Annotated in this window: 96 protein-coding genes and 3 tRNA genes (2 of these 99 only partly in view); 56 read left to right on the top strand and 43 right to left on the bottom strand. The window is 60.2% G+C overall.

What is annotated here, in order from left to right:
- From BM036_RS01535 to BM036_RS01495, 9 genes are all read right to left on the bottom strand, one after another.
- A protein-coding gene (locus BM036_RS01535) for a response regulator (RefSeq protein WP_091848458.1) crosses the window boundary here: on the bottom strand, positions 1-54 show its start. The gene continues 699 nt to the left of window position 1, outside the view; only the first 54 of its 753 coding nucleotides appear in the window; the start codon lies at positions 52-54; the stop codon falls past the left edge of the window.
- A 184-nt stretch (positions 55-238) separates the two neighbouring features.
- A complete protein-coding gene (locus tag BM036_RS01530) occupies positions 239-955 on the bottom strand; it encodes a sensor histidine kinase (RefSeq protein ID WP_091848457.1) in 717 nt (238 codons plus the stop codon).
- A complete protein-coding gene (locus BM036_RS01525) occupies positions 948-2,600 on the bottom strand; it encodes a tetratricopeptide repeat-containing response regulator (protein WP_091848456.1) in 1,653 nt (550 codons plus the stop codon). Before BM036_RS01525 ends, BM036_RS01530 begins: the two co-directional genes overlap by 8 nt.
- Positions 2,597-6,109, bottom strand: a complete 3,513-nt coding sequence (locus BM036_RS01520; RefSeq protein WP_091848455.1) for a PAS domain-containing hybrid sensor histidine kinase/response regulator — start codon at positions 6,107-6,109, stop codon at positions 2,597-2,599. Before BM036_RS01520 ends, BM036_RS01525 begins: the two co-directional genes overlap by 4 nt.
- Positions 6,110-6,135: 26 nt before the next feature.
- Positions 6,136-6,639 carry a hypothetical protein gene (locus tag BM036_RS01515; protein WP_091848454.1) on the bottom strand — a complete coding sequence of 168 codons (504 nt, stop codon included), beginning with the start codon at positions 6,637-6,639 and terminating at the stop codon, positions 6,136-6,138.
- A gap of 153 nt (positions 6,640-6,792) precedes the next feature.
- Positions 6,793-8,562 (bottom strand): sodium:solute symporter family protein, encoded by a 1,770-nt coding sequence (locus BM036_RS01510; protein ID WP_091848453.1) that lies wholly within the window; start codon positions 8,560-8,562, stop codon positions 6,793-6,795.
- A gap of 4 nt (positions 8,563-8,566) precedes the next feature.
- Positions 8,567-8,833: a DUF4212 domain-containing protein gene (locus BM036_RS01505; protein WP_091848452.1), complete on the bottom strand. Its 267-nt coding sequence runs from the start codon at positions 8,831-8,833 to the stop codon at positions 8,567-8,569.
- Positions 8,834-9,150: 317 nt separating this feature from the next.
- Positions 9,151-9,858 (bottom strand): 3'-5' exonuclease, encoded by a 708-nt coding sequence (locus tag BM036_RS01500; RefSeq protein WP_091848451.1) that lies wholly within the window; start codon positions 9,856-9,858, stop codon positions 9,151-9,153.
- A 12-nt stretch (positions 9,859-9,870) separates the two neighbouring features.
- Complete coding sequence (locus BM036_RS01495) at positions 9,871-11,784, bottom strand: putative nucleotidyltransferase substrate binding domain-containing protein (protein WP_091848450.1); 1,914 nt, start codon at positions 11,782-11,784, stop codon at positions 9,871-9,873.
- Positions 11,785-11,960: 176 nt separating this feature from the next.
- Here BM036_RS01495 and smrA point away from each other — a divergent pair, with 176 nt between their 5' ends.
- From smrA to BM036_RS01465, 6 genes are all read left to right on the top strand, one after another.
- Entirely contained in the window at positions 11,961-12,542 is a 582-nt protein-coding gene (gene smrA / locus BM036_RS01490) for a DNA endonuclease SmrA (RefSeq protein ID WP_091848449.1), read from the top strand.
- 43 nt (positions 12,543-12,585) lie between these two features.
- Entirely contained in the window at positions 12,586-12,825 is a 240-nt protein-coding gene (locus BM036_RS01485; protein ID WP_091848448.1) for a membrane lipoprotein lipid attachment site-containing protein, read from the top strand.
- Positions 12,822-13,454 carry a methylthioribulose 1-phosphate dehydratase gene (locus tag BM036_RS01480; protein WP_091848447.1) on the top strand — a complete coding sequence of 211 codons (633 nt, stop codon included), beginning with the start codon at positions 12,822-12,824 and terminating at the stop codon, positions 13,452-13,454. Before BM036_RS01485 ends, BM036_RS01480 begins: the two co-directional genes overlap by 4 nt.
- Positions 13,451-14,008: a 1,2-dihydroxy-3-keto-5-methylthiopentene dioxygenase gene (locus BM036_RS01475; protein WP_091848446.1), complete on the top strand. Its 558-nt coding sequence runs from the start codon at positions 13,451-13,453 to the stop codon at positions 14,006-14,008. Before BM036_RS01480 ends, BM036_RS01475 begins: the two co-directional genes overlap by 4 nt.
- Complete coding sequence (gene mtnC, locus BM036_RS01470) at positions 14,008-14,706, top strand: acireductone synthase (protein ID WP_091848445.1); 699 nt, start codon at positions 14,008-14,010, stop codon at positions 14,704-14,706. Before BM036_RS01475 ends, mtnC begins: the two co-directional genes overlap by 1 nt.
- Positions 14,707-14,770: 64 nt before the next feature.
- Positions 14,771-15,817 carry a DUF3080 family protein gene (locus BM036_RS01465; RefSeq protein WP_245742397.1) on the top strand — a complete coding sequence of 349 codons (1,047 nt, stop codon included), beginning with the start codon at positions 14,771-14,773 and terminating at the stop codon, positions 15,815-15,817.
- An 18-nt stretch (positions 15,818-15,835) separates the two neighbouring features.
- Here BM036_RS01465 and tfpB read toward each other — a convergent pair whose 3' ends face one another.
- The 4 genes from tfpB to arsC are packed head-to-tail and all read right to left on the bottom strand — an operon-like array spanning position 15,836 to position 19,021.
- Complete coding sequence (gene tfpB / locus BM036_RS01460) at positions 15,836-17,611, bottom strand: type IV pilus assembly ATPase TfpB (RefSeq protein ID WP_091848443.1); 1,776 nt, start codon at positions 17,609-17,611, stop codon at positions 15,836-15,838.
- 18 nt (positions 17,612-17,629) lie between these two features.
- Positions 17,630-17,980, bottom strand: coding sequence for a DUF2069 domain-containing protein (locus BM036_RS01455; RefSeq protein WP_091848442.1), 351 nt, complete (start codon positions 17,978-17,980; stop codon positions 17,630-17,632).
- 39 nt (positions 17,981-18,019) lie between these two features.
- Positions 18,020-18,625 (bottom strand): NAD(P)H:quinone oxidoreductase, encoded by a 606-nt coding sequence (gene wrbA / locus BM036_RS01450; protein ID WP_091848441.1) that lies wholly within the window; start codon positions 18,623-18,625, stop codon positions 18,020-18,022.
- A 39-nt stretch (positions 18,626-18,664) separates the two neighbouring features.
- A complete protein-coding gene (gene arsC / locus BM036_RS01445) occupies positions 18,665-19,021 on the bottom strand; it encodes an arsenate reductase (glutaredoxin) (protein ID WP_091848440.1) in 357 nt (118 codons plus the stop codon).
- 81 nt (positions 19,022-19,102) lie between these two features.
- Between arsC and BM036_RS01440 the strand changes: the two genes are divergently transcribed.
- The 16 genes from BM036_RS01440 (at position 19,103) to rpoS (ending at position 37,129) form a co-directional block, all read left to right on the top strand.
- Entirely contained in the window at positions 19,103-19,573 is a 471-nt protein-coding gene (locus BM036_RS01440; RefSeq protein ID WP_091848439.1) for a TlpA family protein disulfide reductase, read from the top strand.
- A gap of 65 nt (positions 19,574-19,638) precedes the next feature.
- On the top strand, positions 19,639-23,121 hold the full coding sequence (dnaE, locus tag BM036_RS01435) for a DNA polymerase III subunit alpha (RefSeq protein ID WP_091848438.1): 3,483 nt from the start codon (positions 19,639-19,641) through the stop codon (positions 23,119-23,121).
- Positions 23,122-23,321: 200 nt separating this feature from the next.
- Positions 23,322-24,275: an acetyl-CoA carboxylase carboxyl transferase subunit alpha gene (accA, locus tag BM036_RS01430; protein WP_091848437.1), complete on the top strand. Its 954-nt coding sequence runs from the start codon at positions 23,322-23,324 to the stop codon at positions 24,273-24,275.
- On the top strand, positions 24,259-25,578 hold the full coding sequence (tilS, locus tag BM036_RS01425) for a tRNA lysidine(34) synthetase TilS (RefSeq protein ID WP_091848436.1): 1,320 nt from the start codon (positions 24,259-24,261) through the stop codon (positions 25,576-25,578). Before accA ends, tilS begins: the two co-directional genes overlap by 17 nt.
- A 104-nt stretch (positions 25,579-25,682) precedes the next feature.
- Positions 25,683-27,308 carry a CTP synthase gene (locus BM036_RS01420; RefSeq protein WP_091848435.1) on the top strand — a complete coding sequence of 542 codons (1,626 nt, stop codon included), beginning with the start codon at positions 25,683-25,685 and terminating at the stop codon, positions 27,306-27,308.
- A gap of 35 nt (positions 27,309-27,343) precedes the next feature.
- Positions 27,344-28,189 (top strand): 3-deoxy-8-phosphooctulonate synthase, encoded by an 846-nt coding sequence (gene kdsA, locus BM036_RS01415; protein WP_091848434.1) that lies wholly within the window; start codon positions 27,344-27,346, stop codon positions 28,187-28,189.
- A gap of 71 nt (positions 28,190-28,260) precedes the next feature.
- Complete coding sequence (gene eno, locus BM036_RS01410; protein ID WP_091848433.1) at positions 28,261-29,556, top strand: phosphopyruvate hydratase; 1,296 nt, start codon at positions 28,261-28,263, stop codon at positions 29,554-29,556.
- Positions 29,557-29,698: 142 nt separating this feature from the next.
- A complete protein-coding gene (locus BM036_RS01405; protein WP_091848432.1) occupies positions 29,699-29,971 on the top strand; it encodes a septum formation initiator family protein in 273 nt (90 codons plus the stop codon).
- Between the two features lie 27 nt (positions 29,972-29,998).
- Positions 29,999-30,709 carry a 2-C-methyl-D-erythritol 4-phosphate cytidylyltransferase gene (gene ispD, locus BM036_RS01400; RefSeq protein ID WP_091848431.1) on the top strand — a complete coding sequence of 237 codons (711 nt, stop codon included), beginning with the start codon at positions 29,999-30,001 and terminating at the stop codon, positions 30,707-30,709.
- Between the two features lie 24 nt (positions 30,710-30,733).
- Entirely contained in the window at positions 30,734-31,213 is a 480-nt protein-coding gene (ispF, locus tag BM036_RS01395) for a 2-C-methyl-D-erythritol 2,4-cyclodiphosphate synthase (RefSeq protein WP_091848430.1), read from the top strand.
- Positions 31,210-32,256: a tRNA pseudouridine(13) synthase TruD gene (truD, locus tag BM036_RS01390; protein WP_091848429.1), complete on the top strand. Its 1,047-nt coding sequence runs from the start codon at positions 31,210-31,212 to the stop codon at positions 32,254-32,256. Before ispF ends, truD begins: the two co-directional genes overlap by 4 nt.
- 142 nt (positions 32,257-32,398) lie before the next feature.
- Positions 32,399-33,148, top strand: coding sequence for a 5'/3'-nucleotidase SurE (gene surE, locus BM036_RS01385; protein ID WP_091848428.1), 750 nt, complete (start codon positions 32,399-32,401; stop codon positions 33,146-33,148).
- Entirely contained in the window at positions 33,148-33,801 is a 654-nt protein-coding gene (locus BM036_RS01380; RefSeq protein ID WP_417547194.1) for a protein-L-isoaspartate(D-aspartate) O-methyltransferase, read from the top strand. The genes surE and BM036_RS01380 overlap by 1 nt, the downstream gene beginning before the upstream one ends.
- Positions 33,802-33,839: 38 nt before the next feature.
- A complete protein-coding gene (locus BM036_RS01375; protein ID WP_342714286.1) occupies positions 33,840-34,754 on the top strand; it encodes a DUF368 domain-containing protein in 915 nt (304 codons plus the stop codon).
- A gap of 333 nt (positions 34,755-35,087) precedes the next feature.
- Positions 35,088-35,840 (top strand): peptidoglycan DD-metalloendopeptidase family protein, encoded by a 753-nt coding sequence (locus tag BM036_RS01370; RefSeq protein WP_091848675.1) that lies wholly within the window; start codon positions 35,088-35,090, stop codon positions 35,838-35,840.
- Between the two features lie 287 nt (positions 35,841-36,127).
- Positions 36,128-37,129, top strand: a complete 1,002-nt coding sequence (gene rpoS, locus BM036_RS01365) for an RNA polymerase sigma factor RpoS (RefSeq protein ID WP_091848427.1) — start codon at positions 36,128-36,130, stop codon at positions 37,127-37,129.
- 165 nt (positions 37,130-37,294) lie between these two features.
- On the opposite strand, the gene nth is transcribed toward rpoS, so the two are convergent.
- Genes nth through metG form a run of 8 tightly spaced genes read right to left on the bottom strand, consistent with a single transcriptional unit; the run spans position 37,295 to position 45,462 of the window.
- Positions 37,295-37,936, bottom strand: a complete 642-nt coding sequence (nth, locus tag BM036_RS01360) for an endonuclease III (protein WP_091848426.1) — start codon at positions 37,934-37,936, stop codon at positions 37,295-37,297.
- A gap of 24 nt (positions 37,937-37,960) precedes the next feature.
- Positions 37,961-38,677 carry an electron transport complex subunit E gene (locus BM036_RS01355; RefSeq protein ID WP_091848425.1) on the bottom strand — a complete coding sequence of 239 codons (717 nt, stop codon included), beginning with the start codon at positions 38,675-38,677 and terminating at the stop codon, positions 37,961-37,963.
- 1 nt (position 38,678) lies between these two features.
- Positions 38,679-39,365 carry an electron transport complex subunit RsxG gene (gene rsxG, locus BM036_RS01350; protein WP_091848424.1) on the bottom strand — a complete coding sequence of 229 codons (687 nt, stop codon included), beginning with the start codon at positions 39,363-39,365 and terminating at the stop codon, positions 38,679-38,681.
- Between the two features lie 4 nt (positions 39,366-39,369).
- Complete coding sequence (gene rsxD, locus BM036_RS01345) at positions 39,370-40,416, bottom strand: electron transport complex subunit RsxD (RefSeq protein WP_091848423.1); 1,047 nt, start codon at positions 40,414-40,416, stop codon at positions 39,370-39,372.
- Positions 40,413-42,215: an electron transport complex subunit RsxC gene (gene rsxC, locus BM036_RS01340; protein WP_091848422.1), complete on the bottom strand. Its 1,803-nt coding sequence runs from the start codon at positions 42,213-42,215 to the stop codon at positions 40,413-40,415. Before rsxC ends, rsxD begins: the two co-directional genes overlap by 4 nt.
- Entirely contained in the window at positions 42,215-42,793 is a 579-nt protein-coding gene (rsxB, locus tag BM036_RS01335) for an electron transport complex subunit RsxB (protein ID WP_091848421.1), read from the bottom strand. Before rsxB ends, rsxC begins: the two co-directional genes overlap by 1 nt.
- Positions 42,794-42,807: 14 nt before the next feature.
- A complete protein-coding gene (rsxA, locus tag BM036_RS01330) occupies positions 42,808-43,389 on the bottom strand; it encodes an electron transport complex subunit RsxA (RefSeq protein WP_091848420.1) in 582 nt (193 codons plus the stop codon).
- Positions 43,390-43,422: 33 nt separating this feature from the next.
- Entirely contained in the window at positions 43,423-45,462 is a 2,040-nt protein-coding gene (gene metG / locus BM036_RS01325) for a methionine--tRNA ligase (protein WP_091848419.1), read from the bottom strand.
- Positions 45,463-45,623: 161 nt separating this feature from the next.
- Here metG and apbC point away from each other — a divergent pair, with 161 nt between their 5' ends.
- The 4 genes from apbC to BM036_RS01305 all read left to right on the top strand — a co-directional run bounded on the left by apbC (position 45,624) and on the right by BM036_RS01305 (position 49,456).
- A complete protein-coding gene (apbC, locus tag BM036_RS01320; protein WP_091848418.1) occupies positions 45,624-46,724 on the top strand; it encodes an iron-sulfur cluster carrier protein ApbC in 1,101 nt (366 codons plus the stop codon).
- Between the two features lie 149 nt (positions 46,725-46,873).
- Positions 46,874-47,440: a dCTP deaminase gene (dcd, locus tag BM036_RS01315; protein WP_091848417.1), complete on the top strand. Its 567-nt coding sequence runs from the start codon at positions 46,874-46,876 to the stop codon at positions 47,438-47,440.
- Between the two features lie 98 nt (positions 47,441-47,538).
- On the top strand, positions 47,539-48,153 hold the full coding sequence (locus BM036_RS01310) for a YjaG family protein (RefSeq protein ID WP_091848416.1): 615 nt from the start codon (positions 47,539-47,541) through the stop codon (positions 48,151-48,153).
- A 37-nt stretch (positions 48,154-48,190) separates the two neighbouring features.
- A complete protein-coding gene (locus BM036_RS01305) occupies positions 48,191-49,456 on the top strand; it encodes a valine--pyruvate transaminase (protein WP_091848415.1) in 1,266 nt (421 codons plus the stop codon).
- Between the two features lie 13 nt (positions 49,457-49,469).
- Here BM036_RS01305 and BM036_RS01300 read toward each other — a convergent pair whose 3' ends face one another.
- The 3 genes from BM036_RS01300 to purM all read right to left on the bottom strand — a co-directional run bounded on the left by BM036_RS01300 (position 49,470) and on the right by purM (position 52,089).
- A complete protein-coding gene (locus BM036_RS01300) occupies positions 49,470-50,228 on the bottom strand; it encodes a DUF3108 domain-containing protein (RefSeq protein WP_245742396.1) in 759 nt (252 codons plus the stop codon).
- 125 nt (positions 50,229-50,353) lie between these two features.
- Positions 50,354-51,019 (bottom strand): phosphoribosylglycinamide formyltransferase, encoded by a 666-nt coding sequence (purN, locus tag BM036_RS01295; protein WP_091848673.1) that lies wholly within the window; start codon positions 51,017-51,019, stop codon positions 50,354-50,356.
- Positions 51,020-51,024: 5 nt separating this feature from the next.
- The gene (gene purM / locus BM036_RS01290) at positions 51,025-52,089 is read right to left on the bottom strand and encodes a phosphoribosylformylglycinamidine cyclo-ligase (RefSeq protein ID WP_091848414.1); all 1,065 of its coding nucleotides are present in this window, start codon (positions 52,087-52,089) and stop codon (positions 51,025-51,027) included.
- Between the two features lie 171 nt (positions 52,090-52,260).
- Here purM and BM036_RS01285 point away from each other — a divergent pair, with 171 nt between their 5' ends.
- Genes BM036_RS01285 through BM036_RS01270 form a run of 4 tightly spaced genes read left to right on the top strand, consistent with a single transcriptional unit; the run spans position 52,261 to position 55,084 of the window.
- Entirely contained in the window at positions 52,261-53,418 is a 1,158-nt protein-coding gene (locus BM036_RS01285; protein ID WP_177185961.1) for a DUF2066 domain-containing protein, read from the top strand.
- Between the two features lie 27 nt (positions 53,419-53,445).
- Positions 53,446-54,000: a CDP-alcohol phosphatidyltransferase family protein gene (locus BM036_RS01280; RefSeq protein WP_091848412.1), complete on the top strand. Its 555-nt coding sequence runs from the start codon at positions 53,446-53,448 to the stop codon at positions 53,998-54,000.
- Complete coding sequence (gene hda / locus BM036_RS01275; RefSeq protein WP_091848411.1) at positions 53,997-54,692, top strand: DnaA regulatory inactivator Hda; 696 nt, start codon at positions 53,997-53,999, stop codon at positions 54,690-54,692. The genes BM036_RS01280 and hda overlap by 4 nt, the downstream gene beginning before the upstream one ends.
- A 56-nt stretch (positions 54,693-54,748) precedes the next feature.
- Positions 54,749-55,084, top strand: coding sequence for a YqcC family protein (locus BM036_RS01270; protein ID WP_091848410.1), 336 nt, complete (start codon positions 54,749-54,751; stop codon positions 55,082-55,084).
- On the opposite strand, the gene BM036_RS01265 is transcribed toward BM036_RS01270, so the two are convergent.
- Positions 55,071-57,149: a putative bifunctional diguanylate cyclase/phosphodiesterase gene (locus BM036_RS01265; RefSeq protein ID WP_091848409.1), complete on the bottom strand. Its 2,079-nt coding sequence runs from the start codon at positions 57,147-57,149 to the stop codon at positions 55,071-55,073. The genes BM036_RS01270 and BM036_RS01265 overlap by 14 nt on opposite strands.
- A 59-nt stretch (positions 57,150-57,208) precedes the next feature.
- Complete coding sequence (gene nadC, locus BM036_RS01260; RefSeq protein WP_091848408.1) at positions 57,209-58,087, bottom strand: carboxylating nicotinate-nucleotide diphosphorylase; 879 nt, start codon at positions 58,085-58,087, stop codon at positions 57,209-57,211.
- Positions 58,088-58,379: 292 nt separating this feature from the next.
- Between nadC and BM036_RS01255 the strand changes: the two genes are divergently transcribed.
- Together BM036_RS01255 and ampD are read left to right on the top strand one after the other, a co-directional pair.
- Entirely contained in the window at positions 58,380-60,773 is a 2,394-nt protein-coding gene (locus BM036_RS01255; RefSeq protein WP_091848407.1) for a DUF1631 domain-containing protein, read from the top strand.
- Between the two features lie 101 nt (positions 60,774-60,874).
- A complete protein-coding gene (gene ampD, locus BM036_RS01250) occupies positions 60,875-61,453 on the top strand; it encodes a 1,6-anhydro-N-acetylmuramyl-L-alanine amidase AmpD (protein WP_177185960.1) in 579 nt (192 codons plus the stop codon).
- A gap of 44 nt (positions 61,454-61,497) precedes the next feature.
- Here the strand turns inward: ampD and BM036_RS01245 are convergent, their stop codons facing one another.
- The 5 genes from BM036_RS01245 to BM036_RS01225 all read right to left on the bottom strand — a co-directional run bounded on the left by BM036_RS01245 (position 61,498) and on the right by BM036_RS01225 (position 68,460).
- Positions 61,498-62,055, bottom strand: a complete 558-nt coding sequence (locus BM036_RS01245) for a cob(I)yrinic acid a,c-diamide adenosyltransferase (protein ID WP_091848405.1) — start codon at positions 62,053-62,055, stop codon at positions 61,498-61,500.
- A gap of 19 nt (positions 62,056-62,074) precedes the next feature.
- Complete coding sequence (locus BM036_RS01240; RefSeq protein ID WP_245742395.1) at positions 62,075-63,031, bottom strand: ketopantoate reductase family protein; 957 nt, start codon at positions 63,029-63,031, stop codon at positions 62,075-62,077.
- Positions 63,032-65,884, bottom strand: coding sequence for a valine--tRNA ligase (locus tag BM036_RS01235; RefSeq protein WP_091848404.1), 2,853 nt, complete (start codon positions 65,882-65,884; stop codon positions 63,032-63,034).
- 607 nt (positions 65,885-66,491) lie between these two features.
- Positions 66,492-66,980 carry a DNA polymerase III subunit chi gene (locus BM036_RS01230; RefSeq protein WP_091848403.1) on the bottom strand — a complete coding sequence of 163 codons (489 nt, stop codon included), beginning with the start codon at positions 66,978-66,980 and terminating at the stop codon, positions 66,492-66,494.
- A complete protein-coding gene (locus BM036_RS01225) occupies positions 66,967-68,460 on the bottom strand; it encodes a leucyl aminopeptidase (protein ID WP_091848402.1) in 1,494 nt (497 codons plus the stop codon). The genes BM036_RS01230 and BM036_RS01225 overlap by 14 nt, the downstream gene beginning before the upstream one ends.
- 222 nt (positions 68,461-68,682) lie before the next feature.
- Here BM036_RS01225 and lptF point away from each other — a divergent pair, with 222 nt between their 5' ends.
- On the top strand, positions 68,683-69,792 hold the full coding sequence (gene lptF, locus BM036_RS01220) for an LPS export ABC transporter permease LptF (RefSeq protein WP_091848401.1): 1,110 nt from the start codon (positions 68,683-68,685) through the stop codon (positions 69,790-69,792).
- Positions 69,779-70,840: an LPS export ABC transporter permease LptG gene (gene lptG / locus BM036_RS01215; RefSeq protein ID WP_091848400.1), complete on the top strand. Its 1,062-nt coding sequence runs from the start codon at positions 69,779-69,781 to the stop codon at positions 70,838-70,840. Before lptF ends, lptG begins: the two co-directional genes overlap by 14 nt.
- An 8-nt stretch (positions 70,841-70,848) precedes the next feature.
- Here the strand turns inward: lptG and BM036_RS01210 are convergent, their stop codons facing one another.
- Entirely contained in the window at positions 70,849-71,391 is a 543-nt protein-coding gene (locus tag BM036_RS01210; protein WP_091848399.1) for an RDD family protein, read from the bottom strand.
- A 142-nt stretch (positions 71,392-71,533) separates the two neighbouring features.
- Between BM036_RS01210 and alaS the strand changes: the two genes are divergently transcribed.
- The 8 genes from alaS to BM036_RS20040 all read left to right on the top strand — a co-directional run bounded on the left by alaS (position 71,534) and on the right by BM036_RS20040 (position 80,915).
- The gene (alaS, locus tag BM036_RS01205) at positions 71,534-74,164 is read left to right on the top strand and encodes an alanine--tRNA ligase (protein ID WP_091848398.1); all 2,631 of its coding nucleotides are present in this window, start codon (positions 71,534-71,536) and stop codon (positions 74,162-74,164) included.
- Between the two features lie 192 nt (positions 74,165-74,356).
- Positions 74,357-75,589 carry an aspartate kinase gene (locus tag BM036_RS01200; RefSeq protein ID WP_091848397.1) on the top strand — a complete coding sequence of 411 codons (1,233 nt, stop codon included), beginning with the start codon at positions 74,357-74,359 and terminating at the stop codon, positions 75,587-75,589.
- Positions 75,590-75,773: 184 nt separating this feature from the next.
- On the top strand, positions 75,774-75,974 hold the full coding sequence (gene csrA, locus BM036_RS01195) for a carbon storage regulator CsrA (RefSeq protein ID WP_091848396.1): 201 nt from the start codon (positions 75,774-75,776) through the stop codon (positions 75,972-75,974).
- A gap of 172 nt (positions 75,975-76,146) precedes the next feature.
- Positions 76,147-76,236, top strand: a tRNA-Ser gene (locus BM036_RS01190).
- Between the two features lie 162 nt (positions 76,237-76,398).
- Positions 76,399-76,475: transfer RNA gene (locus BM036_RS01185), tRNA-Arg, on the top strand.
- Between the two features lie 314 nt (positions 76,476-76,789).
- A tRNA-Arg gene (locus tag BM036_RS01180) sits at positions 76,790-76,866 on the top strand.
- 393 nt (positions 76,867-77,259) lie between these two features.
- A complete protein-coding gene (locus tag BM036_RS01175) occupies positions 77,260-78,702 on the top strand; it encodes an alpha/beta hydrolase (protein WP_218144745.1) in 1,443 nt (480 codons plus the stop codon).
- A 590-nt stretch (positions 78,703-79,292) separates the two neighbouring features.
- Complete coding sequence (locus BM036_RS20040; RefSeq protein WP_218144744.1) at positions 79,293-80,915, top strand: choice-of-anchor F family protein; 1,623 nt, start codon at positions 79,293-79,295, stop codon at positions 80,913-80,915.
- A gap of 76 nt (positions 80,916-80,991) precedes the next feature.
- Here BM036_RS20040 and BM036_RS01165 read toward each other — a convergent pair whose 3' ends face one another.
- The gene (locus BM036_RS01165; RefSeq protein ID WP_091848394.1) at positions 80,992-81,456 is read right to left on the bottom strand and encodes a hypothetical protein; all 465 of its coding nucleotides are present in this window, start codon (positions 81,454-81,456) and stop codon (positions 80,992-80,994) included.
- Between the two features lie 178 nt (positions 81,457-81,634).
- On the opposite strand from BM036_RS01165, the gene mrtJ reads away from it, so the two are divergent.
- Complete coding sequence (mrtJ, locus tag BM036_RS01160; RefSeq protein WP_091848393.1) at positions 81,635-82,096, top strand: JDVT-CTERM system glutamic-type intramembrane protease MrtJ; 462 nt, start codon at positions 81,635-81,637, stop codon at positions 82,094-82,096.
- A 117-nt stretch (positions 82,097-82,213) separates the two neighbouring features.
- Here the strand turns inward: mrtJ and BM036_RS01155 are convergent, their stop codons facing one another.
- Complete coding sequence (locus BM036_RS01155) at positions 82,214-82,753, bottom strand: DUF2058 domain-containing protein (protein ID WP_091848392.1); 540 nt, start codon at positions 82,751-82,753, stop codon at positions 82,214-82,216.
- 101 nt (positions 82,754-82,854) lie between these two features.
- Here BM036_RS01155 and dbpA point away from each other — a divergent pair, with 101 nt between their 5' ends.
- From dbpA to BM036_RS01135, 4 genes are all read left to right on the top strand, one after another.
- Positions 82,855-84,243, top strand: coding sequence for an ATP-dependent RNA helicase DbpA (dbpA, locus tag BM036_RS01150; RefSeq protein WP_091848391.1), 1,389 nt, complete (start codon positions 82,855-82,857; stop codon positions 84,241-84,243).
- A 226-nt stretch (positions 84,244-84,469) separates the two neighbouring features.
- Positions 84,470-84,721, top strand: a complete 252-nt coding sequence (locus BM036_RS01145; protein ID WP_091848390.1) for an OadG family protein — start codon at positions 84,470-84,472, stop codon at positions 84,719-84,721.
- Between the two features lie 42 nt (positions 84,722-84,763).
- Entirely contained in the window at positions 84,764-86,560 is a 1,797-nt protein-coding gene (gene oadA, locus BM036_RS01140; protein WP_091848389.1) for a sodium-extruding oxaloacetate decarboxylase subunit alpha, read from the top strand.
- A gap of 13 nt (positions 86,561-86,573) precedes the next feature.
- Positions 86,574-87,911 (top strand): sodium ion-translocating decarboxylase subunit beta, encoded by a 1,338-nt coding sequence (locus BM036_RS01135; RefSeq protein ID WP_091848388.1) that lies wholly within the window; start codon positions 86,574-86,576, stop codon positions 87,909-87,911.
- A 569-nt stretch (positions 87,912-88,480) separates the two neighbouring features.
- Here the strand turns inward: BM036_RS01135 and BM036_RS01130 are convergent.
- The 5 genes from BM036_RS01130 to BM036_RS01110 all read right to left on the bottom strand — a co-directional run bounded on the left by BM036_RS01130 (position 88,481) and on the right by BM036_RS01110 (position 97,614).
- On the bottom strand, positions 88,481-91,600 hold the full coding sequence (locus BM036_RS01130; protein WP_091848670.1) for an error-prone DNA polymerase: 3,120 nt from the start codon (positions 91,598-91,600) through the stop codon (positions 88,481-88,483).
- A gap of 11 nt (positions 91,601-91,611) precedes the next feature.
- The gene (locus tag BM036_RS01125) at positions 91,612-93,024 is read right to left on the bottom strand and encodes a Y-family DNA polymerase (protein WP_091848387.1); all 1,413 of its coding nucleotides are present in this window, start codon (positions 93,022-93,024) and stop codon (positions 91,612-91,614) included.
- Positions 93,025-93,027: 3 nt separating this feature from the next.
- Complete coding sequence (gene imuA / locus BM036_RS01120; protein ID WP_091848386.1) at positions 93,028-93,720, bottom strand: translesion DNA synthesis-associated protein ImuA; 693 nt, start codon at positions 93,718-93,720, stop codon at positions 93,028-93,030.
- Positions 93,721-93,815: 95 nt separating this feature from the next.
- On the bottom strand, positions 93,816-96,119 hold the full coding sequence (locus BM036_RS01115) for a putative bifunctional diguanylate cyclase/phosphodiesterase (RefSeq protein ID WP_091848385.1): 2,304 nt from the start codon (positions 96,117-96,119) through the stop codon (positions 93,816-93,818).
- A 16-nt stretch (positions 96,120-96,135) separates the two neighbouring features.
- The gene (locus BM036_RS01110) at positions 96,136-97,614 is read right to left on the bottom strand and encodes an ATPase domain-containing protein (protein ID WP_177185958.1); all 1,479 of its coding nucleotides are present in this window, start codon (positions 97,612-97,614) and stop codon (positions 96,136-96,138) included.
- Positions 97,615-97,803: 189 nt separating this feature from the next.
- On the opposite strand from BM036_RS01110, the gene BM036_RS01105 reads away from it, so the two are divergent.
- Entirely contained in the window at positions 97,804-98,145 is a 342-nt protein-coding gene (locus BM036_RS01105) for a 4a-hydroxytetrahydrobiopterin dehydratase (protein WP_091848383.1), read from the top strand.
- A gap of 23 nt (positions 98,146-98,168) precedes the next feature.
- Here the strand turns inward: BM036_RS01105 and BM036_RS01100 are convergent, their stop codons facing one another.
- Both BM036_RS01100 and BM036_RS01095 read right to left on the bottom strand, forming a co-directional pair.
- A complete protein-coding gene (locus tag BM036_RS01100; RefSeq protein WP_091848382.1) occupies positions 98,169-98,957 on the bottom strand; it encodes a universal stress protein in 789 nt (262 codons plus the stop codon).
- A gap of 45 nt (positions 98,958-99,002) precedes the next feature.
- Positions 99,003-99,863 carry an AraC family transcriptional regulator gene (locus BM036_RS01095; RefSeq protein WP_091848381.1) on the bottom strand — a complete coding sequence of 287 codons (861 nt, stop codon included), beginning with the start codon at positions 99,861-99,863 and terminating at the stop codon, positions 99,003-99,005.
- Between the two features lie 341 nt (positions 99,864-100,204).
- Here BM036_RS01095 and BM036_RS01090 point away from each other — a divergent pair, with 341 nt between their 5' ends.
- On the top strand, positions 100,205-103,279 hold the full coding sequence (locus tag BM036_RS01090) for a YncE family protein (protein ID WP_091848380.1): 3,075 nt from the start codon (positions 100,205-100,207) through the stop codon (positions 103,277-103,279).
- 77 nt (positions 103,280-103,356) lie between these two features.
- Here the strand turns inward: BM036_RS01090 and BM036_RS01085 are convergent, their stop codons facing one another.
- Entirely contained in the window at positions 103,357-104,103 is a 747-nt protein-coding gene (locus BM036_RS01085; RefSeq protein WP_143066551.1) for a substrate-binding periplasmic protein, read from the bottom strand.
- 134 nt (positions 104,104-104,237) lie between these two features.
- Here BM036_RS01085 and BM036_RS01080 point away from each other — a divergent pair, with 134 nt between their 5' ends.
- Positions 104,238-104,669 carry an acyl-CoA thioesterase gene (locus BM036_RS01080; RefSeq protein ID WP_091848378.1) on the top strand — a complete coding sequence of 144 codons (432 nt, stop codon included), beginning with the start codon at positions 104,238-104,240 and terminating at the stop codon, positions 104,667-104,669.
- Here the strand turns inward: BM036_RS01080 and ggt are convergent.
- Positions 104,666-106,390, bottom strand: coding sequence for a gamma-glutamyltransferase (gene ggt / locus BM036_RS01075; protein WP_091848377.1), 1,725 nt, complete (start codon positions 106,388-106,390; stop codon positions 104,666-104,668). The two genes, BM036_RS01080 and ggt, sit on opposite strands and share 4 nt — an antisense overlap.
- A 160-nt stretch (positions 106,391-106,550) precedes the next feature.
- Between ggt and purU the strand changes: the two genes are divergently transcribed.
- From purU to BM036_RS01045, 6 genes are all read left to right on the top strand, one after another.
- Positions 106,551-107,405 (top strand): formyltetrahydrofolate deformylase, encoded by an 855-nt coding sequence (purU, locus tag BM036_RS01070; RefSeq protein WP_091848376.1) that lies wholly within the window; start codon positions 106,551-106,553, stop codon positions 107,403-107,405.
- Positions 107,406-107,489: 84 nt separating this feature from the next.
- Positions 107,490-110,108, top strand: coding sequence for a DNA gyrase subunit A (gene gyrA, locus BM036_RS01065; RefSeq protein WP_091848375.1), 2,619 nt, complete (start codon positions 107,490-107,492; stop codon positions 110,106-110,108).
- Positions 110,101-111,183, top strand: a complete 1,083-nt coding sequence (gene serC / locus BM036_RS01060; RefSeq protein ID WP_091848374.1) for a 3-phosphoserine/phosphohydroxythreonine transaminase — start codon at positions 110,101-110,103, stop codon at positions 111,181-111,183. Before gyrA ends, serC begins: the two co-directional genes overlap by 8 nt.
- A gap of 2 nt (positions 111,184-111,185) precedes the next feature.
- Positions 111,186-112,283 carry a prephenate dehydratase gene (gene pheA / locus BM036_RS01055; protein ID WP_091848373.1) on the top strand — a complete coding sequence of 366 codons (1,098 nt, stop codon included), beginning with the start codon at positions 111,186-111,188 and terminating at the stop codon, positions 112,281-112,283.
- A 56-nt stretch (positions 112,284-112,339) separates the two neighbouring features.
- Entirely contained in the window at positions 112,340-113,461 is a 1,122-nt protein-coding gene (gene hisC, locus BM036_RS01050; RefSeq protein WP_091848372.1) for a histidinol-phosphate transaminase, read from the top strand.
- Positions 113,451-115,343, top strand: the 5' portion of a protein-coding gene (locus BM036_RS01045; protein WP_245742394.1) for a bifunctional prephenate dehydrogenase/3-phosphoshikimate 1-carboxyvinyltransferase. The gene runs 357 nt beyond the window's last position; only the first 1,893 of its 2,250 coding nucleotides appear in the window; it begins with the start codon at positions 113,451-113,453; the stop codon falls past the right edge of the window. Before hisC ends, BM036_RS01045 begins: the two co-directional genes overlap by 11 nt.

The raw sequence follows: 115,343 nt of genomic DNA, 5'->3' as shown, positions 1-115,343 counted from the left end.
GATGATCCTCGCGGTGGAGGAGTCATCAACAATGAGTGCGTTGCCACGGGGCATGGTGTTCTCCCTGTCTTTACGAGGGCCCTCGTTCCGCTTCGGTCTTGCCAGTCCCTGACCGATCCCTGAGGGCTCGCAACACGTTAGTCCCGGGTGGGGGGTAATTCAAGTCAACCGTTAGCAAATTGTGGCACAGGTTGCCGAATCCAGCTTTGCCAACAATGATGTCTGCCTATCACACAACTCAAGGCAGCCAGATTTCGAACACACCACCGCCCAGTTTGCCTTCATTATGCAGGCGTATCGTACCGTGCTTGCCGTTATTCTGATGCAGGTGGGCTATGGCGGAGGCGAAGTAAAGCCCCAGGCTGGTAGAGCCGCTGCTGAAGTCCGGCGCCTTCAGGAGCTCTGCACCGGCTTCCCTCATATGTGCCGGGTAACCGCTGCCATCATCTTCCACGGTAATAACCAGCCAGCCATCCTGCTCCCGGGCGCCAAGTTGCAGGCGGCTACGGGTATAGCGAATGGCGTTGTTCAGGGTGCTGGCGATGACGCCCGAGATGAGTTCGTCGTCGAAAAAACCAATGACATCGTTATCGGCGTCAATGTCATAGTCGACCCCATAACCCTGCAGGAGTCGTTCATGGCGGGCCAGCTGTTGCTGCAGGAATTCCGCCACATAGTGCTCGTCGCTATGGGCAGAGAGCTTTTGTTCGCCCAGGCGATAGATTCCCAGTAGCTGCACCAGGTCACTGTGGACCCGCTCCGCCTCATACTGCAGGGTATTGAAGCGCGGGTTATCCCCCAGGGCGCCTTTCTGCTCTTCCCGCAGATCATCCAGGGTACTGAGCAGCATGCCGAGGGAGTTCTTCATATCGTGCACCGCCGAGGCGATGACCATGGAAAAATCCGGATTGTCGATCTTCCGGTCTGCAGCGGCTGGCTGGCGATGCTCACTCATTCATTGACTCCATTTTTCTTTTCATGGCCAGGTAACGGCGGTACTGACGGTGCTGCGGCGGCAGGTTTTCCAGGGCCTGGAAGCAGCGGTGGCACTGGGCGAGTGCATGCTGGCGTACCACTGAGCGGTCGCCATCCTGCAGCTGCTTCATGCGGATCTGGACCAGGTTGAGGTTGAGCGCGGCGTGGTTTGGCACAATGTCCAGGGCCTGTTCGAAGAACCGGGCCGCCTCGGGAAGGCCGCCCTTTTCATAGGCCTGGATGCCTTCCCGGTTGAGCGTCCGGGCCTGCAGACGCTGTTGCAGGCCCACGGGTTCATCCATCAGGTTCTCGATCTGCTCAATGGTTTCGGCCTCTCCCTCGAATCTCTGGGCCAGCGAGGCCAACAGTTGCTCGGCCTCCCGGTTCTGACCCACCCGGTAGAGTGTCTTGGCCAGGTCGAGTCCGGCGTCGGCCGAAAGCTTGTCTTCGGGCAGGGCTGCCCGGGCTTCCTCGAGGAATTTCATGGCCTTGGTGCGATTGCCCCGGGCAGCAACGATGCGGGCCCGCACCAGCATGGTGCGGGGGCCAATATCCGGTGCTTCCGGAAACCTGCGCTCCAGGTGCTTCAGCACCCGCACGGCTTCATCGGCGTATTCCTTGCCTTCGCCACCAGGGTCGCCCTCACTCAGGTCTGTGAGAGACCGGCCAAGGGCCAGGTGGTGGTCCGGATTATCGTGAACGGACCAGGTGCCCAGGTTAACGGTGCGTCGCCAGGCGTCGGTGGCTGTGTCGATGTCGTGGTTCTGGGTCGCCAGTTTCGCCAGGTCCCGTTGGCGCAACAGGGCGTTGGGCGACAGTTCTGCGGCCCTCTGCAGGACTTTCTGGGCCTGGCCGGACTTACCATTGCGTTTGAGGCTTTCTGACAGCAGGTCGTAGGCTTCCAGGTAGTCCGGGTGGTCCTCGACCAGACGTTGCAGGGCAACAATCGCTTCGTCCAGGTGACCTTCGGCCAGCAGGACCCTTGCCTTGCCAAGCCGTGCCCAGGACAGGGAGCGCTGGCTGAGTATGTCATCGTAGATCTTGCGGGCCTGGCCGTAGTCGCCTACCTGGATATAAAGTTCCGCGAGGGTCTTGTAGATCCAGGAACGATGCCGGGGATACTGGGACAGCAGCGAAAGGCATTGCTGAATGGCTTCCGGGTTGTCCTCCAGGTCCATTGCCCGGGTGACCGGAAGCAGGGCCTCCCGGCGCTCAGCCAGTGCGCCCAGGCGTTTTTCCAGCATCGCCCGGTTAATCGGCTTGGTGAGGTAGGCGTCCGGGTGATATTCCCGTGCCCCCATGACCATTTCCCGGGAGGTTTCGGCGGTCACCATCAGGAACAGGGACGAGTGATGCAACAGCTTGCGGTGGCGCAGTTCTTCCAGCACATGCTGGCCGCTCTTGCCTTCCCCGAGGTTGTAATTGCATAGCAGGACGTCGAAATGATCATAGGCGCAACGCTGCACGGCGGCGGCGCCATTATGGACCAGTTCGATTTTTTCAGCCCCCAGGGAACGCAGCATCTGTCGCATGGAGTTGCGGAAGTTCTCGAAATCATCCACCACCAGAAAACGGAGTTTGCGGATGCTGGTGGAAAAGCTGTGTTCACCGGACGTATTGATCATGCGCGCTTTTTCATGAGTTTGTTGACCAGTGCCCGCAAGGCTGCGGGCTTAACCGGTTTATAGAGTACATGGTAGCCCCGTCGGATGGCATCCTCACGGACCTCTTCCCCAAGGTAGCCGGTAATGAGTACTCCCGGCACAGCAAAAACAAGGTCATCCCTCAGCGCGTCCATGGCGTCCAGGCCATTCTGGTCGTCGTCGAGTTGATAGTCTGCCAGGATAATGTCTGGCCGTTCACCGCCAAGGGCAGTACGGGCATCCTCCAGGCTGAGTGCCGTGGTGGTTTGGCAATGCCAGTTGCCCAGTAAGGCCTCCATGCCTTCGAGGATGTGGGCGTCATTGTCGATACAGAGCACTTTCAGACCCCTCAGGGTGGACAGGCCGCGACTGCCGTTGCGTGTCGTGGTGGACGGTGCTTCCCTGACCTCGGCCTTTGCCAGCGGTACGGTGATGGTGAATGTGCTGCCTCGGCCGACACGGGAGTGCACGTTAACGGGATGACCCAGCATGCCACTGATACGGTCCACGATAGCCAGCCCCAGACCCAGGCCGTTCTTGTCGCGGCCCTGCCGCAGGCGGCGGAACTCCTCGAAGATGTACTTCAGCTGGTCGTCCGGAATGCCCGGGCCGGTATCCCACACTTCAATGCGCAGGTAGCCCTTCAGCCGCCTGCACCCCAGCAGTATGCGTCCGCCACTGCCGGTGTAACGAATCGCGTTGGACAGGAAGTTCTGGACCACCCTGCGTAACAGCTTGGCGTCTGACGTCACCCAGGTGGAGCTTGGGACTACCTTCAGGGACAGTTCCTGGTCTGCGGCAATGGCACTGAATTCGGTGGCCAGGTGTCGCAGCATGTCGTTAACCGGGAAGCTGCTGATATCAGGCTCCAGTGCCCCCGCATCCAGTTTCGAGATATCCAGTAGTGTGCTGATGATTTCTTCCGCCGCGCCCAGCGAGCTGTCCAGGTGGCTGGCCAGTTCCCGGGTTTCCTCGGTGATGACCTTGTTCTGCAGTGCCGAGGCAAACAGGCGCGCCGCATTCAGTGGTTGCAGAAGGTCATGGCTGGCGGAGGCCAGGAAACGGGTCTTGCTCTGATTGGCCTGTTCGGCAACGGACTTGGCCTTGAGCATCTGTTCGTTGATGACCTGTAGTTCCTGGGTGCGCTCCTTGACCCGCTGCTCCAGGTAAATATTGGTTTCCTTCAGGGCCTGCTCCGTGCGGCGCATGGCAGTAATGTCCTGGAAGGTGGTGACGTAACCACCGCCGGGAATAGGGCTGCCTTCAATTTTCAGCACCGTGCCATCCGGCCGGTGCCGCTCATAGGACAGGGGGCGGCCCTGCTTCATCGCATCACAGCGGTCGCTGATAATCTCGTCGATGCGTCGTGCAGGCAGGTTGGCGCTGGTCAGGTTGTAGCGCATCAGGTCCTGCATGGGGCGGCCGGCCCGGACATAGCCTTTGGGATAGGAAAACAGTTCAAGGTAACGGCGGTTCCAGACCACCAGCTGCTGCTGGTGGTTGACCACCGATACGCCGAGGCTGATGTTCTCGATGGCAGATTGCAGCAACTCCCGACTGAAGGTCATGGCCTGGGAGGCCTCGTCGACGATGCTGACCACATCCTCGATCTGCATGTCACGACCGGTCAGGGTGGACTCCAGCACCACCCGCGCGGTGGAAGCACCGATGACCGAAGCCAGCTGGCGCTCGATGTAACGCATCAGGTGCGTACTGGCTGGGCGCTGGGGGGAGAGCCTCATGGCGTTACGGCGTTCGTAGTTGGTGAAGAGGGCCTCCGCACGTTCCTCACCCATGAACCGCTCTGCCAGGGCCTGCAGGTCGGCAGTAAGCACCTCGCCCTGCCAGACCTGTTGCTGGGACGTTTCCGCCCGTGGATGGGGGTCATGGAAGAACGAAGCAATCTGGATCTTCTCGCGAACCCGCTGGCGGGTGGTCATGGAGAGGAGTACATAGACCAGGGTGTTGATGCCCAGGGACCAGATGATGCCGTGGCTGATCATATCCAGTTCCAGCCCGAGCAGGGCCGTTGGCCGGGTCCAGTTCAGGCCCCACAGCCCCTGGTCGATAAGGGTGTCGCTGAGCCAACCGGTGGAGGCCAGCGCGGGGATCAGCAGGGTATAGCACCACATGGCAAAGCCGATGGCGAGGCCCCAGATTGCTCCGTTGTAGTTGCCCCTGCGCCAGAGAATTCCGCCAATCAGCGAGGGGCCAAACTGGGCGGCGGCCGCAAACGACAGCAGGCCGAACGCAGTCAGGCTGTAATCGGCCCCGGCCAGGCGGTAGAAACCATAGGCGGTCATCAGTACCAGGAATATGGTGACACGGCGTATGCTCAGCAGCAGCCGGCTGAGATCCGCCTGCCGGTTCATCCGGGGCCGGAAGAACTTGAGCAGGCCCGGCATGACGATTTCGTTGCTCACCATGGTGGCGATGGCTACTGAACAGACGATGACCATGGCGGCGGCAGCGGAGCCCCCGCCAAGGAAGGCCAGGATGGCCAGCCACCTCTGCTCTTCCATAATGGGGAGGGTGAGTGTCAGCATGTCCGGATTGACGCCTTCGCCGCCGGCGTTGAGCAGGCCGGCCGCTGCAATGGGCAGTACGAACGCACTGGCGATGATCAGGTAGGCCGGCATGGCCCACCGGGCCGTATTGAAGTCCCGGTACTCGGCGTTCTCCACGACCATGACGTGGAATTGCCGGGGCAGGCAGAGGATCGCCAGCATGGAGACGATGGTCTGGGTAATAAACGCTGGTGCCTGCACGCCGTCCCAAGTGAGCTGGCCTACCAGGTCCGCTTCCCTGACGCGGGTAAGCAGGTCCCCGAAGCCTTCGTACATGCCGTAGCCCACGAACAGCCCGACGGCGACAAAGGCGATCAGCTTGATCATGGACTCGAAGGCCACCGCCTGGATCATGCCCCGGTGGTGTTCGGTGGACTCAAGGTGGCGGGTGCCGAACAGGACGGTGAATGCGGCCAGAACCAGGGTGATGTACCAGGCGGAATCACTCCAGGCCGCCTGGTGGGACGTGCCCGAGCCGCTTTCCGACAGCACACTGAATCCCAGGGAGATGGCTTTAAGCTGCAGGGCGATATAGGGCACGCTGCCGATCAGCGCGAATACCGCTATCAGCGCAGCCAGGGACTGGGATTTGCCATAGCGGGAGGCGATAAAGTCGGCAATGGACGTACTGTTGCTGCGTTTGCTGATGTAGATGATGCGCCGCAGCAGCGGGGTGCCGAACAGGAACACCAGCAGGGGGCCAAGATAGATGGGCAGAAAGCCCAGACCCTCCTGGGTAGAGCGGCCGACGGCACCATAGAACGTCCAGGAGGTAAAGTAGACTGCCAGGGAGAGGGCATAGATATGGGGGCGTGCGAGCTTGTTCCGGTAAAGGCCCGGGTGCCGGTCACCGGCCCAGGCGATGGCAAACAGCAGGGAGATGTAGGCGATGGAAATGACTACCAGTAGCCAGACACTGATCATCTCCGGTTACTCCCTGGCGGTCGGGTTCAGTCGCAGACTTGCCTGAACAGAGGGTCTTCTCCGCTGAGGCGACGGGCTTCCCGGGTATCGGGTTTGCCTTCGTCAGTCAGCGCAACCAGCTCTCCGCTCGGGCAGTTAAGCAGCCATGTGCCCTTGGAAACGCGGCCACCGTAGGTCTGCCGGAAGTGATAGAGCTGAAAGCGGGCTGTATCCCCGTTCGCGGGGTTGCGGGCGATACTGCTGGTATCCAGCACGGTAATGCGGTTGATCTGGGGAAAAAAGAAGCTCCAGGGACGCCAGAATTCGGCCTGTGACTCGGTAGCCACCACCACCGATTCTGACGGCATGCGTGCGGTCATCTGGTCGTACCAGTTGTATTCCATGTAGATCTGATAGCCCATCATGCCCAGCCCGGCAAACACCGGAATCAGCCAGCGGGGCGCCTTCTTGGCGGTTGCTGCGCGAATGCTCATGGCAATGCCAGCAGCGGCTAGGCCACAAATGATGGTGGCGACAAAGTTCCAGAACATAGTACTTCCTCTGGGAGCGTCTGAAAAAATCGGGGGAGCCTTGGCTTCCGGGACTTTTTGAGAGGCTCGGTAAAAAAACGGGCCTCCTGAAAAGGAGGCCCGTCCTGGATCAACCCGTTCAGATTCGCATCTGAATGCGGGGCGTATTATGTCTTAGTGATCCACTGCCTTGCCAGCACCCCGCGGATAGCGAACGCTTTCCACGAGTTCCTGGATCTCTACCGGCGGCTCCTCGGTGGCGTTGGACACCACGAAGGCCACGATAAAGTTCACCAGGGCACCGACGGCACCAATGGACAACGGGGAGATACCCAGTACCCAGTTGGCAGCGTTGTCAGGCAGGTTGGCGGTTCCCGGAATGAAGAGCCAGCCCTTGTACACGAAGATGTACACCAGGGTGAAGCTGAGGCCGGCCAGCATACCGCTGATGGCACCCACATTGTTCACCCGCTTGGAGAAGATACCCATCATCAGGGCCGGGAACAGGGAGGCAGCTGCGATACCGAAGGCCAAGGCCACCACCTGTGCCGCGAACCCGGGTGGATTGGCCCCCAGGTACGTTGCCACCGCGATCGCCACGGCCATGGAGATACGGGCCGCCAGCAGTTCGCCCTTTTCCGAGATACCGGGGTTGATCGCGCCCTTGATCAAGTCGTGACTGATAGCCGACGAGATGGCCAGCAACAGACCCGCCGCCGTGGACAGTGCCGCTGCCAGACCACCCGCTGCAATCAGACCGATGACCCAGCCCGGCAGGTTGGCAATTTCCGGGTTCGCCAGCACCAGGATATCCCGGTTGTAGGAGAACTCGTTGCCTGCCCAGCCGCGGGATTCGGCTTCGTCAGCGAAGTCGGCGTTGGCGTCATTGTAGTACTGGATGCGTCCGTCGCCGTTCTTGTCCTCATAGGTGATCAGACCTGTGACCTCCCACTCTTGGATCCACTGCGGGCGCTGATCGTATTCGATGGGCTCGGCCGCCGTGCCTTCCGGATAGATGGTTGTCATCAGGTTCAGACGCGCCATGGAGGCAACGGCCGGAGCTGTCAGGTACAGCAGGGCGATGAACACCAGTGCCCAGCCTGCAGACCAGCGTGCGTCAGCCACCTTGGGAACAGTGAAGAAGCGGATGATAACGTGGGGCAGGCCCGCGGTACCGATCATCAGCGACAACGTGAACAGCACCATGTTCAGCTTGTTGGACACATCCGCCGTGTAGGACCCGAAACCGAGGTCGGTGATGACCTGGTTCAGCTTATCCAGAACCGGCAGGCCGGACTGGGTGTGTTCGGAGAACATGGCCAGCGGCGGGATCGGGTTACCAGTCAGCTCGATGGCAATAAAGATCGCCGGAATGGTGTAGGCGATGATCAGTACGCAGTACTGGGCCACCTGGGTGTAGGTGATGCCCTTCATGCCACCGAGTACGGCGTAGATGAAGACCACAACTGCAGCAATGATAAGCCCTGTCGTTGCGTCCACTTCCAGGAAGCGGGAGAAGGCTACACCAGCACCGGCCATCTGACCGATTACGTAGGTTACCGATGCCACGATCAGGCACAGTACCGCTACCAGGCGGGCGTTACGGCTGTAGAACCGGTCACCGATGAACTCGGGTACGGTGAACTTGCCGAACTTCCGCAGGTAAGGCGCCAGCAGCATGGCCAGCAATACGTAACCGCCGGTCCAGCCCATGAGGAAGGTGGAGTTGGCGTAACCACCGGCGGCAATCAGGCCCGCCATGGAGATAAAGGATGCCGCTGACATCCAGTCTGCGCCGATAGCGGCGCCGTTGGTGATGGGGTGAACACCGCCACCAGCCACGTAGAAATCACTGGTGCTGCCAGCCTTGGCCCACACAGCGATAAGGATATACAGGAGGAATGAGCCCCCGACAAATATGAGGTTAATCGCAAACTGACTCATCGGATCACTCCTCCTCGGCCAGGCCGAATTGCTGATCCAGCTTGTTCATACGCCAGGCGTAGAAGAAGATCAGGGCAATAAAGGTCAGTATGGAGCCCTGTTGGGCAAACCAGAATCCGAGGTCGGTACCGCCCACCGGAATACCGGCAAGCAAGGGTCGTAGCAGGATTGCGAAGCCGTAGGATACGAGTGCCCACACGATGAGGCAGCCCAGTATCAGACGCAGATTCGCCTTCCAGTACAGAACAGCATTGCTGCTTGCGTCAGACATAACAGGTCTCCTGTTTTGTTTTTGTAGGATTTAGACGCTTGTAAGTGGGAGAAAAGCCAAAGCCAGCCAGGTCACTGTCCTGCCGTTATACGGCGGGCATTGACCAGTGCTGTCCTTGATGAGCAACCATGGGAAATTGTTATTCACGGGTTTTTCTCCTGCTGGTTACCATCTCTGACTTTACCTTTCGCGACGTTAATGGATATTGGCAAAAGGTCTAAGTGAGCTTTGCAACAATGTAAAAAGTTGTTTTGGCGGGGATTAATCGGGGGCCAGGGCGGGTGTTCGGGAACTTTCCGAACGGGATGAGAAATCCGTCATAATTGCCGCATGGTCTTGAGGCGCTGGTGATATTTCAGGCGCTGGTGGAGGTCGTCGAGCGTGACAACACCCTGTTCGCGAGCTTCCCTGAATGCGATCAGGGAGAGTTCGGCGGTGGCCAGTGCGTCGGCGGCGGCATGGTGCCGGGCTGAAATCTCAAGGCCGAAGTGGTCCGCCCAGTTGTCCAGCCGTTTGTTGCCTTCCAGGGCGTGGGGGAAGAAGGCGGGCATCAGTTCGGCGACATCGAGCCAGGTGTGCGTCTGGGAGTAGTTCAGTTGCTGGCGCAGGGCCTTTTCCAGGAACTTGCGATCAAACGCCGAGTGAAACGCCAGCACCGGGTCGCCGTTCATCCATTCCAGCAATCGCAACAGGGCGTCCTGGGTCTCATGACCACGGGTCAGGGCTTCCGGGCCGATACCGTGGATCAGTACCGTCTCGCGGATATCCAGTTCGGGCCGGCGAAGGATCAGGTCAAACTGGTCGCTCAGGGGGATGGCCATGCGATCGATGGCGACGGCACCTATGGCGATCACCTTGTCTTTCGCCGGATTGAGGCCAGTGGTCTCCAGATCCAGTACGATGAACCGGAGGTCGTCCAGGTGCTGGCCCCCTGCTGATTTTGGTGGCGGCAAATGGGCGACGTCGTGGTGCTCCGCGGTGCCGGTAAGTTTGCCATTAATCCAGTTCTTGAACTGATCCAGCATGGTTGTGTTTTCCTAGAGCTGGTAGGTGACTTCCAGCTTCTGCTGGAGGCGCTGGGCCTGCCGGAAAGACTCCCTGAGGATACGGCGGTCCAGCGGGTTCAGGTTGTCAGGGTTGATGTAGTTGGACAGTTCCTCTCCCTGCTGCAACTGCTCCTGGTGAGCACGCATGCGGATCGCCTGGATCAGGCTGTAGGCCTCCTGCCAGGCGTTGGCATCCTTGGCATCGAACACGCCCTTGCGAACCAGCTCCTCCATCCGTTCCAGGGTGTTGGCGGTTGCAACGCCGTTGGCCAGGGCGAACACTCGCACCGATTCCACAAAGGGTGACAGCCCCTGGCGTTTCAGGTCCAGGCTGTGGCGGTCGCCGTCAGGCGCATACCGGAAGCCGCGAAAGATGTTCAGCGGTGGTCGCCGTTGCAACGCGTTGCCGGCCAGCATTTTCTGGAAAAGTGCGTTCTTGCGGATACGGGTCAGGATCTTTTCCAGCAGTTCCTTTAGCGGCTCGATTGGTCCGTACACCGCCCGCATGTCCAGGAAGATGGACGAGTAGACAAGGTTCTGGGGGGTGGACGCGTCGATGAACCTGAGGAACCAGTCGTCCCATTCCTCACCACTGAGGCACAGCTTCGGGTTGCTGGCCATGATATTGCCCTTGCACCAGGTGAAGCCACACTGTGCCAGCTCCTTGTTGATGGTCTCGGCAAAGGGCAGCAGCTTTTCCCGCACCTGGTCCGGGGTCATGCCTTCAGGGGTAGTGAACAGGATTCCGTTGTCCTGGTCTGTCAGCAGGGTCTGTTCCTGGCGGCCTTCGCTGCCAAAGGTGAGCCAGGTGAAGGGAATTCCGGGGTCGTTCTTTTTCAGGTTCAGTTCCAGAACCCGGCGCACGGTAATGTCGTTCAGGGTGGTTATGATTTTCACGACCTGACCCGAGTCTGCGCCATGGGCCAGCATGGCGTCCACCAGCCGGGACACATCCTCTCGCAACGCAACAAGCGACTGGAGCTGGGGCGCGGTGCCGATGGCCCGGGCCAGGTGCACCAGGTCGACCCGCTGCAGGGCAAACAGGTCCCGCTCGGACACTACCCCGATCAGCCGGTTGTCCTCATCCACCACGCAGATATGGGCAAAGTGGTGCTCGGCCATCAGCATGGCTGCCTCGAAGGCGTCCGCCGTGGCCGGCAGGTGGTGGGGGTCTGCTGTCATCACCTGGGCGATGGGTGTCTCCAGGGAACAGGTTTCCTCTGCCACCAGGGTGCGCAGGTCACGAAGGGTGAAAATGCCCTTGGGGTGGCGCTGGTCATCGGTGATGATGATGCTGCCCACGCTGTTGTCGTGCATCTTGGCTACGGCCTTGCGCACCGGCATGTCAGGGGAACAGACAATGGGGTTGCGCAGGGCATAGCGTTCCAGCGGCGTGTCCAGTGAATTGGACGAGCCCAGTGAGGCCATGGCCCCGGACTGGATGCGCTGGTTGACCTGGTCCAGCAGGCTGCTGACGCCGCGCAGGCAGAAGTCGCGGAAGGAATCGCTTTCCGAGAACAGGGTGACGAAGTCCTTGTGGTCCAGGCTCAGGCAGAAGGTGTCACCAGTGGCCCGGTGCAGGGTTTGCGTAGGTCGTTCCCCCACCAGTGCGGCCAGCGGGAAGCATTCGCCCTGGCTGATCTCGAAGGTGGTTTCCGGCTCGCCGGTTTTCGGGTTGTTACGCTCGCCCCGGATGCGCCCCTGCTTGACCACGTTGAAGGTGGTGACCGGGCCATCCTCGGGTGCAATCACCTTGTCGCCGTCGGCGTAGAACCGCAGGGTGGCGTGTTCGGCGAACAGCGCCAGATGGGCGTCATCCATGCTTGAAAACGGCGCGTGCTCCCTGAGGAACGCCATGATGGAGCGGGTGTTCTGGGGCAGGGTGGCTTCCTGTTCCTGGGTCATGAACCTGGCTCTCTTTTTGTTGTCACTACCGTGAGTGTAACCCATTGTGGCACCGCTCCGGTTTCGGTCTTTGGTCGTATAATGATCAATTGGTCCGGCGCCGGTGTCTGCTGCTTTATGCCGGTGATAGCCGGTGGTAAAGTGCCGGTTCAACCCTGCTCAGCCCGAAACGTACCATGACTTCCAAAGACGAGCGCCTGTTATTCCTGGAGCAGATGAAAGACGTCCAGCGGATCCGTCGGCCGAACCGTGCCGAGGTGGTGGCTCCCCGTGAGCTGACACCGGGTCACCTGGAGCGTCAGCGAGCAGCAGTGGATGCACCCTCCCGGGATGCGAACCCGCTGACCGCATCGGATGTAGACCCGCTGACGGCCCATGACATTCTCAGTTGGCAGCGTCCGGGCGTCCAGCACGGCGTTTTTCGCAAGCTGCGGTTGGGACAGTACCCCATCGAGGCGCGGCTGGACCTGCATCGAATGACCGTGGAAGAAGCTCGCCGGGAAGTGTTCGGGTTCGTGAAGGACTGTGTTCGCTATGGCCTGCGCTCGGTGATCATTCTCCACGGCAAGGGCGAACGTAACCCGGACAGAATCGCCCAGCTGAAGAGTTACCTGGCCCGTTGGCTGCCGGAACTGGATGAGGTGCTGGCGTTTCACTCTGCACAGAAACACCACGGCGGCACCGGCGCGGTGTATGTCATGGTTCGCAAGGGCGACCAGCAGAAGCAGCGCAACCGGGAAATTCACGGCTCACGATAACGAAATCGTTGTGGCCCGGACTTGGATGACACGAGGTATAACCATGAAAAAGCTGTTCGTTGCTGTACTGGCTACCCTGGTACTGGCGGGCTGTGAAGGCCGCGCCATATGGAATGACAATGGCAAGATCGATGAAGCTACCAGGGATCGAGAAGTCTGGGATGATAATGGCAAGGCAGAAGAGGCCACCAGTAATCGCGAGGTCTGGGACTCCAACGGCAAACTGGACACCGGGGACCGAGCGATCTGGAATGATCGTGAAGGCAATCCGGTAATCCAGTGAGCAGTTTCGATATTACCCGCTATAGCCAGGCCGCCAGGGAGATCTGTGCCGCTGGCGGGTTTCTCTATGCCAGCGGCTGGTCCCCTGCAACCAGCAGCAACTATTCCCGGCGAATCGATAGCGCCCATGTGGCCATCACGGTGTCCGGCCGCCACAAGGGGCGGCTGAGCCAAGCCGATGTCATGGTGGTAGACCTGGATGGGCAGCCGGTTCAGAGCGACTGTCGCCCATCGGCCGAGACCCTGCTCCATACCGTCATCTACCGGGACCGGCCTGATGTCGGCGCGGTGCTGCACACCCATTCGGTGAAGGCCACGGTACTCAGCCGGCTGATCCCTGACGGTGAGGCGCTGATACTGGAAGGCTACGAGCTTCAGAAGGCCTTTGCCGGGGTCAGTACCCACGAGGGGCAGGTAACCGTGCCCGTCTTTGCCAATACCCAGGATATCGCAGCGCTCGCTGGCGAAACCCGCCAATGGCTGGCCAATAACCCCGAGGCACCAGGCTACCTGATTCGTGGCCATGGTCTGTATACCTGGGGCCGAGACATGGACGAATGCCTGCGTCATGTGGAAGCCTTTGAATTCCTTTTTGATTGTGAACTTGAAACCAAGAGGGTCCGCCCATGACAACCCTGAGTATCTTTAACCCGGACAAACCGGAGTCTCCGGAACAGGTGGTAGAGAACCCCGCTGAAATCGCTCGGCTGCTGAAGGAGCAGGGCGTTCGGTATGAGCGCTGGCCCACACGTGCCTTGCCGGCGGAGGCCACCGGTAACGACATTCTTGAGGCCTATGCTGACGAGGTGGCGCACCTGAAAGAGGAGAGCGGCTTTGTCACTGCTGACGTGGTCAGCCTTACGCCAGATAATCCGGACAAGGAGGCTTTCCGCCAGAAGTTCCTGGACGAACATGTCCACAGCGAGGATGAAGTGCGTTTCTTTGTCCACGGCCAGGGCCTGTTCTATCTTCACCTTGGCGAAAAGGTCTACGCTATTATGTGTCGCCAGTGCGACCTGATCAGTGTGCCCAATGGAACACGGCACTGGTTCGATATGGGGCCGGATCCCGAGTTCACCTGTATCCGCCTGTTCACCAACCCCGAAGGCTGGGTAGCGCAGTTTACCGGTGAAGACATCGCCAGCCGCCTGCCCCGCTATGAGCAACTCGCCGGAGCCGCCTGATGATTCGCGTGATCCTGACGGATATTGAGGGCACCACCAGTTCGATTTCGTTTGTCCATGAGGTGCTGTTCCCCTACGCCCGTGAGCATATGGCGGAATTTGTCCGTGAATGGCAGCACGAAGACCTGACCGTGGCGGAGCAGCTCGATATTGTGGCCGAAAAGTCCGGCTGCGACCGGACGGATATCGACGGCCTGGTCAGGGTGCTGGAGCAATGGATCGACGAGGACCGCAAGGAAACCGCCCTCAAGACCCTGCAGGGCATGCTCTGGGAGCAGGGCTATCAGCACGGCGCCTTTGATGGCCATGTGTACCCTGATGCCGCCGAATACCTGCGTTTCTGGCATGACCGGGGGCTACGCCTGTATGTGTATTCCTCTGGTTCGGTGAAGGCCCAGAAGCTGATTTTTGGATTCTCCAGCGAAGGCGACCTGACGCCGTTCTTCAGCGGTTATTTCGACACCAATGTCGGTGGCAAGAAGGAAGCCGTGTCCTATCGTAATATCCTGGATCAGCTGGGCGTAGAGCCACAAACGGTACTGTTCCTTTCGGACGTGGAAGCCGAGTTGGTCGCCGCCGAGTCAGCCGGCATGAGAACCTGCTGGCTGGTGCGTGAGGGCGACCTTACGGAAACGGACAAGCGACCCGTAGCCCGGGATTTCCGTGAGGTTGATGATCAGTTGCTGCAACACCGGTAACCCAGTGCCCGGTAATGAGCCTGTTACCGGGCAGGAAAGCCTCTGTTCCGGGTGGTGCTCCGCTGTGAAAAAGCTTGTCTCTCTCGTCACTCCCGCACTGCCCGCGTTACTGGTTGGTTGCAATCCCTTCAGCGCCCCGGAATCCCTGATGGATGAATACACCGAGCGCACTGCCCGGGTGCTTGACCAGCCTTACGAACTGACGTCGATTCCTGCCACGGATCCTCTGCCGAGGCGCCGCGACCGGGTACTGGAGATGCCGGAAGTGGAGCTGGGTATGCTGGATTTCCTCTCCCTGTTCGGCTGTGAGCTGCAGGTGGTGGCAGGGGAGAAGGCATCCATCCTGGGTCGGGTGATGCAGCCGGCCAACCGGCTTCGGTACGAAGTCCGCTTTATCGAGGCAGCAGACGACTGCCTGCCCGGGATTGAGGATGAGGCACTCCGGGAAGCGGTGTCCGAAGCGGTGGCCAGCAAACGGGCGTCCCTCCCGACAGCGGCCTGGAACGCCACCTGGGGCGTTGAGGAAGTCGAGAACCTGTTCACCCGCACCGAAGGCCTGTACCCCCTCGAGCCTGGGCCTGGCACAGCCAACCTGGCCACAGACCTTAACACCCTGAACGCCGTGCTGGCGCCTTTGCTGGAGGGCGGAACGGATACCAGCCTGGCAAGCCTCGGTAATATCCACCAGCAGTGGCAGACCCACCAGGCCCCCGGCCAGCTCATCCTGACGGCACAGATGCTGATTACCCGCCTGAACGACGCCAGCGATGTCATCGAGTCCCGCCTGCGGGGCCGGCCCCTGTGTCTGGACGGCAAGCCCAACAACCAGTCGGATATTGTCCAGGGCATGTTTTTCAGCGTCTTCGTCGAGAAGGTGCAGCCGTACCTGGTCACGGTGCGACGCGCCCGGGACGATATTATCCAGCCGCTGGCGACCCTTGCAGAACAGCAGCGGGAGGTGATGCCGTCCACGTTCGAACAATGGTATTCCCGCTACCTGGCGCTCGAAGGCGAAGACTCGCTATGGGCGGAGCTGGACGCCAGCCAGCAGCGCCATATCGAACTATGGCAGCAGCAGCTGGAACAGTGTGGGATGCGGCCGGGTGCCTGAAGCTGTTTGCGCGCAACGCTAGCGCTGGCTCTCCGGCGTCACCCGCAGCACTTCCTCAATGGTGGTCAGCCCGGCAGCCACTTTCTGGGCACCGCTCAGTCGCAGTGATTTCATGCCGTCCTTGTAAGCATCCAGCCGAAGCTGTTCCAGTTCGCAGCGGTCGTTGATCTGGCCGGCGATGGCGCGGGACAGGCCGAGGATTTCGTAAACGCCGGCGCGGCCCAGGTAGCCGGTGTCCCGGCATTCCAGGCAGCCAACGGGCTGATAGATGCGTTTGGGGAGCGGCGCCTTCCAGGGGCGGGTCAGGCTGGTCCAGGCATCCTCTTCCAGGTTTGTCGGCTTTTTGCAGTGGGGGCATAACAACCGCACCAGGCGCTGGGCCATGGCACCGATGACCGTTGCCCGGATCAGGTAGGGCGGTATGCCCAGTTCCAGCAGGCGGGTAAAGGCGCTGGGGGCATCGTTGGTGTGCAGGGTGGATAGAACCAGGTGGCCTGTAAGCGCAGCCTGCACGGCCATCTCGGCGGTTTCCAGGTCGCGGATCTCACCGATCATGATGATGTCCGGATCCTGGCGGAGCAGGGCACGTACGCCGGAGGCAAAGGTCAGGTCGATGTTGTGCTGCACCTGCATCTGATTGAAGGCCGGTTCCACCATTTCAATGGGATCTTCGATGGTGCAGATGTTCAGGTCCGGTGAGGCCAGGTTTTTCAGGGTAGAGTACAGGGTTGTCGTCTTGCCGGAACCCGTGGGGCCGGTGACCAGTACGATACCATGGGGGCGGCTGGTCATGGTGTGCCAGCGCTCCTGGTCCTCCGCCGAGAAACCCAGTTGCTCAAAGCTTTTGAGCAGCACCTCCGGGTCGAAGATCCGCAACACCATCTTCTCACCAAACGCGGTTGGCATGGTGGCCAGGCGCAGCTCCACCTCACTGTTGTCTGGCTTGCGGGTTTTGATACGACCGTCCTGGGGGCGGCGTTTTTCGGCCACGTTCAGGCGTCCCAGGATTTTGAGGCGACTGGTGACGGCCACGCCCACCTGCTCGGGAAACTCGTAGACATTGTGCAGTACGCCATCGATGCGGAAGCGTACCCGGGTGACTTCCCGCCGGGGTTCGATATGGATGTCGCTGGCCCGTTGTTCGAAGGCGTACTGCAGCAGCCAGTCGACGATCTTTACCACGTGTTGGTCATTGGCGTCGTGGCTGGTGCCCTGTCCGAGGTCCAGTAGCTGCTCGAAGTTGTGCAGGTTGCCACCGGCGCGTCCCTGTTGTCCGCCGGCCTTACTGACCGAGCTGGCCAGCTGGTAGAACTCCACCGTGTAGCGGCGGATGGCCTCCGGGTTGGCGACCACACGCTTGAGTGGTCTTTGCAGTACGTGGCGCAGGTTGGCTTCCCAATCTGCCTTGAAGGGCTCGGCGCTGGCGATCAACGCTTCCTGGTCCGTCAGCTCCACCGCCAGGATGTGATGGCGCTGCGCAAAGGCATAGGACATGGCCCGGGCGATGGCCGGGGCGTCGATTTTCAGCGGATCAATGTGGTAGTAAGGCTGGCCGGACCATTCCGCGAGCCACCGGGTGAGCCGTTCCAGGTCCAGGGTGCGGCCATCCCGAAGGCTGGTGAGACCGGCAATGGCGATGACTTCGAGGGGGTGGCGGCTGCGGGATTCGGCCCCGAGGTTGGCGGCCAGTACCCGCTCGGCATCTTCCCGGTTGATCTCGCCCGTGTCCGCCAGGGCATTGCAAAGCTCCCGGAGGGTGAGGGGATGGTCGGGGCGGTAATCGGTGGTAGCCATAGTACTTCTCGTGAACCGTCAGGGGCGGTTGGTTTTCAGGTGAACCATGGCAGTCGTGAACAGCGCGAAGGTCAGCAGCGCCATGAACACAGCTACCGGCGCGCCTTCGCTGAGCCAGGCCGTGACCACCGCCTGGGTGAAGTAGAAGATCACGACAAAGCTCATCCAGATATAGCCCCGGTTGTGCCCACGGAAAATGACCCAGACAAAGGGGACCAGGGGTACCAGTTTGACGGTGAGCATCAGTATGACGGATACGTCCTGAACCGGGGATGGCCAGAAGGTGGTGACCACCAGCATGACCAGCAAGAGGGAATAGAGTGCCGCCGTGATGGCGCGGGTGATCCTGGCTTTTTCGGAGTACAGCATGGGCGTTCCTGGGAAGGTGACTTGGGTGACTGCGCCTGGTCAGTCCGCGAGTTTGACGGCAAAACGTGCCAGGCGTTCACCGAAGGTCTGGCAAATGGCTTTCTCGTGGTCGCTGACCTTGCCCCCCGTTTCGTTCCCGCCCCAGTGGGAGGGACCGTAGGGCGTGCCGCCGGTGCGGGTCTCTGACAGGGCCTTCTCGGAATAGGGCACACCACAGAGCACCATGCCATGGTGCAGCAGCGGCATCATCATCGTCAGCAGGGTGGCTTCCTGGCCGCCGTGCAGGCTGCCGGTGGAGGTGAACGCGCCCGCCGGCCGACCCGCCAGGGTGCCGTTCAGCCACAGGTCTCCGGTGGTATCGAGGAAGTATTTCAGAGGCGCCGCCATATTACCAAAACGGGTAGGGCTGCCAATGGCGAGGCCCGCACACCCTGCAAGGTCCGCTTTGGTCGCCCAGGGCGCACCCTCGTCCGGTACCGCTGGTTGCGAGGCTTCGGTATCCGGTGAGACCGGCGGTACAGTGCGGATTCTCGCTGTCATGCCGTCTACCCGGCCGACGCCCCGGGCGATCTGGCTGGCCAGGACTGCCGTGTGGCCGGTGCGACTGTAATAGAGGATCAGAACGTAGGGTTCCTGGTCGGACATGCGACGGCTCCCGGGTGCAAGTAGAGGGTTGGATCGGTATCAGAAAATCCGGAGCACGTTTTCCGGTGGCCGTCCAATGGCGGCCTTGCCCTCATGGGTAACGATGGGGCGTTCGATCAGCTTCGGATGCTGGCTCAGTGCCTGCAGCAGGGCAGCGTCATCCAGCTCCGGGCTGTCCAGACCCAGTTCCTTGTATTCATTTTCCTTTACCCGGATGATGTCCCGCACAGAGCACCCCATGGTGGCAACCAGGTCAGCCAGTTCATCCGCCGATGGCGGTGTTTCCAGGTATTTTATGACCTGAGGATGCAGCCCCTTCTCCTCCAGTAGCGCCAGGGTCTGGCGGGACTTGGAGCAACGGGGGTTGTGGTAAATGCGGGTCGATTGATCGGCCATGTTGGTCTCGCTGCTTCTGGCAATGTTTGGTTATGGGCGACGGCCCGGCGTGCGGGCGGTACAAGTCTATCAGGAGGTGCCATGGGTAAGTACCCTGTTATGGTTGTGATGGTGTATGCAGCGCTGTTGGCGGGCTGTGGGGAGTCAGCCTCGGTGACTGGCCCTTCTGACCCGGAATTCTCCACCGCATCCGGCGACACGTTGGCCTGGGAATCCCTGAGGGGGGAGTGGGTGCTGGTCAACTATTGGGCCGAATGGTGCAAACCCTGCCTTAAGGAAATACCGGAGCTGAACGACGTCGATGGCCTGGAAAAGGTGACAGTGCTTGGGGTGAACTACGACGGGGTCACTGGCGAGGAGCTGGTACAACTCGGTGACCGCATGGGTATCGGCTTTACCATGCTGGCCAGGGACCCGGCCGCGGACCTCGGTTGGGAGGTGCCCCAGGGCTTGCCAGCAACCTTCGTGGTGGCACCGGACGGTTCCCTGAGTGACACCCTGATGGGCGCCCAGACGGAGGCGGATCTGAAAGCGGCCATCGGGCAGGACTGAGGCGCCCCTTTCAGGTAGAATCCGGACTTCAGAACTGACCAGCACCAGGCGGGAATACGAGATCCATGAGCAGCAACTTTGTCCATCTCCGCGTCCACTCCGAGTACTCCATGGTGGACGGCCTTGTCCGGGTAAAGCCGCTGATCAACCGGGTCAAGGAACTGGGCATGCCAGCGGTGGGCCTCACCGAACAGTCCAACATGTGCTCCCTGGTGCGTTTCTACAAGGCGGCCATGGGCGCCGGCATCAAGCCGATCCCCGGCGCCGATCTCTGGCTGGAAAACCCGGATGAGCCGGATAACCCGTTCCGCCTGACCCTGCTGGCCCGCAACCAGAAGGGTTATCTGAACCTCACCGAGATTATTTCCCTCGGCTATACCGAAGGTCAGCGCTACGGCAAGCCGATCATTACCCGGGAGTGGCTGGAATCCCGCCCCGACGGCCTGATTGCGCTCTCTGGCGCGAAGATGGGGGATGTGGGCAGGGCCATCCTGGCCGGCAAACCGGAGCTGGCCCGGGAGCGGCTGCAGTACTGGATGGACCTGTACCCGGGCAGCTATTACCTGGAATTGCAGCGAACCGGCCGAGCCGGGGATGAAGACTGCGTTCACGGGAGCGTGGAGCTTGCCCTTGAGACTGGCTGCCCGGTGGTAGCTACCAACGATGTGCACTTCCTTCACCGGGAAGACTTTGAGGCCCACGAGGCCCGGGTCTGTATCGGCGAGAGCCGGACCCTGGCCGATCCCCGTCGCGAGCGCCGCTTCAGCGACCAGCAATACCTGCGCAGCGCCGACGAAATGTCAGAGCTGTTCGAGGACATCCCCGAGGCTATTGAAAATACCGTCGAAATCGCCCGCCGCTGCAGCGTGCCGGTGCGTATGGGTGAGTACTTCCTGCCGAACTACCCGATTCCCGATGGCATGACCATGGACGAGTTCTTCCGCAAGGTGTCGGAGGAAGGTCTGGAAGATCGCCTGGCAACCATCCTCAGCCCGGATGATCCGGAATATGACGAGAAGCGGGCAGCCTACTACAAGCGCCTGAACTTCGAGCTGGATATCATCATCCAGATGGGGTTCCCCGGGTACTTCCTGATCGTGATGGACTTTATCAAGTGGGCCAAGAACAATGGCGTGCCGGTAGGACCGGGCCGGGGTTCCGGTGCCGGCTCGTTGGTGGCCTACGCGCTGTTGATCACCGACCTGGATCCGCTGCAGTATGACCTCCTGTTCGAGCGATTCCTCAACCCGGAACGGGTTTCCATGCCCGACTTTGACGTCGACTTCTGCATGGAAGGCCGTGACCGTGTGATTGACTATGTGGCCGACAAGTATGGTCGCGAGGCGGTTTCCCAGATCATTACCTTCGGTACCATGGCCGCCAAGGCGGTGGTGCGGGACGTGGCCCGGGTCCAGGGCAAGTCCTACGGCCTGGCGGACCGCCTGTCCAAGATGATCCCCTTCGAAGTGGGCATGACCCTGGAAAAGGCGGTGGAGCAGGAGGAACAGCTTCGCGAGTTCCTGGAACAGGACGAGGAAGCCCAGGAAATCTGGGAAATGGCCCTGAAGCTTGAGGGTGTCTGCCGGAACGCCGGCAAGCACGCCGGGGGCGTAGTGATCGCGCCTACCAAGATTACCGATTTCTCGCCGCTGTACTGTGATGACGAAGGCGGTAGCCTGGTGACCCAGTTCGACAAGGGTGACGTGGAAGACGCCGGCCTGGTGAAGTTCGACTTCCTGGGCCTGCGTACCCTCACCATCATCGACTGGGCACTGAAGATGATCAACCCGCGCCGGGAAAAGCGGGGCGAACCGGAACTGGATATCAACGACATCCCGCTGGATGACGTGCCCTCGTTCACCATGCTGAAAAAGGCGGAGACCACGGCGGTTTTCCAGCTGGAATCCCGGGGCATGAAGGACCTGATCCGTCGGCTGCAGCCGGATTCCCTGGAGGACATGATCGCCCTGGTGGCGCTGTTCCGCCCGGGGCCTCTGCAGTCCGGCATGGTGGATGACTTCATTGACCGGAAGCACGGACGGCAGCCGCTGTCCTACCCGCACCCCGACTATCAGTATGAAGGTCTGAAGCCTGTTCTGGAGCCCACCTACGGGGTCATCCTTTACCAGGAGCAGGTCATGCAGATCGCCCAGGTGATGGCGGGCTATACCCTGGGTGGCGCGGACATGCTTCGCCGTGCCATGGGTAAGAAGAAACCCGAGGAGATGGCCAAGCAGAAGGCCATCTTCCTGGATGGCTGCGCCAACAATGGCATTGACAAGACCCTGGCCGAGAACATCTTCGACCTGGTGGAGAAGTTTGCCGGCTACGGCTTCAACAAGTCCCACTCTGCGGCCTACGCCCTGGTGTCCTACCAGACCCTGTGGCTGAAAGCCCATTATCCGGCCGAGTTCATGGCGGCTGTGCTCACCGCCGATATGCAGAACACCGACAAGGTGGTCACCCTGGTGGAAGAATGCCGCGCCATGGGGCTGGACCTGGTACTGCCGGACGTGAGCATGTCGGAGTATACCTTCACGGTTAACGACGAAGGACAGATCGTCTACGGCCTGGGCGCAATCAAGGGGTTGGGTGAAGGCCCCATCCAGAGCATCGTGGAAGCCCGGCGGCAAGGCGGCCCCTACAAGGACCTGTTTGATTTTTGCTGCCGTGTGGACCTGAAAAAGGTCAACAAGCGTGCCCTGGAAGCGCTGATCCGGGCGGGTGCGGTGGATAAACTCGGCCCGGGCCGGGCCCAGCTGATGGCCAGTATCGACAAGGCCATACAGCAGGCGGGTCAGCAGTCCCGGAACGAGTCTGTGGGTATGACCGACATGTTCGGCGACCTGCTGGGCGGCGATGACGGCGGAGACCCGTTTGCCGATGTGGCGAATGTCCGGGAGTGGCCGGAAAAAGAACGCCTCAAGGGCGAGAAGGACACCCTCGGCCTTTACCTGACGGGCCATCCATTCGATGAATATGAGAAGGAAGTGCGCCGATTCGTGCGCTCCTCCATCGCTGACCTGCAGCCTTCCCGGTCGCCGCAGCGGGTCGCGGGTCTGATCGTCGCCCAGCGCACCATGAAGACCCGTACCGGCTCCACCATGTGCTTTGTGACCCTGGATGACCGCAGCGGCCGTATCGAGGCGACCCTCTTCTCGGAGGCCTTCAACGAGAACCGGGAATTATTGCAATCGGACCAGGTGATTGTGCTGGAGGGGCAGGTCAGCCACGATGACTACTCCGGCCAGATGAAAATGCGGGTAAGTTCGGTGATGGATGTGGCGACCGCACGGCAGTCCTTCAGTCGTGGCCTGCAACTGAAGCTGGAGGCCGGCCAGTTGCAGAATGGCCTGCTGGACAAGCTGGACAATACTCTCAGGCCCTTCCGTAACCAGGGCAGCCCGGTGTGGATCGAATACCGGGGCGAGGGCGCCAGTACCCGGATCGAGCTGGGAGAAAACTGGCGGGTGCAGCCCGATGATAACCTCCTGTTGGAGCTGAGATACCTGGTGGGCGATAACCGTGTGGAACTGGTCTATGATTGATGGATGTTCCGCCTGGCTGATGTTTAAGGCAGATGGTTCGTCAGGCCAGGTCACATTAATACCAAGGTCCGCTTTTTTACAAAGCCTTGCATTGGTATCTTTAGACAAAATTTGAACCTGCTGCCCCTGCGATGGTTGGCCTTCCTGAAAGGCCGGGCTGGAAACTGGGCGGCGGAACAGACACAAGTTGATGGAATACCATGAACCCTAATTACCTGGACTTCGAACAGCCAATTGCCGACCTTGAAGCCAAGATTGAAGAGCTTCGACTGGTAGGTAATGACACCGAAATCAACATTACCGACGAGATCAACCGGCTGCGCACCAAGAGCATCAGCCTGACCGAGAGCATCTTCTCGGACCTTGCCTCCTGGGATATTGCAAGGCTTGCCCGCCATCCTCGCCGACCCTACACCCTCGACTATATCGAGATGATGTTCGACGATTTCGACGAGTTGCATGGTGACCGGGCCTATGCCGATGACCTCTCCATTGTCGGTGGCACCGCACGGCTGGAAAACCAGCCGGTGATGGTGATTGGCCACCAGAAAGGTCGCGAGGTCAGGGACAAGGTACGCCGCAACTTTGGCATGCCCCGCCCGGAAGGCTATCGCAAGGCCATGCGCCTGATGGAAATGGCCGAGCGTTTCCGCATGCCGGTGCTGACATTTATTGACACTCCGGGTGCCTATCCGGGAATTGGCGCGGAAGAGCGCGGCCAGAGTGAGGCCATTGCCCGCAACCTGGCAGTCATGTCTCGCCTGAATACGCCCATTCTGTCGACGGTAGTGGGTGAGGGCGGCTCCGGTGGCGCCCTTGCGATCGGTGTTTGCGATCATCTGTACATGCTCCAGTATTCCACCTACGCCGTTATTTCACCGGAAGGCTGTGCGTCTATCCTCTGGAAGAGCGCAGACTATGCCTCCCAGGCGGCCGAGGCCATGGGTGTTACTGCGGCGCGGCTCAAGGAGCTGGGCGTTGCTGATACCGTAGTGAAGGAGCCGCTGGGCGGTGCCCACCGTGATCCCCAGAAAACAGCTGACGCCCTTAAAGAGGAATTGCTCAAAGGCTTGCACGAGTTTGGCAGCCTTAGCCAGGACGAGCTGGTGGCCCGGCGCTACGAGCGCCTGACCCGCTATGACACCGGGCGGTAATCATCGCCCGGAGACCTTTTTCCCGGAACTGCTGGCGCCCTTCCAGGCGCTGACGGTTACCGGTCATATCCGGGTCGCCCTCTCCGGCGGCCTGGACTCCATGGTTCTGCTTCACCTCGCTCACCAGGTCTTTGGCCACTGTGCCAACGGGCTTTCTGCCATCCACGTTAATCACCAGCTACAACCCGCCGCAGCCGGCTTCGAGGCTGCCAGTGTGGAGACCTGCCAGGCACTGGGCATTCCCCTGGAAGTGGTGCCCGTGCGGATCAGAGCCGCCGGCAGTGTGGAAACGTCCGCCCGTGACGCTCGCTACCAGGTGTTCGCAGATCGCCTGGGTCCCGGAGATGTGCTCCTGATGGCCCACCACGGCGATGACCAGGTGGAAACCCTGCTGTTCCGGTTCCTGCGTGGTACCGGTGTGCGCGGGCTGGGGGGGATTCCGGCAGAGCGCCCCCTGGGCGAGGGCCGGCTGGTGCGTCCGCTGCTCGGAGCAGACCGTGAATTACTGCGGCGCCAGGCCCAGGCAGCGGGCATCGGCTGGCAGGAGGATCCCACGAACGCAGCCACCGATGTCGACCGCAACTTTCTTCGTCACCGGATCATTCCCCTGTTGTCTGCACGCTGGCCGGGCCTGGGTGCGCGCCTGGCTGCGACGGCTCGGGCCTGCCGGGAAGCGCAGGAACTTGCCGACCTTCTGGCCCGTTCCCATTTCGAGCAACTGGCGGACGGACCGCACCGGATTCGTCTCGAGGGGTTTGGCGAGTTGCCGCTATCGGCCCGTCGCAACCTGTTGCAGTGGTGGCTGGGTGATAGCCTGGATCGCACCCTGTCAGACCGTGAGCTCGATGGGCTGGTATTGGCCGCCGCCGATGCCATGCCGGAAATCCCCGTTGGCCCATTTGCCCTGCGTCGTTTTCAGGGCCATATTTACCGGGTTACCCGTTACCCCGATCCGGTAGCCGGGGATCAGTTCCTGGAGCCGGGCCGGACGATCCGGGACGGCGATTATACAGTCAGCCTCAAGGGCGAGGCTGGTTCCGGGGTCTCCCTGCTGCTCACACACCGGCGGGGTGGTGAGCGTCTGCGGGAGCGGGCTGGCGGCCCTTCCCGGCCCCTGAAGAAATGGCTGCAGGAACGGAGCGTCCCGCCCTGGGAGCGGGATCGTTTGCCACTGGTATTCCGGCGCGACGAACTGGTGGCCGTGGGCGACCTCTGGCAGTTACCGCAGAAGGAGCATACGACAGAGGCTGGCTGGCAACTGGATATTCGACGGGAGGAGGGCATTGTCTGCGATCGTAAATAGCAGGCTGTCCGGATTGAGCAGTGGGGGGCTTTCTGGTAATCTGGCGTCCCATCTTGAGATGACAATCTCCCTCCTTTACTGAACCTGATAATCACGGAATCTGCATGACGCGTTATATTTTCGTCACCGGCGGTGTTGTGTCCTCATTGGGGAAAGGGATCGCGTCTGCCTCCCTGGCGGCTATCCTTGAAGCCCGTGGCCTGAAGGTCACCATTCTCAAGCTGGACCCCTATATCAATGTGGACCCGGGTACCATGAGCCCGTTCCAGCACGGTGAGGTCTTCGTGACCGAAGACGGTGCAGAGACCGACCTGGACCTGGGGCACTACGAGCGCTTTATCCGTACCCCCATGACCCGTCGCAATAACTTCACTACCGGCCGGGTCTACGAAGAGGTTATCCGCAAGGAACGCCGGGGTGACTACCTGGGCGGCACCGTGCAGGTGATTCCGCACATTACCGACGAGATCAAGCGCCGGGTGGTGGAAGGCGCCGCCGGGGTGGACGTTGCCCTGGTGGAAATTGGCGGCACCGTGGGTGATATCGAATCGCTGCCGTTCCTGGAGGCCTGCCGTCAGCTCAAGGTGGAAGTAGGGCCGACGCGTGCGCTTTTCATGCACCTTACCCTGGTGCCCTACATCGCCACCGCCGGCGAAATCAAGACCAAGCCTACCCAGCATTCGGTGAAGGAAATGCGCTCCATCGGCCTGCAGCCGGATATCCTGCTGTGCCGCTCCGAGCATGAAGTGGATGCCAGCTCCCGCCGCAAGATCGCCTTGTTCACCAACGTGGAAGAGCGGGCCGTTATCCCGTTGCAGGATGCAAAATCCATCTATGCCATCCCCCGTATGCTGCACGGCTTTGGCCTGGACCAGCTGATCATTGAACGCTTCGGCCTGAAGGCCGGTGAGGCGGACCTGGGTGAGTGGGACGCGGTGGTCGATGCCATTATCAATCCGCAACAGGAAATCACCATCGCCATGGTGGGCAAGTACATGGAGCTGCTGGACGCCTACAAGTCGTTGATCGAGTCCCTTCTCCATGCCGGTATCAAGACCCGTACCAAGGTCAATATCGAATACATCGACTCCGAGGATATCGAGCGTAACGGTACCGGTGTACTGGAAAGGGCGGACGCTATCCTGGTACCGGGAGGTTTTGGCGAACGGGGCGTGGAAGGCAAGATCCGCACCGTACAGTACGCACGGGAGAACAAGGTTCCGTATCTGGGTATTTGCCTGGGTATGCAGGTAGCCGTTATCGAATACGCCCGCAACGTGGCCGGTCTCGAAGGTGCCCATTCTACCGAGTTCCGTGAGAACTCCCCCGCACCGGTGGTCGGTCTGATCACCGAGTGGCTGGATGCCAGCGGCAAGCGGGAGGAGCGCACGGAAGAATCCGATATTGGCGGTACCATGCGTCTGGGCGCCCAGGACTGTGTGCTCACTGAAGGTTCTACCATCAACCAGTGCTACGGCAAGTCAGTGATTCGCGAGCGGCACAGGCACCGTTATGAAGTGAACAACCACTTTGTACCGCAACTGGAACAGGCCGGCCTGCGTGTCGCTGGTCGTTCCACCGACGGCAAACTGGTGGAAGTGGTGGAAGTGCCCGACCATCCCTGGTTCGTGGCCTGTCAGTTCCACCCCGAGTTCACATCCACGCCCCGTGACGGCCACCCGCTGTTTACCGGGTTCGTGGAGGCTGCCCTGAAACACGCCGGGCGCTGATCGCCCGGCCATAATCCGACAAGGACATCGCGGCCATGGCCCAACCGACTCTCAATGTTGCCGACCTGACTATCGCCAACGAACGGCCGTTTGTCCTGTTCGGTGGCATGAATGTGCTGGAATCCCGGGACCTGGCCTTTGAAGTGGCCGATGCCTACGTCGACATTACCCGCCGGCTGGGTATTCCCTATGTCTTCAAGGCCTCTTTCGACAAGGCTAACCGGTCCTCCATAAACTCCTTCCGGGGCCCGGGCCTCGAAGCTGGCCTGCAGTTGCTGGCGGACATCAAGGACAAGTATGGGGTGCCGGTGATTTCCGATGTGCATGAACCCTGGCAGGCGGAACCCGCCGCCAAGGTGTGCGACATCATCCAGCTACCGGCCTTTCTGAGCCGCCAGACCGACCTGGTGGTGGCCATGGCGAAAACCGGCGCGGTCATCAATATCAAGAAAGCCCAGTTCCTGGCGCCCCGGGAAATGGCGCATATCATCCGCAAGTGCGAGGAAGCCGGCAATGACCGGGTCATCCTCTGTGAACGGGGCACCAGTTTTGGCTACAACAACCTGGTGGTGGACATGCTCGGTTTCCGCCAGATGAAGGACCTGGGTGTGCCGGTATTTTTCGACGTAACCCATGCCCTGCAGATGCCTGGTGGCCGGGCGGACTCCGCTGGCGGCCGCCGTGCCCAGGTCGGAGACCTGGCCCTGGCGGGTATGTCCCAGGGACTGGCCGGCCTGTTCCTGGAAGCCCACCCGGACCCGGACAAGGCCCTGTGCGATGGCCCCTGTGCCCTGCGACTCAGCCAGCTGGAGCCGTTCCTGAAGCAGGTGAAGGCGGTGGACGACCTGGTCAAGGGCTTCGAGCCCCTCGATACAGCCTGAGGTTGTCTCTGGCACAGCTACGAATCGTGGAATGTTTCTTCAAGTCAGACACTATCCGGAGATAGAAAAGCATGACCAAGATCGCTGATATCAAGGCCCGTGAGGTCCTGGATTCCCGCGGTAACCCGACGGTTGAAGCCGATGTCATTCTCGAGGATGGCACCCTGGGGCGGGCTTGCGCCCCTTCCGGCGCTTCCACCGGCTCCCGGGAAGCCCTCGAACTCCGTGACCAGGACAAGGGCCGCTATCTGGGCAAGGGCGTGACCAAGGCCGTGGCAGCGGTGAATGGTGATATCCGTAACGCCCTGGTGGGCAAGGACAGCGCGGATCAGCGTTCCCTGGACCAGATCATGATTGACCTGGACGGTACGGACAACAAGGCCAATCTGGGCGCCAACGCAATCCTGGCGGTATCCCTGGCCGCAGCCAAGGCCGCTGCTATCTCCCTGGGCAAGCCCCTCTACGAGCACATTGCCGACGTCAACGGTACCGCCGGTCAGTACTCCATGCCGGTACCCATGATGAATATCCTCAACGGTGGCGAGCATGCCGACAACAACGTGGATATCCAGGAATTCATGGTGCAGCCTGTTTCTGCGAAGAACTTCGCTGAAGCCCTGCGTATTGGTGCAGAGATCTTCCATAGCCTTAAAAAGGTGCTGAAAGATCAGGGGCTTAACACAGCGGTAGGTGACGAGGGAGGCTTCGCTCCCAACCTGCCTTCCAACGAGGCCGCGCTCGCTGCCATCAAGGAAGCTGTTGAGAGTGCCGGCTACAAGCTGGGTACCGATGTGACCCTGGCCCTGGATTGTGCTTCCTCGGAGTTTTACCGGGATGGCCAGTACCAGTTATCCGGTGAGGGCAAGAGCTTCGATTCCGCCGGTTTTGCTGATTACCTGGCAGGCCTGTGCGAGCGGTTCCCCATTGTCTCCATCGAAGATGGTATGGACGAAGGCGACTGGGACGGCTGGAAGGTGCTGACCGAAAAGCTGGGCAGCAAGGTGCAGCTGGTTGGCGACGACCTGTTTGTGACTAACACCCGCATACTGAAAGAAGGTATCGAGAAGGGCATTGCCAACTCTATCCTGATCAAGTTCAATCAGATCGGCAGCCTGACTGAAACCCTGGATGCCATCAAAATGGCCCAGGACGCCGGTTACACTGCGGTGATCTCCCATCGCTCTGGCGAAACCGAGGACACCACCATAGCCGACCTGGCAGTCGCCACCCGGGCTGGCCAGATCAAGACCGGCTCGCTGTGTCGCTCCGATCGTGTGGCCAAGTATAACCAGCTGCTGCGTATTGAAGAGGCGCTGGATGGCAAGGCACCATACCGCGGCCTGAAGGAAATCAAGGGCCAGGGCTGAAAGGCCTGTCTGCCGGTCCGTGCATCATTGCGCGGACTGGGCTAGACTCTGGGTGCCTGCGGTGGGTGGCAGCTTCTTGCACCGGTATCCGTCGCAGGCTTCGTGGTCTGACCGCGACCCAAAGGAATAATGGAATCGTTTCATGAAAGTGCTCTGGTCCGTCATGGTGATACTGATTGTCCTGCTGCAGGTGCGCCTGTGGGTGGGGGAAGGCAGTTACGCCCAGGTCTGGAGTCTGGACGAGACTATTGCCGAGCAGCGAGCGGAAAACGCAAAGCTCGCTGCCCGTAACGAGCGCCTGTACGCCGAGGTTCGCAACCTGGGCTCAGGGCAGGGAGCGGTTGAGGAGCGTGCCCGCAAGAACCTGGGCCTGATTCACCGTGACGAAACCTTCTTCCTGGTTGTGGAGCCCTGAGTTCCCGGCCACTGTTGCTGCCACCCTATGAGTTCTCCGCGCTTCTGGCTTGTTGTTCCCGCCGCCGGCATTGGCCAGCGCATGCAGGCTGACCTTCCCAAACAATACCTCACCCTCAATGGGCGCTTTGTGCTGGACGTGACGCTGGAACGCCTCCTGTCCTGTGGGGCCTGGGCAGGCTGTGTGGTTCCCCTCCATTGCGATGATCAGTGGTGGCCGGCCAGCGCGAGCGCCGGTGATGCCCGGATAGAGCCGTGTCCCGGTGGTGCCGAGCGTGCCGATTCCGTACTGGCCGCACTGAAACATCTGCAAGGCCGGGCCGCTGCCGATGACTGGGTGCTGGTCCACGACGTGGCCCGCCCCTGCATTCACCCGGATGATGTCGCCCGGCTCAGGTCCACCCTTGCGGACGACGCATGCGGCGGACTGCTGGCAGCGCCGGTCTCCGACACGGTCAAGGAAGTGGCACCTGGTTCAGACCAGGTTCTGGTAACCAGGGACCGCCGACAGCTCTGGCGGGCCTTTACCCCTCAGATGTTTCGCTATGGTGACCTGGTCGCAGCCTTGCAGCGGGGTGTCTGCGAGCAGCCCGGGGCCATTACCGATGAGGCCTCTGCCATGGAGCAGGTGGGCTGGCACCCCAGGGTGGTGACAGGGCGTACTGACAATATCAAGATAACCGTTCCGGAAGACCTGGCGCTGGCGGAGTTTATCCTTGCCCGCCAGGCAGCTGGATAAACCCTTTCGTACCAGGCGGGTATTATGAGAATAGGACAGGGTTTCGATGTCCACGCGTTCTGCGAGGGCTCGGAAATTATTATCGGCGGTGTACACATTCCCCATGACCGGGCGCTGAAAGCCCATTCAGACGGAGACGTATTGCTGCATGCCGTAGCGGACGCGCTGCTGGGTGCCGCTGCCCTGGGAGATATTGGTCACCTGTTCCCGGATACCAGTGACGAATGGGCCGGCGCTGACAGTCGGGTGCTGCTTCGTGAAGTAAGGCGGCAGATCGCTGAAAGGGGGCTTGAAGTTGTCAACGTGGACAGCACTATCATTGCCCAGTCGCCGAAGATAGCACCCCATGTGGCGGCCATGCGCCAACACATTGCGGAGGATCTGGGAATTCCCATAGACCGGGTCAGCGTCAAGGCCACTACAACCGAAAAGCTTGGCTTTACCGGGCGGCGGGAAGGCATTGCCTGCCAGGCCATCTGTCTGCTTGACGGGAGCCGTCCGTGAGCCGTTGGCGACTGGACTGGCCATGGCCTGATGGCGAGCCTGTGGGCACCGGGACGCTCAAGGCATGTCCGGAAGACTTCAGGGTGACAGAGCTCCTGGACGTGGGCGGGCCCGTGCTGGAACTCGATCCCGGGACGCTTCCAGGCCAGCTGGCCGTACCCGGAGAGGGTGAGCATTTGCTGATTTACCTGGAGAAAACCGGTGACAACACGCCCTGGGTGGCCAGTCAGTTAGGCAAGCTTGCGAGGTGTGGTGATCGCGGAGTCGGCTACAGCGGTCTCAAGGATCGCCATGCGATTACCCGGCAGTGGTTCAGCGTCCAGCGTCCAGGGCTGGAGGCCGACGATGCCTCCTTCCTGCGGAACATTCAGCAGGTGCAGGATCAGTGGCGTGTACTGGCCGTTGTCCGTCGGGGCCGCAAACTTCGAACCGGGGAACACCAGGCCAACCGTTTCGAAATACGGCTGCGTGATCTGAACGGTAACGCCCAGGCCATCACCGATCGGCTTGAAGCGCTCCGCCAGCGCGGCTGCCCCAATTATTTTGGTCTGCAACGTTTTGGCCATGAAGGCGGTAACCTGGACCGCGCTGTCGCCATGGCGGGAAACACCGGTGGCAAGCGCCGTAATCGCCGCGCCGGCAGCAACCGTGAGGGGCTTTACTTTTCAGCGGCCCGCTCCTGGTTGTTCAATGAGGTGTTGGCAGAAAGGGTGCTCCGGGAAGACTGGGACCAGATGCTGGATGGTGAGCCAGCGTCGGAGCCCACGGGTCCACTGTGGGGTGATGGGGGCACCCGCGCCACCGGACAGCAGGAAAGCCTTGAGCGGGGGGTGGTTGCGCGTTATCCCGACGTGGCGCAGGTGTTTGCCAGCACCCGCATGTCGCCTGATCGTCGCTCGCTCAGATTATTGCCGGCGGATCTGGAATGGTCGTTCCCGGCCGAAGGTGGTGGTCGATGGCTGGACCTGTCATTCACTCTCCTGCCGGGTCAATATGCCACCACCTTTCTTTCTGCGGTTGTCTCTCCAAAGGACGTTGACTGAGTTCTGACGGTATTCTGGCGCCTGAAGCTTGCAGAACTTCCGTACCGTGACAGAAATAACACGTTTTATCCGTTAGAATTCCTCATCGCTTTCAAAAATGGCGGCACATACCGCCAGGACACTTTCGGAGAGACTGAAAATCGTGCGTATCTTGCTGTCCAACGATGACGGGGTTCACTCCCCGGGACTGGTGGCCCTGCACGCCGGCCTGGAAGGGCTGGCCGAACTTGAGGTGGTCGCCCCGGACCGGGATCACAGTGGCGCCAGTAATTCCCTGACCCTGAACCGGCCATTGACCGTGGAGAAGCACCCAGGGGGCTTCCACTCAGTGGATGGCACTCCCACGGACTGCGTACACCTGGCCGTTAACGGGTTGTTTGATAAACCCTTTGACCGGGTCATTTCCGGTATCAACACCCATGCCAACCTCGGCGACGACATTATCTACTCAGGCACAGTGGCTGCCGCTACCGAGGGCCGCCACCTGGGCCTGCCGGCCATTGCCGTTTCCCTGGTCAATGATGGTCACTTCCATTACGAGACGGCGGCGAAGGTAGTGCGCATGCTGGTCGAGCGGGAAGACTGGCCGGATCTCGGCGGCCGCTGCATCCTCAACGTTAATGTGCCGGATGTGCCCTGGGACGAGGTCGCCGGCTTCCGGGTAACCCGCCTGGGACATCGTGCGCGGGCCGAGGGTGCCGTGCCCATGACCTGCCCGCGGGGCAAGTCCCGCTACTGGATCGGGGCGGCGGGTGAAGGTGCCGACGCCGGGGCGGGAACGGACTTCCATGCAATCAGCCAGAACTACGTTTCGGTAACACCAGTCCATATCGATATGACCAAACACGACGCCCTTTCATCGTTAAGGCAATGGGTGGAGGCCGGACGCTGATGGTTGCCATTGACGGAATCGGAATGACTTCACGGCGCACCCGGCTGCGGCTGATCCAGCGCCTGCGGGAGGCGGGCATCCGGGACGAGCGGGTGTTGGGCGTTATGGAAGAGATCCCCCGCCACATTTTCCTGGACGAGGCCCTGGCCCATCGTGCCTACGAGGACACCGCGCTGCCCATAGGTTACAGCCAGACGCTGTCCCAACCCTACATCGTCGCCCGGATGACGGAAGTGCTCATGAGTGCGAGTCCGAAAAAGGTGCTGGAGCTTGGCACCGGGTCCGGTTACCAGACCGCTATCCTGGCCCGCCTGTGCGACGAAGTATACAGCGTAGAACGTATCAAGCCGTTGCAGGACAAGGCCCGGGAACGTATGCACCTGCTGAAAATGCGCAACGTCATGCTGCGCCTGGCGGACGGGCCCATGGGCTGGCCTGAGCACGCGCCCTACGATGGCATCATCGTTACTGCTGCCCCAAGGGTGGTCCCCCAGGAGTTGCTGGACCAGCTGGCGGACGGTGGTGTCATGGTGATTCCCGTGGGCGAGGAGCATCAGATGCTGGTCAGAATCACCAGGGATGGCGACCAGTTCCATACGGAAGATATTGAACCTGTTCGCTTTGTGCCTCTCCTTGGAGGAGTTGTTCGTTGAAGGGATTCAAGCACTATGCCGGGGTGTTCATCCGGGGCATGGCCATGGGGGCTGCGGATGTAGTGCCCGGGGTTTCAGGCGGGACGGTCGCGTTTATTACCGGCATCTACTTTCGCTTGCTGAGCGCTATCGCGGCGGTGCCCTCTGCCACTATCAACGATCTGTTCCGGGGGCGGGTTCGCCGGTTCTGGAACCAGGTAGACGGTACCTTTCTTGTCGTACTTCTCACTGGCATCCTGGTCAGTATTGCAACGCTTGCCAACCTCATTACCTGGGCCCTGGACGCTTACCCGATCGCCCTCTGGAGTTTCTTCTTCGGTCTGATCCTTGCGTCCGTATGGCACGTGTTTCGTCAGTTGAAGGCACCTGCGGCCTGGCTTGCCATGCCCGTGGCAGGCGGTGCAGTTTTCGCCTGGTGGGTGACCACGTTGTCCGCCGGGCAGGTGGATCCGGGGGCGCTGGGTTTCTTCCTGTCCGGGGCGGTGGCCATCTGTGCGATGATCCTTCCGGGCCTGTCAGGCAGTTTCATATTGTTGATACTGGGTATGTACGCACCGGTGCTTGCAGCGGTGAGGGAACTGGACATAGCGCTCATTGGCCTGTTCATGGCAGGGTGTGTGCTGGGGCTGCTGAGTTTCGCACGTTTGTTGGGCTATGCCCTCCGCAAGGGCCATGATGCGGTGCTGGCAGTGTTGACCGGTTTTATGATCGGTGCCCTCAACCGGGTATGGCCCTGGCAGGAAGTACTCAGCTGGCGGATAGACAGCGGTGGCGCCCGGGTGCCAATGGAACAGGTGAGTGTTTTACCCGTGCGTTATGCGGAGGTTACGGGAGAACCTGCGCAGGTACCGGTGGCTATCATGGCCCTGATTGCCGGAGTCGGGCTGGTCCTGGTTGGTGAGTGGCTGGCCGGACGTTCAGAGCGTCGGCAAAGCGCGACAGCTGATGTGTGACGAAACTGGCGGTTTGAGGAGTATTACCGAAAGGTATTGAGGGATTAATCACAGGACGTGTGAGATGAGTGTTACTTTTTGGGGCTATTTGTTTCCTGAGGTAACAGCCCATGGCGCCAGGTAACCCGGATATGTGCATAAAAGATGCAATAAATTAGTGGGTTAGGGGATTAACTGGTAAATAATGTTAAGCTGAAAAGATAATTTCGAGATAAAAACGATATCAATATATCTGTGAATTATAGGTCCAGTCAGCACCAAGCGGCTTCCGCCCCCCGTTCCCGGGTCCACCAGGATCTTGGGCGACTGGTTCTTTTGCTGTTGCTGACCGTGATGGCGCTCCCCTCCCTGGTTGGTTGTAACACCTCGGCCATATACGGTGACAGTGCCTATAACCCGCCGGTTTACTGGGGCCGCCATGTGGTCGAGCGGGGGGAGACACTGTACAGCATTGCCTGGCGCTATGGCCGGGATTACCGGGAACTGGGCGACGCCAATAATATCGCCCCTCCTTACCGTATCTACCCTGGCCAGGTCATCCGGCTTGACCTTCGGGGCAGCCGTCCCGCCGGTTCCCCAAACGTGGCATCGTCACCTCAACCACCCCGCAAGGCGGCAAAGCCCAGGCCCGCCCCCAAACCCCAGCCTGCACCAAAGGTGACCCGAAAACCCGACACCAGTGTGGATGTCTCGCGACAAACCCAGACTGTGTCCAATATCAATTGGCGCTGGCCACACGTTGGTACGGTAATTGCAAAATATTCAACATCGGGAAAAGTCAATAAAGGTATTGATATTGCCGGAAATTCCGGGGATCCCGTCAAGGCCGCAGCGGATGGGAGTGTGGTCTATGCGGGTAATGGGCTGCTGGGTTATGGCAACCTTATTATCATCAATCACAACGAGCATTATCTTAGTGCCTATGCGCACAATCGGCGCATACTGGTGAAGGAAGGGCAGGAGGTCAAGCAGGGGCAGACAATCGCCGAGCTTGGCAGCACCGGCACCGATGGGGACAAGCTTCATTTCGAGATCCGCCGCAATGGTAATCCGGTTGATCCGCTGCCCTATCTACCAGGACGCTGAGGGTGTTCCGTACAACGCAACCATCGGTAAAAAATGCAGGGAGGCGCAGGAACGACAAATCAAACCACGCATTGTCATCAGACCGACGTTGAACTCGGATAACAATAAGAACCACATAACCGGTCATGGACTGGCCAGAACAAGAAATGACCTGATGCTCGATCAATAAGAAAACGGTCCCACAACAAGAAAAAACCGTGGGAAGACATCCGGCAGAGCCCGGGGACGTCCAGACCCCTGAGCCCGGAGCGTGCCGACAGGATCATTTGAAAGGCGGGGCAAGAGTTATGTCTGCAGAAGAAGAGATGATAATCGATCGTGTTGCTGATGTAGAAGAGACCGAAGATGATACACAGACGCCGGAGGCGTCTACTACAGATACCCCCCCTGACGCTGCAACGACAGCGACAGAAGAGTCGGGGTTCACTCCCCACGACCGTTATTTTGGTACCCAGAAGCAGCTGGATGCGACTCAGCTGTATCTCAATGAGATCGGCTTTTCGCCATTGCTGACCCCTGAGGAAGAAGTCTATTTTGCCCGCCTGGCCCGCAAGGGCGAGGAGTCCGGTCGCAAGCGGATGATCGAGAGTAACCTGCGGCTGGTGGTGAAGATTGCCCGGCGCTACGTAAACCGCGGTCTGACTCTGCTGGACCTCATCGAGGAGGGTAACCTTGGCCTGATCCGCGCGGTGGAAAAATTCGACCCGGAACGGGGCTTCCGGTTTTCCACCTACGCCACCTGGTGGATCCGCCAGACCATCGAGCGGGCCATTATGAATCAGACCCGCACCATTCGCCTGCCCATCCATGTGGTCAAGGAGTTGAACCTCTACCTGCGTGCTGCCCGGGAGCTGACCCAGAAACTGGATCATGAGCCGTCAGCGGAAGAAATTGCCCGTATGGTGGACAAGCCAGTCAGTGACGTTGAGCGCATGCTGGGGCTCAACGAGCGGGTGGCCTCCATGGATACACCCATCGGTGCCGGTGGCGAAAAATCCCTGCTGGATACCGTCGCTGACGAAGGCGCCACTGACCCGGCCGACCTGCTTCAGGACGACAACCTGTGTGCCTGCCTCGAGCAGTGGATCGACCAGCTCAGTGACAAGCAACAGGAAGTGCTCGCCCGTCGTTTCGGTCTGCGCGGTTACCCCACATGTACCCTGGAAGAGGTGGGCCAGGAAATCGGGCTCACCCGGGAGCGGGTACGCCAGATACAGGTGGAAGCCCTGCGCCGCCTGCGGGAAATCCTGGAAAAGGAGGGGCTGTCCAGCGGCCTGCTGTTCAAATAGCCCTGTGGAATAGCCCGCCAATCCAGTGAACGAAGCCGGCCCCTGTAGGCCGGCTTTGTCATATTTCGTGAAAGTGTGATCCCGTCCTGAAGCGTCGTGCCGGCAAAGTCATTATCTTCGGTAGTATCCGACATCCCCGGCTCAGACGCGGGGCTGCCCCAGAGGTTATTCCAGGTAATCCCTTTTCTGTTTGAATTCACACAGGTCTTCGATAATACATGACCCGCACCTGGGCTTGCGGGCTGTACAGGTATAGCGCCCATGGAGGATAAGCCAATGGTGCGCGTCCATCAGGAATTCCTTCGGTACCAGCCGCATCAGTCGTTTCTCCACTTCCAGTACGTTCTTGCCAGGAGCAATGCCAGTACGGTTCGATACCCGGAATATATGGGTGTCCACGGCCATGGCCGGTTGCCGGAAGGCCGTGTTGAGAACCACATTGGCAGTCTTGCGGCCTACGCCGGGTAGTGCTTCCAGTTCCTCGCGGGTGTCCGGCACTTCGCCGCCGTGTTTGTCGATCAGGGCGCGGCAGGTCTTGATGACGTTTTCTGCCTTGCTGTTGAACAGGCCAATGGTCTTTATGTACTCCTTGAGCCCGTCCACCCCCAAAGCCAGAATGGCTTCCGGGGTACTGGCTACGGGGTACAGCCGTGCGGTGGCCTTATTGACCCCCACATCCGTTGCCTGTGCAGAGAGAATCACTGCAATCAGCAGTTCGAACGGGGTGCTGTAGTTCAGTTCGGTAGTGGGCTCCGGATTAGCATCGCGCAGGCGACTAAAAATTTCGATGCGTTTCTGTTTGTTCATGGTTACCGGTTGCTTGGTGTGTTATCAGGAAATATTGCCGGTGACCCGGACCCGCTTGCTGCCAGTGGTCACGGTCTCTGTGGATCGGGCCTTGCGGCGTGCTTCCAGCTGGCTGTCGATGCCATTCTTGAGCGCAATCAGTAGCCCCAGGCCAACGAACGCACCTGGAGGCAGCACCATGAACAACATATCCGGGTAGTCACGGAACACATGCAGGGTCCAGTCAGCGGCGACCGGGCCCAGCAGCAGGTGCATGTCGGTGAACAGGGTACCCTGGCCGATCAGCTCCCTCATGCCGCCAAGCACCACGAGCACCGCCAGGAAACCGAGGCCCATCATGGCACCATCCAGCAGGGCCGGGGCCGGGCCGGTCTTGGATGCAAAGGCGTCGGCGCGGCCCAGAATGGCGCAATTGGTGACGATCAGTGGAATGAAGATGCCCAGAATCTGGTAAAGCTCGTAGGTGAAGGCCTGCATCAGCAGTTCGGCGCAGGTTACGAAAGAGGCAATGATCATTACGAAAGCGGGCAGGCGAACCGAGTCCGATACGAAGTTGCGGATCAGGGATACCGCCAGGTTGGAGCCCATCAGTACCATCAGGGTGGCGATGCCCAGGCCCAGTGCGTTCACCACGGTACTGGTCACGGCCAGTAACGGGCACAGGCCCAACACCTGGACCAGGGCAGGGTTGTTGGTCCACAGCCCGTCTCGGATGATTTCCCGGCTGCTCTTGGTGCTCATGTCAGCGTTGCTCCCTGTTGTGCTGTCGGCGGCCAGCCCCCTGCCGTTGGCCGGTAGTATCGGCGCCGATGGCTTCGAGGATTGCCGGTCGGTTCTGGCGGAAGTAGATCAGCGTATGCTGCACCGCCTTGACCACGGCCCTGGGGGTGATGGTGGCGCCGGTAAACTGGTCGAACACGCCGCCGTTCTTCTTCACGTTCCAGTTGCGGGGCTCCGGATTGCCCAGGGACCGCCCTTCAAAGGACAGCACCCAGTTGGATTTTTTCAGCTCGATCCGGTCGCCAAGCCCGGGCGTCTCCCGGTGACTGGTGACCCGCACGCCAAGCACCTCGCCTGACAGGTCTATACCCACCAGAAGCTGTATGTCGCCGGAGTAGCCGTCAGGGGCAACGGCCGGCAGGATCAGGCCTGTCGGTTCCCCAGCGCGGCGGGCGACCCGCGCGGTCACCGGACCCTGGATCGCAATCCGGTCACTGGCAGGCAGGGTGACGGTATCATTCAGCAGGTCGTTATCATGCTCCGATTCCGGAATGATTTCGTAAAGGGCGGCGGCCTCGGCACGGGCCCGCTGCTCCTTAATACGGTCCGCTGTCAGCTGCTGGGTGAAGGCGATGGTACCGCCAGTGATCACCGCAAACAGTCCCAGACCAATAGCGCTGCGTCGGATGGATTGGGCCAGTGCCGCCATAGCTCTACCCCGCCTTGCCCGGAATACCGCGCCGGGGCTTGTGGTGCCCGTAGGTCCGCGGTGGTGTGTAGTGATCGATAAAGGGCACCGCAAAGTTCATCAGCAGCACACTGAAGGCCACCGCGTCCGGGTAGTTTCCCCAACTGCGGATGGTATAGATCAGTACCCCGATACAGGCGCCGTAGATCAGCTTGCCCTGATGGCTGGTCGCCGCTGACACCGGGTCGGTAGCGATAAAGAAGGCTCCCAGCATGGTGCCGCCGGCCAGCAGGTGCAGTGACAGCGGTGCATACTGGTCTGCATTGCTGCCAAAGGCCAAGCTCATCAGGCCCAGCGCTGTCAGCAGGCTGACCGGAATGTGCCAGGTGATAATGCGCAGGGCGACCAGCGCCAGCCCCCCCAGCAGGAAGGCGCCGTTGACCCACTCCCAGCCTTGTGCAACGCCGGTACCAAAGGTCGGATGCTGGAGTACTTCCGCGGCGGTATGGCTGGCAATCTTGTGCTTGTACTCGTCGAGCGGGGTCGCCATGGTCCAGGCATCGATGGCGGCTTGCTGTCCGCCAAAGATGGTATTTAGGGTTTCGCCGAACCCGGGGGCATCGGGCAGAGTGACGGCGCCGGCCCAGTTGGTCGTCATGGCCACCGGAAACGAGACCAGTACCAACGCATAGCCGACCATGGCGGGGTTGAAGGGGTTGGCCCCCAGGCCGCCATAGAGTTGCTTGGCCAATATAATGGCGGAGATGACCGCAACTGCCGATACCCACCAGGGCGCGAACTGGGGCAGCGACAGGCCCAGTAACAGGCCGGTAACAGCGGCGGTATTATCCCGAAGGAAAAAGGCGACCGGCTTGTGCCGGAGCTTGAGCATGGCGGCTTCGGCACCAAGGGCCAGCAGTACGCACCAGACCACGTTGATCAGGTTGCCCCAGCCAAAGAACCAGGTCTGGGCCACCAGGCCAGGCAGGGTCGTGAGGATCACGACCAGCATGACCCGGGAGGTCGGACGCGCACCATGGGCGTGGGGCGAGGACTGTTGTACCAGGCTCATTGGCCGTCCTCCGTCTCAAGTTGCTTACGGGCCTCGGTGAGGGCATCTTCTGCGCGCTTTACCCGATCCAGGTTCTTGGCAACGGCGCGTTCCAGCTTCTCAACATTATCAGCCTGGGCGGCCCTGGCTTCGTCCAGCATACTTTCCATGGTCTCGAGTTTGCCCTTGGCCTGGTTGAGCTGTTTTTCCAGCGACTCGATATCGGGCTTTTCGGTCGAGGCTTCCGATGTGGCTGCCGCAGCCGGTCTTGCCTTCTTGCGCTCCAGGGCCTGTTGTACCATAGCTGCCCGGGCTGAGCGTTCGTCGGTGGCGTCACCCTCGGCAACCGCTTTCTCTGCCTCAGCCTGTTTCTTCTTCTGGGCCTGGGCTGCTGCCCTGGCCCGTTCCTCGCGGCGGCGTTCCTTTTCCTCCTGCTCACGCTCCAGCCTTGCCTGGCGGGCCTCGAAACGTTCCCTGGCCCGGTCTGCCTTGATCTGTTCGGCCCTCTGGGTGCGGATCTCGCCCTTGGCGTAGCGATAGTACTGAACAAGCGGAATCGAGCTGGGGCAGACATAGGAGCAGGCCCCGCATTCGATGCAGTCGAACAGGTTCAGGTGTTCTGCCCGATCAAAATCCTGGGCCCTGGCGTGCCAGAAAAGCTGCTGTGGCAAAAGCTCCATGGGACATACCTCGGCGCACATGCCACAGCGAATACAGGGTTGCTCCGGCGGAGGCATGGGCAGTTCGTTTTCGGTGGCGGCGATCAGGCAGTTGGTGGTCTTGATCACCGGAACCGAGGTGTCTTCCAGGGTGTAGCCCATCATCGGGCCCCCGAGGATCAGGCGATTGACCCGCTCTGGGTGAAAGCCAGCCTGGTCCAGCAGGTGCCGGGTCGGCGTACCGATCAGGGCTTCAAAGTTGCCCGGGTCGTCCACACCGGCGCCGGTTACCGTGGTAATGCGGGAAATCAGCGGTTCCCCCCGGTTGATCGCCCGGTAAACAGCCATAGCCGTGCCCACGTTCTGGCACATGACGCCAATATCGGCCGGGATACCGCCGCTGGGTACTTCCATACCGGTAAGAATCTGGATCAGCTGTTTCTCCCCGCCGGACGGGTATTTGGTGGGGACGACCACCACTTCTGCCTGGGTGCCTTCGGAAGCCTTGCGCATGGCGTCGACGGCTTCCGGCTTGTTGTCCTCAATGGCGATGACACAACGTTCCGGGCGCAGGATCCACGACATGATCTTGATGCCGCCATGGATCTGGTCGGCGCGCTCTCGCATGGCCATGTCATCTGCGGTGATGTACGGCTCGCATTCCGCGCCGTTGATGATCAGGGTGCTGACCTTGCGGTCACTGGGGGGCCTGAGTTTGATATTGGTGGGAAAGCCGGCGCCGCCCATGCCACTGATGCCGGCGTCCCGGATCAGGTTCAGCACGTCATCGCGATGGAGCTGGCGGTAATCCGCGATCGGTGACAGCTCGCACCAGGCGTCATCGCCATCCGGCTCCAGCACAATACACCAGTCCGACATACCGGAAGGGTGGGGGACCGGGAGCAGCTCGATGCCCACGATGGTGCCGGATGTGCTGGCGTGGACCGGTACGCCCATGCCGGAGGTGACATCAGCCAGCTTCTGGCCCTTGAGCACCTTGTCGCCCGGTTGCACGAGGGGCTCTGCCGGTGCCCCTATGTGCTGTTGCAGCGGTAGTACCAGCCGCTCGGGAAGGCCCGCCTTGCGGATCGGGCGAGCGGTGGACTGGTGCTTGTTCTCGGGCGGATGGATGCCGCCGGGAAAGTTCCACAATTGCGTCATCAGGCGCTGGCCCCCTGGCGGTCGGTGGCAATAATGGTCGGCTGCGGGGGCTGCCAGCTCCAGCTGCGTATGTCAGGCTCAATAGTCACCATGTCGATGCAGTCAACCGGGCACGGCTCCACACACAGGTCGCAGCCGGTGCATTCACTCTCGATGACCGTATGCATGTGCTTGGCAGCACCGAGGATGGCGTCCACAGGGCAGGCCTGGATGCACTTGGTGCAACCGATGCACTCGTCCTCCCGAATAACGGCCACGCGACGGGCCTGTTCCACGCCATGTTCGGCATCCAGGGGCTGGGGTTCCACGTCCAGCAGGTCGGCCAGGGCTTTAATGGTGGCCTCGCCGCCAGGTGGGCACTTGTTGATGGCATCGCCATGGGCAATGGACTCGGCATAGGGGCGGCACCCCGGGAACCCGCACTGGCCGCACTGGGTCTGGGGGAGTAGGGCGTCGATCTGATCGACCAGGGGGTTGCCCTCAACGCGGAAGCGCTCGGCGGCGAAACCCAGCAGGGCACCGAACACCACCGCAAGGGCCAGCAGGACTGCGACTGCAATCAGGATGCCTGTCCACATAGCTTCAAGCTCCGTCAGACGCTGACCAGGCCGGTAAAGCCCAGGAATGCCAGTGACATCAGCCCGGCGGTCACCATACCGATGGCCGCGCCCCGGAAAGCGACCGGCACGTCGGCCACGGCGATGCGCTCACGCATGGCGGCGAACAGCACCAGCACCAGCGAGAACCCGGCGGCGGCGCCAAAACCGTACAGGACTGATTCAACGAAGTTGTTGTTCTTGTTGATGTTGAGCAGCGCCACACCCAGCACTGCGCAGTTGGTGGTAATCAGGGGCAGGAAGATGCCCAGAACCCGGTAGAGCAGGGGGCTGGTCTTGCGCACCACCATTTCGGTGAACTGGACCACCACCGCGATCACCAGGATAAAGGTGATGGTCCGCAGGAAGGTCAGGTCCAGCGGCTCCAGCAGCCAGGTATAGGCCAGGTAACTGCATACCGATGCCAGGGTCAGCACAAAGGTGGTGGCCAGGGACATGCCCATGGCAGTCTCCAGCTTCCCGGACACGCCCATGAAGGGACATAGCCCGAGAAACTGCACCAGCACAAAGTTGTTGACCAGTATGGTGCTGACCAGGATCAGCAGGTATTCCGTCATCGGTACGCGTGCTCCGATTGGTGGTGCGCGGTGCTACATCACCCGCATGCCGGGGGTGGCGCCGGAGTCAGGGGAGAGGATAAAGATATCCTTGCCCCCGGGGCCTGCGGCCAGGACCATGCCCTCGGAAAGTCCGAATTTCATCTTGCGCGGCTTGAGGTTGGCCACCATGACGGTCAGCCGGCCCTCAAGATCCTCCGGCTTGTAGGCGGACTTTATACCGGCGAACACATTGCGTTCGCCATGCCCTACGTCAAGAGTGAGGCGGAGAAGCTTGTCGGCGCCTTCCACGTGCTCTGCCTTGACGATCCTCACCACCCGCAGGTCCACCTTGGCGAAGTCCGGGAACTCGATTTCATCAGCGATGGGCTCCAGGTCAGCAACTGGTGCCTTTTCCGCTTGCTGGCCGGTAGCGGCCGGCAACTCTTCCTTTGAGGCCTCGATCATCTTTTCGATCTGGGCCATGTCCACCCGGTTCATCAGGGGCTTGAACTTGTCGATGGGGTGGTCTTCAAGCAGTTGGCTGCGCTCGTTCCAGTCCAGGCGAGCGTTGAGGAAGCTCTCGGCGCCTTCGGCGGTTTTCGGCAGTACCGGCGCGAGGTAGGTCATCAGCAGGCGGAACATGTTGATGGCGTTGGTGCAGATGGCCTGGAGTTTTTCGTCCTGGCCTTCCTGCTTGGCAATGACCCAGGGCTGCTCGTCGTTCACATACTGGTTGGCGATGTCTGCCAGCTCCATGATGCGACGCATGGCTCGACCGAATTCGCGGGCCTCGTACAAGTCAGCAATGTCTTCGCCGGCTTCGATAAAGGTGTTGAGACGGTCGGTCTCGGTAACCTGGCCCAGACGCCCGTCAAAGCGCTTGGTGATAAAGCCGGCACTGCGGCTGGCAATGTTCACCACCTTGCCGACCAGGTCCGAGTTTACCCGGGCGGCGAAGTCTTCCAGGTTCAGGTCCATGTCGTCCACGCCGGCGGTCAGCTTGGCGGCGAAGTAATAGCGCAGGTATTCCGGATTCAGGTGATCCAGGTAGGTGCGGGCCATGATGAAGGTGCCCCGGGACTTGGACATCTTCTTGCCGTTCACCGTCACGAAGCCATGGGCCCAGACTGCCGTCGGCGTGCGGAAGCCGGCGTCGTGGAGCATGGCAGGCCAGAACAGGGCATGGAAGTTGATGATGTCCTTGCCGATGAAGTGATAGACCTCGGCGGTGGAATCCGCTTTCCAGAAATGCTCGAAGTCGATATCGGTCCGGTTGCACAGGTTCTTGAAGCTGGCCAGGTAGCCGATGGGGGCGTCCAGCCAGACATAGAAGTACTTGCCCGGGGCGTCGGGGATCTCAAAGCCGAAGTAGGGTTTGTCGCGGCTGATGTCCCACTCCTGAAGGCCCGCGTCCAGCCACTCGGCCAGCTTGTTGGCCACCTGCTCCTGCAGGGTACCGCTGCGGGTCCACTCTTTCAGGAAACTGTCAAAATCCGGTAGTTTGAAGAAATAGTGCTCGGACTGCTTCTCCACGGGGGTGGCGCCGGACACTGCCGAACGGGGGTTAATCAGTTCCGCCGGGGTGTAGGTGGCGCCGCAGGCCTCGCAGTTGTCACCGTACTGGTCTTCCGCCTTGCACTTGGGGCAGGTGCCCTTGATGAAACGATCCGCCAGGAACATCTCCTTCTCTGGGTCGAAGAACTGGGTAATCTGGCGGGTGGCGATGTGGCCGTTTTCCTTGATCTTGCGGTAGATATACTCGGAAAACTGCTGATTCTCCTCAGAGTGGGTGGAGTAATAGTTGTCAAAGCGGATGTTAAAGCCCGCGAAGTCCTCCTGGTGCTCGTCCCGGATGCGGTCGATCAGCTGTTCCGCAGAGATACCTTCCCGCTCGGCCCGTAACATGATGGCGGTGCCATGGGCGTCGTCAGCGCAAACGTAGTAACAGTTGTGGCCACGCATCTTCTGATAGCGCGCCCAGATATCCGTCTGAATGTACTCCAGCAGGTGACCCAGGTGAATCGGGCCGTTGGCATAGGGCAGGGCGCTGGTAACCAGAATATCGCGCTGTTTGTCGCTCGCTTGCGTCATGGTGATGTCCGAACCTCGGTGAACTTGTCGGAGAAGCCGCCGTCGGGGCAGCTCCTTATGGTCAGAAACGGGCACAAATGATACCTTCCAAGCCAATACTTTTCATCTTCCCGGACGGCGTTTTGCCGTATTCCACCGGATATCTGATTCACGGAGCAACCATGGCCGAGATTTCCCGGGCAGCCCTCGAGGCCGCCGTGCGCGAATACCGCGATCCCTACCTGGACAAGGACCTGTACGAACTGGACGCCGTCAAGGGCCTGGACGTGGATGCGCAGGGGCGGGTCAGTCTCAGCGTTCAGCTGCCATACGCCAGTGCCGGCATCGCCGGTGCGCTGCGGCAGATCGTTAGCAATAGCCTGGAAAATGTGGACGGGGTGACCGGCGCCGAGCTGGCCGTCAGCCAGAAGATCCACGCCCACAAGGCCCAGCGGGACCTGGAGTCCATGGGCGGGGTTAAGAACATTATTGCCGTGGCCTCCGGCAAGGGCGGTGTTGGCAAGTCTACCACTGCAGTGAACCTGGCCCTGGCGCTCTCCGCCGAGGGTGCCCGGGTGGGTATCCTTGATGCCGATATCTATGGCCCCAGTGTGGGCATGATGCTGGGCATTCCCGAAGGCCAGCGCCCGAAAACCGAGGGCAACAAGTATTTCCTGCCGGTGGAGGCCCATGGCATCCAGGCCATGTCCATGGCCTTCCTGGTGACGGACAAGACCCCCATGGTCTGGCGCGGGCCCATGGTCAGTGGCGCGGTTCAGCAGCTGCTCACCCAGACCCTGTGGAATGACCTGGATTACCTGGTGGTGGATATGCCACCGGGTACTGGGGACATTCAGCTGACCCTCGCCCAGAAGGTGCCGGTTACCGGTGCGGTTATTGTCACCACGCCCCAGGACATCGCGTTGCTGGACTGCAAGAAAGGCATCGAGATGTTCCGCAAGGTGGATATCCCGGTCCTGGGTGTGGTGGAGAATATGAGCATCCACATCTGCAGCAATTGCGGCCACCAGGAACCCCTGTTCGGCGAGGGGGGCGGCGAGCGGGTAGCGGAAGACTATCAGACCGAGCTGCTGGGTCAGCTGCCGCTGCACCTGACCATTCGCGAGCAGACCGATGGCGGTCGTCCCACCGTGGTCGCCGAACCGGATTCGGAAGTTGCACGCCGGTACCGGGATATTGCCCGCCGGTTATCTGCAGGCCTGTCGACACGGGCTCGCAATGACAGCGCCCCGATTCCCAGTATCTCGATCAGCGACGACTGAAAACCGCCATTACGGCTTCGGCTGTGCAAAGTGACCGTGCCGGGAGAGGGCGCGGCTTTGCGACAATGGCTCGTCGCGGGTAAACTATGGCGCCCCGAATTTCAACCGGTGCGCGACCGACGCCGACGGACCAACGAGAGATCACATCAATGAGCATCAAATCCGACAAGTGGATTCGCCGCATGGCGGAACAGGAAGGCATGATCGAGCCCTTCGAAGCAGGCCAGGTCCGGGAAACCTCCCGTGGCCGTGTGATCTCTTACGGTACCTCCAGCTACGGTTACGACGTGCGCTGCAGCAACGAGTTCAAGATCTTCACCAACGTGCACTCGGCCACCGTGGATCCGAAGAACTTCGATGAGAACAGCTTCGTCAACTACACCGGCGACGTCTGCATCATTCCGCCCAACTCCTTTGCGCTGGCCCGCACGGTGGAATATTTCCGGATTCCACGCCAGGTACTGACCATCTGTCTTGGCAAGTCCACCTACGCCCGCTGCGGTATCATTGTTAATGTCACCCCCCTGGAGCCGGAATGGGAAGGGCAGGTGACGCTGGAATTCTCTAACACCACCAATCTGCCGGCCAAGATCTACGCCAACGAGGGTGTTGCCCAGATGCTGTTCTTCGAATCCGACGAGGAATGCGAAACCAGCTACAAGGATCGGGGCGGCAAGTATCTGGGGCAGACCGGAGTGACGCTGCCCAAGACCTGACAGGTTGTGTGCAGACAGGCGGGACACTCGTGTCCCGCTTTTTGGTTGTCGGGCCCTCAAACGATGGTCTTTACCGGGAATAAACGCAGGAGCCGTACGTGAACGCCAACCAGTTTCTCAAAGCGGTCGAACAGCTCCAGGGGTGGCGCCAGACCGCCTTTCTGCTGGCCCTCGCCGAGCGGGCCTTCCCCAACTACGCCCTGTTCAGCGATGCCATTGGGGCCAAGGCCGGTGGCAAGATGCGGCAGTTGCTGGACACCGGCTGGAACCTGTTCGAAGACAAGGCCACCGAGAACCATATCCCCCAGTTGCTGGCGAAGCTCGAAAGCCTGAGCCCGGATGTGGATGCCTACGATGCCTACGGGGTCTATCCCGCGTTCGATTTCTGCCGCTTGCTGGAAGAAGCCCTGCTGAGCCGGCTGAACCCGTCGAAGCACCGGGCCCTGGAAGCATCCGGTATTGCCACCGGCACGGTGATGAACTTCATTACCTTCTCCGAGGGTGAGGGCCTGGACGAGGATGAAATCGTCAGGCTGCTGGACAGCCATCCGCTGATGAAGGAAGACAAGATGTTCCAGCGGGACCTTATTCTCAGTCTCAAGCGACAGCGGGTGCCAAAAGAGCGCTATATTGCGGAGCTCCGGGCCCTGTCAGCCAATGATGGGGTGAGCAACCTCGGTATCACCCTCGCAGATGACGAACCGGAGGCCTGAGGGCCTCCACAACCACTGAATACCAGACGACCCAGCCATGAAACTCTCAGCTTTTGGACGCAAGTTTACGGCCGATGCCGGCATTACCTCCCTGATGGATGATCTGGGCAATGCCCTCGCCAGCGGCGATGACATGATCATGATGGGAGGGGGTAATCCCGGGCAGGTGCCGGCCATCCAGGAAAGGCTGACCGAAGTGCTGGGGGATATAACCCGTGATCCGGAGGCGATGAAACGGCTGGTCGGTATCTACGACCCACCCCAGGGGGAGAAACGGTTTATTGCCTCGTTGGCGGAGCTGCTCAACCGGGAGTATGGCTGGGGGCTCACGGAAGACAACATCGCACTGACCAACGGCAGCCAGGCGGCATTTTTCATGTTGTTCAATATGTTCGCCGGGGACTTTGACGATGGCAGCCAGAAGCACATCCTGTTGCCGCTGGCACCGGAGTATATCGGTTACGCCGATGCCGGCATCGCGCCGGAGCTGTTCCGGGCAGTGCAGCCGGAAATTACCTTTACCGGGGCCCATGAGTTCAAATACCGGGTCGATTTCGATGCGGTGGATGTTACGTCGGATACCGGTGCAATCTGCGTTTCCAGGCCTACCAACCCGACCGGTAACGTGGTTACCGACCAGGAAATGGAACGCCTGGAGTCACTGGCCCGTCACCACGACGTGCCTTTGATTGTAGACGGCGCCTATGGCACGCCCTTCCCGAGCCTGCTTTACGTGGATGCGCAGCCGCGCTGGAACGAACAGATCGTTCTGTGCCTGAGCCTCTCCAAGCTGGGCATGCCGGCGGCCCGCACCGGCATCGTGATTGCTGCGCCGGAGATTATCCGTGCCTTGTCCAGTATCAATGCCATCATGAACCTGGCCACTGGAAGCTTTGGCGCGATGCTGGCGGAGCCACTGGTACGCAGCGGAGAAATACTGTCACTGAGCCGCGAGGTGGTTTGCCCTTTCTACCATCGCAAAATGGAGAACGCGGTGAAGGTGTTCACGGACGCCATGGGAGAGGGGTGCCGCTGGTATGTGCACAAACCGGAGGGCGCCATGTTCCTGTGGTTCTGGTTCCCGGATTTGCCAGTGAGCAGCCTGGAGTTATACCAGCGCCTGAAGGCCAGGGGCGTGCTGGTAGTATCGGGTCATTACTTCTTCCCGGGACTGGCAGAGGATGGCTGGCGGCACCGACATGAATGCATACGGGTGACCTACTCCCAGGACGATGAACGGGTGGCGGAGGGGCTGCGGCGCATCGCCAGCGAGGTGCAGGCCATCTGGGCAGAGCAGGGCTGACGCAACTGCCGGCTCAGTCGGTCAGGTCCGCGTCATCCAGCCGGACTTCGTAGCGACTGCCGTCCGGTTCCACCTGGATCAGCCGCACCAGCAGGTAGTCCAGTGCCGGAGCGAACCACATCAGTGTTTCTCGCTTGCTGTCGTCTTCACGGACTTTTTCGACCTTGACGGTCTGCAGTTCCCCGAAACGGGTGGACTCGACTTCTTCGCCAATAACCCTGAACTGGTCCTCGTCGAAATCGTCTTCATCTGCCACCGTGTAGTGCATTTCCTTTTTGCCGGCCTTCAGGTCCTGTCGGAGCTGGAGCTGGAAGCCGAGAGGGTCCAGCGCGTTGGCGGCCAAAGGCACGGTAAAGCTCTCACCATCGTAGCTGCCACTCATGCTTTTGGCCGGCCAGTTAAAGTTCAGCGCCCGGCTGCGGTCCCGCACCATCAGTCCGTCCAGGCGATAACGGTATTCGATTGGTACGACGCGACCCTCGTCCCAGCGAAAGATAACGGATTCGTTGATATCGGCGATGAAGGAATCCACATTGAAATCATATTTCCAGCTCCCGTCGGGCTGTTGTTTGAGCGTACGCTGGGCAGAACCATTAATGGAGAGGCCTTTATCCATACTGGCGCTGTAGCTGGCGGCGATTGGATTCAGCTCTGAGGGCGTAGCGTTGGCCTCCCCGGTGAGGGAGGCGGCACTGAGCGTCACCAGGGCCAGGGCGAGTAACCCGGGCAGGCTGACGAGTTGGCGGAGGCTGGCTGAGCGAATAAGGGTCACTGGATGTCTCCCGTTACAGCGGTCACTGGGTCTGAGTGTAACCGGCCCGGGCAGGGCCCCGTATGACGATTCCTTTAGTCGTGGTCATTCCCGGCCTGTCCGGACATTCCGTCGGCCTGGGAATCTCAGGCTGCCGGCAAGGTCATGACGGCCGGCATTGGCTGGCCGTCAAACAGTATGCGGTCGTGTCCGGCCAGTTGCAGCCGTCCCTCACAGAACCACCGCACCACGATGGGGTAGAGCACGTGTTCCTGTTGCTGAACCCGTTCGGCGAGGGTTTCGGCGGTGTCATCCGGCAGTACGGCCACTTCCGCCTGGGCGATCACCGGTCCTCCATCCAGGTCCTCGGTCACGAAATGGACAGAGACGCCATGGACGGGGTCGCCGGCGTCGATCGCCCGCTGGTGCGTGTTCAGTCCCCGGTATTTCGGAAGCAGGGATGGATGCACGTTCAGCATGCGCCCCTGGAAAGTCCGCACCAGCTCGGGGGTAAGGATGCGCATAAAACCAGCCAGTATCACCAGGTCGGGCTGCCAGCGTTCCATCTCCAGCCGTAATTCGGCGTCGAAGGCTTCCCGCGAGTCAAAGCGGGTATGATCAACGGTAAAGGTTTCAAGGCCGGCCTGGGCAGCGCGCTCGAGGGCGAAGGCCTGGGGGCGGTTGCTGCCCACGGCGACGATCTCACCCGGGAAATCACGTTCCCTCGTTGCGTCAATCAGCGCCTGCAGGTTGGTACCACTGCCCGAGGCGAGTACCAGGATGCGGGGTTTGTCGACCGGGTCTGCCTGCATGCCACTCATCCCCGGATCAGCCCCGGTGCGTACCGCACATCCGGTGAGGAAGCGGGATCATCCTGTCCTTCAATGGCACCAATCTGCCAGGCAACTTCGCCCATGGCACTGAGGGTGTCCAGGGCAAGCTCTTGCTGGTCAGCCGGTACGCAGATAACCATGCCTACACCGCAGTTAAAGGTACGGTACATCTCTTCGTCGGCAACGCCGCCCTGTTCTTTCAGCCACTGGAATATGGCCGGCAACTCCCAGCTTTCTGTGTCGATGGCAGCGCGGGTGCCATCCGGCAATACCCTCGGAATATTCTCCGGAAGTCCGCCACCGGTGATATGGGACATAGCCCTGACGTCAATTGTTTTAATAAGTTGCAGAAGGTTCTTGACGTAAATTCTGGTGGGCGCCATCAAACCTTCTGCCAGCGTGGTGTCTCCTACGGACTCGCTGAGGTCGGCACCGGATACTTCCAGGATCTTGCGGATCAGGGAGTAGCCGTTGGAGTGGGGTCCGGAGGACGCCATGGCAATCAGGGCATCGCCAGGCTGGACACGACTGCCGTCGATTACCTGGTCCCGCTCCACCACGCCCACGCAGAAGCCTGCGAGGTCGTAGTCGTCACCTTCATACATGCCCGGCATCTCCGCTGTCTCGCCCCCCACCAGGGCACAGCCCGCCAGTTCACAGCCCTTGCCGATACCTTCCACTACGTTGGCGGCCACATCCACGTTGAGCTTCCCGGTGGCGTAGTAATCCAGGAAAAACAGCGGCTCGGCACCGCCCACGACCAGGTCGTTCACGCACATGGCCACCAGGTCGATGCCGATAGTGTCGTGGCGCTGCAGTTGCATGGCCAGCCGCAGCTTGGTGCCCACCCCGTCGGTGCCGGATACCAGTACCGGTTCGCGGTAGCCAGTGGGCAGCGACACCATGGCGCCGAAGCCACCCAGACCGCCAAGTACCTCGGGCCGGCGGGTGCGCCTGGCAGTATCCTTGATACGGTTCACCAGTTCATTACCGGCGTCGATGTCCACGCCAGCGTCACGGTAGGTGAGGGAGGGCTTTTTATCACTCATGTCGGGGTCAGCCATGTTGGTGGGTAGGGTTGGTCTGAAGCGCGGGATTTTACCAGTTGCCGGTGGGCGCTCCAAATGTGTTTCACGTCGTGTTCTGGTGTGGGCGGGTTGCTACTCACTGTCAGGACCATCGTGTATCCTAGGGCGGCCTGCAGAAACAGTGGATTAATCATGGCTGTACAAACCCGAAGCGACGTGCGACTGACAATGGCAGCGGCCCTGGTATCGCTGCTTCTCACCCTGCTGCCAATACCCCCTGCCCATGCCGTGGTGGTAGACGATCTCTACCATGCCACAGTGCCGGTCTCCGGCGAAGGTGAGGACGCGTTGGCGGAGGGCTACCGGCAAGGGCTGTCCCGCGTGCTGGTTAAAGTCTCCGGAGACCGGTCGGTGGCCGACCTGGACGGACTTGCCCCGGTACTGGACGACGCCGGCTCCCTGGTGGATGGCAGGCAGCTGGAAAAGGGCCGGGACGGAGGTGATGAGCTCACACTTCGGTTTTCACGTGCAGCCGTCAACCGGGCCCTGGCCGACGCCGGTGCGCGGGTGTGGGGGTTGAATCGCCCCCTGACCCTGGCCTGGGTGGCCGTCCAGGATGGTGGTGACCGGGGCTTGCTGGTGCAAACCGGTGAAAGCTCTGATCAGGGCTGGTCAGCCCTGATCCTCGAGCAGACGGCCAGCCGTGGGCTTCCGCTGGCGCTGCCACCGGCCGACCGGGCGGGCGACAGGCGCCTGCTTTCCGAAGTTTGGGGACAGTTCATGGGGCAGGTGTCCCGGGCATCCTCGGGGCTGGACCATGACCTTTTGGCGGTTGTGCGAATAAGCCGCCGCGATGATGGCTGGCAGGCCAGCTGGAATTACGAGGGGGCGGGTATTGATCAGTCCAGGTCGGTCACCGCAGAAACACCGGAAACCCTCATCAGCGAAATGGTCGAGAATTGGGTCGCTGAGCTGGCATCCCGCTATGGTGTCAGTGGTGGGGCCATCGAGACCGGACCCCGGGTCAGGTTAATGCTGGAAGGGGTTGCTTCGCCTGGCGATTACGCGGCCGCCAAGCGGGCGCTGGGGCAACTTAACCCGGTGAAGTCAGTTGGTGCTGTGTCAGTATCATCCGACCATATCGTGTTCGAGCTGGAATACGAAGGGGAGCTCCCCCAGTTGCGGCAGAACATCGCGCTGGAAGAGCGGTTCAGGGCGCTGGATCAACCAGGTACCGGGGCTGGCAACGCCGGGGATGAAGAGGATTTCCGGACCGTCCGACAGACCCTGTACTACCGCTGGCAGCAACAGGTAGCAGCACCGCCGTCATCGGACAATGATGCCCGCTAACTGGCCACTGGCAGAAGGAATGCGACTGTGCAGCACTGGCGATGGATACCCAACGGCCTGTCCTTTCTGCGGATGCTACTGGTGATACCTTTCGCCTGGGCCCTCGCCAGTGGTCGCTATCGTGAGGCATTGATATTGTTTGTTGTAGCGGCCGCTACCGATGGACTGGATGGTTTCCTGGCCCGGTTCTTTGGTTGGAAGAGCCGGTTGGGGGCAATTCTGGATCCCCTGGCGGACAAGCTCCTGATGGTGACCACCTACCTGGTGTTATCCATTACGGGTGTGTTCCCGCTATGGCTGTTTATGCTGGTGTTGGGACGTGACGTCGTAATCGTGGTCGGCGGGTTGCTGTTCCATCGGTTTGTTGGCCGGTTCGAGGTTGAGCCAAGTGCCTTTGGCAAGCTCAATACACTGGTCCAGATCCTGGCGGCGCTCGCGGTCATGCTTCACCAGGCCGGGCTCGAGCTGACAACCTGGACGCAGCCTGCCGCACTGTGGGCAGTCACCGTAATGGCACTGATCAGTGGAGGCCATTATGTCACTGTCTGGGGGTTGCGGGCCCTGAGGGGAGGCGTGTCATGAGTGGCACCCAGCTGGCCCTCGGGGTGCGCCTGCGGGATGATGCCCGCTGGGCGAATTTTCATGGCGGGCGCAATGCTACGGCTGCGGGCATGGTCCGCAATGCCTGTGGAGATCCTGCCCACCCGCTGGTGGTTCTCTGCGGTGATGAGGATACCGGCAAGAGCCACCTGCTGCAGGCAGCCTGCCATGAGTATGAGCAGCGCGGCCAGAGTGCTGTCTGTTTCAGCCTGGCGGAGCTGGAACCCCTGGGGCCGGATGCGCTTTCCGGTGTCGAGGTAATGGACCTCGTGGCGCTGGACGATGTGCACCGGGTGCTGGGCAAGCCCGCGTGGGAAGAAGCCCTGTTCCATCTTTATAACCGGGCCCGGGACCTGGGCCACCAGGTCATGCTTACGTTGAACGATACGCCGGTGAGGCAGTCGTTTGTCCTGCCGGACTTGCGCTCCCGGTTCCAGGAAGGATTGCTGGTCCAGTTGGGAACCTATCGGGACGACGACCGAATTACTATCCTCCGGCTGCGGGCTGAGCAGCGGGGCCTTGTGCTCAGTGACGAGGTGGCCGGCTTTATCCTGCGTCGCTCCTCCCGCCGACTGGGCGCCCTGCTGGCGATACTGGACCAGCTGGACGAAAACTCCCTGCAGGCGCAGCGACGGTTGACCATACCCTTCATCAAGTCGGTTATGGGGTGGTAGACTCATCCCCTCCACATTGATGTCTTCTTCCATTCAGCCCTGAGGAGCCGATTCTGATGAGCGCTTCATCAGACATTTTCAGTGATGTAGCTGACCGTCTGCTGAGCATCGAGGCAGAAATGCGCCGTATCGGGGTCTGGTCCAGTGAGCCCCCTTGCGCAGAGGCCCTGGCCAGCACCCAGCCGTTCTGCATCGACACCCTGGCCTTTACTGAATGGCTCCAGTTCGTGTTCCTGGTGCGAATGAAGGTCATCGTGGAGCAGGGTTACGGCCTGCCCGATGTGTCGGGGATTGCTCCGATGGCCGAAGAGTATTTTCGGGTCCGCCCGGAACCGGGGGAAGGCCTGGCCCGGGAACTCGAAGCCATTGACCGACTGATCAGCGGTTCCTGATCGTCCCGGTGTCCGGGAGTACCGGCAGTAGTTCCCGGCCTTCACGGAGTTCAGCAAACAGCTCCGGAAGCTCCTCCGAAGTCACTGGATAACAGAATCGGTGACCCTGCAGCATATGACAGCCGGACTGTCGCAGAAAACGATCCTGTTCCTCGGTTTCGACACCGGCAGCAGCCACCTTGAGGTTAAGCTGGCGGGCCAGGCTGATAAGGGTATGGGTGATGGCGGCGGTATTCTCATCCTGTGGTGCCCACTGCATCAGCGGGGGATCAATCTTCACCTGGTCGAAAGGGAGCTCCCGCAGCAGGGTGAGGGACGAAAGTCCGCTGCCAAAACGATCCAGCACCAACCCGATGCCTTTCTTTTTCAGGCTGTGCAGCACCGTCGCTGTTTCCCCCAGGCGCTCCGCCAGGATACGCTCGTCGATTTCCACCATCAGCAGAGAGGGATCCAGCCGGGTTTCGGCAATGGTCTGGCTCAGTTCCTCTGCCAGGCCGGGGTGATTATATTGCCTGGACGACAAATTGATGCTGATGCGTACCGGGGTGCCGCTCATGGCCTGGATCGCCCGGGCCTGCAGGCAGGCATTGTTGCAAATCCACTGTCCGATGGCATGGAGCTGGCCGCTCTGCTCGGCGACTTCCAGGAAGTCCGCCGGCGTCAGTAAGCCCCGTGTCGGATGGTTCCAGCGCAGCAGGCTTTCCAGTGCCACCAACTGGCCTGAACGTGCGTCGAGCACCGGCTGGTAATGGAGCTGCAGCTCGCCGGCGCGGATGCCAGCGCGCAGTTCCTGCTCGAGACTCATGAGCCGCTGCATTTCCTGGTTCATATCCTCGCTGAAGAACTGGATATTGTTGCGGCCGGCCTTCTTGGCCCGGTACATGGCCATATCGGCGTTCTTGAGCAACTGCTCGTAGTGGCTGCCATCGTCCGGAGCCAGGGCAATACCGATACTGGAGGTGATCACCAGCTCGCTGCCGGGCACGGAAACCGGTTCGGTGAGCGCTTCCAGGATACTTCGGGCTACCTTTTCACAGCCGTCTGCACCGCTGACGTGGTGGAGGAGCACGGCGAACTCGTCACCACCGAGACGGGCGATGGTGTCCTCTTCGCGAACGCTGTCTTTCAGCCGCCGGGACAGGGTTTTGAGCAGGGCGTCGCCGGCATCATGTCCCAGGGTGTCGTTGATGCGCTTGAAATGGTCCACGTCCAGCGCAATCAGGGCGCAGTGGTGACCATGGCGGCTGGCACTGGCCAGGGCGCGCTGACAACGGTCCTCGAACAGGCGGCGATTGGCGGTGTCGGTGAGTACATCGAAATGTGCCAGGTAGTGGAGCTGGTCCTGGGTGCGCCGGATTTCCGAGATATTCTGGCCGATCAGGATCAATTGGTTCTGGTCGTCTTCCTCATCCTGTAGCAGGTTCAGGTTCCAGAGCACGATGTGGTCGGTACCGTCATAACCCTGGATACCGGTTTCCAGGGTTTCCTGTAGCTGGCCTGCCCCGAGGGTTTTAAGAATCTTCCAGCTCATTTCATCCCGGTATTCCTCGGGAATGAAGGTTTCCACCAGGTTGCGGCCCACAGCTTCGTCCCGGCTGTAGCCGAAAAGTGCCTCGGCCGAGGCGTTCCATTGGCGGATACGGAATGATGAGTCGATCAGGATGATGGGAGACGCTGCCGTATCAAACAGCGCGCGGAAATGTCGCGATGAGCGCCGAAAAGAGCGCTCCGCCTGTTGGCGTACGAAGATTTCGTCCCGGAGTTCCTGGTTTATGGCCTGCAGTTCCCGGGTGCGGTCTTCCACCACGTCTTCCAGTCGGGTCTCGATGCGCCGGCGCTCCCTCAGCAAGTCACGCACGTATACGAAGGTGCCTGCGAGCACCAGCATGGCTGGCCCTGCGGAGCCGAAGAAACGGATCATGGCTTCACGGCCGATGGGCACTTCTGGTGTTGTCAGCAACAGTAACGGGCTGAGTGCCAGTGCCAGGATTACCAGGCTGACCAGGCTATCCGCCAGGATTGCCAGCCAGCGCTCACGGGTTTCGGTACTTCTGGTTTTTTCCACGTATCCCTGCCTGTATCGGGCGTGCTTTCACCCGCCCGGTCGTCCCTGTGATGAAGGGGTCAGCCCGGCGCGGGGCTGTTATCGACGTGCAACCGCATTGAAAGGTCAACGGCCTGCACGTCCTTGGTCAATGTGCCGAGGGAAATGTAATCGACCCCGGTTTCCGCAATAGCCACCAGTGTGGATTCATTGATCCCGCCGGAGGCCTCCAGCCGACAGGCGCCGGCAACTTTCCGGACGGCAGTGGCCATGTCTTCAAGGCTGAACTCGTCGAGCATGATGATATCGGCTCCGGCGTCCAGTGCCTGTTGCAGTTCGTTCATGTTTTCCGTTTCCACCTCCACGGGGCGTCCTGGCGCAATCTGTCGGGCCTGGCTGACAGCTGCAGCAATAGAGCCGCAGGCAGCAATGTGGTTCTCCTTGATCAGGAAGGCATCCCATAGTCCTGTGCGGTGGTTATAGCAGCCACCACACGTCACTGCGTACTTTTCGGCCAGGCGCAACCCGGGCAGGGTCTTGCGGGTATCCAGCAGCTTCACGCCGGTGTGGGCGACCTGGTCGGCAAACTGCCGGCAGCGGGTGGCCACCCCGGAGAGCGTTTGCAGCCAGTTCAGGGCGGCCCGTTCAGCTGTGAGAAGGCTGCGGGCAGGACCTTCGCAAGTGAACAGCACCTGGTTTGCCGTTACCTGTTCACCGTCGCGAACCTCCCATTGGACCTGTACTTCCGGATCTACCTGCCGGAACACTTCATCAACCCAGGCCTGCCCGGCGATGACCGCTGGTACCCGGGTGATAGCCCGCGCTGTACCCCGGCGGTCCCGGGGAATGAGGGCGGCGGTGATATCGCCATTGCCGATGTCTTCCCGGAGGCTGGTAGCGACAGACTCAATGCGGGATTGGCGTAACAGTTCGTTCAGTTCAGCGGACAAAGGGGCCATGCTTGGATCTTCCGGTCAGAATGGGTCGGGCCGGTGATTGTATCGGCAGGGGGCCACTACTGAAAATACCGTACCGGTCTGTGTGCCGGATCGCGAGGTGACGTTGTACGTCAGATCCAGGTGAATTGTGACCAGCCAGATCACTCCAGATCCAGCGAATTGCCCAAAATGTGCCAAAAATGTGACGCGGTTCGACGGTTCACAATCGGTGACAAAAACTGACACATATTGACGGAGCAAGGGCCTATGATAGCCGATGACTGTTAATAAATGTTAAACGGGGCCTGAAGCCATGGCACAGGAACGAAAGGTAGTGAGTCTCAGAGAGGCGCAGGGACCGCGCGTGGAGTTGCAGTTACCCGCCGCCCTTATCCGCCTGAGGGACGCCTCTGCCAGATCCCTGTCCACCATCCTGTCTGATTTCTTCGACAGTGCCGATGATGTGCTGTTCGGCATGGCCGACCGGGCGGGCTCCAACCAGGACCAGATCGCCTATTTCGATGCCATGCGGGAACTGCGGTTACGTCGCAAGACCATGGCCAATACCATGCTGGCCTGGGTGACGCGGGCGTTCAATGAGCTTGGTCAGTTTGATCCCATGCCGCGTAGCCGGGGCTTGGAGGAGGTTGAGCAGGACTCCCTCTCACTGGTCGATGACAGCGAACTGGAGAAGCGGGTAGCCATTGATAGCCTGGTTACCAAGCTCTCCAACCGCTATGCCGAACCGGTGCGGCTACTGGGGGCGCGGATTGCCCATGTCTCCGGTCACCGGGAGCTGGCTGAGCGGCAGATGCCACTCAGCCCGGAAGTAATCTGTACCGGTCTGGGGCGGGCCAGCGAGGACCTCGATATTGATATCCGGGCTCGCCTGGTGGTGATCAAGCTGTTCGACCGCTTGCTGGTAGACCGGCTGACGACACTGTACCAGGAGGCTAACCGGCTGCTTATTGCAGAAGGGGTGCTTCCGGAGCTCAAGCATGTCCCGGTGGGCGGCCGGAAATCGCAGGCATCGATCCGCAAGCCGGTACCAACCGCCGGGGCTCCAGTGGCGCAGCCAGTCACAACGGGCGGTAGCGAAGCCCCGGACGGGCAATCAGCCGTTACCTTCTCCGAGCTCACCGAGCTGTTACACCGCAGTGATGGATTGCGCTCCGGTTCACCGATTGCGCCGGGAACTCCCCAGGGCAATGCTCCGGTACTTGCTACTGGCGATCTGATGCACAGGCTCGCGGGTCTGCAGAACTCCACCATGACCAGCGAGAATGGCCAGGTGCTCCCGTTGTCGGTGCTGCTAAGCCGCGTTCTCAGCCAGGGGCCCGACCAGCGCCTGCCAGTGAACCAGGTTGATGGCGATGTCATCAACCTGGTTGCCATGCTGTTCGAGTTTATCCTGGACGATCGTCAGTTGCCGGCCGTGATGAAAATGCTTATCGGGCGTCTGCAGATACCGGTGCTCAAGGTGGCATTGCTGGATCGCAGTTTCTTTAACCGGGGTGGTCACCCGGCTCGCAAGCTTCTCAACGAGTTGGCCATGGCCGGCATTGGCTGGACGCCCCGTTCTGATAACCAGCGTGACCCGCTGCGGGACAAGGTGGAGTCAGTCGTCGAGCGGTTGCTGAACGAATTTACCGATAATGTCGGGTTGTTCGATGAGTTGCTGAAAGACTTCCAGCATTTCATGGACCTGGATCGCCGTCGCCGGGAGCTGGTCGAGCAGCGGTTGCGTGATGCCGAGGAGGGCCGTGCCCGTCACGAGCTGGCCAGGGAGAGGGTCCGCGGACTGATCGATGGCCTTCTGGATAGTCGCGAGTTACCGGACAGGGCTCTGGTGCTGATCAATGAGCCCTGGCGCAAGTACCTTGAGTGGGTGTTCCTGCGTGAGGGTGAGGAGTCGCAAGCCTGGCAGTCAGCGACGGAACTTACGGACCGGCTGGTCTGGAGCCTGGATCCTGAACCGGTTGGTGAAAGCACTCGGGACGAGTTGCTGAGAGCTATTCCCGGTATCACCGACGCCCTGCGCAGTGGCCTGCACGAGATCTCCTGGGATCCCTTTGCCATTGATGCCGCCATCCGCGACCTGGAACTGGCCCATGTAGACGTACTCCAGGGACTGGTTACCCGTCGGCACGCGGCGCCGGTGCCTGATGAGTTGCCTGCAGGGCCTGCGGATGTGCTGGGTGCCCCGGCCGAATCGATGGCAGGGGCAGCAGGAACGGATCCCTTGCAAGCAATTGACGTCGCGGCCGGCCCGGAAGCACCGATACCCGGTGCCGAAGCCTCCCCGCAAGTTGCCGACACCGGTTCGGTGATGCCGCCTGAGGAGAGGAAAGAGCCTGTCGCAGGGCCGGTTGGTTCCGTATCGGAAGACAGCAGCGTTGCGGCCCGGGTGTCCGAGCCGGAAGTCAGTGAAGACTGGCTTGAAAAAGCCGCTGGCCTGCGGGTTGGCTGCTGGGTGGAGATGCCCCGGGACAATGGCCGTCTGCGGTGTAAGCTGGCCGCGATTATCCGCGCCACCGGAAAATACATCTTCGTCAACCGCAATGGTGCCAAGGTGGCGGAATACCAGAAGGGTGAGCTTGCCCTGGCGCTGTCAGAAGGGCGAGTTGTAATGCTGGATGATGGCCTGATTTTCGACCGGGCCCTGGAATCCATCATCGACAATCTCCGCCACAACCGTCGGGACTGATCCCGGCCTCAGTTGGCGGCACGGCAGGGTGCCGTCAACTGGTTCTGCCCCCGCCAATATGGTTCAATTCGGGCACATGCCCGATCGCCTGCAGGAACACCGTGTCTGAATCCGAAATCCTTCACCTTGGCTCACCCCTGAGACAGTCCGGGCGCTTGCCCGCTGCACGCTGGTGCCCGTCACCCAATTTCGGCCCACGGCCGGATGAGAATGACATCTCGCTGCTGGTGGTGCACAACATCAGCCTGCCACCGGAGCAGTTTGGTGGGCCGTGGATCGAGGACTTCTTCTGTAACCGCCTGGATGTCTCGGCGCACCCCTACTTCCGGGAGATCGGTGGCATGACCGTTTCGTCTCACCTGTTGATCCGCCGGGACGGGGAGTTACTGCAATTTGTCCGCTTCCAGGACCGGGCCTGGCACGCCGGGCGTTCGGCTTTCTGTGGCAGGGAAGAGTGCAACGATTACGCGATTGGTATCGAGCTGGAGGGGGCGGACGAGATTCCCTACACCGACGCCCAGTACCGGCAGCTGGCGGCGGTAACCCGGCAAATCCAGTTCGCCTGGCCTGCCATTACCGAAGACCGGATCACCGGACATAGTGACATCGCTCCGGGGCGCAAGACCGACCCGGGCCCGGCCTTTGACTGGCTTTACTTTCGGCAGTTACTGGCGGGCTGAGTATTCTGCCAGCTCCGCCGGAGCTTTCTCGGGAGACTAGCGGTTCAGATTGTTGAGCGGTGTTGCTCCCACAACACTTCCTCGCCGCCATTGCGACGGGCCAATACCCGGGCCACCACGAACAGCAGGTCTGACAGCCGGTTGAGGTAGTGGCGGGAGTCCGGATTGATGGAGTCTTCCTGACCCAATGCCACGACGACTCGCTCTGCCCGGCGGCAAACGGCCCGGGCCAGGTGGCACTGGGCGGCCGCCGGAGTGCCACCTGGCAGGATGAAGTTCTTCAGCGGCGGCAGGTCGGCGTTGAACTGGTCCAGCGTCTCCTCCAGCCACTGGATGTGCTGTTCATTGATCACGTTGCTCCCTGGGATGGCGAACTCCCCCCCCAGGTCAAACAGGTGATGCTGGATCCGTCCCATGGCAGTGGCGATTTCTGCCTCGTCGTTCAGGTGTTCGACCAATACACCGATGTGGCAGTTAAGCTCATCGGCGGTGCCCATGGCTTCTACCCGGCGTGCGTTCTTGGCAATACGGTTGCCGTCCGCCAGGCCTGTTGAGCCATCGTCCCCGGTACGTGTGTAGATCTTTGATAGTCGGTTGCCCATGAGAGTGTCTCCGGCTCGGTCAGTTGGAAGGATGAGGTACCAGCTCTTTTACTCGGTCAGTGAGCATCTGGTTCACTGGCGCAGTCAGCCCCAGTTCCCGGGACCGGTTGGCAACGTAGCCGTTGATATAGTCGATTTCCGTGGTGCGGCCGCTTTGCACATCACCCCGCATGGATGACGTATTGGAGGCGGTGTTCCGGGCGACCCGTTCGATATCGTTCCGCAGTATCCGGGGCGAGTGGGGTGGCAGGCCCTCAGCGGCGATCAGGTTTGCCAGTTCCTCGCACAAGGCATCGATGGAGTCCAGAAACAGCCGGGATTCCAGAATCTCTCCATTGGGGCAGTCCAGCAGTGCCGTAAAGGGGTTGATGCCGGCGTTGATGGCAAGCTTGCCCCACAGACGCTCAAGGATGCGAACTTCGCCCCGCACATCAAGCCCTGACGGTGACAGTTGGCGGATGATGCCGGCAACGAGGTCTGTGGCGGGCTCTGTCAGTGCGCCAATCCAGGTATGCCCCCGGGCAGCATGTACAACCCGGTCAGGCGCCGGGCGATTGGCGGCTTCGGTAGTGCTGGCGGCCAGTATCGGTCGCGCCGGCCATCGCGCTGCGACGGCCTGTTGACTGCCAAGTCCATTCTGGAAAAGCACGACCGGGCAGGATTCAGGAATACGCCCGATCACCTGCTCGAGGGCCTCAAGGGTATCTCCTGCCTTGGTGGTAACCAGTAAAAGCGTGACATCAGACAGGGTGGTCAGCCAGGGGCGGGTAACGGCGTGCTCCCGACCTTCGCTGTCCCGGAAATGGTAGTGGAGTCTGAACGAGGACAGCGCAGAGGGGTTTCTGGGCACAAAGCCCGAGGCAGTCGGTGGCAGGCGGGCGGCCCAGAGCCTTCCCAGTGCACCCGCCCCGAGGATGGCAATGCCGCCACCCTCGGGATCGGACGCTGACGGCCTGGCAGACCGCTGCGAACTCACTTACATGGCCTCGATTTCGGCGCGTTGTTCGCCAAGACGCTTCTGGCTGCCCTGGGCATCGCGGAGTTTTTCCTTTTCTTTTTCCACCACTTCGGCGGGGGCCTTGGCGGTAAATTTCTCGTTGCCCAGCTTGCCTTCCAGTCGACTGATTTCCTTGTCCAGGCGTTCCAGCTCCTTATCCAGGCGCTTGAGCTCGGCATCCTTGTCAATCAGGCCCGCCATGGGTACCAGCACTTCCATTTCACCCACCAGCTGGGTGGCGGACATGGGAGCCTTGTCGCCCTCGAACCATTCCAGTTTCTCCAGCTTGGCCAGGGACATCAGGAACTGACGGTTCTGGTCCATGCGGCGCTGGTCTTCTCCGTCGTTACCGCGCAGCAGCACCGGAATCTGCCTGGCGGGGGAGATGTTCATCTCGCCGCGAATGTTACGCACCGCAACGATAACGCCCTTGAGCCATTCAATATCCTTCGCAACGTCCGCGTTCTGCTTGCTGGTATCCGGCACCGGGAAGGGTTGCAGCATGATGCTGTCGCCACCCTTGCCAGCCAGGGGCGCAATACGCTGCCAGATTTCCTCGGTGATGAATGGCATCATCGGGTGCGCCAGGCGCAGTACCGCCTCGAGTACCCTGACCAGTGTACGACGGGTGCCGCGCTTGTACTCCGCGCTGGCGCTGTCGTCGTTCAGCATCGGCTTGGACAGTTCCAGGTACCAGTCGCAGTACTCGTTCCAGATGAACTCGTACAGGGCGTAGGCCGCCAGGTCGAAACGGTACTGGTCCAGGTGACGGATCACTTCGCTTTCGCAATGCTGCAGCTCACTGATGATCCAGCGGTCGGCCAGGGACAGTTCCACCGGCTCATCGTTGACGCCGCAGTCTTCACTCTCGGTGTTCATCAGTACATAGCGGGCGGCGTTCCACAGCTTGTTGCAGAAGTTGCGGTAGCCTTCCAGGCGCTTCATGTCCCAGTTGATATCACGGCCAGTGGTGGCCATGGCCGCGAGGGTGAAGCGCAGGGCATCGGTACCGTGGGCGGCGATGCCTTCAGGGAATTCCTTTTGGGTCCGCTTGGCGATCTTCTCTGCCAGCTTGGGCTGCATCAGGTTACCGGTGCGTTTCTCAAGCAGGGTATCGAGCTCGATGCCGTCGATCATGTCCAGGGGGTCAATGACGTTGCCCTTCGACTTGGACATCTTGTCGCCGTGCTCATCCCGGATCAGGCCGGTGACGTAGACGGTTTTGAAGGGAACCTGGGGGGTGCCGTCTTCATTCTTCATGAAGTGCATGGTCATCATGATCATGCGGGCTACCCAGAAGAAGATAATGTCGAAGCCGGTTACCAGAACATCGGTAGGGTGGAAGTCCTTCAGACGCTCGGTAATTTCCGGCCAGCCCAGGGTGCCGAAGGTCCACAGCGCGGAACTGAACCAGGTATCCAGCACGTCTTCGTCCTGGCGCAGCTCCAGGTCCGCCGCCAGGCTGTACTTCTGACGCACCTCGGCTTCGTCCCTGCCAACATAGATATTGCCTTCGGCGTCGTACCAGGCCGGAATCCGGTGACCCCACCACAGCTGGCGGGAGATACACCATTCCTGGATGTCCCGCATCCAGGCGAAATACATGTTTTCGTACTGCTTGGGCACAAACTGGATACGGCCGTCTTCCACTGCTTCGATAGCCGGTTTGGCCAGGGTCTTGGCGTCCACGAACCATTGATCTGTCAGCATCGGCTCGATGATCAGGCCGGACCGGTCACCCCGGGGTACGCTCAGTACGTGGTCTTCCACCTGGTGCAACAGTCCGGCGGCGTCCATGTCAGCCACGATCTGCTTGCGAGCCTCTTCCCGGGTCAGGCCGGCGTAGGCCTCCGGCATGGTGCCGTCCAGGTCAGTGTTTTCGGTACCATCGGCATTGAACACCTCGGCCACGGCCCGGATGTTCGCATCCTCGGTCATGACGTTGATCATGGGCAGGTCGTTGCGCTTGCCCACCGCGTAGTCGTTGAAGTCATGGGCCGGGGTGATCTTCACGCAGCCGGAGCCTTTCTCCGGGTCGGCGTGGTGGTCGGCCACGATTGGAATGCGACGGTTTACCAGCGGCAGCATCACATGCTTGCCCACCAGGTGCTGATAGCGCTCATCGTCCGGGTGAACCGCTACGGCGGTGTCGCCCAGCATGGTTTCCGGGCGGGTGGTGGCTACCACGAGGTACCCTTTGCCGTCCCTGGTCTGCTCACCGTCAGCCAGCGGGTAGCACAGGTGCCAGAAGTAACCCTTCTCTTCCTTGTTCTCCACCTCCAGGTCGGAAATGGCGGTGTGCAGCTTCGGATCCCAGTTCACCAGCCGCTTTCCACGGTAGACCAGGCCATCGTCGAAAAGGCGGATGAAGACTTCCTGTACGGCTTTATAGAAGCCATCGTCCATGGTGAAGCGCTCGTTGCTCCAGTCCACGGAGTTGCCCAGCCGGCGCATCTGGCCGGTGATGGTGCCGCCGGACTGTTCCTTCCACGCCCAGATGCGCTTGATAAATTCTTCCCGGCCCAGGTCGTGGCGGGTTTTGCCCTCTTCGTTGGCCAGTTTGCGCTCCACCACCATCTGGGTGGCAATGCCGGCGTGGTCGGTACCCACGGTCCAGAGGGCATTGCGGCCCTGCATGCGCTTGAAGCGGGTGAGGGTGTCCATGATGGTGTGCTGGAAGGCGTGCCCCATGTGCAGGCTGCCGGTCACGTTGGGTGGCGGGATGGCAATGCTGTAGGACTGTCCTTCACCGCTGGGGCGAAAATACCCTTTGGCTTCCCAGTTTTCGTACCACTGGCGCTCGATGTTTTCTGGCTGGTAGGTTTTTTCCATGGGTTCTGCTGGTGACCGTTTGGTTGATTCGCAAGGGAAAATGAGAATGCCCGATTATACATTGTCGTGGGGTATGCAGCGAATGTGAGAGTGCCCCTTGGGGCTATCCAGTGCGTGTTTGTTTGGGTGGCGAGCTGCACTGAAGTTCAGGCGTGCGGTGGGAGGTCATTTTTCAGGACCGTCGAGCGCCAGGGAAGGCGCTCGTCGAGCCCTACATGGATGTACTTGCGGGCGTGTCCTGAAAAATGACCTCGCTCCGCGCGCCCGGCACTGAGTCAGAATTCCTGAAAGAAGGCATGCCCGAGGGGCCAATGGTGACTGTCGCAGGACGTCTGGCACGGAGTATGGCGCTGCAGGCCTGCAAACCGGGGTGCCGGGCAGAGTGGGTGAGGCCTTTTTCCGGGACACGCCGTGAATCCATCCCTGGAGGCTCTTCAAAAACGTCCATGTTTTTGAAGGTCCCGGAAAAAGGCCTCACCCACTCTGCCTCAGCCAAGATGCAAACCTCGGCTTAACCCCCGATTAAAGGGTTGGGTAAGGGTGCCGGTTGTGTCATGTTCTGCCGCGGCTATGTATCGATGGCCCGTCCTGGTTGGCTTTGGTCCGCCTATCGCCGACTCTTCCGCTGATCGTGCACCTTCGGCTCAATCCCCATAGTTCTCAATTGCCGGAAGTGGGACCGGGCAATATTCAGAACTTCGGGGTCGTTATGGGCAACTAGGGCCAGGCGCTTGAAACGGTCAGCGTCCGCTGGCAGCTTTGAAGACAGAATCACCACCGTGTCCCAGTCATCCGCCGCCGGCTCGCAGAGCAGGATCCCCACCGGGTCCGGGCACCGGGTGGTGGCGTCCGGAACGATGCTGTGGGGAATGAACGCGTCCGGTGTGAACGTCCACAACAGGTCGTCCAGTTCCTCGGCCTGGTTGTGCTGATCGCAGACGATGCACACCCTGTCGCCCTGTTGCCAGGCCTTGTCCACCAGGCGGACCGCGTGGAGATTGCGGTCCGCAGGTGTAGCCCCGGCCAGGATATGGAACCAGTAGGACCTGGACTGATTGCCTTCAGGGCGGGGAGAGTCGCCGTTACTTTCCGGCATGGGACATCAGGTAATCTACCAGCAGCGGAACTGGCCGGCCGGTGGCACCTTTCGCCTTGCCGGAAACCCAGGCGGTGCCGGCGATGTCCAGGTGGGCCCAGCGGTATTCCTTCGCAAACCGGGACAGGAAGCAGGCGGCGGTGATGGTGCCCGCCGGTCGTCCGCCAATGTTCTGCATGTCGGCGAAGTTGCTGTCCAGCTGGCTCTGGTACTCGTCCCACAGGGGCAGGCGCCAGGCCCGGTCACCGGTCCGTTCGCCGGCAGCAAGGAGTTCCTCTGCCAGGTCATCGTTGTTGGACAGCAGTCCGGTGGCGTGGTGGCCCAGGGCGATGATGCAGGCGCCAGTCAGGGTGGCCATGTCCACAACCACCTCCGGGTTGTACTTCTTCACGTAGGTGAGGGCGTCGCAAAGTACCAGCCGGCCTTCGGCGTCGGTGTTCAGGATTTCAATGGTCTGGCCGGACATGGAGGTGACAATGTCGCCCGGCCGGGTGGCGGTACCGCTGGGCATGTTCTCGGCGGCGGCGACGACGGCCACCACGTTGATTTTCGGCTTCGTCTCGGCGATGGCCTGCATGGTACCAAACACGGCCGCGGCGCCGCCCATGTCGTATTTCATCTCATCCATGCCTTCACCGGGCTTGAGGCTGATGCCACCGGTGTCGAAGGTGATGCCTTTGCCCACAAGTACGTAGGGTTTGTCCTTGGCCTTGCCACCCTTGTACTCCATCACGATCAGGCGTGCTGGCTGGGCACTGCCGGCAGATACAGACAACAGGCTGTTCATGCCCAGTTTCTTCATCTGCTTCTCGTCCAGTACCTCGGTCTTGATGACGTCGTGGTCCTTGGCGAGTTGCTGCGCTCGCTCAGCCAGCCATGTGGGGTGACAGATGTTGGGCGGAGTGTTGCCCAGGTTGCGGGTGAAGTTCATGCCGCGGCCAGTGGCCAGACCCAGGTCGAATGCATCCTTGAAAGCCTTGCCGGTGCCGGAGGCGAGGACGGTAACCTTGCTCAGCTTGCGCTTGGAGGGTTGCTCGCTCTTGAACTCGGTAAAGGTATAGAACTGCTCTTCCAGGGTTCGGCCAATCAGGCGGAGCTTGCTGGCCTCGGAGGTGACCGCGTCGTCTCCGTTGAGTGTTGTGTCTGCAAGGGCGATGACCGCATTCCTGGCGGCGCTATCCTTCAGCACATTCGCCATGGCGATCAGGGCCTTGCGGTAATCAGCCGGCTTTCGATCCTTGTCCGAGCCAGTGCCAACAACCAGTACCCGGCCCCAGGGGGCGTCGTTTACTGGAATCATCAGGGTGGAGCCGGGCTTGCCAGTCAGGTCGCCGTTCTTGTGCAGGGCCTTCAATTGCCCTCCCATGGCTTCGTCTGCCTGGGTGGTGCTGGCCGGCCAGTCGCCTTTCTCGGGGACCGCCACGACCAGGCAATCGGTTCGGGAACTGCTGAGGGCTTTGCTGCTGAGCGTGAAATTCATGGCAACTCCTGGGTGTCATTGGCAGGTGCCGGAGGCACCGGGATTGAATCAATGGTTATAGCATCGGGGTCTGGTGCCGATTTATCAAGCGGGTAGCTGCAATTTGCGCTGCTTCGCGGGGCCGCCGGAATCTGTGCCGAACCCTGTCATTTGGAAGCGAGGTTCCATAGAATAGCGCGCATCAGTCGGGACACTAGCCGTGCAAGCCCTGAGAGGCCGTTCTTGAGTATCATCTTTCGTTATCTGACCCGCCAGACCCTGACTACCATGGCCGCCGTTTCAGGCGTGTTGTTGCTGGTGTTTATGAGCGGGCGCTTCATCAAGTACCTGGCAGAAGCTGCCGCCGGCGAACTGTCCGGCGATGTGTTGTTTGCCATCATGGCCTACCGCTTTCCCGGCTTCCTGGAGCTGATCCTGCCGCTGGGGTTTTTCATTGGCATTCTGCTGGCGTACGGCCGGATGTACCTCGAAAGTGAAATGACTGTGCTGTTTGCCTGCGGGGTCAGCGACCGCCAGGTGCTCGGGCATACGCTGATTGCCGGTTTCCTGGTGATGCTGCTGGTGGGTGCCATGAGCCTCTGGATTACGCCCTGGGGTATGAAGAACGTCGAGCGCATCTTTGACGAGCAGAGCCAGGCTACCGAATTTGAAATGCTGGCGCCGGGGCGTTTTCAGACCCTGGGGTCCGGGGGGCGTGCCACCTATACCGAATCCCTCAGTGATGACAAGCTCAGGTTGCAGGGGGTTTTCATTGCCGAGTATTCGGAGGCTGACCAGTCCCTGAGCCTGGTGGTGGCGGAAGAAGGCTCACAGTTTATTGACGACGACACAGGCAGTCGTTTCCTGGTACTTGAGCGGGGTACCCGCTTCCAGGGGTTGCCAGGTGAACTTGATTATGACATTACCGAATTTGAGGCCTATGGCCTGAAGGTCGCTGAGTCGCCGGTGATGGGCAGTGAAGACGAGGAGGGTATGTCGACGCTGGCGCTGATGCGCTCGGACGACCCTGAGCTGCGGGCGCTGCTGCACTGGCGCTTCTCGTTACCGCTGATTGTGCCGGTAGTGACCCTGCTGGCCGTCCGGCTCAGTCGTGTGAACCCGCGCCAGGGCCGTTTTTTCCACCTGCTGCCTGCCATGATGATCTACATCCTCTACCTTGGCCTGCTGATTGTGGCCCGGGACGCGCTGGCCTCCGGCCATATACCGGAATGGATCGGAATGACCTGGGTGCACCTGCTGTTCCTCGGCCTGGGCCTGTGGTTGCAGTTCGGCCCTGTCTGGATGCGAAAACGCCGGCTGGAGCGGAAGGGAGGTACCCGTGCGACTACTTGATCGCTACATCATGGGCAATGTCGGCGGAGCCATGTTCCTGGTGATGATGGTGGTGCTGTCGCTGGATGTGGTGTTCGGCTATATCGCGGAACTGGAAGATGTCCGTGCGGATTACCAGGCATTGCAAGCCGCCCTGTACATGCTGCTGACCCTGCCCAGGCGCATCTATGACTACCTTCCGCTGGGGGCATTTATGGGCTGCCTGGTGGGGCTTGGGGCCATGGCCAGTTCGTCTGAACTGACGGTGATCCGTGCAGCCGGTGTCTCCATACGCCGTATTGTCTGGTCCGCCATGAAACCGGCCCTGGTGGTGGTGCTGTTCGGGCTGGTTATCGGTGAGTACGTGGCCCCGCCTGCCGAGCGGCTGGCCCAGAGCCAGAAGGCCGTTGCCCGGGGTGGCGATGGCAGTATTGCCAGCGCCGAAGGGGTCTGGCACCGGGAAGGGGATACCTTTATACATCTGAATGCGGTGACCCCGGACGGTGACCTTCAGGGGGTCGCACTGTTCCGGTTCGACGACGACCGCTGGCTGGCGACCGCGAGCTTCGCCAGCCGTGCAACGTTTCAGGGGGATCACTGGCTTCTGCAGGATGTCAGGCGGACCCGATTGTCCCGCGAAGGCACCGAGCGGGAGGTCAGCGCCCAAGAGCGGTGGGATAGCGGTCTGACTCCCGACGTTCTGAGTGTGCTGGTGGTCAAGCCCGAGAATCTGCCGCTGACCGGTCTGTATACCTATGCGCGCTACCTGGATCAGCAGGGGCTTACGTCTGCTCAATACTGGCTGGCGTTCTGGAAAAAGGTGCTGATGCCGGTGGGTACGGCCGTCATGGTGATCGTCGCCATTTCCTTTATCTTCGGGCCGTTGCGTTCGGTGACCATGGGCTTCCGTGTGTTCACCGGGCTCATTGTCGGCCTGCTGTTCAAGTACATGCAGGACCTGCTCGGCCCCATGAGTGTGGTGTTCGGTTTCAACCCGGTGCTTGCCATCCTGATACCTATTGCCGTTAACGGGCTGATCGGTGCCTGGCTGATGCGCAGGGCCGGGTAGGTGGTGGCTCAGGACTTTTTGCGAGCCTCCCTGGGCACCTGGACCACTACGCTGCCGGAGACCCGGTCAGTCACTGACAGGCCATTGATAGGGTAGAACAGGGCGATCACCACTGGCACGGTCAGAAACAGCGACACCGGACCAAGATAATAACCGGCCAGCAGGGCGACGAAGATGGCGGCCCCCGCAGTACCATAGCGAAGCAGTGCCTGGGTCCAGCTCACCGAGGTGCCGTCCAGGTTCTCAATACGAATGCGCCATACCTGCATACCCAGGGTCTGGCCGATCCGGGTCCAGAAGTAGGCAAAGAAAAGATAGAGCACCAGGAACAGGACGAAGGTCAGCCCGGGATCGCCGGAAAGCTCGCCTGCTTCAGCCATCTGTTCGTACTTGTCCCAGCCAGTCAGCCAGCCCGCGATCATGGTATAGATCCAGGTGGCGACCAGGAGCACGGCGATACTGATCAGGCCATCGTAGATAATAGCGAGCGCGCGCTTCAGTACGGTGGCCGGTGGGAAGAGTTCCTCGGCGTCATGAAAGCGTCGGGGCATGGGGTCTCCTGGCTGGTTACACGTTTTTCCTGATTTTCGGCGTGTGCTAGAGTAGCGGATTTGCACACGCATGTAAGTATCCGACTTCAATCGTGGACCCGCCGGATTCCTCGGCGGGTTTCTGGAAAGGTATCAAAGGTCTATGAAAACCGCAGAGTTGCGTCAGGCGTTTCTCAAGTATTTCGAGCAGCAGGGGCACACCATCGTACCGAGCAGTTCGCTGGTACCCCACGATGATCCCACCCTGCTGTTCACCAATGCGGGTATGAACCAGTTCAAGGACGTTTTCCTTGGGCGGGAACAACGGGACTACGTTCGCGCCACCACCTCCCAGAAGTGTGTGCGTGCCGGTGGCAAGCATAACGACCTCGAGAATGTCGGATATACCGCCCGGCACCACACGTTCTTTGAAATGCTGGGCAACTTCAGCTTCGGTGATTATTTCAAGCGCGAGGCCATCAACTTCGCCTGGACATTCCTGACCGGTGATCAATGGCTCAAACTGCCAACCGGGAAGCTCTGGGTAACCGTCTACGCCGATGACGACGAAGCCTATGATATCTGGAACAAGGAGATTGGCGTGCCGGCGGACCGGATTGTCCGTATTGGTGACAACAAGGGCGCCCGGTATGCATCTGACAATTTCTGGCAGATGGGCGATACCGGTCCCTGTGGCCCCTGCACCGAGATTTTTTACGACCATGGTCCGGAGGTAGCCGGGGGCCCTCCCGGGAGCCCGGAAGAAGACGGTGATCGGTATATCGAAATCTGGAACGTGGTTTTCATGCAGTACAACCGCCAGGCGAATGGCGACATGCTGCCATTGCCCAAGCCTTCCGTGGATACCGGTATGGGCCTGGAGCGTATTACTGCGGTGCTGCAGGGTGTTCACAGCAACTATGAGATCGACCTCTTCCAGGACCTTCTCAAGTCAGCATCCGAAGTGCTGGGCGGCGCAGCCACTACCGAGGCCTCCCTGCGGGTCGTCGCTGACCACATTCGCTCCTGCGCCTTCCTGATTGCCGATGGTGTCATGCCTTCCAATGAAGGCCGGGGATTTGTTCTGCGCCGTATCATTCGCCGCGCAGCCCGCCACGGTAACAAGCTGGGCGCGACGCAGCCCTTCTTCTACAAACTGGTTGATGCGTTGGTATCACTGATGGGCGACGCCTATCCGCAGTTGCGCAGCAGTCAGAAGCAGATCGCAAAGGTGTTGCTGCAGGAAGAAGAGCAGTTTGCCAAGACCCTGGACAAGGGGCTGCGTCTGCTGGAGCAGGACATTGCTGACCTGGAGGGTACCGAAATTCCTGGTGAGACCATCTTCACCCTCTATGACACCTATGGCTTCCCGGTAGACCTGACCAACGACATTGCCCGCGAGCGTGGCCTGACCCTGGACTACGAGGGCTACGAAAAGGCCATGGAGCAGCAGCGGGAGCGCGCCCGGGCGGCCAGCAAGTTCGGCATCGACTACAACGCTGCCGGCATTCGTATTGAGGGTACCACGGAGTTTACCGGCTATGAGCGTATTGATGGTCACGAGACCATCCGTACGGTATTGGTCGGTGGTGAGGAGAAAGCGGCCGAAGCCGGCGATGAGGCGGTGATCGTACTCGAGCGTACACCGTTCTATGCCGAATCCGGTGGCCAGGTGGGTGACACTGGCCTGCTGACCTGGAGCGGTGGTCGCTTCCAGGTCAACGATACCCGCAAGGAAGGGGACAACCACCTGCATATCGGCACGGTAGTGGAAGGGGAATTCTTTGCTGGCCTTGAGGTTGATGCCCGTATTGACCACCAGCGTCGGGAAAACACCAAGAAGAACCACTCCGCCACCCACCTGATGCACGCCGCCCTGCGCAACGTGCTGGGTGAGCATGTGGGCCAGAAAGGTTCATTGGTGGATCCGGACAAGCTGCGGTTCGATTTCTCCCATTTCGAGCCAGTCAGCCAGGATCAGCTCCGGGAAATCGAGCGCCAGGTCAACGAACAGATCCTTTCGAACACCCCGGTCCAGACTGACCTGATGGACATGGACAGCGCGAAGGAAAAAGGCGCCATCGCCCTGTTCGGGGAAAAGTATGGTGATACGGTGCGGGTACTCAGCATGGGGTCCGATGACTACTCCGTGGAGCTTTGCGGTGGCACCCACGTAGCCCGTACCGGGGATATCGGCCTGTTCCGTATCACCTCCGAGAGCGGCATCTCGGCCGGTGTTCGCCGTATTGAGGCAGTGACCGGGTTTGGCGCCCTGCGCTGGGTGACTGAAACGGAAAATACCCTGGATCGCGTGGCAAAAATGGTTCGCGGCACCCGCGATTCCGTAGTGGAAAAAGTCCAGGGTGCCCTGGATCGCAGCCGTCTGTTGGAAAAGGAAGTAGAGCAGCTCAAGGGCAAGCTCGCCAGCTCTGCCGGTGCGGACCTGGCCGGTTCAGCCGTTGAGGTGGCCGGGCTTAAAGTGGTCGCAGCGCAACTGGAAGGAGCGGATCGCAAGTCCCTGATGGAGACCGCGGACCAGCTCAAGAACAAGCTGGGTGAAGGTGTGGTTGTCCTGGCCAGTGTTGAAGACGGCAAAGTGACCCTCGTAGCCGGCGTGACCAAGTCAGCCACCGACCGGGTCAAGGCTGGTGACCTGATGAAGCACCTGGCGGCGCAGGTTGACGGCAAGGGGGGCGGCCGACCTGACATGGCGCAGGGTGGTGGCAACGATGCGGCTGCCTTGCCCGCAGCCCTTGAGGGCGTGGCTGGCTGGGTTGCGTCGCAGGCTGGCTGAACCGATACAGTAATTGCATTTGCGCTACTGTTATCTGCTTATGATGTAGGGGTATAATTCCGCGATTTTTCAGCCGGGACACGAGTGTTGTCCGATGTCTGATATGGGAAGACCCGTCGTCGAAGCTTCGTCGCGGGTCGCTGGTCATCTCCCGGGGTGCAAAAGGCCCCCGCCAGGAAATTTGGGAAGATCATGGCACTGCTGGTTCAGAAATTCGGAGGTACGTCCGTCGGCTCCACCGACCGGATAGAAGCAGTTGCGGACAAGGTGTGCCGGTTCCGCGAGCAAGGGCACGATGTCGTGGTTGTGGTTTCAGCCATGAGCGGTGAAACCAACCGTCTCATCGCCCTGGCGAAAGATATTATGGAAGAGCCGACCCCCCGGGAAATGGATGTGCTCGTTTCCACCGGTGAACAGGTGACCATTGCCTTGCTGTCCATGGCCCTGCAGAAGCGGGGCTGTGACGCGCGCTCCTATACCGGTGCCCAGGTGCGTATTCGCACCGATAGCTCTCACACCAAGGCCCGGATCCAGGAAATCGACGAGCACAACATGCGCGGTGACCTGGAAAAGGGTCGTGTGGTTGTTGTGGCAGGTTTTCAGGGTGTGGACGAAAAGGGCAATATCACCACCCTTGGACGCGGTGGATCGGATACCACCGCAGTGGCCCTGGCGGCTGCACTGAAAGCGGACGAATGCCAGATATATACCGATGTGGACGGGGTGTATACCACCGATCCGCGTGTTGTGGACTCCGCACGCCGCCTTGACCGAATTACCTTTGAAGAAATGCTTGAAATGGCGAGCCTTGGCTCCAAGGTTCTGCAGATACGGGCCGTCGAATTCGCCGGCAAGTACAATGTTCCGTTGCGGGTGCTATCCTCCTTTGAGGAAGGCGAGGGCACCCTGATTACCTTTGAGGATGAAAGCGCCATGGAACAACCGGTTGTTTCCGGAATTGCATTTAACCGAGACGAAGCCAAGCTGACCATTGCCGGTGTACCTGATACACCCGGTATTGCCCTTCGCATACTCAAGCCGGTGAGCGATGCCAACATCGAAGTCGACATGATTGTCCAGAACGTCGGTGCCGATAACCATACTGACTTTACCTTCACAGTGCATCGCAATGACTTCCGGCGTACCCGGGAGATCCTCGAGCAACTGGCGAATGAATTGGGTGCCCGCGAAGTGAACGGGGACGACAGGATTGCCAAGGTGAGCATTGTAGGTGTGGGCATGCGCTCCCACGCCGGTGTGGCAACCCGCATGTTCGAGGCGCTGTCCAATGAGGGCATCAATATCCGGATGATCTCCACCTCTGAAATCAAGGTGTCGGTGGTGATCGATGAAAAGTATCTTGAGCTGGCAGTCAGGGCGCTACACAGTGCCTTTGACCTGCACAAGGCCGAGACAGAGGCCTGAAACGGCGGATAAACAGGTCGGTCCGCCAGGGTCTCGCCACAAAGCGGGAACCAAACCGGTTCCATGGTCGTCTCATGATTGCCTGTAAGGGATTATTCGACTGCTGGTTTGGTAAATCCCGTTATATAGTTATAACTAATTGTTCAAGTCGGAACAGGTAGCTCTGGAATAGGGAGTAAAGGACATGTTGATCTTGACCCGCCGTGTAGGCGAAACCCTGATGGTTGGTGACGAAGTCACCGTAACCGTGCTGGGTGTAAAAGGTAACCAGGTACGTATTGGTGTGAATGCCCCGAAGGAAGTGGCTGTCCACCGTGAGGAAATCTATCAGCGTATCCAGAGTGAGAAAGGCGAACCGGAAGGCCCGGAGCCCGGTAATCACTAAGTAAGTAGCAGTTTCTGTCTTCGCTGGTGGAAACTGACTGAAAAACCGCTGCAACCGTCTGGTGTGGCGGTTTTTTTGTGGGCGTAAAGCCAGTTCATAAAACCGGTCAGAAAAATTCCCTGTCAACCCTATGAAAACAGAAAAATTATGGTAGTATACGCGCCGTTGTCACGGAGAGGTGGGTGAGTGGCTGAAACCAGTTCCCTGCTAAGGAACCGTACGAGCAATCGTACCGAGGGTTCGAATCCCTCCCTCTCCGCCATTTTCTTCGCTATAAATAGAAGGGAAGTGGCGACAGGTCGGGGTAGCGCCTAACCAAAAGTTTGATGCGCGGCTGTAGCTCACCGGAGCGCCGGCCGGCTGGATAAAGCACCTGGCTACGAACCAGGCGGTCGAGAGATTGACCGAGAGTAAAGTTTGATGCGCGGCTGTAGCTCAGCTGGATAGAGTACCTGGCTACGAACCAGGCGGTCGGAGGTTCGAATCCTCCCAGCCGCGCCACTTATTGCAAAATCGCATCGTAAACCCGGAGTATGCGACAAGTCCCGGAGTACGATGGGATTCGAACCGGAAGAGGTTCGACCGGAGTGCGCAGAGCGCACGGAGGAACGTCGACGCAACGCGACGATGACCCCGAAGGGGCGAGGGCCACAGGCCCGAGTAATCCTCCCGGCGGAAGGCAACGCCAAACGTTGCCCGGAGTTGTCCACCAAGTTTTTGCGCGGCTGTAGCTCACCGGAGCGCCGGCCGGCTGGATAAAGCACCTGGCTACGAACCAGGCGGTCGAGAGATCGACCGAGAGTAAAGTTTGATGCGCGGCTGTAGCTCAGCTGGATAGAGTACCTGGCTACGAACCAGGCGGTCGGAGGTTCGAATCCTCCCAGCCGCGCCACTTACAACGAAACGCCGCAGACTGGAGCCCCCCTCTGGCTGCGGCGTTTTTCGTAGTGTACTGGGAGGATTTGAACCGATAGAGGTTCGACCGGAGTGCGCAAAGCGCACGGAGGAACGTCGGAGCAACGCGACGACGGCCCCGAAGGGGAAGGGCCGCAGGCCCGCCTAATCCTCCCAGCCGCGCCATTTATATAGAAACGCCGCAGTCTGGAGCACCCCTCTGGCTGCGGCGTTTTTCGTTGTGCCCCCTTAAACTGAATGTAAAAGACAATAAATGTCCTCTTGCCCCTTTAACAAATCTGCCCTACTTTGTTACATACGGATACAAAATAATGTTCCGCACAGTGGAATAGGTAAGGGTTGAAGCATAAAAACAAAGTGGAGAGATGGAATGAGTCATAATAAAACTATCCTGACAGTAGCCTGTGCTGCCGCAATCGGACTTGCAAGCCCTGTTCTGCAGGCAAAAAACTCTGTTGGAAACCAGGGTCAGGGTATTGGCTGGGGTGTCAACAAGGATCTCGTCCGGGAGCACGACAGCAGGGAGTTCACTGTTGCAGCAGAGCTGTCATTCGAAGCACTACCAGGGGCGTCGGCCTACTGGGGAACCTATACCGGGATTCAGGGACCAGCTGCCTATACGGCAGAATTTCCCCAGAACTGGCATGGCGGCGTCATCATGTACGCACATGGCTTCCGTGGTGAAAGTTCGGTGGTTACGCCTGAAGTGCCGAACCTGGCCTTCCGAAACACTGCACTTGCGCTCGGGTATGCTTGGGCAGCGTCATCCTATTCTGCCAACTACTACGACGTCAGGGCAGCCGTAGAGGATACCAACCGGCTTGCACTTGAGTTGACAGACATATTACGCAACGACTGGAGTGTCGATCACGGAGATATCAACCAATATCTCATCGCTGGTGTTTCCATGGGTGGCCACACTGCAGCCGCAGCGGTGGAGCGCGAAACGCTTGAAACAGCACGTTATCCGGTGGCCTACGAGGGCGCGTTGCCGCTTTGTCAGGCTGAGCAGAATCAGTTCTATTGGTTAGGTGATTACAACCGGGTGGCGCAGGAGCTCGCGGGACTGGGGCACTTGCCTTATGAAGATTTTCAGCAGAACCTGCCATCGATCGTTTCAAATCTGTTTGTAGCCACCAGCGGTGAAGATGCGTTTGTTCCCAAGAATGAAGCGGGCCAGCGTCTGAAAGATATTGCGATGAACCTGACGGGCGGCGAACGGCCAATATTTGACGAAGGTTTCAGTAGCCCCGTATGGCAGGGTGCTGTATTGGGAACCGGGGGAGCAGATGGCACTATTACCGGTATTCTTGCAAAGGACTTCTACGACAATACCGACCGGGTTTACCGGTGGACGGATGGACCGCGTTTTACCGGTCAGGAGAGGGCTTTAACGGCAAAAGTTGGTCGCTTCCTTGCGGACAAGGGTGTTAATCCCATTCAGGATGACAGTGTGCGCTGGATGCCGCTGGTTCAGGGCGACTTCGATGTCCCCGTTTTAACGATGCATACCCTGGGCGACTTTTTCGTTCCGTTCGTGCATCAACAGCTCTACCGTAAGGGCGCTGAAGCGAATGGCAGTCAGGATCTTCTCGTTCAGAGGGCCATTCGTGCTCCCGGGCACTGCGGTTTCTCCGGTTCGGAGTTCTCCACAGCGCTTGTGGACCTTGTGACCTGGGTGAACTTCGGTATCAGGCCAGGTGGTGATGACGTGCTCGATCCGGAGGTCGTTGCTGACGATCAGTATGGATGTGACTATACGATCAACGATGCTTCAACACCTTCACGTGCGGCTCTGCCACAGTGTGACTGAGAACCGGGTACTGTAAGCTGATAGCAAGGTCCATTCTCAAGGGCCTTGTTATCTCATCTCGCCAGAATACCCAGCAGTCCGTAACCTGCATGGGCCACGCCCCAAGTTAATTCCTGATGGTTTTGCTGGTGCGAGAGACAGGCGCCAGACGTGATAACTTTCGTTGATCTCCCCCCTGATAAGCCACGCCCCTGAGGGCGCTTCATGCCTGCGTCAATTTGTCACACCCCTGTCCTGGTACTCTTCAAGCGGTTTGGGGTCTCCCGGCCCTATATGAGGGGTATTCCTTGTGCTGCGTCATAATGTGGCTAAAAGTTAATAAATCCGCGTTCTTTCGATTATTTAACGCCAACGGCGAGCAATGTCCGGTTTAAACCGCTCTCGTCACTATGAGTAATAAACTCATCTGAATCTTATCCGCTTGTCGCTTATTCCAAAACGTTATTTTGGTATTCATGCGAGTGCTATCTAACGTTATGCCGTGGTATCCGAAAAATCTGAACTCCCAAGGGTAAGCTCTATGACAAAAATGACGAGACGGTTTGTGAGGCAACCGCTGGCCTGTGCGGTTATGTGTTCGGCTCTGGGTGTTGCGCCAGCAGCCGTTCGCGGCAACAGTAGACAGTGTCAACACCGATAACCTCGCTGTCCCGCCAGTGGAAGGCAAGACATTGATCTATACCGATACAGCGGGTACTGCGAGCTTCGGCTGGCTCGACCCGGTTAACGACAGTGGTGAAATCGGGCTGGGGATCTCGGTCTATAACGAGGCCTTCAACGGCACCATTGATGAGCAGGTTTATCAGTTCGCCGGCTGCATCATGGCCCAGCCTGACCTTGAGGTGAATTGCCAGGCGCCTGGTGATTCCGGAAAGCGCTTCAAGCTGAAGACAACGGAAACCAACGGCCCGATTGATCTCGTGTTCAATGTATCCGCCGATGATGCCTCGAAACTGTATCGGGTGATCGGCAAGTTCTCCAACCTGACGGATACCACAAATTTGGTAGAGGGCGGCCTCAAGGCCTTCCGGATTGAAACCGGTTTTGGCGTGGGCAACGATTTCACACCTTCTTCAGCGGAAGATGGCCTGTCCTTCGGCATGGCTGCGGACGGGGCCAGCAAACTCTCTATTGGCCCCATCGGCAAGTACCCTGGTGGTCTGTTCGGCGGTAGCCGCGTAGAAGGCCTGCCATTCTTCAGTACCAGTATTGCGGCGTTCACAGAGGGCACCACGGCCTCTGATGAGGACACCATGGAAACGGATGGTGTGATCCCAGTCGAGTATTCGGAGCTGTTTGGTGACTGGAATGCCCTGGCCAACGTGCCGACGGGCTGGTTCATCGACCACGATGGCAACCCGGCCAACGATTCCATCTTGCTGGCCTGGAATGATGGTACAGACTGGCAGACCAACGAGAAGACCTTCGAGGCTGTGGATATAGAAGCGATACTTCTGGCAGGTGGTACAGAGACAGCGCCAGCCACCATCTATGATCCGAATGGCACTTCCTTCGATGCCGAAGGGGAAAATACAACCATCTACGATCTGAGCAACGTTCGGCCGGTAGTTGACACACTGGACGAAGGTGACCCGGACAATATCGCTCCTGCGGCCCTGTCGCTGTCGAAATTGCTGGCGTCCGAGCTTTACGACGGCACCTTCCGGGTGTTGATCGACGGTGAAGCGGTAACCATCGCTGACTTCGAAACCTGGGCGGATAATCCCCCAACCGTTGAAGACACCACCGATGGTTCCACCCTCGCTACCTGGCTTCCGGATGCCGGCGATGAAGGTCTTTACGAGTTGGCAGACGGCTCAACGATGACCCTCGAAGACATGAACGAGATGATTAACGCCTCGGAGGGTGAGCTGGTGCGTGTTGCCGGTTACGTGCAGGGTCCGGTTGAGGACCTGGCCAACGTGAACCTGAATACGACCATCAGTGTTACCGATACGGCTTCCTGGCCGACCTGTACCAGTGATGGTACCGAAACAAGCTGTACGTTCACGATGCGAGTCACCGGTCTGAACGAGCTTGTTGATGATCCGGCTATCCCGGCAACACCCGCAACACCCGCATCTCGCTCCAGTAGCAGTGGTGGTGGCTGTACCGTTGGTGGACCGGGCTCGCCGTTTGATCCGGTACTGCCTGGCATGGTGCTGCTGGCGCTGGCGGGTCTGTGGGCGCGGAAACGTCGTGCTGATGCCTGAGTCTGCGACAGGTCAGTAAAGGCATAAAGGAAAACGGGGCTGGAGATCAGCCCCGTTTTTTTATGGTTGGCGAGGTTTACCGGTTACCGCCACCCTGGCCGGAACCTTTTGGCTGGTATTCCTGGCCACCGCCAGAACCTTGCTTGTTCTGGCGGTTACCCTGGTCTGTCCCCATGCCTTGCTGGTTGCCCTGGCCCTGGCCTTGACCTTGACCTTGACCTTGACCTTGACCTTGACCCATGCCCTGTCCCTGACCGGCTCCCTGGCCTTGGCTCATGCCCTGGCCCGGACCATTGCCGAGCTCAACGCCGCGCTCGCGGGCACGCTCCAGCATGCGTTCACGATGAAGCTCGCGGTACTGGGCGCGCTCTTCATTGGTATTGAAGCCGCGCATGGTCTGACGATGTTCCCGCAATTCCTGCTGGGTCATCAGTTGCTGGCCAAATACCGGTTCGTCGTCCTGTGCCGCAAGGGGCAAGCTGGTCATGCCGACTAGCAGGGCTACGCCGGCAGTACGCACGAATGATCTTTTGATGTTCATGGTTCGGCTCCTTTGCCTGTTACACCCCTTGGAGTCTAGATCAACCTGCTGGGCAAGGAGCGTTGGCATTCATACCTATTCGCCACCTGAGTCCTGGCATGGCCAGCCTGGATTGTAAACGTTGTCAATGGGACAGGATTCCCTGAAACTGGATGCCCGAAATAAAGGGACCTGTTAAATGACCTGGTATGGCGTAATTGACGCTGGAGCTCCCAGGCCCTGGCGAGATGGCCAGGTCCTGGTACTTCTTGTTGTCACCGCAGTAACCGGTGTGTTGATGCACTGGCTGTTACCGGATGGTTTTGCCGCCGGCTATTTCGGTGATGCAATGACACTTTCCGCATTCCTAGTGATTTACCCTCTGGTGGAGGAGGTGCTTTTCCGGGGCGTTATCCAGGGGGAGCTTCTGCGGTGGCCATTTTTTGTCCAGTCATTCGGTGGTATCAGCGCGGCAAACGTGGTGACAAGCGCGTTGTTTGTCCTGCTCCACCTTATTCACCAACCTTTGGGGTGGGCGGTGGCGGTGGCGCTGCCTTCATTGGCGCTGGGGTATTTTCGGGAGCGTTATCAGGGGGTCGGGATGCCCATTCTGTTACATGTACTTTTCAACGGGACGTTCCTCGTAGCTGGTATGCCCTGAACGGGACCTGGAATAACTGACTTCCAGTGACCAGTAATCACCAGGGTTCGGTTCGACCCCGGAGTGATGGCCGGGGCAGGCGGCCTGAGACGGTCTCCCGGAGCCGTCCGCAGCCATTTACCACATCAGGTCATCCGGGATCTCATACCCGGCATAGGGATCGTCTTCATCCTTGTCGGCCTGGCTGTTGCGATCATGCAACACCACAACTACTTCTTCGTCGCGTTCCATGATCTTGCGGGCGACCGCTTCCGGCACCACCTCATAGCTTTCATTGACGATAACTACGGCCAGGCGGCCACGGGCCAGCTGGTCCGTCATGGTATCGTCCACCAGGATCTTCTTGATCTTCTTGCCGTGGACAAACTGGTAGTCCACATCGCAGCGGCTTCGGTCCAGGCGATTGGTTTCCACCAGTTGACGGATCTGGGCGGTTATGGCCTTCCGGCGGGCTTCCTCGTTGCGTTGCTGGTTGAGTTGCCGGTCCCTCTCGGCCTTCTCCTGGCGGGCCTGCTGGGCCCGCAGCTTGCCTTCGTCAGTCTGGATGGCGCCCTTGGGTTGCTGTTTGCGCTGCTTTTTCTTTTCCTTCTGCAGCTGTTTGAGCTTTTTCTCATCGGCCAGGCCGGCCTTGAGCAGTTGGTCCTGTAATGAAGCCATGGTGGGTCCTGCTGATGTTTCTGAATCTGGTTCGTAGTTACGGTATTATACGGGGCTCATGGCCTCCGCCGTAACCTCCCGTCTTTCCGGATTCCTCCACTATGTCTTTTCAGATTTCCGGCCTGTCTCAGGCCATGCTCGACAATCTCGGGAACCTGGGCTTTACCGAGCCAACACCTATCCAGCAGCAGGCGCTGCCACCAGTTCTTGCCGGCCAGGACGTAATTGCCATGGCCCGGACCGGGTCGGGCAAAACAGCCGCCTTCGGTATAGGCCTTGTCGAGAAACTGGACGTCCGCCGGTTCGCGGTCCAGGGGCTGGTGCTGTGCCCGACACGGGAGCTTGCTGACCAGGTTGCGCGAGCGATCCGTGAGCTGGCTCGCAGCAGGCATAACGTCAAGGTGCTTACCCTGTGTGGCGGTACGCCAATCGGTCCCCAGATTGGCTCGCTGAGTCATGGTGCCCATATTGTTGTGGGTACGCCCGGCAGGGTAAAGGACCATCTTGACAAGGGCACGCTGACGCTGGACCGGTTGCAGACATTGGTACTGGACGAAGCAGACCGGATGCTGGATATGGGGTTTGAGGAGGCTGTAAACGCGATCGTGGCGAGGTCTCCGGAGCGTCGACAGACGCTTCTTTTCTCTGCGACCTGGCCGGAGCACGTTCGGCAGCTGAGCGAACGCTATCAGCAGACCCCGGTTTCCGTCACCGTTGAGGCCGGTGCTGAGGCTTCGGCCCTGGCGATCAGGGAGGTCTTTTACGAGGTTCCCGAGGGCCAGGCGCAAAAGGCGCTTGCGGGTCTTTTATCAACGCAGCAGCCGTCCTCCTGCCTGGTGTTCTGCGCCACCAAACAGCAGTGTGACGACGTGGTCTCGTTCCTCACTCAACAGGGCTTTGGGGCAGCGGCATTGCATGGGGACATGGACCAGAAAGACCGGGACCAGGTGCTGATCCTGTTTGCCAACCAGAGTTGCCCCATCCTGGTGGCAACGGATGTGGCCGCCAGGGGGCTGGACATCGATGACCTGCCGTTGGTGGTGAATATGGAGCCAGCCCGCTCCCCGGAGACCCACACCCACCGGATTGGTCGGACGGGCCGGGCCGGCAACCAGGGGGTCGCCGTCACTTTTTTCAGCCCGTCCGGGGCGCACAAGATCGCCCGCCTGGAGCAGGTTCGGGGGCATGGAATCGAGCCACTGGATGCCAGTGACCTGGTTTCGGCCACCCCGGCACCATGGCGTCCCGCACGGGTAACGCTCTGCATTGCCGGTGGCCGAAAGGAGAAAGTCCGTCCCGGCGATATCCTGGGTGCACTGACCGGCGAGGCGGGACTGCCCGGCGGAGTGGTGGGAAAGATTACCATTCAGGATTATCAGAGTTTTGTGGCCGTGGATTCGGCGGTGGCTGACAAGGCCCTCAAGCGCCTTGAGCAGGGGCGAATCAAGGGTCGCCGGTTCCGCGTGAGGGCGCTCGGGCCGGGCCTTTGAGAGGCCTGGCAACGGTGTAAAGCTGATACGTGGTTTTGCCCATTGTTTTTTTGGGAATACTGAAAAAATGCGGGCTTGCGAGGGGTTGTTTAGTTGCTCCCCTATGGATAAAACGGTAAATTACGCAGGATTTTGCCTCCGACAATGGTCTAAGTTCCAACCGTTGTAAGGGCTGAATACCGCTGTCAGAGGAAAGTCATTTCATTCAACACAGGTAGCACATGTTATGAGTGAGCTGATGTCACAGGCGATCGACCTGATGATCGCAGGCATGGGTTTCGTGTTCGTATTCCTGATTATTCTGGTATTCGCGACACTCCTCATGTCCAAGATGATTGGTCGATTTGCACCGCCCGAGCCGGCTACACCGGCCAGGACGCCACGTGCCAAAGCGTCTGCACCCGCTGCGGTTGATCCCGACACGGCGGAAGCAATAAAGAAAGCGATTGCACAATACCGGTCACGCCACAAGAAGTGACCGGCGCAGAACACTAGAACCTTTTAACAGAAGGCTGACACGATGACTGACACCAAGAAACCACTGGGGATTACGGATGTTATCCTGCGGGATGCACACCAGTCCCTGCTGGCCACCCGCATGCGGCTTGACGACATGCTGCCGATTGCCGAGAAGCTCGACAAGGTTGGCTTCTGGTCATTGGAATCCTGGGGTGGAGCCACATTCGATTCCTGCATTCGCTACCTGGGCGAAGATCCGTGGGAACGGATCCGCGAGCTGAAAAAAGCCATGCCCAACACCCAGCAGCAAATGTTGCTGCGCGGCCAGAACCTGCTGGGTTACCGTCACTATGCGGACGACGTGGTCGACCGGTTCTGTGAGCGTGCCGCCGAGAACGGCGTTGACGTGTTCCGGATTTTCGACGCCATGAACGATCCCCGTAACATGGATCGTGCCATCAAGGCTGTCCGCAAGACCGGCAAACATGCCCAGGGCACCATTCCCTACACCACCAGCCCGGTGCATACCGTCGATATGTGGGTAGAGCTGGCCAAGGAAGTCGCCGACATGGGCGCCGACTCCATCGCCATCAAGGACATGGCTGGCATCCTCAAACCGTACGTAGCCTATGAGCTGGTCAGCCGCCTGAAGAAAGAACTGGATGTGCCCATTCACATGCAGTGCCATGCGACCACTGGTATGTCCACGGCTACCGCCATCAAGGCCGCCGAGGCCGGTATCGATAACGTGGATACCGCCATTTCCTCCATGTCCATGACCTATGGCCACTCGCCCACTGAGGCTGTCGTTGCCATCCTCGAAGGCACTGACCGCGACACCGGCCTGGACCTGGAACTGCTTGAAGAAATCGCCAGCTACTTCCGCCAGGTGCGCAAGAAGTACGCGAAGTTCGAAGGCAGCCTGCGTGGCACTGACTCCCGTATCCTGATTGCCCAGGTGCCCGGGGGGATGCTCACCAACATGGAAAACCAGCTTCGTGAGCAGAACGCGACCGACAAGTTCGATGAGGTTCTGGCGGAAATCCCCAAGGTTCGTGAAGACCTGGGCTTTATTCCGCTGGTTACCCCGACGTCCCAGATTGTGGGCACCCAGGCAGTACTGAACGTACTGACCGGCGAGCGCTACAAGTCTATCTCCAAGGAAACCGCCGCTATCCTCAAGGGTGAATACGGCGCTGCCCCTGCAGAGTTCAACAAGGAACTGCAGGAGCGTGTCCTGGACGGTAAGGAGCCTGTGACCTGTCGTCCGGCAGACCTGATCGAGCCGGAGATGGACAAGCTGACCGACGAACTGAAGAAATTGGCGGAAGAGAAGAACATTAAGCTGGCGGACCAGGAAGTGGACGATGTCCTGACCTACGCCCTGTTCCCGCAGATCGGCCTGAAGTTCCTCGAGAACCGTGATAACCCGGATGCATTCGAGCCGGTACCCAGTGCCGACGACGTCGCCCCGGCTGCAGCGAAGAAAGCTGACGGCCCGGAAACCTACACCGTGAACGTGAATGGCAAGGACTACGTGGTTGCCGTGAACGAAGGTGGTGAGATCAGCCAGATCGAAGCAAAAGGTGGCGCGGGCGGTTCATCCGCACCGGCGGCTTCTGCTCCGGCCCCGGCTGCTGGTGAGGGCGAGCCCCTGCTGGCACCGCTGGGTGGCAACATCTTCAAGGTTCACGTGTCCCCCGGGGATCAGGTGGAAGAAGGTGATGTGGTGATCATCCTCGAGGCCATGAAAATGGAAACCGAGGTTCGCGCCAACAAATCCGGCACGGTCGGTGAAGTCTTCGTCAAGGTCGGTGATGCCGTTTCCCCTGATGATGAAATGCTGACAATCGCATAAGGGCCAGCATTCCATGGATAAATTACTAACGCTGTGGACAGGCAGTGGCCTGTTCAACATAACCGCGGGCCAGACGATCATGATCCTCGTCGGTCTGCTGCTGCTGTTCCTTGCGATCCGCAAGGGCTTTGAGCCGTTGCTGCTGGTGCCGATTGGCTTCGGTGGCATCCTGGCGAACATCCCGGAGGCAGGGCTTGCCCTGACTGCGGCGGAAAATGCCATCCACTTTGCATTGAAGGACGGTGGCAGTACTCAGATCCTGGCTGCGCTGGCAGCGCCGCTGGATGTGGCCTATCAAGCTGGGCAGGCAGTTACACCGGAGCTTAAAGAAGCATTCAAGGTGGCTGTGAAAGAGGCCAGCTATTCCGAAATGGCATTGGCCAACTCCATTGCCCAGGATTTCGGGTATGGCAATGGCATGCTCTATAACTTCTACTCGGTTGTTATCGGCAGCACCATCGGGCCGCTGGTTATCTTCATGGGTGTTGGTGCCATGACCGACTTCGGTCCACTGCTGGCCAACCCGAAAACCATGCTGCTGGGCGCTGCCGCGCAGTTCGGTATCTTCGGTACGGTATTGGGCGCTGCACTGCTCGACTGGCTGGGCATCCTGGACTTCACCATCCTGGAAGCGGCTGCTATTGGTATCATCGGTGGTGCAGACGGCCCGACGTCCATCTACGTGTCCAGTGTGCTGGCTCCCCACCTGCTTGGTGCGATTGCGGTATCGGCCTACGCCTACATGGCGATGGTGCCGATGATCCAGCCGCCGATCATGAAGGCGCTGACTTCCAAGGAAGAACGTGCCATCAAGATGACCCAGCTGCGTCCGGTGAGCAAGAAGGAGAAGATCGTCTTCCCGCTGGTCGTACTGATTGCCGTGGTTCTGTTCCTGCCGGATGCAGCGCCGCTGCTGGGCATGTTCTGCTTCGGTAACCTGATGAGGGAATGTGGCGTGGTCGAGCGTCTGAGCGATACTGCCCAGAACGCCCTGATCAACATCACCACGATCTTCCTGGGTCTGTCGGTTGGTTCCAAGCTGATGGCGGACAAGTTCCTGGATGCCCAGACCCTGGGTATCCTGGCGCTGGGTATCGTCGCCTTTGGTGTGGGTACCGCCTGTGGTGTTCTGATGGCCAAGCTGATGAACGCCATAGTGAAGGAGAAGATCAACCCGCTGATCGGTTCTGCCGGTGTATCGGCGGTGCCGATGGCAGCTCGGGTATCCAACAAGGTTGGACTTGAGGCCAATCCGCAGAACTTCCTGCTGATGCACGCCATGGGCCCGAACGTGGCCGGCGTTATCGGCTCTGCGGTAGCTGCCGGTGTCATGATCAAGCTGCTTGGCTGATTGTTGTAGCTGGTAGTCTGAAAACCCCGAAAGACTTTGAGTCTTTCGGGGTTTTCTTGTTTTGGTCTGGTGGTTTTCTTGGTCGGCAAATTTGGGTGCCTGGCCTGGGGGCATGGGTGGCCCTTTCTCCGCTGCAATTCACGGTCCGTCCATGGACCGCCTTGCACCGCGCCCTCCATGGCGCTGCTGCGAAAGGGCCACCCATACCCCCAGTCCGAAGGGAATATCGTCGCGCCTGAGGGTACAAAGAAGAGAAAGGATGAGCTCCCCTGGCTGGGGCGAAGTTAGACTCCGTTGTAAGGCGACGCCAGATGAAACCCTTTCTGTTCTTAAATGTTCCGGACACGGAGGGAGTTAGTTGGGGCAGTAGGGTGGGGGATGCTTTCGTCGCAGCGCCATGGATGGCGCGGAGCAAGGCCGGCCCAGGGATGGGCCGTGAATTGCGGCAGAGAAAGCATCCCCCACCCTGGTGCCCCTCCACCAAAACCTGCAAGCTGGGGCCCACAGCCCACAGCCCACAGCCCACAGCCCACAGCCAACACTAGCAGTAACTCAAGAAGCCGTAGGAGCTACTGAAAGTCCCGCGAAGGCACCGGCAAGGTCTGAATCAGGTGGCCGAGGTCGGTAAGCTTCCCGGCCATGACATGAACAATGTCCCCCTCCCGTTCCACAATGCCTTTCACATGCAGTAACCGTGAAGTCAGCAACGGCTTGCGTTGCTGCCGGGCCGTATTGAGCCAGACCACCACATTGATGTTGCCGAACTCGTCCTCCAGGGTAACGAAGGTGACACCGGAGGCGGAGCCGGGGCGTTGGCGGCCGGTGACCAGGCCGGCGACCTGGACCGGGCGATTGGGTTCAGCGGTTTTCAGTTGCAGGGCGTTCAGGCAGTTACGCAGGTGCCCCTGCTCTCTCAGCAGGGCCAGCGGGTGACGCTGCAGGGTAAGCCCCTGACTGGCATAGTCTGCCAGAACATTCTGGCCTTCTGACGGAGCCGGCAGGTCAACCCTGTCACTGCCGGGCAAATACGACTGATCTTCCCCGTCTTCCGAAACCCAGAGAGGCGCCGCCTCTTCATGACCCAGCAGCTCCCAGTAACTCTGGTGCCGGTGACCGCTGATGGCAGCAAGGGCATTGGCCCCGGCCAGCAGTTCAAGGTCCCGCTGCGGCAGGGCAGTGCGCTGGCGGAGTTGCTGCACGCTGGTATAGCCGCCAGGTGGCCGTTGCCGACACAAGGTCTCGGCGCTTTGGTGGTTCAGTCCGCGTACTTGCCGCAAGCCGACCCGGAGGCGGCCATCGGAGCCTTCCAGGGTGTAGTCCCAGTGGCTGTGGTTAACGTCCACCGGTAAAACCACAACGTCATGCCGGCGGGCATCCTGGATTAGCTGGGAGGGGGAGTAGAACCCCATGGGCTGACTGTTCAGCAGGCCGCAATAGAAGGCCGCCGGGTGATGACGCTTGATCCAGGCCGAGACATAGACCAGCAACGCAAAGCTGGCGGCGTGGGACTCGGGAAAGCCATAGCCGCCAAAGCCACAGATCTGGTGGTACAGGCGCTCGGCAAAGTCTTCGCTGTGGCCCCGTTCCCGCATGCCACTGATCAGCTTTTCCCGGAACACCGTCAGGTCGCCATGGGACTTCCACGCGGCCATGGCCCGGCGTAGCTGGTCGGCTTCACCGGCGGTAAAACCGGCGGCCACCATGGCCAGCCTGATCACCTGTTCCTGGAAAATGGGTACGCCCAGGGTGCGTTCCAGCACCCCCCGGACTTCCTCGTTGGGGTAGGTGACCGCTTCCAGCCCGTGTTTGCGTTTCAGGTAGGGGTGGACCATATCGCCCTGGATGGGGCCGGGGCGCACTATGGCTACCTCAATGACCAGGTCATAGAACTTCTCAGGCCTCAGCCTGGGCAGCATGTTGATCTGGGCCCGGGATTCCACCTGGAAGACACCGATGCTGTCGCCGGTGGTGAGCATGTCATAGGTGGCCTTGTCTTCCCGGGGCACGTGCTGGAGGGTAAAGGGCTCGCCTTGCGCCTCACTGATCAGGGTCAGGGATTTGCGGATGGCGGTCAGCATGCCCAGGGCCAGCACGTCCACTTTCATGAGCCCCAGGCTTTCCAGGTCATCCTTGTCCCACTGGATGACGGTACGGTCAGCCATGGCTGCGTTTTCAGTGGGTACCAGTTGCGACAGGGGGCCGGAGCTGATGACGAAACCACCCACATGCTGCGACAGGTGTCGGGGAAAACCCAGCAGGGTATTTACCAGGGTAAAGAACTGGTTGGCAACCCGCTTGTGGCGGGTCAGGCCCTTGTCGAGGATCTGGCCTCGCCAGTCGGTTTCCCGGTCCCGCCAGTCGATGCCGTTGAGCAGTTGCTCCACCTGGGCGGGATCAAAACCCAGGGCCTTGCCCACGTCCCGGATCGCGCTACGGGGGCGGTAGCGGATAACAGTGGCCGCCAGGGCTGCCCGTTCCCGGCCGTAGCGCTGGTAGATGTACTGGATGACTTCTTCCCGGCGTTCGTGTTCGAAATCCACGTCGATGTCCGGTGGCTCGTCCCGGTCCTTGGAAATGAACCGCTCGAACAGTAGCTCGATCTGGCGGGGATCTACCTCGGTAATGCCCAGGCAGTAGCACACCGCCGAGTTGGCGGCGGAGCCCCGGCCCTGGCAGAGGATGCCCTGGCGACGGGCAAAGCTGACGATGTCATGGATGGTGAGAAAGTAATGCTCGTATTCCATTTCACGGATCAGGCCCAGTTCCTTTCGAATCAGGGCCTGTATGTGTGCCGGGGTACCTTCCGGGAATCGTCGTTGTTCCCCCTGACGGGTCAGGGCTTGCAGCCAGCTGGCGGGGGTTTCCTCCGGTGGCACCAGGTCGCCGGGGTACTCATAACGCAGTTCGCCGGGGCGAAAGGTGCACCGTTCGGCAATGGCGAGGGTTTCGTTAATCCACTCAGTCGGGAACAGTCGTCGAATGACCGGTATGGGCCTCAGGTAACGCTCGCCATTCTGGAACAGCCGGTGCCCGGCCTGTTCCAGGCTGGTGTTATGGCGAATGGCGGTGAGAACGTCCTGCAGGGGTTGGCGTTGCCGGTCATGCATGTGCACATGGCCTGTGGCTGCTATGGGGCGTGCCAGTTGTCTGGACAGGGCACGTATGCGATGAAGTTGCTGCTCTTCACCGGACTCCAGGGTGCGGCTGGCGGCAAGCCAGAAGCGGTTGGGGAACCGGTCGCGGAGCCATTCTCCGGCTTGCAGTGCACCGGTAAAACTGACTTCGCGGGTGGCTGGGGGTAGCCACAGGCACAGGCAGTCGTCCAGGTGCTGTGTGTCCAGGTCTTCCGGAACCAGCTGGTAATGTCCCTTGGGGGCTCGGCGACGCCCGAGAGTGATCAGCTGGCAAAGCTGGCCGTAGCCCTGGCGAGTGCAGGCCAGCAGGATCAATCGAAGGCCGGGGGCATCCGGGGCTGAGGGTTCCAGCTCAAAATAACTGCCGGTAATCAGGGCCAGCTTGGTGTGTCTGAGTGCCTGCCAGGCCCGGGGGATGCCTGCTACGGAGCAGGCATCGGTGATGGCCAGGGCCTGGTAGCCGTTTGTCAGTGCCTGTTCCGCCAGTTCATGGGGGTGCGAGGCACCGGTCAGGAAGGTGAAGTTGCTGAAACAGTGCAGTTCGGCGTAGCTCATGGCCTTGCAGGTCATCCAAACCAGCCATGGACAAACCAGCCCTGCTGGTTGTGTCGATAGATCCAGGCCAGCTGGCCTGCGGGCAGCCGGGCAATGTAGTAATCCCGCAATACCCGCTCGCCGTCCCACCAGCCACCGCTGATTCGTTCCGGTCCGCTCAGCCACTCTTCCGGAGCCACCTGCAGGGTTGCGGGCTGGGACAGCAGCCAGAGGGGGCGAAGGGGCAGGTGCTCCGGCATTGGCTCCCGCTGCTGGCGTGCCAGGCTGCATGCGCTCCAGGCCCTTTCCGGGCGATGGTCCGCCGCCGGGGCCAGGTGCTTCAGGGCCTGCTCACCTAGCCGGGCCTGCAGCCGGCTGACCAGGGTGTGCCAGGCTTCCCCTGTGTCCCGGGTTTCACCCAACAGGTCTGTGGATGTGGCCGTGTGCCGGTGGAGAAAGCGGGTTACCCGCAGTTCCAGGGTCTCCACCGGGGCCTGCAAGGGGTGTTGCTCCAGTCGAATCCGCAACAGGTTGAGAAAGGCCTCGGCGCGGTGTTCCGGGCCAGTGGTCCGTACTTGCAGGTGGCTGGGCTCCTGGCGGTAATGGTGCAATATGAGTAACAGGCTGTCAGTGTCCTGCTGTCGCCACTGGAGGTCACTTTCCAGGTCCGCAAGGATGCGCTGCAGGGCAAACAGGAGCCCCTGGGCTTTCTCGACTGGCAGGCCGAAATCCGCCCTTTGCCGGAATTCATGGGGGGGCTGCCAGCTGGTTTGGGGTTCAGGCCGCTGGCCAAGGATGCGCTGGATATGAACCAGGGTTTCCGGAGCCAGGCGGCGGGCGAGTTCGGCCGCCGGCAGTTGTTGCAACTCACCCAGTGTGGTCAGCCCCAGACGGGTGAGGCGCTGCAGGGTGCGCTGCTCAAGTTCGGTGGCGGCCAGGGGCAGGGTAGCCAGGTTAGTGGCCATCTCCTCAGTGCCTTCTGTAAAACAGTCAGCGCCGGCCCGGGCCAGCAAGCGGGCAGCCAGCGGGGTAGTGCCAGTGGTCAGGGTGGCATGCAGCTGGCGCTCCCCCAGGGCTTTCTGCAACGCTTCCCTGAGTGGCTGCAGGCCACCATACAGGCGCCTTACACTGCCGGCGTCTGCCAGCAGGCCATCCGGCGGGTACAGGGTGATCCGGTCCATATAGCGATAAAGCCAGTGGGCCTGCTGTTCCAGGATACGGGCCTGGCGATTGTCATCGGCGTGGACCATGACCAGCTCCGGCGCCAGGTTGAGAGCGGTTTTGAGGGCAGTGCCTGGCTGGACGCCCCGCGCCATGGCCCGGGGGCAGGCCTGCAGGACGCGCCGCGATCCCTGGCAAAGAACGGCCAGAGGGGCACTGGCCTCCCGGGCACGGGCAATATGGTCCAGCAGCAGGTGCTGGAAGTGCAGGTACAGCCAGGGCATGGTCTATCCGCTCTGATGATCAGGCCAGGGGCCATGAATAACGGTACTGGCCTCGGTCACGTCCTGCTGGACCCGGGCGGCCATGGCAAGTCTGCAACCCTGGCCGGGCCAGCCCCCGCGACGCTTGAGGATGTTCACCTTCAGGCCGAGGCGGTCATCCGGAACCAGTTCCAGCCGGAGTGCTGCCGGCGAACTCTGGCAGGCCTCTTGCCGGCTGCGGAACAGGATGCAGATGCTTTGACCGGCCTCGGCGGCCAGCTGCAGGCGGCGGATATCCCGGGCGGCCAGGCTGTCAGGCCAGGCCAGTACCAGTCCGGTAGCCTGTGAGCGCAGGCAGTTTTCCAGGGTCCACAGAAGGTCAGGCTGGTTTTCGGTCCGCACCAGGACCACCTGGCCCAGGTCGACGTCCGCCCGGGCGAGGGCAGGAGCATAGGGAGTAAACGGCGGGTTAACCCAGAATACGCACTGCTGCCTTTTGGTCATTCTCTGGAGCAGGGGCAGAACCAGTTGCAGTTCGCCAATGCCTGGGCCGTCCAGCAGGCATTCGCTGAGGGCACCCCGGGGCCAGCCAAGGCCCCCGAGTTCTTTGTCGAGGGTGGCAAAGCCGGTGTGCTCCGGGGTTGGCTCTGTTGCAAGCTGGCGGTGCCCGCGCCAGAGGCGGGCGTCGTCGAGCAGGGAATTCAGCAGGTCACTCATGGCCTTTTCCGATACTGTTTAAATATACAGTATTCGGGATGGGCCCGAATTTCAAGCCCGGAGACCAGTCACTGGCCCAGTGAGTGGCTTGCCCGTCAGGCCATGGGTCTGTAGGGGGTGGTCTGTTCCTTGCCAGGCAAGCTCAGGTAGGTGAGCAGGTCTTCCGACGACATGGGGCGAGCAAACAGGAAGCCCTGTCCGAAGTGACAGTCCGCCTCTGCCAGGACCTGCAACTGATCTTCCGTTTCGATGCCTTCAGCCACCACTTCCAGGTCCAGGCTGGTGGCCATCTGCAATATGGCCCTGACCATCTCCATACTCTTGCGGTCCCGGGGTATCCCGTCCATGAATGATTTGTCCACCTTGAGCTTGTTGACCGGCAGGGAGCGCAGGCGGCTCAGAGATGAATATCCGGTGCCAAAATCGTCAATGGCAATCTCGAATCCCCGGCCATGCAGCGCTTCCAGGAACTGCTCGGTTTTTACGATATCCGTCATCATCGAACCTTCGGTCACTTCCAGCATAAGCGCGCTGGCCGGAAGGTGATGCTGAGCCAGCATCTGTTCCAGCTGATCGATCAGATCGGCCTGCCAGAGTTGGTTGACGGACAGGTTCAGCGAAAGGCGTAGTTCCGGGAACAGGGTGCGCCAGGAGGCGAGGGTGCTGCATGCCTGCTCCAGCATCATCTGTCCGGAGCGGGAAATCAGCCCGGTTTCCTCCAGGGTCTGCAGGAAATGCCCCGGGGTCGTCACCGTGCCGTCCGGGTGAATCAGCCGCATCAGGGCCTCGACATAGACCACCTTGCCGGTGCGGATGTCGATAATCGGCTGATACCAGGCATCAAAGGCATTGGCATCCACCGCCCGGTGCAGGTTGTTTTTCAGGGTCAACTTGTGACGGTTCCGCACGGAAAGCTCTGTGTAGTAGAAGCGGAAGTGCCCACGGCCGGCGGACTTGGCTTCGTACATGGCAATATCCGCAAAGTTGATCAGGTCGCTGGCACGGGTGGTGTCTGCCGGATACAGGCTGATACCGACGCTGGCGCCGAGGTGGTGCTCCAGTGCGCCATGGTGAAACGGTTGTTTCATGGAGCGGGTCAGTCGCTCTGCCAGGTGGGCGGCCGCCTCGGCAATGGCTGCAGTGGGGTCTGCCGCCTGGCTGATAATGTCGTCAGATTCATCAAATCGCATCAGGATGAGGAATTCATCACCCCCCAGCCGGGCCACGAAGTCTTCTGCGCGGGCCACCTGGGTCAGTCGTTTTGCCACGTCATGGAGCAACTGGTCGCCGACTTCATGACCCAGGCTGTCGTTGATACGCTTGAAACCATCCAGGTCAACGAAAAGCACAGCGGCGACCCGCCGGTGCCGGTTGAATTCCGCATCCAGCTGTTCCAGCTCCTCCATCACCCATTGGCGATTGGGGAGGCCGGTGAGGGTGTCCCGGTAGGCGCTGTTCCAGGCCAGTGTGCGTTGTTCCTGCAGATGATCTCGCATGCGCAGTGTTTCCACGCCAAAGGAGACATTGGCGGCGAGACGCTCGAGCAGGCTGACCTCGTCATCTGTAAAAGTGTGTGGACGGGCGCTGTAGATGGCCAGTACACCCAGGTCGTTCTCGCCGAAGGCCAATGGTATGGCCACCGATGAGCGGATGCCGTGTTCCCTGGCCAGACTGCGCCAGGGTCGGACCATGGCGTCCGTTTCCACATCTTCGCAGACAAAGGGCATGCCGGTTTTAATGGCACGTCCCGCTGGCCCTTGGCTGAAGCGGTCTTCCTGCCAGCGTACCTGAAGGTTATGGATGTATTCCTGGGCGTCTCCGGACCATGCCAGTACCTCGACCGAGCGGTTATCATCGTTTTTCGCCCGTCCGATCCAGACCAGGGCGTAGTCACTCAGGCGTATCAGAGTGTCGAGGACTGACCGGAACAGCTGGGTTTCGTCTTCCCCCCGCAAGACCACCTCGTTGCCTGCGGCCAACACGCGGTAGGCCCGGTCTGTGCGAACCCGGCTCCGTTCTGCGAAATCCAGCTGCACCTGTTGCTGCCGGGACAGGTCGTGGAGTTTGAGCAGGTTGTCAATACGCGCCGAAAGCTCCACACGGGAGGAGGGTTTAACCGTGATGTCGTGAATCTCGCTGCCGAGAAGCTCCCGCACACGAGTTGTCTGGGCCTGCTGTAACAGCACCATGACTGGCATAAGGGCAGGGCTGAGGGTTTGTCTTCTCTCCCGGAGACTTTCCCGAAGACGCAGGAAGCTGGCCAGGTCCAGGATGGCCAGGTCGAAGAGAGTGTCTGGCAGCTGCCCCTGTTGCGTCTCCAGGATCTGGTGCTGCGACAGGGCTTCCCTGAATACCCGTTCATTACCGGGTTGGCTGAACGATACGAATAAACGAGCCAATCCGTTGCCTCCTCTGTCAGCTGAGCGACTGCGTTGGTGTCTTGTGATTCCGGGGGGACCATGGCAGGCCCCGGAGTATGCCCTGCAGATGATGCAGGGGAGCGCCCACCCAAAGGCCGGTGGGCGTGACCTCGAACTCTCGCAGGCTTTTTTCGAAATCCCCCGTCCTTTTTTTAAGTACCCCCACGGTCTTGCGGACCTCGCCCTGGAATTCCAGGTAACGCAGCAGAATCAGGGTGTCGCCCAGATGGCTGATGCGGGGATCCGTTGGCTGGACATTTTCCGACGCTATCATGGGGGTTTCGTTGATGATGAGCACCGTTACCCCCATGCCGGTCAGATAGCGACACAGTGCATGCAGGCGCTCAATGATCTCGTCGCCGGCCACGGAAAGGCGGGAGACAGACATCTGGTAGCCGGATGAGCTGTCCAGCATGACCGTGCGGGCGCCGCGCTGCTCCACCTCCTGGCGTACCAGCAGGGCAAGCTCATCCGGCGAGTACCGCATGGGTTCGATGGGAGTGACGTTCAGGTCGTCCCTTTCCAGCAGTCGATCTACCGGCATACCAATGCTGCGGCACCGGGCAAGCATTGTCTGGGCGTCTTCCTCGAAGGTATACACCACGCTGCGCTCACCCCGGCCTACCGCTGCCATGACAAACTCCATGCCCAGCGTGGTCTTGCCCACGCCGGTGGGGCCGGCAATGATCGTAACCGTGCCCCGGTTGATACCGCCATGGAGAATCTGGTCCATCTCCGGAATACCGCTGCTGAGCAGGTCCGGGCTGAAGGCCTGTGAATGGTCCTCCGGCACCAGTCGGGGGAAGACCTGCATGCCTTCAGGGCTCAGCCTGAGAAAATGCACTCCGTCGGCAAAGCCTGACCCCCGGAATTTGCTGACACTGATGCTGCGCCCCTCCCGCATGCTCTGTAACTCAATAACGCCGTCACAGATGAACCGGAGATCACCATCGGCGTCACCGGGGATCTGACCGGCTTCCGCTGTGAACAGAACGGTGGCCCCGGTACCCGTCAGGTAATCAAACAGGGCGTGGCACTGGCGGCGAAACTGGTAACGGTCCGGTGCCAGGTAGAGCAGGGAAGACAGAGGCTCGATCACGATCCGGGCGGGCTGATGTTCCGAAACAGCTTCCCGGATACGCTGCAGCACCGGTCTTATGCCCAGTTCAGAACTGGGCAGCAGGTCAAAGGCTGCTTCTACCTCGTCGTCGATATCGCCGGGGGACAAGTCGACAAAATGGAGGTTGGGGGACGTCAGGCCAAGGGTGTCCGCCAGCCATTCAATGGTGCTACTGTTCTTGTTGAAGGTGATGTAGAGAGTGTCCTGGTCCTGGCGCTGGGCCAGGAAGTGCAGGCTGAGAGTGGTTTTGCCACTGCCTGCGTCACCATTAACCATGTAGGTGCGCTGGGCAATCATACCGCCATGCATGATTTCGTCCAGCCCGGGTATGCCTGTGGAGACGCGTTCTGCCACAAGGGCTCCTTGAGGTTTGCCGTTGCCGGCGTGCATAACCGGTTAATTCCATAAGGAAATGGCCGGAGTGAGGTATCCGGGGCAGGCGATTAGCGACTTGACCCCACGCTCACCGTACAGGTGTCGCCGAAACAATCCCTTAACATAGGTTTACATAAGCGAAATTATTCAGTGTTTCATGGAGGAGCTATGAAGAGACTGGGCGAACAGAATTGCGAAGCCTGTCGTGCTGATGCGCCGCAAGTATCGGCCGAAGAGCAGGACAGCCTGCTAATGGAGCTGCCGAACTGGGAAGTGGTGCATCAGGAAGGGGTTCCGCAGCTAAGGCGAGTGTACTCTTTCCGTAACTTTGTCCAGGGGCAGGCCTTCACCAACCGGGTGGCGGACCTGGCAGAAGCGGAGGGTCACCACCCGGCTATCCTGCTGGAGTACGGCAAGGTTACGGTGCGGTGGTGGACCCACAAGATTGGCGGCCTGCACCGCAATGACTTCATCATGGCAGCACGTACGGACGCTATTTACGAAGTGTAAACGGGTCGGAAAGCCGCCTTGCGTCAGGGCACCAGCAACACCGGGCTGAGACTTTCCCGGACAACGGTCTCGGACGTATGCCCAAGGGGCAGCTGTTCCACTGGCGTGGTCCCGCGCTTGCCGATCAGGGTGAGCGCCGGCCGACTTTCGCTGATCAGCTCCAGCAGCTCCCGGGCGGGCTGGCCGTTGAGAATCCGGGCATGCACCGACGATTTGCTGTTGGCGATGTCATGGACCAGCTGGTCGACACGGTCTGCCTCCTCGGGGGCATCGTCAGGCCGGACCCAGACCACCCGCCCTTCCTGGCCGTCATTGACCAGTTGCCGGAACAGATCGAGCGCCCGGTCCGCGTTCTCGGAGCCATCTGTTGCCAGGAATACGGGCGACTGGCTGGATGAGGGTTGTCCCTCCGTGGGCAATATCAGCAGCGGGCGTCGGGCCATTCGAGCCAGGTTCATGGTGATATTGCCCATGAACAGTTCGCGGCCGGCAGAGTGGTGGGTGCTGCAACAGATAATGCCATCGGCTTTCAGGTGCCGTGCCAGCTCCACCATGCAGGAAGCCACAAAGCCGTGGCGTACCGCGATATCGGTTTCCACGCCCCAGTCATCCGCGTATTTGCCGGCCAGGTCCCTGAGCTTGCTCTCTACGGCCCCTTCGCTGTCCTCGATATGTTTCCGGGTATGAGGTTCGATGACGTAGGTCAGGGTCAGCCTGCTGACGCCCAGGCGCCTCAGCAAGGGGGGAAGCTGCCGGATGGCCAGCTCCCAGCCGTCGGAGTAATCCACACTCAGAATCATATGGCTCAGCATACAAACACTCCCCGAAAGAATGGTGGGATGACTTTGTCTTTAAAGCTAGCACAAAGTGCTGTTAGTGCTATTGATTCCGGTCAGGGTGCTGAACCCCTCACTGGCGAGTTGGGGGTCGACGTGGAACTGGACGCCATTCCTGGCGCGCAGCAGGCTGGTGGGCATGATGCCGAGCATGCTGTGAAAGGTATTGGAGAAGTGTGCCAGGTCCGAAAAACCCGAACCCACGGCCGCCTGGGTAAAACTCTGACCCTGGGCAATGGCCAGGGTCGTGGCGTGGAGGCGGTGCCACTGTCGGTATTTGCCGGCTGAAATTCCGAGATACTGTCGAAACAGTTGAATGACCCGGGGAACCGACAGGTTGACGGCCGAAGCGAGGTCTTCGGTGGTGATATTGTGCATGCGTTTGCTGCGAAGAAGGCCCACCGCCCTGGCGACCCGGGGATCAATGCTGCCGGGATCAAGCCGGGATGAGTGGCTCAGCCCGAGTCGGGCAAGCATTGCCAGGACAACCTGTGGTGGTGGCCGCGATGTGCTCACCTCGTGCCCCATGGCAGCCAGCTGTTCCTGGTTGTCGAAATCCCAGAGTATCCCGTGGGACTGACGTAAGGCGTGGCGTTGAAGTGCCTTCAGATCGTGGAGGAAGGGGTCCAGAAACAGCACCAGCAGGCCCGGACTGTCAGACTCCAGGTAAACCGGGAGTCCCGGGGTAATCACGCAACACCGGGTAGTTACCCCTTCAGTTGCGTGGGTCTGGCGATGCAGTTGCAGCATGCCATCGATACCGATGACCAGCGCGGCACTGCCATAGCACCGGTAACGGGGCTGGGTGTCCGGGCCGGTATAGAGTACCCGGTTGTCCCAGATATAGAGATGGTTGGATGACTCGCCGGCGCTTGCTCGCACTGTGTTCCCTCCGTGGGATAAATCCTTCCCGGCACCGACGTTCGGCACTCTCCTATCCTAACCGGTAATTGCTGGAAGTGAGGTCACATCGCCGTGATCAACTGCTCAGATGCCATGGAATTATCATTCCACACAAATGGGCGGCGACGGCCCGCAGGTATCCTGCAGGTGCCAGTCAGGGCGCCACCAGGGTGCCCCTTGCAGTATGGACGATGCGTCAAGCAATGAAGGTGGTCCATGGAGTAACGGGCCTCCTCTCAGGGAGAGATCAATGGAGAGTTCCAATGAATAAGAAGATCATACGACCGTTCGGCAGGTCATGTGTGCCCAGGAGCCGGTCTTTGGTATCGGGGCTTGCCCTGGCCATGGCTTCAGCCAATGCGCCCGCAGCGGTCCTTTTTGAAGAAACGTTCGCTAATGGCCTGGGGGCCTTTTCCGACCAGGGCCGGGTATACACCATGACCGCCGGAGAAGTCTCCATGCGCGGTGGTGGTTCTATTGAGACGCTGGTCCGGTCCGGACCGATCACCGTGAATGGTGCCAGTGACCTGACCCTGTCTTTCTATCGTGATATCTCGGGCTTCGACAGTGGCGAATCCCTGACAGCCTTCGTGTCGGTCGACGGCAGTACCTTCCAGTCAGTGCAGTCCGTGAGCAGTGGTTCCGGCGTGGTGACGGTTGATATTGGCGATATGGTTGCCGGACAGGACCAGGTTTACCTCCAGTTTGCCATCAATGCCTCGAGCTTCTTCGAGCGCGCCGGGCTGGGCAGCATCCTGCTGGAAGGGATCACGAGCAGTGATCCCGGAGATCCTGGCGACCCCGGTGATCCCGGTGACCCTGGAGACCCCGGTAACCCGGGTGGCGATGACGAGCCCATGCCGGAGGCCGGTGACTTCGTGACTTTCGAGTCTGGCCATGTCCGGCCAATGGCGCTGTCATCCGACGGCAATCGTCTGTATGTGGTGAACACGCCCGATAATACCGTCCAGGTGTTCGATGTTTCCGGGGAAACCCCCACGCCTGTGGAAACCATTCCTGTGGGAATGGAGCCGGTTGCGGTCAATCTACGGAATGACGGTGAGCTGTGGGTGGTCAACCACCTGTCGGACAGTGTGAGTGTCGTAGATGTGTCAAGATCCCCGGCCCGTATTCGCAATACCCTGCTGGTAGGCGATGAGCCAAGGGACATTGTCTTTGCCGGTGACAACGACAAGTGGGCGTTCATCACGGCTGCCCACCGCGGCCAGAACGTGCCCTTTGACCCGCAACTGACTAGTCCCGGTGTTGGCCGGGCTGACGTCTGGGTGTTCGATACCAACAACCCGGGCTTTCAGCTTGGTGGCGAGCCTGTCACCATCCTGAACATGTTCGGTGACACCCTCAGAGGACTGGCTCGCAGCCCGGATGGTAGCAAGGTCTACACCGCCGTGTTCAACTCGGGTAACCAGACCACCGTGCTGGACGAGGAAATTCCTGACGGTGGCCTCGACAAGCCCGGTCCCAACCGCGCGGCCGATGGCACCGAGCAGCCTCGTACCGGTCTGATTGTGCAATACGACGGCCGTAACTGGATGGGTCCGGGTGATCCTGTACGTGGTGAGGCGCCCCGGTCGTGGAACGAGTACGTCAAGCTGGAGCTGCCTGACTACGACGTTTTCGAGATCGACACCTCCGGTTCCGTGCCCAGGGTGGCGTCCAGGACATCAGGGGTGGGTACCACCCTGTTCAACCTGGTGGTTAACCCCGGCAACGGCAAGGTCTACGTATCCAACCAGGAAGCGAATAACCTGACCCGCTTCGAGGGGCCCGGCCTGAATGCCACCACCGTTAACGGTAACTTCGTACAGAGCCGGATTACCGTGGTGGATGGCAATAACGTACAGCCCCGCCACCTGAACAAGCATATCGACTACACCACTGAACTGGGTACTGCGTCCGAGAAGGAGAGGGCGGTAGCGACCCCGCTGCAGATGGCGGTGTCTTCCGACGGTAACGAACTGTTCACGGCTGCCATGGGCTCCAGCAAGCTGGTGCGCTATGACACCCGCGCGCTGGAGAGCGACAGCTTCCAGCCCAACACTGAGGACCAGTTGGTCGTCAGCGGTGGTGGTGCAACGGGTGTGGTCCTGGATGAAGCCCGCAGGCGCGCCTTTGTGACAACCCGCTTCGACAACGGGGTGTCGGTGGTTGATGTGGAAGGTGGGATGAGCGAGCTTGCCCACGTTACCATGGCGAACCCGGAGCCGCAGAAGGTCGTGGAGGGTCGTCGCTTCCTCTACGATGCTACCTACACTTCCAGCCGCGGTGATTCGTCCTGCGCCGGGTGCCATATGTTCGGTGATATGGATCACCTGGCCTGGGACCTGGGTAATCCGGATATTGCTTCCGAGGACAACCCCAACGCCTATAATGACAACGTCCCGGCAATTGGGCGTAACCTGACCTTCCATGCCATGAAGGGCCCCATGGCGACCCAAAGCCTGCGAGGCCTCAAGGGAAATGGACCGCTGCACTGGCGGGGTGACCGCACCGGTGAGAACCGTAGCCGTGGCGAGAGCCTGGAACTGGCTGCTTTCAAGGAGTTCAACGAGGCTATTACCGGCTTGCTGCGTCGTGAGACTGAACTGAGCGATGCAGAAATGACCCGGTTTGCTGAATTTGCCCTGGAACTGACTTACCCGCCCAACCCAATCGCAGCGCTGGATAATAGCCTCAGCCCGCAGTTGCAGGAAGCGCTGGAGATCTACAACACGGTCAACTCAGATTTCGTGACCAACTGTAACGGCTGTCACGTTCTGGATCCGGACCGTGGCATGTTCGGTACCGATGGCACCATGTCCGTCGAAGGTGGTGACGTGGACGAGGATATGAAGATCCCTCACCTGCGTAACATGTACCAGAAGGTGGGTATGTTCACCAAGAATGGTGCCGACCGCCCGGAAACCGGCCCCCAGATCCGTGGTTTCGGTTACGACAACCAGGGTGCGTCTGGTTCCGTGGACAACTTCCTCAGTGCCCCGGTGTTCCTGTTACTGGGTGAGCGGCGTCGTTTGCTGGTACAGGACCTGGCGCTGGCTTTCCCGTCTGAGATGAATCCCATCGTAGGGCAGCAGGTGACCCTGACCCCGGACAACCGCAGCCGGTCTGATGTGCAGTCCCGCCTGGACCTGCTGGTAGAGCGTGCACTGGTCACCAATCCGCGGCCAGAGTGTGACCTTGTCGCCACAGCCGTGCTCGATGGCCAGAACCGGCGTTGGGTGTTCAACGCCAACGAGAAGTTTGTGCCGGGCGACCGGGCTACGCCGTCCCTGACCCGCAATCAGTTGCTGGACCAGGTAAGCGCACAGGACACCTCCGTGACCTTCACCTGCACACCTCCGGGCAGTGGTGTGCGTAACGTGGCCAGCCGCTGATAAGCGATCGGCAGTAAAGGTAAGAACCCCGGCTTCCATACCGGGGTTTTTATTACCTGGACATTGAACGACTGGCTTCAGTTGTCCGGAGGGGCGGTCGTGTCGTCACCCTGTAGTTCCTGCCACGCCTGGTTGAACCTGCGGGCCATTAATCGGGTGCCCGGGGCCGAGGCTGAGAAAATAAAACTCAGTGGCCAGCTTAACAGGTTGGTGTGCGCCAGGTCGGGCAAGGGTGACCGTTCGATGGTAACTTCCATGGGAGCCTGGAAATTGACCAGGTAATCGCCGCGACGGAATGCCAGCATGCGGATCGCCGACTGATGGTCCGGGGCGAGGGTGACATAGGTGTTTGGGTCGACCTTGAGCTCATCCAGTAGCCGGAAATAAGTGTAGCCGCGAATCAGGATCAGCCGTTTTCCCTGCAGGTCTTCCAGGCTCTTTACTGGCGGCGTATCCCCCCGGTGATAGGCGTTGAGTCGAATCTCGCCAGGACGAAAGTCGGTTTCGTGTGTGAATCCGGCGAGTTCGGGAACGCCCGCTGAGCCGGGCCAGAGGTCAATATCACCCCTTTCAAGATAGAGATATACCCGTTCAATCGGCAGTCCCTGCCACGCCACTTCGTAACCGGCCCGTCGGGCCAGTTCCTCGGTGAAATGAATGAAACTGCCTTCTGGATGCCCGTCAGCGCCGCTGTAGGCCAGGGGAGGAAATTCGATAAAGGCAGCCCGAATGGTTTTTCGGTCCGTTGCAGCGGCGCTTGCAGCCATCACGAGGGTGCCTGCCATGATTGCAAGGCTGAGTGTTTGCAGGAATCGTTTCATCACCGAGGGTTTTTCATTGGAATTGTTATATCGCTAGAATGGCGCGAATCCCGCTGACTGTAAAGTCGCCCCTCCATCCAGCAACACACGGTGTGAAGGGGTTGCGTCAGCGCCCGCAAACCATCCGGAAACCAGGTATGACCACAGACAATATCAGGCATCGTGGCCGCTTTACGGCCTTTGACCCCATCACGACCCGCTGGGCGGACAATGACCTCTATGGCCATGTCAATAACGTGACCTACTACGCCTGGTTTGATACCAGCGTGAACCGTTACCTGATTGAACAGGGCGGGCTGGATATTCACCAGGGGCAGGAGATTGCCTACGTGGTGAGTTCGTCCTGTGACTATTTCAGTCCGGTAGCCTACCCGGAAAGGATCGAGGCCGGGCTTCGCGTGGAGAAGCTAGGAAACAGCTCGGTTACCTACAATATCGGCATCTTCCGGGAGGGTGAAGAACAAGCCTGTGCCGTCGGGCGCTTCGTACACGTTTTTGTCAACCGGGACACCGACCGGCCGGTGCCTATCCCGGCCGGTGTGCGAGAGGCCCTGGAGCGGCTGGTTTAGTAACCCTGGGCCGTAGAGGTGCTGCGGCGGGGGTCGGCGGCCCCCCAGCGGCGCCCGTCAGCGTCGATCAGTACGCTCTGGATAGCCCCCATGGCGGATCGCGTTTTTACGGTATGGCCCATGGATTCAAGCAGGTCAATGGTGTCCGGGCTGATGCCCTGTTCGATACGAATCTCATCCGGCAGCCACTGGTGATGAATCCGGGGCGCCTCCACGGCGGACTGGATGTTCATACCGTGGTCAATCACGTTCATGAGAACCTGCAGGGTGGTGGTAATGATCCGCGAGCCGCCAGGGCTGCCGGTGACCAGGTAGTTCTGGCCATCCCGCCGGACGATGGTTGGTGACATGGAGCTGAGCATGCGCTTGCCCGACTCGATTTTGTTGGCTTCGCCCCCAATCAGTCCGTAGGCGTTGGTTACGCCGGGCTTGGCACTGAAATCATCCATCTCGTTATTCAGCAAAAAACCGGCACCTTCCACGGTAATACCTGAGCCGTAACTGAAGTTTATGGTGTAAGTGTTTGAAACAGCGTTACCCCAGCGGTCCACAATGGAGAAGTGGGTGGTTTCATTGCTTTCATAGGGTGTGGGGTTGCCGGGCCCGATATTGTTCGAGGGGGTAGCCTTGTCCGGGTCGATTTCCTGTCGCAGTGCATCGGCGTAGTCCTTGCTGGTGATGCCGTCCAGCGGCACCTCAACATAGTCCGTATCCCCCAGGTACTCGGAGCGATCGGCATAGGCCCGCTTCATGGCCTCAGCCATCAGGTGGATTGTTTGGGCGGAGTTGTGGCCATAATCGCCAATGGGATAGTCCTCAAGGATATTGAGGATCTGAACGATATGCGCCCCCCCGGAGCTGGGGGGAGACATGGAAAAGATCTCGTGTCCCCGATAGGTGCCCCGGACCGGCTCGCGCATGACCGGCTGGTAGCCGGCCAGGTCGTCCAGTGTAATCAGGCCCCCGCCACGCTCCATTTCCGCGACGATCAGATGGGCGGTCTCTCCTTCATAGAAGTCCGCAATACCATGATCGGCGATGCGCTGCAGGGTGGCTGCCAGTTCCGGCTGGCGAAAGCGGTCGCCGGGTCGGGGCGGGGCGCCATCCTGGTTATAGAAGGTAGCCCGGGTGGCCGGCCAGCGGGTAAGGCGCTCCCGTGCCTGCTCAAGGCCTTCAGTGAATCGGTGAGGAACCTCGAACCCGTCCCGCGCCAGGGCAATGGCAGGAGCCAGCGCCTCTGCCAGGGTGATGGTCCCGTATTCCTCCAGGGCGAGGGCAAACCCGGCAACGGTACCCGGTACACCGGAGGCAAGGTGGGTAAAGCGACTGCGCTCCGGCACCACCTCACCATCCTCGTTCTGGTACATGGTTTCGGTAGCGGATGCGGGGGCCGTCTCACGGTAATCAATCGCCTTTACCGCGCCGCCATTCCCGGGTGCGTAGAGCATGAAGCCGCCGCCCCCGATATTGCCTGAGCGGGGCTGGGTGACCGCCAGGGCGAAACCCGCCGTCACCGCCGCGTCCACCGCATTGCCGCCGTTGCGAAGCACCTCCAGGGCTACGGCGGTAGCATGGGGGTGGCTGGTTGCCACCATGCCATGGTTTCCGGGTACGGGGTGGTGGCGTTCTCCCTCAAGGATTGCCTGGGCATTGGCCAGGCCTGCTAACAGGCTGAACAGGGCCAACCAGAAAATTCGCAGATACCAGGGCAGGGCGGGCATGGGTGCTCCTTCTGTGTCGGGGAGATTTATGGCGAAACGGGGTTCATCACCTTCGTTCCGGAAACGGTTTAAGCTATGATAGCCGGTCATTTTCAGTTGCGGGGCCGGTAACGGTAAATCATCGGTCGCGCATCTCCCAGTCGTTTTACAGGACAGGTCCATGGAACACACATACCGTCTGGTGATTTCCTGCCCGGACCGGGTGGGTATTGTTGCAAAGGTCAGTAATTTCTTGTCCACCTACAATGGCTGGATAACCGAAGCCAGCCACCACTCGGACAACCAGGCCGGGTGGTTCTTCATGCGGCACGAGATCAAGGCCAGCTCCATTCCGTTCGGCCTGGACCAGTTCCGCACCGCGTTCGAGCCCATTGCCCGGGAATTCGACATGAGCTGGCATGTGGCCGATTCCGCCCGGCCCAAGAAGGTGGTGCTCATGTGCAGCAAGGAGTCCCACTGCGTCGCGGACTTGCTGCACCGCTGGCACAGTGGCGAGCTGAACGTGGATATTGCGGCGGTTATCTCCAACCATGAAGACCTGCGCCGCATGGTGGAGTGGCACGAGATTCCCTATCACTGCATTCCGGTCAGCAAGGAAAACAAGGCCGAGGCGTTCGCCGAGATTGAGGGGTTATTCCACACCTATGAGGCTGACGTGATTGTACTGGCCCGGTACATGCAAATCCTGCCAGCGGAGCTGTGCGAAAAGTATGCCGGCAAGGTGATCAATATCCACCACTCGTTCCTGCCGTCCTTCGCCGGTGCTCGTCCCTACCACCAGGCCTACAGTCGTGGCGTCAAGCTGATCGGTGCCACCTGCCACTATGTGACCCAGGACCTGGACGAAGGGCCCATCATCGAGCAGGACGTGATCCGCATCAGTCACAGCGACACCATCGAGGATATGGTCCGGCTCGGCAAGGATGTGGAGAAGAATGTGCTGGCCCGGGGACTGCGTGCCCATGTGGAAGACCGGGTCATCACCTATGAAAACAAGACGGTGGTTTTTGACTGAGCCGGTTACCCGAATGTGGTAACATCGATAGCTTGTTTATAACCACCAAAACGACTTCCAGCAAATTCAAAGGAACCATTCTCGATGGGTGAGTTAGCCAAAGAGATCCTGCCGGTCAATATCGAAGACGAGCTCAAGCAGTCCTACCTGGACTATGCCATGAGTGTCATCATCGGCCGGGCGCTTCCCGATGTCCGCGATGGCCTCAAGCCGGTACACAGACGTGTTCTCTTCGCCATGTCCGAATTGGGCAACGACTGGAACAAGTCGTACAAGAAATCCGCCCGTGTGGTGGGTGATGTTATCGGTAAGTACCACCCCCATGGCGACTCTGCGGTCTACGACACCATCGTTCGGATGGCCCAGCCGTTCTCCCTGCGATACCCGCTGGTGGATGGGCAGGGCAACTTCGGTTCCATTGACGGTGACAATGCGGCGGCCATGCGTTACACCGAAATCCGCATGGAAAAGATTGCCCATTCCCTGCTGGCGGACCTCGACAAGGAAACGGTGGACTACGTCGATAACTACGACGGTACCGAACGGATTCCGGAAGTACTGCCTACCCGCGTACCCAATCTGCTGGTGAATGGTTCCTCCGGTATTGCGGTAGGTATGGCGACCAATATCCCGCCCCATAACCTGACGGAAGTGGTCAATGGGTGCCTTGCCCTGATCGACAACCCCGATACCACCATTGATGAGCTGATGGATATCATCCCCGGGCCGGACTTTCCCACCCAGGGTATCATCAACGGCCGGGCCGGCATCGTTGAGGCCTACCGGACCGGGCGCGGGCGTATCTACGTCCGCGCCCGTCACGAGATCGAACATGACAACAAGACCGGCCGTGATGCCGTCATCATCACTGAGCTGCCTTACCAGCTGAACAAGGCCCGCCTGATCGAGAAGATCGCCGAGCTGGTGAAGGAGAAGCGCCTGGAAGGCATTACCGAGCTGCGGGACGAGTCCAACAAGGAAGGCATCCGGGTGGTCATCGAGCTGCGCCGGGGCGAGAACCCGGACGTCATCGTCAATAACCTGTTTGCCCAGACCCAGCTGGAAACCGTCTTCGGTATCAACATGGTGGCGTTGCTCAACGGCGAACCCAAGACACTGAACCTGAAGGAAATGCTGGATGCCTTCGTGCGCCACCGCCGGGAAGTGGTGACTCGTCGTACTATCTACGAATTGCGCAAGGCACGGGAGCGGGGCCATATCCTCGAAGGCCTGACGGTTGCCCTGGCCAACATTGATGAAATTATCGAGCTGATCAAGGCGTCCCCCTCTGCGGCGGAAGCGAAGGAAAAGCTTATCGACAAGGGCTGGGCGCCAGGTGACGTGCTCGCCATGCTGGAACGCGCCGGTGAAGATGCCTGTCGTCCGGACGACCTGCCGGAAATCTACGGCTTGCGTGACGGGCTCTATCACCTGTCACCGGAGCAGGCCCAGGCCATCCTGGACCTGCGCTTGCATCGCCTGACCGGCCTGGAAACTGAAAAGCTCCAGAACGAGTACAAGGAGATTATCGAGAAGATCGCTGATCTGCTGGATATCCTGGGTAACCCGGAGCGCCTGTTGCAGGTTATCCGTGACGAGCTGGCCGCCATCGTCGACGAATATGGCGATGAGCGCCGTACCGAGATTGTCAGCTCTCGCCGTGACCTGACCGTGGCGGACCTGATCGACGAAGAAGACCTTGTGGTGACCATCTCCCACAGCGGTTACGCCAAGACCCAGGCCGTGGAAGATTACCAGGCCCAGCGCCGTGGTGGTCGGGGCAAGGCCGCTACCTCGATGAAGGATGAAGACTTTATCGAGAAACTACTGGTGGCCAACTCCCACGACACCATTCTGTGCTTCTCGAACCACGGCAAAGTCTACTGGCTGCGGGTCTTCGAGATTCCCCGGGGCAGTCGTGGCTCCCGTGGCCGGCCCATGGTCAATATCCTGCCGCTGGACGAGGGTGAGCGGATCACCACCTTCCTGCCGGTACGGGATTACCCGGAAGATCACTATGTATTGATGGCCACCTCCAACGGTGTGGTCAAGAAAACCCCGTTGCCGAATTTCTCCCGGCCCCGGTCCAACGGACTGATTGCCCTGAACCTGGATGAAGGTGACACCCTCATTGGTGCCGCCATTACCCAGGGTGATGCGGAAGTGATGCTGTTCTCCACCGCTGGCAAGGCTGTTCGCTTCAACGAGGAGGCAGTGCGTCCCATGAGCCGCACTGCCCGTGGGGTTCGTGGTATCCGTATGCCGGAAGGCCACCATGTGGTCTCACTGATCATTCCCCAGGAAGGCGGCGTTATCCTGACCGCCAGTGAGCACGGCTATGGCAAGCGCACCGCCATTGAGGAGTTCCCCACATACAGCCGTGGCAGCCAGGGCGTGATCGCCATGCAGTGTTCAGAGCGTAATGGCAACCTGGTTACTGCGTTGCAGCTGTTTGACGGTGACGAAATGATGCTCATCTCTGACAAGGGCACCCTGGTGCGTACCCGGACCGATGAGGTCTCGATTCTCAGCCGTAACACCCAGGGTGTGCGGTTGATCCGTCTCAGCCAGGAAGATGAGCGCCTGGTGGGTGTGGAGCGGATCGCAGAGAGTGACGATGAGGACGAACAGGCGGAAGCTGGCGAGGATTCCGTGATGGAAAACGGTAGCGACGATAACAGCGGGGAGTCAGCCGATGAGTAGGGCGTACAATTTCTGCGCCGGCCCGGCCACACTGCCGGAGCCAGTGCTCCGGCAGGCCAGGGACGAAATGCTGGACTGGCGGGGTACCGGCATGTCGGTGATGGAGATGAGCCATCGCAGTGACGAGTTCGTGGAGATCGCTGAAACCGCCGAACAAGACCTGAGGGAACTTGCCGGTATTTCAGATGATTACACGGTACTCTTCATGCAGGGTGGAGCTTCCAGTCAGTTTGCGACCATACCCTTGAACCTGTTGGGGGAAAATGGTCGGGCTGACTATGTAAACACTGGTATCTGGTCAGAGAAAGCCATTGCCGAGGCGAGCCGGTACGGCGACATTCAAGTGGCTGCCTCAAGCGAGGCCAGTGGCTTTACCACGGTTCCCCTGCAGGAAACCTGGAATACCCGCCCGGATGCGGCCTACCTTCATTACACACCGAACGAAACCATTGGTGGCCTGGAGTACGACTTTATTCCCGAGAGCGGGAATGTTCCGCTGGTGGCCGACATGTCCTCCACCATGCTGTCCCGTCCGCTGGATGTGTCCAGGTTTGGCCTGATCTACGCTGGTGCCCAGAAGAATATCGGCCCTTCCGGGCTGGTCGTGGTCATCATTCGCAAGGATCTGCTGGGTAAGGCGCGGTCGGAAACCCCGACCATGATGAACTACCAGGTCATCGCCGAGAACGGTTCCATGTACAACACGCCGGCAACCTATTCCTGGTACCTGGCGGGCCTGGTTTTCAAGTGGCTGAAAGAGCAGGGTGGTGTCGATGCCATGGCGGCGGTGAATCGTCGCAAGGCCACCAAGCTCTATGAGTTTATTGATGGCAATGACTTCTATGCCAATCCCATTGATCCCCGCTTCCGTTCCTGGATGAACGTGCCGTTTACGCTGGCAGATGACGCCCTGAACGGCACCTTCCTGAAGGGGGCAGACGAGCGTGGACTGCTGAACCTGAAAGGGCACCGTAGTGTGGGTGGCATGCGCGCCAGTATCTACAATGCCATGCCCGAGGCCGGCGTCGATGCCCTGATCGACTATATGGCCGGATTTGCGAAGGAGCATGGCTGACCATGAGTGACGAGCAGATCCGTCTGGGGGAACTGCGGGACCAGATCGACAGCCTGGATCAGCAGATCATGGACCTGATCAGCGCCCGTGCCCGTTGTGCCCAGGAAGTGGCCCACGTGAAGATGGCCGCCAACCCGGGGGAAGATGTGTTTTTCTATCGTCCGGAGCGGGAAGCCCAGGTACTGCGCAGAATCAAGGAGGCCAACCCGGGACCGCTGGCAGATGAGGAAATGGCCCGGCTGTTCCGGGAGATCATGTCGGCCTGCCTGGCGCTCGAACAGCCCATGCGCATCGCCTTCCTTGGACCGGCCGGAACCTTTACCCAGGCCGCAGCGCTTAAGCACTTCGGGCACTCGGTGATTTCTGTTCCCATGCCCGCAATTGATGCGGTGTTCCGGGAAGTGGAGTCCGGCGCCGCACAGTATGGCGTGGTGCCGGTGGAAAATTCCACCGAGGGTATGATCAATCACACCCTCGACATGTTTATCTCCTCGCCGCTGAAGATCTGCGGAGAGGTACAGCTGCGCATTCACCATCACCTGATGCGCTCCCCCCAAAGCGGCGACCAGCCCCTGAGCCGCATCTATTCCCACCAGCAGTCCTTTGCCCAGTGCCGGCAATGGCTGGATGCCCATCAATATGGCGTCGAACGGGTTACCGTCAGCAGTAACGCGGAAGCCGCCCGCCGGGCAGCCAGTGAGCCGGGCACGGCGGCCATCGCCGGTGATATGGCAGCGGAACTTTACGGTCTGGAGATCATGGCAGGCAAGATCGAGGACCGGCCGGATAACACCACCCGGTTCCTCATTGTGGGGCGTGAATCTGTCGGCCCCAGTGGTCAGGACAAGACATCCATCCTGGTATCCATGCGTAACCGGCCAGGGGCGCTGTATCAATTGCTGGAGCCGTTTCATCGTTCCGGCATCAGCCTGACCCGTATTGAAACCCGTCCTTCTCCCAGCGGCACCTGGGCCTATGTCTTCTATATTGATTTCGAGGGCCACATGGACGACACCAATATCAGTAAATTGCTGGAAGACCTGGAAGAAGACGCCGTTGAACTCAAGCGCCTGGGGTCCTATCCGGCCGGCGTGCTCTGACGGTCAGGAGTGCAGCGGTTGTCTGTCCCGGCGATCAACCAGGAGGTTTTTGGTTTATGTCTATCGACTATCAGTCACTGGCGGTTGAGGGTGTTCGTAGTCTGACGCCTTACCAGCCCGGCAAGCCCATCGAGGAGCTGGCCCGGGAGTATGGCCTGGAGCCGGATGAAATCGTAAAGCTGGCCAGCAACGAGAATCCCCTGGGGCCCAGCCCGGTGGCTATGGAGGCTGCCCGTGAGGCCCTTGAAGAAATGTGCCGTTACCCGGACGGCAATGCCTTTACCCTGAAGCAGGCGCTGGCCCGCTATCTCCAGGTGGTGCCCAGCCAGCTCACCCTGGGTAATGGTTCAAACGATGTGCTGGAAGTCATTGCCCGCTGTTTTGCCGGTCCGGGTGATGAGGTTGTCTATGCCCAGCATGCCTTTGCGGTCTATCCCCTGGTAACCCTTGCCATCGGCGCGAAGGGCGTTGAAGTGTCAGCAAAGGACTGGGGCCATGACTTGCCTGCCATGGCGGATGCCATCTCCGATCGAACCCGGCTTGTCTTTATTGCGAACCCCAATAATCCTACCGGTACTGTGGAGGGTGAAACCGCCATCCGGGCTTTCCTGGACCGGGTGCCTGAGCGGGTGCTGGTGGTGTTGGATGAAGCCTATTGCGAGTACCTCGCGGGTACCGACGATGACGTAGACGGAATCAGCCTGCTGCGCGACTATCCGAACCTGGTGGTTACACGAACCTTCTCAAAGGCCTGGGGGCTGGCGGCTTTGCGGGTAGGCTATGCAGTTTCATCCCCCTCCATTGCCGATATCCTTAACCGCGTCCGCCAGCCGTTCAATGTGGATACCGTTGCCCAGGCAGCGGCCACTGCGGTGCTGGGTGACCTGGAATACCTGGAGCGGTCGAGGGAGGTCAATCGTAAAGGGCTTGAACAACTGACTGCCGGTTTTGCCGATCTGGGCCTGGAGTGGATACCCTCGGCAGGTAACTTCGTGGCGGTGGATGTGGGTACCAACGCCCAGGAAATATTCCAGGGGCTGCTGGAACAGGGAGTGATAGTCCGACCCGTTGCCGGTTATGGTATGCCTCGCCATCTGAGGGTTTCCGTGGGGCTGGCGGAAGAGAATGAGCGATTCCTTGAGGCCCTGAAGCGGGTACTGGAACGCCGTGAAGCCTGACCTGCAGGCGCAGCCATCAGCTCGCAAACCTCTGTTCAGGCGGGTCGCGGTCATCGGGTTGGGGCTGATCGGTGGATCCCTGGCCCTGGCTGCGAAGCGTTCCGGCCTGGTCGGGGAAGTCCTGGCGGCAGATCGCAGCGATGAAGAGCTGGCCCTGGGCGTGGAGCTCGGTGTCATCGATGGATACGGCACCGTAAGCGAAATCGTGGCCGGCGCTGACCTGGTCGTGATTGCGGTACCGGTAAGGGCTACGGTAGCTGTGCTTCAGGCCCTTCAGCCTCACCTGGCACCGACCGCCATTCTGACCGACGTGGGCAGTACCAAGGGTAGTTTCGTCAAGGCGGTGCAGGAGGTTTTCGGCGATTTGGGTCCTAGGGTCATTCCCGGCCACCCTATCGCCGGCTCGGAAAAAAGTGGGGTGAGGGCGGCCCGCGGAGACCTGTTTGAAGATCACAAGGTGATCCTTACGCCTCCGGATAACGTTGACGAGGCAGCACTGGAGCAACTGGCCAGGCTCTGGACTGCCTGCGGCGCTACCGTGCTGACCATGGAGGTTAACCGACATGACGAAGTACTCGCCGCCACCAGCCACCTTCCCCACCTGATTGCGTTCTCGCTGGTAGATACCCTGGCCGGCGAAGATCAGAATATGGAGATCTTCCGCTATGCGGCGGGGGGGTTCCGGGATTTTACCCGGATAGCCGCCAGTGACCCGGTCATGTGGCATGACATCTTCCTGTCAAACCGGGAAGCGGTACTGCGGGTGATTGACCATTTCACCGAGGACCTGGCCGGTTTGCGACAGGCCATCGAAGCACAGGATGGCGCCGCGTTACTGCGGGTATTTACACGTGCCAGGGCGGCACGCAATCATTTTTCCAAAATGCTATCAGGACAGGCGTACGTGACAGACATGAGTCAGAAACCCGTGAGGTTCCGGCTGCAGCCGGGTGGCAGTATTAATGGCGATATCCGGGTACCCGGCGACAAATCCATCTCCCATCGGTCGATTATGCTCGGCGCGCTCGCTGAAGGGGTGACTGAGGTTGATGGGTTCCTGGAGGGGGAAGACAGCCTGGCCACCCTGCAGGCCTTCCGGGACATGGGCGTTACCATCGAAGGCCCGGATGACGGCCATGTTCGCATTCACGGGGTCGGTATGGGCGGCCTGCAGGCACCCCGTGGCCCGCTTTACCTGGGCAACTCCGGCACCGCCATGCGCTTGTTCTCCGGTCTGCTCGCAGCACAGCCCTTCGATTCCGAGCTGACAGGTGACGACAGCCTGTCCCGCCGCCCCATGAATCGGGTGGCAGACCCCCTGAGGGCCATGGGTGCAGTCATCGATACCGCTGAAGGCGGCAGGCCGCCCCTGAAGATCCGTGGCGGACGTAAGCTATCCGGTATCCACTATGACATGCCGGTAGCCAGTGCCCAGGTCAAATCCTGTCTGCTGCTGGCTGGCCTGTATGCAGAAGGTATGACGTCGGTGCATGAGCCCGCCCCGACCCGTGACCATACCGAGCGGATGCTGGAAGGTTTTGGCTACCACGTACACCGTGATGCCGCTACCGCCAGTGTCATCGGCGGCGGCAAGTTGACGGCTGGCCATATTGATGTGCCTGCAGACATCTCGTCAGCAGCGTTCTTCCTGGTGGCCGCCAGCATCGCAGAAGGCTCCGACCTGACCCTGCGCCATGTGGGCATGAACCCCACGCGAACCGGGGTCATCAATATCCTGAAGATGATGGGCGCGGATATCGAAGTGTCCAACGAAAGAGAGATCGGTGGTGAGCCCGTTGCTGATCTTCGGGTACGCAGTGCACAGCTGAGCGGCATTGATATACCGGAGGAGCAGGTCCCGCTGGCGATCGATGAGTTCCCG

It is taken from the genome of Marinobacter segnicrescens (assembly GCF_900111555.1).
Classification (GTDB): domain Bacteria; phylum Pseudomonadota; class Gammaproteobacteria; order Pseudomonadales; family Oleiphilaceae; genus Marinobacter; species Marinobacter segnicrescens.
This window is presented reverse-complemented; position numbering and strand designations above follow the sequence as displayed.

Bases quoted from the DNA above. Each gene is read 5' to 3' on its own strand.
- BM036_RS01245 (WP_091848405.1), bottom strand. From the start codon at position 62,055: ATGGGCAACCGACTATCAAAGATCTACACACGTACCGGGGACGATGGC.
- rsxB (WP_091848421.1), bottom strand. From the start codon at position 42,793: ATGTGGACAGGCATCCTGATTGCAGTCGCAGTCCTGCTGGCCCTTGCG.
- BM036_RS01370 (WP_091848675.1), top strand. From the start codon at position 35,088: ATGGCGCTCCCCTCCCTGGTTGGTTGTAACACCTCGGCCATATACGGT.
- BM036_RS01125 (WP_091848387.1), bottom strand. From the start codon at position 93,024: ATGCCCTGGCTGTACCTGCACTTCCAGCACCTGCTGCTGGACCATATT.
- nth (WP_091848426.1), bottom strand. From the start codon at position 37,936: ATGAACAAACAGAAACGCATCGAAATTTTTAGTCGCCTGCGCGATGCT.
- BM036_RS01175 (WP_218144745.1), top strand. From the start codon at position 77,260: ATGAGTCATAATAAAACTATCCTGACAGTAGCCTGTGCTGCCGCAATC.
- BM036_RS01420 (WP_091848435.1), top strand. From the start codon at position 25,683: ATGACGCGTTATATTTTCGTCACCGGCGGTGTTGTGTCCTCATTGGGG.
- rsxG (WP_091848424.1), bottom strand. From the start codon at position 39,365: ATGGCGGCACTGGCCCAATCCATCCGACGCAGCGCTATTGGTCTGGGA.
- BM036_RS01520 (WP_091848455.1), bottom strand. From the start codon at position 6,109: ATGATCAGTGTCTGGCTACTGGTAGTCATTTCCATCGCCTACATCTCC.
- dbpA (WP_091848391.1), top strand. From the start codon at position 82,855: ATGTCTTTTCAGATTTCCGGCCTGTCTCAGGCCATGCTCGACAATCTC.
- BM036_RS01155 (WP_091848392.1), bottom strand. From the start codon at position 82,753: ATGGCTTCATTACAGGACCAACTGCTCAAGGCCGGCCTGGCCGATGAG.
- BM036_RS01455 (WP_091848442.1), bottom strand. From the start codon at position 17,980: ATGCTGTACTCCGAAAAAGCCAGGATCACCCGCGCCATCACGGCGGCA.
- rsxA (WP_091848420.1), bottom strand. From the start codon at position 43,389: ATGACGGAATACCTGCTGATCCTGGTCAGCACCATACTGGTCAACAAC.
- serC (WP_091848374.1), top strand. From the start codon at position 110,101: ATGAGTAGGGCGTACAATTTCTGCGCCGGCCCGGCCACACTGCCGGAG.
- BM036_RS01405 (WP_091848432.1), top strand. From the start codon at position 29,699: ATGAAAGTGCTCTGGTCCGTCATGGTGATACTGATTGTCCTGCTGCAG.
- pheA (WP_091848373.1), top strand. From the start codon at position 111,186: ATGAGTGACGAGCAGATCCGTCTGGGGGAACTGCGGGACCAGATCGAC.
- BM036_RS01305 (WP_091848415.1), top strand. From the start codon at position 48,191: ATGAAACTCTCAGCTTTTGGACGCAAGTTTACGGCCGATGCCGGCATT.
- rsxD (WP_091848423.1), bottom strand. From the start codon at position 40,416: ATGAGCCTGGTACAACAGTCCTCGCCCCACGCCCATGGTGCGCGTCCG.
- nadC (WP_091848408.1), bottom strand. From the start codon at position 58,087: ATGGCCCCTTTGTCCGCTGAACTGAACGAACTGTTACGCCAATCCCGC.
- BM036_RS01210 (WP_091848399.1), bottom strand. From the start codon at position 71,391: ATGCCCCGACGCTTTCATGACGCCGAGGAACTCTTCCCACCGGCCACC.
- metG (WP_091848419.1), bottom strand. From the start codon at position 45,462: ATGACGCAAGCGAGCGACAAACAGCGCGATATTCTGGTTACCAGCGCC.
- BM036_RS01255 (WP_091848407.1), top strand. From the start codon at position 58,380: ATGGCACAGGAACGAAAGGTAGTGAGTCTCAGAGAGGCGCAGGGACCG.
- BM036_RS01225 (WP_091848402.1), bottom strand. From the start codon at position 68,460: ATGAATTTCACGCTCAGCAGCAAAGCCCTCAGCAGTTCCCGAACCGAT.
- rpoS (WP_091848427.1), top strand. From the start codon at position 36,128: ATGTCTGCAGAAGAAGAGATGATAATCGATCGTGTTGCTGATGTAGAA.
- BM036_RS01080 (WP_091848378.1), top strand. From the start codon at position 104,238: ATGACCACAGACAATATCAGGCATCGTGGCCGCTTTACGGCCTTTGAC.
- eno (WP_091848433.1), top strand. From the start codon at position 28,261: ATGACCAAGATCGCTGATATCAAGGCCCGTGAGGTCCTGGATTCCCGC.
- BM036_RS01440 (WP_091848439.1), top strand. From the start codon at position 19,103: ATGGGTAAGTACCCTGTTATGGTTGTGATGGTGTATGCAGCGCTGTTG.
- BM036_RS01525 (WP_091848456.1), bottom strand. From the start codon at position 2,600: ATGATCAATACGTCCGGTGAACACAGCTTTTCCACCAGCATCCGCAAA.
- ggt (WP_091848377.1), bottom strand. From the start codon at position 106,390: ATGCCCGCCCTGCCCTGGTATCTGCGAATTTTCTGGTTGGCCCTGTTC.
- hisC (WP_091848372.1), top strand. From the start codon at position 112,340: ATGTCTATCGACTATCAGTCACTGGCGGTTGAGGGTGTTCGTAGTCTG.
- BM036_RS01285 (WP_177185961.1), top strand. From the start codon at position 52,261: ATGGCTGTACAAACCCGAAGCGACGTGCGACTGACAATGGCAGCGGCC.
- BM036_RS01165 (WP_091848394.1), bottom strand. From the start codon at position 81,456: ATGAACATCAAAAGATCATTCGTGCGTACTGCCGGCGTAGCCCTGCTA.
- rsxC (WP_091848422.1), bottom strand. From the start codon at position 42,215: ATGACGCAATTGTGGAACTTTCCCGGCGGCATCCATCCGCCCGAGAAC.
- accA (WP_091848437.1), top strand. From the start codon at position 23,322: ATGAACCCTAATTACCTGGACTTCGAACAGCCAATTGCCGACCTTGAA.
- BM036_RS01130 (WP_091848670.1), bottom strand. From the start codon at position 91,600: ATGAGCTACGCCGAACTGCACTGTTTCAGCAACTTCACCTTCCTGACC.
- BM036_RS01530 (WP_091848457.1), bottom strand. From the start codon at position 955: ATGAGTGAGCATCGCCAGCCAGCCGCTGCAGACCGGAAGATCGACAAT.
- mtnC (WP_091848445.1), top strand. From the start codon at position 14,008: ATGATTCGCGTGATCCTGACGGATATTGAGGGCACCACCAGTTCGATT.
- BM036_RS01355 (WP_091848425.1), bottom strand. From the start codon at position 38,677: ATGAGCACCAAGAGCAGCCGGGAAATCATCCGAGACGGGCTGTGGACC.
- BM036_RS01135 (WP_091848388.1), top strand. From the start codon at position 86,574: ATGGATAAATTACTAACGCTGTGGACAGGCAGTGGCCTGTTCAACATA.
- BM036_RS01475 (WP_091848446.1), top strand. From the start codon at position 13,451: ATGACAACCCTGAGTATCTTTAACCCGGACAAACCGGAGTCTCCGGAA.
- oadA (WP_091848389.1), top strand. From the start codon at position 84,764: ATGACTGACACCAAGAAACCACTGGGGATTACGGATGTTATCCTGCGG.
- tfpB (WP_091848443.1), bottom strand. From the start codon at position 17,611: ATGGCTACCACCGATTACCGCCCCGACCATCCCCTCACCCTCCGGGAG.
- ispF (WP_091848430.1), top strand. From the start codon at position 30,734: ATGAGAATAGGACAGGGTTTCGATGTCCACGCGTTCTGCGAGGGCTCG.
- BM036_RS01380 (WP_417547194.1), top strand. From the start codon at position 33,148: ATGGTTGCCATTGACGGAATCGGAATGACTTCACGGCGCACCCGGCTG.
- csrA (WP_091848396.1), top strand. From the start codon at position 75,774: ATGTTGATCTTGACCCGCCGTGTAGGCGAAACCCTGATGGTTGGTGAC.
- purM (WP_091848414.1), bottom strand. From the start codon at position 52,089: ATGAGTGATAAAAAGCCCTCCCTCACCTACCGTGACGCTGGCGTGGAC.
- alaS (WP_091848398.1), top strand. From the start codon at position 71,534: ATGAAAACCGCAGAGTTGCGTCAGGCGTTTCTCAAGTATTTCGAGCAG.
- BM036_RS01495 (WP_091848450.1), bottom strand. From the start codon at position 11,784: ATGACCCAGGAACAGGAAGCCACCCTGCCCCAGAACACCCGCTCCATC.
- purN (WP_091848673.1), bottom strand. From the start codon at position 51,019: ATGCAGGCAGACCCGGTCGACAAACCCCGCATCCTGGTACTCGCCTCG.
- BM036_RS01200 (WP_091848397.1), top strand. From the start codon at position 74,357: ATGGCACTGCTGGTTCAGAAATTCGGAGGTACGTCCGTCGGCTCCACC.
- mrtJ (WP_091848393.1), top strand. From the start codon at position 81,635: ATGACCTGGTATGGCGTAATTGACGCTGGAGCTCCCAGGCCCTGGCGA.
- hda (WP_091848411.1), top strand. From the start codon at position 53,997: ATGAGTGGCACCCAGCTGGCCCTCGGGGTGCGCCTGCGGGATGATGCC.
- dcd (WP_091848417.1), top strand. From the start codon at position 46,874: ATGAGCATCAAATCCGACAAGTGGATTCGCCGCATGGCGGAACAGGAA.
- BM036_RS01500 (WP_091848451.1), bottom strand. From the start codon at position 9,858: ATGCTGGATCAGTTCAAGAACTGGATTAATGGCAAACTTACCGGCACC.
- BM036_RS01515 (WP_091848454.1), bottom strand. From the start codon at position 6,639: ATGTTCTGGAACTTTGTCGCCACCATCATTTGTGGCCTAGCCGCTGCT.
- BM036_RS01235 (WP_091848404.1), bottom strand. From the start codon at position 65,884: ATGGAAAAAACCTACCAGCCAGAAAACATCGAGCGCCAGTGGTACGAA.
- BM036_RS01145 (WP_091848390.1), top strand. From the start codon at position 84,470: ATGAGTGAGCTGATGTCACAGGCGATCGACCTGATGATCGCAGGCATG.
- arsC (WP_091848440.1), bottom strand. From the start codon at position 19,021: ATGGCCGATCAATCGACCCGCATTTACCACAACCCCCGTTGCTCCAAG.
- kdsA (WP_091848434.1), top strand. From the start codon at position 27,344: ATGGCCCAACCGACTCTCAATGTTGCCGACCTGACTATCGCCAACGAA.
- gyrA (WP_091848375.1), top strand. From the start codon at position 107,490: ATGGGTGAGTTAGCCAAAGAGATCCTGCCGGTCAATATCGAAGACGAG.
- BM036_RS01230 (WP_091848403.1), bottom strand. From the start codon at position 66,980: ATGCCGGAAAGTAACGGCGACTCTCCCCGCCCTGAAGGCAATCAGTCC.
- apbC (WP_091848418.1), top strand. From the start codon at position 45,624: ATGGCCGAGATTTCCCGGGCAGCCCTCGAGGCCGCCGTGCGCGAATAC.
- imuA (WP_091848386.1), bottom strand. From the start codon at position 93,720: ATGAGTGACCTGCTGAATTCCCTGCTCGACGACGCCCGCCTCTGGCGC.
- smrA (WP_091848449.1), top strand. From the start codon at position 11,961: ATGACTTCCAAAGACGAGCGCCTGTTATTCCTGGAGCAGATGAAAGAC.
- BM036_RS01375 (WP_342714286.1), top strand. From the start codon at position 33,840: ATGGCCATGGGGGCTGCGGATGTAGTGCCCGGGGTTTCAGGCGGGACG.
- BM036_RS01510 (WP_091848453.1), bottom strand. From the start codon at position 8,562: ATGAGTCAGTTTGCGATTAACCTCATATTTGTCGGGGGCTCATTCCTC.
- BM036_RS01505 (WP_091848452.1), bottom strand. From the start codon at position 8,833: ATGTCTGACGCAAGCAGCAATGCTGTTCTGTACTGGAAGGCGAATCTG.
- ispD (WP_091848431.1), top strand. From the start codon at position 29,999: ATGAGTTCTCCGCGCTTCTGGCTTGTTGTTCCCGCCGCCGGCATTGGC.
- BM036_RS01105 (WP_091848383.1), top strand. From the start codon at position 97,804: ATGAAGAGACTGGGCGAACAGAATTGCGAAGCCTGTCGTGCTGATGCG.
- BM036_RS01100 (WP_091848382.1), bottom strand. From the start codon at position 98,957: ATGCTGAGCCATATGATTCTGAGTGTGGATTACTCCGACGGCTGGGAG.
- BM036_RS01270 (WP_091848410.1), top strand. From the start codon at position 54,749: ATGAGCGCTTCATCAGACATTTTCAGTGATGTAGCTGACCGTCTGCTG.
- tilS (WP_091848436.1), top strand. From the start codon at position 24,259: ATGACACCGGGCGGTAATCATCGCCCGGAGACCTTTTTCCCGGAACTG.
- dnaE (WP_091848438.1), top strand. From the start codon at position 19,639: ATGAGCAGCAACTTTGTCCATCTCCGCGTCCACTCCGAGTACTCCATG.
- BM036_RS01485 (WP_091848448.1), top strand. From the start codon at position 12,586: ATGAAAAAGCTGTTCGTTGCTGTACTGGCTACCCTGGTACTGGCGGGC.
- wrbA (WP_091848441.1), bottom strand. From the start codon at position 18,625: ATGTCCGACCAGGAACCCTACGTTCTGATCCTCTATTACAGTCGCACC.
- purU (WP_091848376.1), top strand. From the start codon at position 106,551: ATGGAACACACATACCGTCTGGTGATTTCCTGCCCGGACCGGGTGGGT.